General features: G+C 38.2%; 106 protein-coding genes and 1 riboswitch (1 of these 107 cut by a window edge). Of the genes, 29 read left to right on the forward strand and 77 right to left on the reverse strand.

Annotated features, from left to right (window positions below; translation table 11 throughout):
• Together AC0KUU_RS14245 and AC0KUU_RS14250 are read right to left on the reverse strand one after the other, a co-directional pair.
• Positions 1 to 217, reverse strand: the 5' portion of a protein-coding gene (locus AC0KUU_RS14245; RefSeq protein ID WP_322551858.1) for an ABC transporter permease. The gene continues 950 nt to the left of window position 1, outside the view; 217 of the gene's 1,167 nt are visible here — the first part of the coding sequence; the start codon lies at positions 215 to 217; its stop codon lies off the left edge, out of view.
• Between the two features lies 1 nt (position 218).
• Positions 219 to 956, reverse strand: coding sequence for an ABC transporter ATP-binding protein (locus AC0KUU_RS14250; RefSeq protein WP_028407859.1), 738 nt, complete (start codon positions 954 to 956; stop codon positions 219 to 221).
• A gap of 175 nt (positions 957 to 1,131) precedes the next feature.
• Between AC0KUU_RS14250 and AC0KUU_RS14255 the strand changes: the two genes are divergently transcribed.
• The 3 genes from AC0KUU_RS14255 (at position 1,132) to AC0KUU_RS14265 (ending at position 4,319) form a co-directional block, all read left to right on the forward strand.
• Entirely contained in the window at positions 1,132 to 1,830 is a 699-nt protein-coding gene (locus AC0KUU_RS14255; protein WP_016763353.1) for a LytR/AlgR family response regulator transcription factor, read from the forward strand.
• 17 nt (positions 1,831 to 1,847) lie between these two features.
• Entirely contained in the window at positions 1,848 to 2,798 is a 951-nt protein-coding gene (locus tag AC0KUU_RS14260; protein WP_322551857.1) for a sensor histidine kinase, read from the forward strand.
• A gap of 219 nt (positions 2,799 to 3,017) precedes the next feature.
• Entirely contained in the window at positions 3,018 to 4,319 is a 1,302-nt protein-coding gene (locus AC0KUU_RS14265) for an NCS2 family permease (RefSeq protein WP_014461116.1), read from the forward strand.
• A 31-nt stretch (positions 4,320 to 4,350) separates the two neighbouring features.
• Here AC0KUU_RS14265 and AC0KUU_RS14270 read toward each other — a convergent pair whose 3' ends face one another.
• The gene (locus AC0KUU_RS14270; protein WP_013082184.1) at positions 4,351 to 4,545 is read right to left on the reverse strand and encodes a hypothetical protein; all 195 of its coding nucleotides are present in this window, start codon (positions 4,543 to 4,545) and stop codon (positions 4,351 to 4,353) included.
• A 174-nt stretch (positions 4,546 to 4,719) separates the two neighbouring features.
• Here AC0KUU_RS14270 and AC0KUU_RS14275 point away from each other — a divergent pair, with 174 nt between their 5' ends.
• Positions 4,720 to 5,889 carry an MFS transporter gene (locus AC0KUU_RS14275; RefSeq protein WP_322551856.1) on the forward strand — a complete coding sequence of 390 codons (1,170 nt, stop codon included), beginning with the start codon at positions 4,720 to 4,722 and terminating at the stop codon, positions 5,887 to 5,889.
• A gap of 298 nt (positions 5,890 to 6,187) precedes the next feature.
• Here AC0KUU_RS14275 and AC0KUU_RS14280 read toward each other — a convergent pair whose 3' ends face one another.
• Positions 6,188 to 6,634: a GNAT family N-acetyltransferase gene (locus AC0KUU_RS14280; RefSeq protein ID WP_043979725.1), complete on the reverse strand. Its 447-nt coding sequence runs from the start codon at positions 6,632 to 6,634 to the stop codon at positions 6,188 to 6,190.
• 113 nt (positions 6,635 to 6,747) lie between these two features.
• On the opposite strand from AC0KUU_RS14280, the gene AC0KUU_RS14285 reads away from it, so the two are divergent.
• Positions 6,748 to 7,131, forward strand: coding sequence for a CotG/ExsB N-terminal domain-containing protein (locus AC0KUU_RS14285; RefSeq protein WP_322551855.1), 384 nt, complete (start codon positions 6,748 to 6,750; stop codon positions 7,129 to 7,131).
• A gap of 147 nt (positions 7,132 to 7,278) precedes the next feature.
• Positions 7,279 to 8,076 (forward strand): VOC family protein, encoded by a 798-nt coding sequence (locus AC0KUU_RS14290; protein WP_322551854.1) that lies wholly within the window; start codon positions 7,279 to 7,281, stop codon positions 8,074 to 8,076.
• 18 nt (positions 8,077 to 8,094) lie between these two features.
• Here the strand turns inward: AC0KUU_RS14290 and AC0KUU_RS14295 are convergent, their stop codons facing one another.
• From AC0KUU_RS14295 to AC0KUU_RS14315, 5 genes are all read right to left on the reverse strand, one after another.
• The gene (locus tag AC0KUU_RS14295) at positions 8,095 to 9,708 is read right to left on the reverse strand and encodes a M20/M25/M40 family metallo-hydrolase (protein ID WP_322551853.1); all 1,614 of its coding nucleotides are present in this window, start codon (positions 9,706 to 9,708) and stop codon (positions 8,095 to 8,097) included.
• 468 nt (positions 9,709 to 10,176) lie between these two features.
• Positions 10,177 to 10,419, reverse strand: a complete 243-nt coding sequence (locus tag AC0KUU_RS14300; RefSeq protein ID WP_013082177.1) for a hypothetical protein — start codon at positions 10,417 to 10,419, stop codon at positions 10,177 to 10,179.
• A gap of 68 nt (positions 10,420 to 10,487) precedes the next feature.
• Positions 10,488 to 10,589, reverse strand: a riboswitch (SAM riboswitch).
• A 62-nt stretch (positions 10,590 to 10,651) separates the two neighbouring features.
• The gene (locus AC0KUU_RS14305) at positions 10,652 to 11,806 is read right to left on the reverse strand and encodes an amidohydrolase (RefSeq protein ID WP_322551852.1); all 1,155 of its coding nucleotides are present in this window, start codon (positions 11,804 to 11,806) and stop codon (positions 10,652 to 10,654) included.
• A 47-nt stretch (positions 11,807 to 11,853) separates the two neighbouring features.
• Positions 11,854 to 12,360 (reverse strand): GNAT family N-acetyltransferase, encoded by a 507-nt coding sequence (locus tag AC0KUU_RS14310; RefSeq protein ID WP_165575418.1) that lies wholly within the window; start codon positions 12,358 to 12,360, stop codon positions 11,854 to 11,856.
• 528 nt (positions 12,361 to 12,888) lie between these two features.
• Positions 12,889 to 14,133, reverse strand: coding sequence for a methyl-accepting chemotaxis protein (locus AC0KUU_RS14315; RefSeq protein ID WP_322551851.1), 1,245 nt, complete (start codon positions 14,131 to 14,133; stop codon positions 12,889 to 12,891).
• Between the two features lie 261 nt (positions 14,134 to 14,394).
• Between AC0KUU_RS14315 and AC0KUU_RS14320 the strand changes: the two genes are divergently transcribed.
• A complete protein-coding gene (locus AC0KUU_RS14320) occupies positions 14,395 to 15,147 on the forward strand; it encodes a M48 family metallopeptidase (RefSeq protein WP_043979736.1) in 753 nt (250 codons plus the stop codon).
• 212 nt (positions 15,148 to 15,359) lie between these two features.
• Here the strand turns inward: AC0KUU_RS14320 and AC0KUU_RS14325 are convergent, their stop codons facing one another.
• Positions 15,360 to 15,767, reverse strand: coding sequence for a DUF1259 domain-containing protein (locus tag AC0KUU_RS14325; RefSeq protein WP_025749486.1), 408 nt, complete (start codon positions 15,765 to 15,767; stop codon positions 15,360 to 15,362).
• A 253-nt stretch (positions 15,768 to 16,020) separates the two neighbouring features.
• On the opposite strand from AC0KUU_RS14325, the gene AC0KUU_RS14330 reads away from it, so the two are divergent.
• The 3 genes from AC0KUU_RS14330 (at position 16,021) to lepB (ending at position 17,829) form a co-directional block, all read left to right on the forward strand.
• Positions 16,021 to 16,359 carry a YmaF family protein gene (locus AC0KUU_RS14330; protein ID WP_013055902.1) on the forward strand — a complete coding sequence of 113 codons (339 nt, stop codon included), beginning with the start codon at positions 16,021 to 16,023 and terminating at the stop codon, positions 16,357 to 16,359.
• Positions 16,360 to 16,751: 392 nt separating this feature from the next.
• On the forward strand, positions 16,752 to 17,087 hold the full coding sequence (locus tag AC0KUU_RS14335) for a LapA family protein (protein ID WP_014461129.1): 336 nt from the start codon (positions 16,752 to 16,754) through the stop codon (positions 17,085 to 17,087).
• 190 nt (positions 17,088 to 17,277) lie between these two features.
• Positions 17,278 to 17,829 (forward strand): signal peptidase I, encoded by a 552-nt coding sequence (gene lepB, locus AC0KUU_RS14340; RefSeq protein ID WP_043979738.1) that lies wholly within the window; start codon positions 17,278 to 17,280, stop codon positions 17,827 to 17,829.
• A 36-nt stretch (positions 17,830 to 17,865) separates the two neighbouring features.
• Here lepB and AC0KUU_RS14345 read toward each other — a convergent pair whose 3' ends face one another.
• Positions 17,866 to 18,312: a YndM family protein gene (locus AC0KUU_RS14345; RefSeq protein ID WP_016763336.1), complete on the reverse strand. Its 447-nt coding sequence runs from the start codon at positions 18,310 to 18,312 to the stop codon at positions 17,866 to 17,868.
• 141 nt (positions 18,313 to 18,453) lie between these two features.
• On the opposite strand from AC0KUU_RS14345, the gene AC0KUU_RS14350 reads away from it, so the two are divergent.
• A complete protein-coding gene (locus AC0KUU_RS14350) occupies positions 18,454 to 19,329 on the forward strand; it encodes an aldose 1-epimerase family protein (protein WP_340597800.1) in 876 nt (291 codons plus the stop codon).
• 329 nt (positions 19,330 to 19,658) lie between these two features.
• On the opposite strand, the gene AC0KUU_RS14355 is transcribed toward AC0KUU_RS14350, so the two are convergent.
• Positions 19,659 to 20,525 (reverse strand): gamma-glutamylcyclotransferase family protein, encoded by an 867-nt coding sequence (locus AC0KUU_RS14355; RefSeq protein WP_043979742.1) that lies wholly within the window; start codon positions 20,523 to 20,525, stop codon positions 19,659 to 19,661.
• Between the two features lie 5 nt (positions 20,526 to 20,530).
• The gene (gene gloA2 / locus AC0KUU_RS14360) at positions 20,531 to 20,929 is read right to left on the reverse strand and encodes an SMU1112c/YaeR family gloxylase I-like metalloprotein (protein ID WP_340597802.1); all 399 of its coding nucleotides are present in this window, start codon (positions 20,927 to 20,929) and stop codon (positions 20,531 to 20,533) included.
• A 147-nt stretch (positions 20,930 to 21,076) separates the two neighbouring features.
• Between gloA2 and AC0KUU_RS14365 the strand changes: the two genes are divergently transcribed.
• From AC0KUU_RS14365 to AC0KUU_RS14375, 3 genes are all read left to right on the forward strand, one after another.
• The gene (locus tag AC0KUU_RS14365; protein ID WP_013082164.1) at positions 21,077 to 21,277 is read left to right on the forward strand and encodes a hypothetical protein; all 201 of its coding nucleotides are present in this window, start codon (positions 21,077 to 21,079) and stop codon (positions 21,275 to 21,277) included.
• A 227-nt stretch (positions 21,278 to 21,504) separates the two neighbouring features.
• Positions 21,505 to 21,870: a MerR family transcriptional regulator gene (locus AC0KUU_RS14370; RefSeq protein ID WP_013055894.1), complete on the forward strand. Its 366-nt coding sequence runs from the start codon at positions 21,505 to 21,507 to the stop codon at positions 21,868 to 21,870.
• Between the two features lie 59 nt (positions 21,871 to 21,929).
• Positions 21,930 to 23,285: a hemolysin family protein gene (locus AC0KUU_RS14375; protein ID WP_013082163.1), complete on the forward strand. Its 1,356-nt coding sequence runs from the start codon at positions 21,930 to 21,932 to the stop codon at positions 23,283 to 23,285.
• 51 nt (positions 23,286 to 23,336) lie between these two features.
• Here the strand turns inward: AC0KUU_RS14375 and AC0KUU_RS14380 are convergent, their stop codons facing one another.
• The 4 genes from AC0KUU_RS14380 to AC0KUU_RS14395 are packed head-to-tail and all read right to left on the reverse strand — an operon-like array spanning position 23,337 to position 28,115.
• A complete protein-coding gene (locus tag AC0KUU_RS14380) occupies positions 23,337 to 24,047 on the reverse strand; it encodes an ABC transporter ATP-binding protein (RefSeq protein ID WP_013055892.1) in 711 nt (236 codons plus the stop codon).
• The gene (locus AC0KUU_RS14385) at positions 24,044 to 25,186 is read right to left on the reverse strand and encodes an ABC transporter permease (RefSeq protein WP_340597805.1); all 1,143 of its coding nucleotides are present in this window, start codon (positions 25,184 to 25,186) and stop codon (positions 24,044 to 24,046) included. The genes AC0KUU_RS14380 and AC0KUU_RS14385 overlap by 4 nt, the downstream gene beginning before the upstream one ends.
• Positions 25,183 to 26,406: an ABC transporter permease gene (locus tag AC0KUU_RS14390; RefSeq protein WP_340597807.1), complete on the reverse strand. Its 1,224-nt coding sequence runs from the start codon at positions 26,404 to 26,406 to the stop codon at positions 25,183 to 25,185. The genes AC0KUU_RS14385 and AC0KUU_RS14390 overlap by 4 nt, the downstream gene beginning before the upstream one ends.
• A 14-nt stretch (positions 26,407 to 26,420) precedes the next feature.
• On the reverse strand, positions 26,421 to 28,115 hold the full coding sequence (locus AC0KUU_RS14395) for a DUF6583 family protein (RefSeq protein WP_043979754.1): 1,695 nt from the start codon (positions 28,113 to 28,115) through the stop codon (positions 26,421 to 26,423).
• A gap of 513 nt (positions 28,116 to 28,628) precedes the next feature.
• Between AC0KUU_RS14395 and AC0KUU_RS14400 the strand changes: the two genes are divergently transcribed.
• Positions 28,629 to 28,946, forward strand: a complete 318-nt coding sequence (locus AC0KUU_RS14400; protein ID WP_097824061.1) for an iron-sulfur cluster biosynthesis family protein — start codon at positions 28,629 to 28,631, stop codon at positions 28,944 to 28,946.
• A gap of 59 nt (positions 28,947 to 29,005) precedes the next feature.
• Here AC0KUU_RS14400 and AC0KUU_RS14405 read toward each other — a convergent pair whose 3' ends face one another.
• The 4 genes from AC0KUU_RS14405 to nagE form a co-directional block, all read right to left on the reverse strand.
• Positions 29,006 to 29,323, reverse strand: a complete 318-nt coding sequence (locus AC0KUU_RS14405) for a hypothetical protein (RefSeq protein WP_013082157.1) — start codon at positions 29,321 to 29,323, stop codon at positions 29,006 to 29,008.
• A gap of 120 nt (positions 29,324 to 29,443) precedes the next feature.
• Positions 29,444 to 29,776, reverse strand: coding sequence for a VOC family protein (locus tag AC0KUU_RS14410; protein ID WP_340597810.1), 333 nt, complete (start codon positions 29,774 to 29,776; stop codon positions 29,444 to 29,446).
• Positions 29,777 to 29,905: 129 nt separating this feature from the next.
• The gene (locus AC0KUU_RS14415) at positions 29,906 to 30,625 is read right to left on the reverse strand and encodes a DUF554 domain-containing protein (RefSeq protein WP_043980592.1); all 720 of its coding nucleotides are present in this window, start codon (positions 30,623 to 30,625) and stop codon (positions 29,906 to 29,908) included.
• A gap of 189 nt (positions 30,626 to 30,814) precedes the next feature.
• Positions 30,815 to 32,692 (reverse strand): N-acetylglucosamine-specific PTS transporter subunit IIBC, encoded by a 1,878-nt coding sequence (gene nagE / locus AC0KUU_RS14420; RefSeq protein ID WP_162213813.1) that lies wholly within the window; start codon positions 32,690 to 32,692, stop codon positions 30,815 to 30,817.
• A 327-nt stretch (positions 32,693 to 33,019) separates the two neighbouring features.
• On the opposite strand from nagE, the gene nagA reads away from it, so the two are divergent.
• From nagA to AC0KUU_RS14450, 6 genes are all read left to right on the forward strand, one after another.
• Positions 33,020 to 34,204 carry an N-acetylglucosamine-6-phosphate deacetylase gene (gene nagA, locus AC0KUU_RS14425; RefSeq protein ID WP_340597812.1) on the forward strand — a complete coding sequence of 395 codons (1,185 nt, stop codon included), beginning with the start codon at positions 33,020 to 33,022 and terminating at the stop codon, positions 34,202 to 34,204.
• Between the two features lie 2 nt (positions 34,205 to 34,206).
• Positions 34,207 to 34,938 (forward strand): glucosamine-6-phosphate deaminase, encoded by a 732-nt coding sequence (gene nagB, locus AC0KUU_RS14430; protein WP_162213811.1) that lies wholly within the window; start codon positions 34,207 to 34,209, stop codon positions 34,936 to 34,938.
• 144 nt (positions 34,939 to 35,082) lie between these two features.
• Entirely contained in the window at positions 35,083 to 35,808 is a 726-nt protein-coding gene (locus AC0KUU_RS14435; RefSeq protein ID WP_025749507.1) for a GntR family transcriptional regulator, read from the forward strand.
• Between the two features lie 15 nt (positions 35,809 to 35,823).
• Positions 35,824 to 36,549, forward strand: coding sequence for an SIS domain-containing protein (locus AC0KUU_RS14440; RefSeq protein WP_043979773.1), 726 nt, complete (start codon positions 35,824 to 35,826; stop codon positions 36,547 to 36,549).
• 352 nt (positions 36,550 to 36,901) lie between these two features.
• On the forward strand, positions 36,902 to 37,414 hold the full coding sequence (locus AC0KUU_RS14445) for a DUF6241 domain-containing protein (protein ID WP_340597815.1): 513 nt from the start codon (positions 36,902 to 36,904) through the stop codon (positions 37,412 to 37,414).
• A gap of 97 nt (positions 37,415 to 37,511) precedes the next feature.
• Positions 37,512 to 37,691, forward strand: coding sequence for a hypothetical protein (locus AC0KUU_RS14450; protein WP_473452467.1), 180 nt, complete (start codon positions 37,512 to 37,514; stop codon positions 37,689 to 37,691).
• A gap of 76 nt (positions 37,692 to 37,767) precedes the next feature.
• Here AC0KUU_RS14450 and AC0KUU_RS14455 read toward each other — a convergent pair whose 3' ends face one another.
• The 3 genes from AC0KUU_RS14455 to AC0KUU_RS14465 form a co-directional block, all read right to left on the reverse strand.
• Positions 37,768 to 38,226, reverse strand: coding sequence for a GNAT family N-acetyltransferase (locus tag AC0KUU_RS14455; RefSeq protein WP_340597819.1), 459 nt, complete (start codon positions 38,224 to 38,226; stop codon positions 37,768 to 37,770).
• A gap of 1 nt (position 38,227) precedes the next feature.
• The gene (locus tag AC0KUU_RS14460) at positions 38,228 to 38,506 is read right to left on the reverse strand and encodes a YesK family protein (protein ID WP_221782262.1); all 279 of its coding nucleotides are present in this window, start codon (positions 38,504 to 38,506) and stop codon (positions 38,228 to 38,230) included.
• 141 nt (positions 38,507 to 38,647) lie between these two features.
• Positions 38,648 to 39,157, reverse strand: coding sequence for an SUKH-4 family immunity protein (locus AC0KUU_RS14465; RefSeq protein ID WP_237074789.1), 510 nt, complete (start codon positions 39,155 to 39,157; stop codon positions 38,648 to 38,650).
• 454 nt (positions 39,158 to 39,611) lie between these two features.
• Here AC0KUU_RS14465 and AC0KUU_RS14470 point away from each other — a divergent pair, with 454 nt between their 5' ends.
• Positions 39,612 to 42,803 carry a S8 family peptidase gene (locus AC0KUU_RS14470; protein ID WP_340597823.1) on the forward strand — a complete coding sequence of 1,064 codons (3,192 nt, stop codon included), beginning with the start codon at positions 39,612 to 39,614 and terminating at the stop codon, positions 42,801 to 42,803.
• A 39-nt stretch (positions 42,804 to 42,842) separates the two neighbouring features.
• Here the strand turns inward: AC0KUU_RS14470 and corA are convergent, their stop codons facing one another.
• Positions 42,843 to 43,814: a magnesium/cobalt transporter CorA gene (corA, locus tag AC0KUU_RS14475; RefSeq protein WP_013055874.1), complete on the reverse strand. Its 972-nt coding sequence runs from the start codon at positions 43,812 to 43,814 to the stop codon at positions 42,843 to 42,845.
• Between the two features lie 549 nt (positions 43,815 to 44,363).
• Here corA and AC0KUU_RS14480 point away from each other — a divergent pair.
• Positions 44,364 to 44,735 (forward strand): PilZ domain-containing protein, encoded by a 372-nt coding sequence (locus AC0KUU_RS14480; protein ID WP_028407825.1) that lies wholly within the window; start codon positions 44,364 to 44,366, stop codon positions 44,733 to 44,735.
• A gap of 76 nt (positions 44,736 to 44,811) precedes the next feature.
• Positions 44,812 to 45,642 (forward strand): LCP family glycopolymer transferase, encoded by an 831-nt coding sequence (locus AC0KUU_RS14485; protein ID WP_237074645.1) that lies wholly within the window; start codon positions 44,812 to 44,814, stop codon positions 45,640 to 45,642.
• A gap of 49 nt (positions 45,643 to 45,691) precedes the next feature.
• Here AC0KUU_RS14485 and AC0KUU_RS14490 read toward each other — a convergent pair whose 3' ends face one another.
• From AC0KUU_RS14490 to AC0KUU_RS14520, 7 genes are all read right to left on the reverse strand, one after another.
• Positions 45,692 to 46,336, reverse strand: coding sequence for a cupin domain-containing protein (locus tag AC0KUU_RS14490; RefSeq protein WP_162213804.1), 645 nt, complete (start codon positions 46,334 to 46,336; stop codon positions 45,692 to 45,694).
• A gap of 110 nt (positions 46,337 to 46,446) precedes the next feature.
• Complete coding sequence (locus tag AC0KUU_RS14495) at positions 46,447 to 47,769, reverse strand: MATE family efflux transporter (RefSeq protein WP_237074788.1); 1,323 nt, start codon at positions 47,767 to 47,769, stop codon at positions 46,447 to 46,449.
• 62 nt (positions 47,770 to 47,831) lie between these two features.
• A complete protein-coding gene (locus tag AC0KUU_RS14500) occupies positions 47,832 to 48,965 on the reverse strand; it encodes a DUF2087 domain-containing protein (RefSeq protein WP_340597828.1) in 1,134 nt (377 codons plus the stop codon).
• Between the two features lie 48 nt (positions 48,966 to 49,013).
• A complete protein-coding gene (locus tag AC0KUU_RS14505; RefSeq protein ID WP_473452474.1) occupies positions 49,014 to 49,268 on the reverse strand; it encodes a hypothetical protein in 255 nt (84 codons plus the stop codon).
• Positions 49,269 to 49,368: 100 nt separating this feature from the next.
• Positions 49,369 to 49,827 (reverse strand): VOC family protein, encoded by a 459-nt coding sequence (locus AC0KUU_RS14510; protein WP_340597830.1) that lies wholly within the window; start codon positions 49,825 to 49,827, stop codon positions 49,369 to 49,371.
• 263 nt (positions 49,828 to 50,090) lie between these two features.
• A complete protein-coding gene (locus tag AC0KUU_RS14515; protein ID WP_013055866.1) occupies positions 50,091 to 50,954 on the reverse strand; it encodes a GRP family sugar transporter in 864 nt (287 codons plus the stop codon).
• A gap of 455 nt (positions 50,955 to 51,409) precedes the next feature.
• Positions 51,410 to 52,387, reverse strand: a complete 978-nt coding sequence (locus AC0KUU_RS14520; RefSeq protein WP_340597833.1) for a carbohydrate kinase family protein — start codon at positions 52,385 to 52,387, stop codon at positions 51,410 to 51,412.
• Positions 52,388 to 52,841: 454 nt separating this feature from the next.
• Between AC0KUU_RS14520 and AC0KUU_RS14525 the strand changes: the two genes are divergently transcribed.
• Complete coding sequence (locus AC0KUU_RS14525; RefSeq protein ID WP_025749520.1) at positions 52,842 to 53,168, forward strand: cyclic-phosphate processing receiver domain-containing protein; 327 nt, start codon at positions 52,842 to 52,844, stop codon at positions 53,166 to 53,168.
• Positions 53,169 to 53,384: 216 nt separating this feature from the next.
• Here the strand turns inward: AC0KUU_RS14525 and AC0KUU_RS14530 are convergent, their stop codons facing one another.
• From AC0KUU_RS14530 to AC0KUU_RS14550, 5 genes are all read right to left on the reverse strand, one after another.
• Positions 53,385 to 54,221 carry a formate/nitrite transporter family protein gene (locus AC0KUU_RS14530; RefSeq protein ID WP_340597835.1) on the reverse strand — a complete coding sequence of 279 codons (837 nt, stop codon included), beginning with the start codon at positions 54,219 to 54,221 and terminating at the stop codon, positions 53,385 to 53,387.
• Between the two features lie 24 nt (positions 54,222 to 54,245).
• Positions 54,246 to 55,016, reverse strand: coding sequence for a uroporphyrinogen-III C-methyltransferase (cobA, locus tag AC0KUU_RS14535; RefSeq protein ID WP_340597837.1), 771 nt, complete (start codon positions 55,014 to 55,016; stop codon positions 54,246 to 54,248).
• Positions 55,017 to 55,087: 71 nt separating this feature from the next.
• The gene (nirD, locus tag AC0KUU_RS14540; RefSeq protein ID WP_013055862.1) at positions 55,088 to 55,414 is read right to left on the reverse strand and encodes a nitrite reductase small subunit NirD; all 327 of its coding nucleotides are present in this window, start codon (positions 55,412 to 55,414) and stop codon (positions 55,088 to 55,090) included.
• Positions 55,415 to 55,432: 18 nt separating this feature from the next.
• Positions 55,433 to 57,847, reverse strand: coding sequence for a nitrite reductase large subunit NirB (gene nirB / locus AC0KUU_RS14545; protein WP_340597839.1), 2,415 nt, complete (start codon positions 57,845 to 57,847; stop codon positions 55,433 to 55,435).
• A gap of 607 nt (positions 57,848 to 58,454) precedes the next feature.
• A complete protein-coding gene (locus AC0KUU_RS14550) occupies positions 58,455 to 59,201 on the reverse strand; it encodes an SGNH/GDSL hydrolase family protein (protein WP_340597840.1) in 747 nt (248 codons plus the stop codon).
• Positions 59,202 to 59,608: 407 nt separating this feature from the next.
• Here AC0KUU_RS14550 and AC0KUU_RS14555 point away from each other — a divergent pair, with 407 nt between their 5' ends.
• Positions 59,609 to 60,100, forward strand: coding sequence for a sigma-70 family RNA polymerase sigma factor (locus AC0KUU_RS14555; protein ID WP_034271191.1), 492 nt, complete (start codon positions 59,609 to 59,611; stop codon positions 60,098 to 60,100).
• Between the two features lie 101 nt (positions 60,101 to 60,201).
• On the opposite strand, the gene AC0KUU_RS14560 is transcribed toward AC0KUU_RS14555, so the two are convergent.
• From AC0KUU_RS14560 to garR, 4 genes are all read right to left on the reverse strand, one after another.
• Positions 60,202 to 60,681, reverse strand: a complete 480-nt coding sequence (locus AC0KUU_RS14560; RefSeq protein ID WP_340597842.1) for a competence protein ComK — start codon at positions 60,679 to 60,681, stop codon at positions 60,202 to 60,204.
• Between the two features lie 139 nt (positions 60,682 to 60,820).
• A complete protein-coding gene (locus AC0KUU_RS14565; RefSeq protein ID WP_340597844.1) occupies positions 60,821 to 62,179 on the reverse strand; it encodes a GntT/GntP/DsdX family permease in 1,359 nt (452 codons plus the stop codon).
• Between the two features lie 106 nt (positions 62,180 to 62,285).
• Entirely contained in the window at positions 62,286 to 63,725 is a 1,440-nt protein-coding gene (locus AC0KUU_RS14570) for a four-carbon acid sugar kinase family protein (RefSeq protein ID WP_340597846.1), read from the reverse strand.
• Complete coding sequence (gene garR / locus AC0KUU_RS14575; protein WP_340597848.1) at positions 63,722 to 64,624, reverse strand: 2-hydroxy-3-oxopropionate reductase; 903 nt, start codon at positions 64,622 to 64,624, stop codon at positions 63,722 to 63,724. Before garR ends, AC0KUU_RS14570 begins: the two co-directional genes overlap by 4 nt.
• Before the next feature lie 293 nt (positions 64,625 to 64,917).
• On the opposite strand from garR, the gene AC0KUU_RS14580 reads away from it, so the two are divergent.
• Positions 64,918 to 65,544, forward strand: a complete 627-nt coding sequence (locus tag AC0KUU_RS14580; RefSeq protein WP_340597850.1) for a GntR family transcriptional regulator — start codon at positions 64,918 to 64,920, stop codon at positions 65,542 to 65,544.
• Positions 65,545 to 65,568: 24 nt separating this feature from the next.
• On the opposite strand, the gene AC0KUU_RS14585 is transcribed toward AC0KUU_RS14580, so the two are convergent.
• From AC0KUU_RS14585 to AC0KUU_RS14605, 5 genes are all read right to left on the reverse strand, one after another.
• Positions 65,569 to 67,149 (reverse strand): FMN-binding glutamate synthase family protein, encoded by a 1,581-nt coding sequence (locus tag AC0KUU_RS14585; protein WP_340597852.1) that lies wholly within the window; start codon positions 67,147 to 67,149, stop codon positions 65,569 to 65,571.
• A gap of 43 nt (positions 67,150 to 67,192) precedes the next feature.
• Entirely contained in the window at positions 67,193 to 68,914 is a 1,722-nt protein-coding gene (locus AC0KUU_RS14590) for a pyruvate oxidase (RefSeq protein WP_043979824.1), read from the reverse strand.
• 101 nt (positions 68,915 to 69,015) lie between these two features.
• A complete protein-coding gene (locus tag AC0KUU_RS14595; RefSeq protein WP_340597854.1) occupies positions 69,016 to 69,783 on the reverse strand; it encodes a tyrosine-protein phosphatase in 768 nt (255 codons plus the stop codon).
• Positions 69,784 to 70,062: 279 nt separating this feature from the next.
• Positions 70,063 to 70,815, reverse strand: coding sequence for a CpsB/CapC family capsule biosynthesis tyrosine phosphatase (locus AC0KUU_RS14600; RefSeq protein ID WP_176344436.1), 753 nt, complete (start codon positions 70,813 to 70,815; stop codon positions 70,063 to 70,065).
• Between the two features lie 216 nt (positions 70,816 to 71,031).
• A complete protein-coding gene (locus AC0KUU_RS14605) occupies positions 71,032 to 71,820 on the reverse strand; it encodes an SGNH/GDSL hydrolase family protein (RefSeq protein ID WP_340597859.1) in 789 nt (262 codons plus the stop codon).
• 195 nt (positions 71,821 to 72,015) lie between these two features.
• Between AC0KUU_RS14605 and tagU the strand changes: the two genes are divergently transcribed.
• Positions 72,016 to 72,966 (forward strand): polyisoprenyl-teichoic acid--peptidoglycan teichoic acid transferase TagU, encoded by a 951-nt coding sequence (gene tagU / locus AC0KUU_RS14610; RefSeq protein WP_340598415.1) that lies wholly within the window; start codon positions 72,016 to 72,018, stop codon positions 72,964 to 72,966.
• Between the two features lie 37 nt (positions 72,967 to 73,003).
• Here tagU and tagH read toward each other — a convergent pair whose 3' ends face one another.
• From tagH to AC0KUU_RS14755, 29 genes are all read right to left on the reverse strand, one after another.
• Positions 73,004 to 74,716: a teichoic acids export ABC transporter ATP-binding subunit TagH gene (tagH, locus tag AC0KUU_RS14615; protein ID WP_340597861.1), complete on the reverse strand. Its 1,713-nt coding sequence runs from the start codon at positions 74,714 to 74,716 to the stop codon at positions 73,004 to 73,006.
• 16 nt (positions 74,717 to 74,732) lie between these two features.
• The gene (locus AC0KUU_RS14620) at positions 74,733 to 75,539 is read right to left on the reverse strand and encodes an ABC transporter permease (protein WP_340597863.1); all 807 of its coding nucleotides are present in this window, start codon (positions 75,537 to 75,539) and stop codon (positions 74,733 to 74,735) included.
• Positions 75,540 to 75,592: 53 nt separating this feature from the next.
• Entirely contained in the window at positions 75,593 to 77,158 is a 1,566-nt protein-coding gene (locus AC0KUU_RS14625; protein ID WP_340597865.1) for a DUF6270 domain-containing protein, read from the reverse strand.
• Positions 77,159 to 77,278: 120 nt separating this feature from the next.
• Positions 77,279 to 79,441, reverse strand: a complete 2,163-nt coding sequence (locus tag AC0KUU_RS14630; RefSeq protein ID WP_340597866.1) for a CDP-glycerol glycerophosphotransferase family protein — start codon at positions 79,439 to 79,441, stop codon at positions 77,279 to 77,281.
• Positions 79,404 to 80,591, reverse strand: coding sequence for a glycosyltransferase family 2 protein (locus tag AC0KUU_RS14635; protein ID WP_340597868.1), 1,188 nt, complete (start codon positions 80,589 to 80,591; stop codon positions 79,404 to 79,406). Before AC0KUU_RS14635 ends, AC0KUU_RS14630 begins: the two co-directional genes overlap by 38 nt.
• Positions 80,588 to 83,314, reverse strand: coding sequence for a bifunctional glycosyltransferase/CDP-glycerol:glycerophosphate glycerophosphotransferase (locus tag AC0KUU_RS14640; protein WP_340597870.1), 2,727 nt, complete (start codon positions 83,312 to 83,314; stop codon positions 80,588 to 80,590). The genes AC0KUU_RS14635 and AC0KUU_RS14640 overlap by 4 nt, the downstream gene beginning before the upstream one ends.
• Before the next feature lie 76 nt (positions 83,315 to 83,390).
• A complete protein-coding gene (locus AC0KUU_RS14645) occupies positions 83,391 to 84,674 on the reverse strand; it encodes a glycosyltransferase (protein WP_340597873.1) in 1,284 nt (427 codons plus the stop codon).
• A gap of 52 nt (positions 84,675 to 84,726) precedes the next feature.
• Positions 84,727 to 85,980, reverse strand: a complete 1,254-nt coding sequence (locus AC0KUU_RS14650; RefSeq protein ID WP_340597874.1) for a glycosyltransferase family 4 protein — start codon at positions 85,978 to 85,980, stop codon at positions 84,727 to 84,729.
• Positions 85,981 to 86,046: 66 nt separating this feature from the next.
• The gene (galU, locus tag AC0KUU_RS14655) at positions 86,047 to 86,928 is read right to left on the reverse strand and encodes a UTP--glucose-1-phosphate uridylyltransferase GalU (protein ID WP_340597876.1); all 882 of its coding nucleotides are present in this window, start codon (positions 86,926 to 86,928) and stop codon (positions 86,047 to 86,049) included.
• A 668-nt stretch (positions 86,929 to 87,596) separates the two neighbouring features.
• Positions 87,597 to 88,307, reverse strand: coding sequence for a CpsD/CapB family tyrosine-protein kinase (locus tag AC0KUU_RS14660; protein ID WP_340597878.1), 711 nt, complete (start codon positions 88,305 to 88,307; stop codon positions 87,597 to 87,599).
• On the reverse strand, positions 88,297 to 89,049 hold the full coding sequence (locus AC0KUU_RS14665; protein ID WP_340597881.1) for a YveK family protein: 753 nt from the start codon (positions 89,047 to 89,049) through the stop codon (positions 88,297 to 88,299). Before AC0KUU_RS14665 ends, AC0KUU_RS14660 begins: the two co-directional genes overlap by 11 nt.
• 130 nt (positions 89,050 to 89,179) lie before the next feature.
• Positions 89,180 to 90,928: a phospho-sugar mutase gene (locus AC0KUU_RS14670; RefSeq protein ID WP_340597883.1), complete on the reverse strand. Its 1,749-nt coding sequence runs from the start codon at positions 90,926 to 90,928 to the stop codon at positions 89,180 to 89,182.
• A complete protein-coding gene (gene manA / locus AC0KUU_RS14675) occupies positions 90,888 to 91,898 on the reverse strand; it encodes a mannose-6-phosphate isomerase, class I (RefSeq protein ID WP_340597885.1) in 1,011 nt (336 codons plus the stop codon). Before manA ends, AC0KUU_RS14670 begins: the two co-directional genes overlap by 41 nt.
• Before the next feature lie 17 nt (positions 91,899 to 91,915).
• Positions 91,916 to 92,998 (reverse strand): glycosyltransferase family protein, encoded by a 1,083-nt coding sequence (locus AC0KUU_RS14680; protein ID WP_340597887.1) that lies wholly within the window; start codon positions 92,996 to 92,998, stop codon positions 91,916 to 91,918.
• 66 nt (positions 92,999 to 93,064) lie between these two features.
• Complete coding sequence (locus AC0KUU_RS14685) at positions 93,065 to 94,453, reverse strand: sugar phosphate nucleotidyltransferase (RefSeq protein WP_340597889.1); 1,389 nt, start codon at positions 94,451 to 94,453, stop codon at positions 93,065 to 93,067.
• Between the two features lie 88 nt (positions 94,454 to 94,541).
• Positions 94,542 to 95,861, reverse strand: coding sequence for a UDP-glucose dehydrogenase family protein (locus tag AC0KUU_RS14690; RefSeq protein WP_340597892.1), 1,320 nt, complete (start codon positions 95,859 to 95,861; stop codon positions 94,542 to 94,544).
• A 418-nt stretch (positions 95,862 to 96,279) separates the two neighbouring features.
• Positions 96,280 to 97,755 (reverse strand): O-antigen polysaccharide polymerase Wzy, encoded by a 1,476-nt coding sequence (gene wzy / locus AC0KUU_RS14695; protein ID WP_340597894.1) that lies wholly within the window; start codon positions 97,753 to 97,755, stop codon positions 96,280 to 96,282.
• Positions 97,756 to 97,831: 76 nt separating this feature from the next.
• Positions 97,832 to 98,401 carry a serine O-acetyltransferase gene (locus AC0KUU_RS14700; RefSeq protein WP_340597897.1) on the reverse strand — a complete coding sequence of 190 codons (570 nt, stop codon included), beginning with the start codon at positions 98,399 to 98,401 and terminating at the stop codon, positions 97,832 to 97,834.
• A gap of 54 nt (positions 98,402 to 98,455) precedes the next feature.
• The gene (locus AC0KUU_RS14705; RefSeq protein ID WP_340597899.1) at positions 98,456 to 99,583 is read right to left on the reverse strand and encodes a glycosyltransferase; all 1,128 of its coding nucleotides are present in this window, start codon (positions 99,581 to 99,583) and stop codon (positions 98,456 to 98,458) included.
• 67 nt (positions 99,584 to 99,650) lie between these two features.
• Positions 99,651 to 101,078 (reverse strand): lipopolysaccharide biosynthesis protein, encoded by a 1,428-nt coding sequence (locus AC0KUU_RS14710; RefSeq protein ID WP_340597901.1) that lies wholly within the window; start codon positions 101,076 to 101,078, stop codon positions 99,651 to 99,653.
• Between the two features lie 107 nt (positions 101,079 to 101,185).
• Complete coding sequence (locus AC0KUU_RS14715) at positions 101,186 to 102,340, reverse strand: glycosyltransferase family 4 protein (protein WP_340597903.1); 1,155 nt, start codon at positions 102,338 to 102,340, stop codon at positions 101,186 to 101,188.
• A gap of 15 nt (positions 102,341 to 102,355) precedes the next feature.
• Positions 102,356 to 103,264: a glycosyltransferase family 2 protein gene (locus AC0KUU_RS14720; RefSeq protein WP_340597905.1), complete on the reverse strand. Its 909-nt coding sequence runs from the start codon at positions 103,262 to 103,264 to the stop codon at positions 102,356 to 102,358.
• A gap of 57 nt (positions 103,265 to 103,321) precedes the next feature.
• Positions 103,322 to 103,873, reverse strand: a complete 552-nt coding sequence (locus AC0KUU_RS14725; protein WP_340597907.1) for an acyltransferase — start codon at positions 103,871 to 103,873, stop codon at positions 103,322 to 103,324.
• 34 nt (positions 103,874 to 103,907) lie between these two features.
• On the reverse strand, positions 103,908 to 105,173 hold the full coding sequence (locus tag AC0KUU_RS14730) for a glycosyltransferase family 4 protein (RefSeq protein WP_340597909.1): 1,266 nt from the start codon (positions 105,171 to 105,173) through the stop codon (positions 103,908 to 103,910).
• A gap of 249 nt (positions 105,174 to 105,422) precedes the next feature.
• Entirely contained in the window at positions 105,423 to 106,502 is a 1,080-nt protein-coding gene (gmd, locus tag AC0KUU_RS14735; RefSeq protein WP_340597911.1) for a GDP-mannose 4,6-dehydratase, read from the reverse strand.
• 59 nt (positions 106,503 to 106,561) lie between these two features.
• Complete coding sequence (fcl, locus tag AC0KUU_RS14740; protein ID WP_340597913.1) at positions 106,562 to 107,503, reverse strand: GDP-L-fucose synthase; 942 nt, start codon at positions 107,501 to 107,503, stop codon at positions 106,562 to 106,564.
• A gap of 24 nt (positions 107,504 to 107,527) precedes the next feature.
• Positions 107,528 to 108,220 carry a sugar transferase gene (locus AC0KUU_RS14745; protein ID WP_340597915.1) on the reverse strand — a complete coding sequence of 231 codons (693 nt, stop codon included), beginning with the start codon at positions 108,218 to 108,220 and terminating at the stop codon, positions 107,528 to 107,530.
• 13 nt (positions 108,221 to 108,233) lie between these two features.
• On the reverse strand, positions 108,234 to 109,127 hold the full coding sequence (galU, locus tag AC0KUU_RS14750) for a UTP--glucose-1-phosphate uridylyltransferase GalU (protein WP_098278314.1): 894 nt from the start codon (positions 109,125 to 109,127) through the stop codon (positions 108,234 to 108,236).
• 314 nt (positions 109,128 to 109,441) lie between these two features.
• Complete coding sequence (locus AC0KUU_RS14755; protein ID WP_340597917.1) at positions 109,442 to 110,209, reverse strand: tyrosine-protein phosphatase; 768 nt, start codon at positions 110,207 to 110,209, stop codon at positions 109,442 to 109,444.
• 542 nt (positions 110,210 to 110,751) lie between these two features.
• Here AC0KUU_RS14755 and AC0KUU_RS14760 point away from each other — a divergent pair.
• Positions 110,752 to 111,210: a VanZ family protein gene (locus AC0KUU_RS14760; RefSeq protein ID WP_340597919.1), complete on the forward strand. Its 459-nt coding sequence runs from the start codon at positions 110,752 to 110,754 to the stop codon at positions 111,208 to 111,210.
• Positions 111,211 to 111,264: 54 nt separating this feature from the next.
• Here the strand turns inward: AC0KUU_RS14760 and AC0KUU_RS14765 are convergent, their stop codons facing one another.
• Both AC0KUU_RS14765 and AC0KUU_RS14770 read right to left on the reverse strand, forming a co-directional pair.
• A complete protein-coding gene (locus AC0KUU_RS14765) occupies positions 111,265 to 113,304 on the reverse strand; it encodes a SpoIID/LytB domain-containing protein (protein WP_340597921.1) in 2,040 nt (679 codons plus the stop codon).
• A gap of 161 nt (positions 113,305 to 113,465) precedes the next feature.
• Positions 113,466 to 115,184, reverse strand: coding sequence for a phospho-sugar mutase (locus AC0KUU_RS14770; protein ID WP_340597923.1), 1,719 nt, complete (start codon positions 115,182 to 115,184; stop codon positions 113,466 to 113,468).
• Positions 115,185 to 115,343 lie beyond the last annotated feature (159 nt).

The raw sequence follows: 115,343 nt of genomic DNA on the forward strand, positions 1-115,343 counted from the left end.
TAATGTTGTCATCGTTTTTTAACCAATCGATCACACTGGCATCAGAATTCTTTGTAACAGCTACAGACATAGAATCCGTTTGATCACTAGCCATCATTTTGTCGGCAAAAAAGATAATCCCTACATTTAATAAAATAGGAATCAACACACTAAAGATAATCGTCTTTCGATCTCGCAAACAATCAATTAACTCTTTTTTATAAATATGCCAAATCATATTAAGCCCCCCTCACGATACGCGACATAAAGATATAGTTTAAATCTGTGCTTTCTTCTTCTTTATAAAGCTGTTCATTTGTTCCTTGATAAATCATTTTTCCTTTATGAATCATGATGATAGACTGACACAGCATCTCCACTTCTTCCATAATGTGACTGGAAAAAATAATCGTTTTTCCTTCTCTTTGCAGACTTTTAATAAGCTCACGAAACATGTTTGCTGATGTAATGTCTAATCCTGTAGTCGGCTCATCAAATAGGATAACGTCCGGGTTATGAAGAATAGTTCGTGCAATGGCTACTTTTTGACGCATTCCTTTTGAAAAGCCTCCGACGCGGCGATCCAAGTAGTCTTTCATTCCAAAACGTTTGGCCAGTTCCTCAATCCTTATCTTTGTTTCATGTTTGCTCATGCCATAAAACTTAGCAAAATAAGCTAAGTTTTCACGAGCGGTCAAACGGTCGTATAAGCCTGTTTCACCGCCAAAAAGCACGCCAATTCTTTGTTTTATTTTATCCGGCTGTTTATGAATGTTAATTCCGTGAATGAACATATTACCTTCCGATGGTTCAAGTACAGTCGACAGCATACGTAAAAGAGTTGTTTTCCCCGCACCATTTTCACCTAATAGCCCTACAATTTCTCCTTGTGAGATGGTTACATGAATATCTTGAACAGCTGCAATTGTTTGCTTTTTTTCTTTAAAATATTTCGTAACACCTTTGATTTCAATCATATCCGCTCTCCCCTTTTACTGTGATTGACTATATCTTAGCTTATTTTTCATACAGCATCTTCCATCTTGTCATAAAGAGGGTTTTTTATGTCGTGAAACGTCCTTTCCACCTTGTAAATCATGGTAAAATAGTGTGGTAATATCCAATAGAATGAAACAAAGAGGGTTTTTATTTATGAAAGTAGGATTAGTGGACGATCATTCATATGATTTAGAGAAATTGAGGATTTCTTTAGAAAGAGAAGATGATATAGACATCCTTTTTTCGACTAGCAGCGCGGAGGAAGCTTATAACGAAATTAAAAAAAATGAAATTGATTTATTAATTACAGATATTGAAATGCCAAAGCTATCAGGTTATGAGCTTGCAGACTTTATCAATGCTTACGCACTTGATATTCAAGTCATCTTTGTCACTGGGCACAGCGGCTTTGCCGTTCATGCATTTGAACTCAACGTTTTAGACTACATTATGAAGCCTTATTCTAAAGAGCGTCTGTTAAAAGGCATTCAGCGTTTTCATCAAAAAAAACAATCAACTGACACAAGAGATAAGCTTATTTTAAAACAAAAAACCGAAATGCAAGTGCTGAACAAACAAGATATTATATTTGCAGAACGAACAGGTCGCTCTACCACAATCATAACGACAAATGGAGAATTTAGTACCTATCAATCATTAAACGAAATTGAAAAAGAATTAACAGCGAGTCATTTTCTAAGGTCTCATCGAGCTTTTATTATCAACATTTCCTATATTCAAAATTTCTCCCTGTATACTAAGCACTCCTACTCAGTGATGTTTCAAAGCACCGAAAAAACAGCTTTAATCACGAAAACAAATTTAGACATCTTGCAAAAAGAATACTTTTAAAGGAGGGACTATCTAAAATGAAACTATTTTACACACTAGTTTTACTAACTGTTTTCGTGCTCCTCTTTTTTAAAGACCTGCCTGTTAGTTTACATCTCCTACTTAGTTCTTTTATAATTGGTTCATTTTTTATATGGAGAAAGAAATATCAAACGGCTCCTTCACTAACTATAAAAAAAGCAATCGTACTGACGTCTTTTTTCCTGCTTTTATTTAGCCTATCTTCACCTTTTAGCATTGCCCTAACCGTTATCGCAATGATTGGTTACATGACCGACATGTTTTTCTCTTATCAACAATACATATTCGTAGCCAACCGGGAAAGCAGTGCTTCACGTGAAATTCAAAAAAACAATGAGCTTTTTCAAGCGTTAAGGGCTGAAAGACATGATTTTATTAAACATGTCAGTGCCGTATCCTATCTTCTAGAAACAAATCAAAGACAGCAGGCACAAGAGTATATTCAAGATTACGTTGAAGCTTTGAATGATACCCATTCATATATTCAAGGTGAACATTCGCACGTTGCTTCTGTTGTACATCAAAGCAAGAATCAAGCACATACGTGGGGAATACATATGAATGTTCAATTAGATTCACCGTTATCACAGCTGCCTTTAAAGCACCTTGACCAAATGAATCTCATCATGAATTTACTGCATAATGCTTTAGAAGCCGCTCATTCTTCTGAGAAAAAAGAGATAACCGTTTCGAGTATGATCCGAAGCGGCATTTACATTTTAGAAGTCAGCAATTCTACCGCTCCTTTATCACGAGAGCGTCAAGATCACTTGTTTACTTCTTTTCATGTTACAGAAAAGAAAGAACGCCACGAAGGCCTTGGCACGTGGATCATTTCTGAACTTGTTTCCAACTACCACGGACGCTTGGAATATACGTATCACGATTTAACTCTTTCCATTAAAATAAAATTTCCAATAGTCGTTTCCTCAAAACAAGTAACATAGCCGCCGCAGCCCAAGCGGCTTTTTTTCGTATGAGCCTCTTCTATACGCACACACTATAAAAAGCACCGAAAAAAAGAAATATTTCACACTTGTTTTAGCTCTTTTATCGTCACTTTTTTAGTTTTTGATTTTTTATATGCAAATCTATTGCATTTCAAGTAAAAAACGAATATTATATATCATGTTGCTTTTAATGTTCGTTATTTTTGGAGGTTACTTATGTTTAAGTTAAAAGAATATAACACGGATGCTAAAACGGAGATTTTAGCTGGTATTACAACGTTTTTAACCATGATTTATATCGTCATTGTGAACCCAGTTATTTTGTCCAGCGCCGGCGTTCCTTTTGATCAAGTTTTTACAGCTACTATTATTTCAGCGGTCGTAGCTACGCTATGGATGGCTCTTGCAGCTAACTATCCAATCGCTATTGCTCCCGGTATGGGAATGAATGCATACTTTGCTGCTTTAGTTGTTGGTTCAAATGGAAGTATCGACTATGCTACTGCTTTTTCAGCTGTATTCGTAGCGGGTATTATTTTTATCATCCTATCGTTAACATCGTTTCGTGAAAAATTAATTGAAGCTATTCCAAGCAATTTAAAGCACGCGATTAGTGCTGGTATCGGTTTATTTATTGCTTTTATCGGGCTTCGTTCAGCCGGTATTATTGTTGCAAATAAGTCAAATTTAATTGGACTTGGCGATTTGCAGTCTGAAAAAGTAGTTTTAACACTGATTGGACTTGCGATTACAATCATTTTATATACGCTAAATGTAAACGGCGCTTTATTCTTCGGTATGATTATTACGGGGTTAATTGCTTTCTTTAGAGGACAGCTTTCATTTGATAAAGGTTTGTTTGCTTCTCCTCACCTTCCAGACGGCTTAATGATTTCAAACCCTTTTGCTGCTTTTGGAGATGTTATTCATCATGATCTGTACACAGTTGTTTTTTCTTTCTTACTTGTTACAATTTTTGATACAACAGGTACAATGGTAGGAGTAGCTCAACAGGCCGGTCTTATGAAAGGTAATAAGATGCCTCGCGTACGTCAAGCATTGCTTGCTGACTCATTTGGTACAACGATTGGAGCTTTATTTGGTACAAGCCCAACAACGGCTTACGTTGAATCTTCATCTGGTGTAGCAGCAGGCGGACGTACAGGTCTAACAGGTGTGACGGTAGCCATTTTATTTATTGTTGCAGCGTTCTTTAGTCCGGTTGTAAGCTCGGTTTCTGGCGTAGCAGCTATTACTTCACCTGCATTAATTATTGTCGGAAGCTTGATGATGGGTGCTGTAGCTAAAATTAATTGGAATGACTTTGATGAAGCGTTCCCTGCCTTTTTAGTTGTTCTAGCGATGCCTCTTACATCAAGTATTGCAACAGGAATTGCGCTAGGCTTCATTTCTTATCCGTTAATGAAGCTGGTAAAAGGAAAAGGCAAACAAGTCCATCCGCTTGTGTATGTCTTTGCTGTTTTATTTCTCTATCAGCTCATCTTTTTACCGCATTAAAAAGGCTTGGAGATTCGTCTCCAAGCTTTTTTTATTGAAAGTGATTGTTATTTTCTTTTGTTTGATAAAGATAATTTTCCACATAGATTTGTTCTGCATCAGAAGCATTCTTTATTCCTTCTTCTGGATCTAATTCGATACTTCTCTTCTTAGCTATATAATCCACTAGCGCCCCAAACCCTAAAAGACCGCCTATGATCCCAGCAAATACAATCCATATTGGCAATCGCTTCACGTCCCTTTTCTTTTAATTGTATCATCCTCAGCAAAACAGGTAAATATTAACATAGTTATCCATTTGTAAATAAAACGCTTTTTACCAAATATACGTAAAAAACTTCTTTGTATTTGGTATACTAAACTCACGGCATGTTCTACAGAGAAAGGGGCTTAATTGCATATGAACAAACAGCTTGGAACGTTAATGTTTGTTATTTTTATGGTATTTGTCGGCTTTGGAGTGATCATCCCCATCGTACCTGAAGTTATTCGTGCCACGGGTGCAAGCACGGTCAATTTAGGAATACTAATGGCTAGCTATTCGATCGCATCTTTTATTACCGCACCTTTTTGGGGGAAGCTTTCCGATATAAAAGGCCGGCGTCCCATCTTACTTTGGGGCTTACTCGGCTTTAGCGCAAGCTTTTTTCTTTTTTCGGTGGCAGAAAACTCTCTGACTTTAATGTATACGTCGCGCATCATCGGAGGTTTGTTCGCAGGAGCTGTTATTCCTTGTGCTTTTGCATATGCTTCTGATAGTACAGATGAAGAAAACCGAACGAAAGCAATGGGACTGTTAGGAATGTCGATTGGCTTAGGCTTTATTTTTGGACCGGCATTAGGCGGCGTCCTTTCATCTTTCGGCTTGTTTGTTCCCTTCGTTATCTCTGGTATCTTGTCACTGATTATGACAGCGTTCTCATTCTTTACGTTAAAAGAATCTTTACGAAAAGAATCTGTTGATAAAGTACAGACATCGAGATGGCATGACTTCACGTCAGATTTTCAAGGAGCTATGAAGTATTTATATGTTCTTTCATTTTTAGCCACTTTTACGCTCGCTGGTTTAGAAGCTACTTTTCAATTTTTTCAAATAGCGAAAATTAATGCTACTCCTACGACAATCGGATGGATGTTTATGGCGAGCGGTTTAACTCAAGCGCTGATTCAAGGCGGTGTGCTGCAGCGATTTAAAAAAGGAAATGAAAAAAAGCTGATGGCCATTGGCTTATTGGTTTCAGCAATAGGATTTACGTCTATTTTGTTATCTTCTAGTGCCGTTAATGCTACCTTATTTTTGTGCATATTTACAGCAGGAAATGCCCTTATTCGTCCTTGTGTCCTCTCATTAATTACAATGAGAACCAAAGTAGGATATGGCTCTGCTTCGGGGCTAACCGCCTCAATGGATAGCTTAGGGCGTATTTTTGGTCCTCTGCTTGGTGCATTTGCCTTTAAACTCAATATGACGCTGCCCTTTATTATCGGAGCTGTTGTCACTTTAGCTGCTTTACTGCTGATTCAGCGTCATACAGTTCTAGATTATTCTGAGCAAACACTCTCATCGTAGAGGCCGGGACAACATTATTTTAGTCGAAAGAAGATCCGAACGGTGAATCGAGATTCTTGATGGAGAATCCAGCGCGTTCGGATTTTTTTATTGTTATGAGTATTCTAGCTGTGTTGATTGGAGAGCAAGACGGAGACTGCTGAGGAATAGAGGAAGAGATGAGACCCGGCAGGAGCGCAAGCGACGAGAAGGCTCAGCGGCCGCCCGCGGAAAGCGAAGTCTTGCACGGAAATCAACAGTCGATTCCTACTAGCTCATGTAGCTCATTTGTTGGTCTTTAGATTAATTTAGCGATGGATCAATCTCTTTTCATCGTTACTAACACAAGGTTATCAGCAGCTGCAGTGTGTTTTATAATTGAAAACTGATGCGCTTTGTACAGCTTAATCGCAGGTGTATTTTTTTCGGCTGTAGACACCATACATTCACATTCAGAATATCTTTGAAGTACATGTGTTAAAAGACGGCTTCCGATTCCTTTTCGAAAGTAACGAGGACGCACAACGAGGCGGCAAATCGTTAATCGCTCATTTTCTTTTTCAAACGACAGCACTCCTGCTAGCTTACCTTCAATCATTTCTCCGATAAACACTTCCTTGCTTTTCATAATATCTTCTTTGCTTTCTGTAAGCTGAGGAATATCTGAAAAACCAATGAGCCTTGCTTCTTCTTGATAAGCTTCTACTTGCACAGCTACTATTTGAAGAGAAATATCCACTCTTTGATGTTCGAGGATTTGAAGCATGAAAACCACTCCATTTCTTTCACAAATTTAGACAAATTCCATGTTTTCACTATATCCAAACGCCTTCCTTGTACATATTGTATTATGTACCGAATTAGCCAGGAGGTGTTTATATGCATATCACTGCTGAAAGAATTAGAGAAGCAACAGAAGCGATTGCTTCTACTGAGCTTGAAACGTTTATGTACCAAGAGCCAACTGCTCTTCACAGACGCTCTCGTCGTCGTTCTACTCGCCGCACTACTCGTCGCACTACTCGCCGCACTACTCGCCGTTCTACTCGCCGCACTACTCGCCGTTCTACTCGCCGCACTACTCGCCGTTCTACTCGCCGTTCTACTCGCCGCACTACTCGCCGCACTACTCGCCGTTCTACTCGCCGTTCTACTCGTCGTTCTAGCCGTCGCCGCTGTCGCTGCGGTTCACCTTGCTGCTCATACCCATGGTTTAATAAATCATTTGGCTGCTGCTTTAAAGGGCATGGCTGTCGTCGCTAAATAAATCTAAAGCAAGTCGAGTTTAAAACATACGCGGCTTGCTTTTTTTAAGATTTTTATTTTACATAATCATTCGTTTTACTCTTCTTGAAAAGGAAAACAACGTATAATAATGGGAAAGAATCTCTCTTAAAAGGAGGCCTATCCATGCACTTATCTTTTGATCATCTTGTTCATTTTTCACCTGATCCTATTAAAGCTCAGAAAGAACTAAACGAATACGGAATAAATGTCATTAAAGGCGGCATCCATGAAAAATGGGGCACTTTTAACACGTTGGCTTATTTTAACCTCAGCTATATTGAATGGCTTGGGCTTAGAGATATCGCGTTAGCTCAAAACGTTACAGATAATGACCTTATTCAGCAGCTTGTTAACGAACATACACCGCTTGGTCATTTTGGCCGATTTGCACTTCGTACAGATGATATGGATTTGCTGATAAAAGAGCTGGAAAGCAAGAACGTCACTGTAAAAGGTCCTGTAGCGGGTTCTCGCCAAACCAATGATGGAGAAAGACTTCAATGGAAAATGTGTTTTATTGAAGCTGACCACGATTCCCTGCCTCTTCCTTTTTTTATTGAATGGGGTGAACCAGAAGAAAAACGCAAGCCAAAGCTAGCGGATCTTTCTTCCCACCAAGCTGGTCAGCTGCAGCTAAAAAATATTTACTGTGCTGTACATAACCTCGAAGAATCCATCAGCAAGTGGACGAAACTGCTGGACGTTCAGTCTGGCGAAAGCTACAAAGACTCTTTACTTGATGCACGTTGTCAAAAACTATATGTCAATGGAGGAAACCTTATTTTTTGCAGCGGAACACAAGGTGTTGTCCATGATACATTAAAAAAAGTTGGAGAACGTCCATTTTTGGTTGAATTGGATCACGCTCTAACACCGCAACAAATTAACGTACAAGGAGCTTCTTTTAAATTCAACAAATAAACATCAGCGGACGGATGTTTATTTGTGTGCTTCTTTTATAGCTTGATAAATGAAATGAGGCAAAATTTCAAAGGAATACTGAACGTCTAATCTTTCGGTCCATTGATGCGCATCTCTTCCCAGCGGTCCAATGTTCAGCACCGGCATCTTCAGCTCCTCTAGCTCTTCTAGCGGGATATGATACCCTTTATTCCATAGGGGCATATTGGCTACTAACGTGTTAAATGTATGAAGCGGATGCTGCAGGCTGGCATAGCTTAAATCCGAAATTCCGCCAAAATAACTTTGTTCAACTAGCTCCAATTGGAATTGCTCTTTGGCAGTTGCCCGTACGTTTGACAAAATCTCTTGTACAAACGGATCATCATGTGAACAAACGGCCGGATAAAAAGGCGGCGTAAAAAATAAGACCATCATCGGAGCTGCTTCTTTACATAAACCAGCTAAAGAGTTTACTAATTTAATGGTTTTATTTCTGTCATCCTCCTCTTGTGCCAAAAGTGCTGCTTCCATTTCGTGCACATATTTTTCTCCGTGCTGTTTGACTGCATGAGTATAAAGTTCTTCATACGTCCATACGTTCACGTCAAGAGATGAACCCTCCATTCCCTCAGCGTACTGCCTAGCGGCTTTATTATAATGTTTTTTTACATTTAAAGCTGCTTTTTCAGCCGATTTCAACAGCAGATCTGTTACTTCTTTAAGAGAGCGGTTTAACATAAATAAATTAAATAATACAACGGCAGAGTGCGGAACTTGAACTGAATACTCTTCTTTTAAATCTTTTTGTATCAGCACCGTAGGAGGTGGACTCGTTTCATCTCTTACTTTTTCGCAAAAATCAACGTTTAATTCTATTTCTTTTGTTAAATAAGAAGCTAGTAAATTAGCATTTAAACCAGCTAGCGGTTCCCCTACATGAGTTTCTTTTCCATAACACAAAAAGCTTGGCATGATTTTTCCAATCGATCCTGAGTACACATAGTTCGTTTGATCTCCAGGATAGCGGCTGAACACCGGTTCTGCATTTAGCATGAGAGAAAAATCCAGCTGATGTTTGCGGGCAAGTTCCAAAAGAACAGGCACTGCTTTTCTCATCCCAAGCGAATTTACTTCTTCATCCGGTACCGACAGCAGCAGGATGTTTCCGTCAAACTCTCCGTTGCATGCTCGTTCAACCATACTGATATGCAGGGCAATGCCTGCTTTCATGTCCATCGTTCCTCGTCCAAAAAGCCAGTCTCCTTTTATCATATCTTTTTGTACGTGCGCCGGAACTTGTTCCATATGGTTATAAAAAGTACGTGTTAATGTATCAGCGTGAAAAGCATCCTTTTTCCACTGTCCATAATCTTGTACATCCACTACATCGTAATGACTTACTAGTACAACTGTTTTGTTCGTATTTTTCCCTTGAACAAAAGCTGTAACAATCGATCGCCCGTCTCCTGTTGAATGAAGCTCGACTTGCTCATTTTTTTGAAAGTAAGGCAGCTTCAATAAATACGATGCTATCGATTCAGCCATTTCCACTTCTGCCATCGTTCCTGTCACGCTAGGTATAGAAACCAATTCGCTTACAAGTTTTTTTAACTGTTCTTTTGTTTGATACAAAGATGTTTTGTTCGACATACCCTTCATCTCTTTCCTTTTTCTAAATTTTCTATCAAACAAAACCATTCGTCAATCCCTTTGACAGAGACCCTTTCATCCTATCCCTATGTATCATAGTATGGCGCTGTCTTTACGCACATGATAAAAAAAGAGTGCGCGGCTAGGGATAGCACCGCACACTCTTTTTTACTTTTGGTCATCTTCTAAAAAGTCTAGGATACGATCAATAAGCTGTTCGCTTCCTGCATCGTTTCCGTGTTCAAGAGACATTTCCATTTCAATGCTCCTTTCATAAAATATTCTTGTTTTATAACATACCACAATTCATTTCGAATGTAACCTTTAATTTGTGTAAAAATTTCGACAATTTATGATTAATTTTAAAACCTAGCGAGTATTGATTATACCCACCAGATTCTTTGCTTGTCAAAAACCATGCTTTCTATTTAAAAACACTTAAAAAATAGAGGCGCGAGCAGACTTCTTCTATAAAAGACAGCCTACTCGCTCAAGCTTGGAACAGCATGATGAATAAATTTCTAGTTCATTTGCTTTTTGTATATCTTTAATATCTATGCCTACAGCATATGTACGAACATGGTTTTCGACCACAATTTCATAAAATGTTTCTAACTCACGATAAGCTACTTGATAATGCTTTCCTAATAATTTCACTGCTTCCTTTAATGCTTTCTCTCCTGTATGTGCTGCAACTGCTGTATGACTCATAAAACCCTCTCCTTTTAGAAAAATAAAAAAAACTCATTTTGCTTTGATGCAAAATGAGTTTTTCACCCGTTTTATCACCCAAAGCACATGCTTTGCTGGTAGGAGCACCTTACATTCGTAGGTTGCTGTGGAGTCAAAGAGCCAGATCTCTCGTCCACTCGTGATAACTTTTTAATTTAAAATTTATTTTATCAAACAATTCCATCCGCGTAAATAGAAAAATAAAAATATTTTAATTTTTTCGGTAATGGAATGAATTCAAAAAATGAAAGCTTAGATTAGCAAAATAAGAAGCTGCTACAAGTAATGCCTCTTCATTTAATGAAAAAGAAGGATGGTGCCATTCATATTCTCCAGCTGTACCCATCCATACAAAAAATCCTGGTACATGCTGCTGATATACGGCAAAATCTTCTCCTCCAGGCGATTGTTCAGCTTCTACGACTTGATAACTAAGATCCTCTGCCGCTTTAATAGCCAGTTTTTCCAGCTTATCATCATTGTTGACTACAGGAAGATATGGATACCATTTAACGTCTACTGAAGCCCCGAAAGCTGCGCCAATCCCTTCAGCAGTTCGTTTCATAAGAGCCGGTATTTTTTCTCTCGCTTCTTCTTGAAAGGTACGCACCGTTCCTTCAAGCGTTACTTTGTCAGGAATGACGTTCCACGAGCTCCCTCCGTGGATTTGAGTTATGCTGACAACAACATTTTGAAAGGGGCTGAGATTACGGCTGACAATGGTTTGTAAACTAGTAACAATTTGACCAGCAGCAGCAATCGGATCTATTGTTTTTTCAGGAATACCCGCGTGACCTCCTACTCCTTTGACGTCAATTTCAAAACGATCAACGCTTGCCATTAAAGGTCCCGGTTTGATCCCAATGGTTCCTACAGGAAGATCCGGTTTGTTATGCATCCCAAATATCGCTTCCACTCCTTCGAGCACACCTTTTTCAACTAGCATTTTTGCCCCTGAAGCCGTTTCTTCGGCTGGCTGAAAGATAAATCGAATCGTACCGCAAAGCTCCTGCTGACGCTCTTTAAGAAGGATAGCTGCTCCGATTATAGAAGCCGTATGAAAATCATGGCCGCACGCGTGCATAACACCGTTCACTTCAGAAGCAAATGGCAGATTGGTTTTTTCTTCAATTGGCAGCGCATCAATATCAGCTCGAATAGCGATAGTAGGTCCCGGCTTTCCTCCTACAATTTCTGCTACTGTCCCTACGTCTAATTGGAATGCATCCGCTATAGAAATATCATAGTGCCTTAACCACTTTTTAATACGTTTAGTTGTTTCATATTCTTTCATTGAAAGCTCTGGAAACCGGTGCAGCTCACGGCGTATGTCTATTAACTCATTTAGTAGTAATTGATCTGTCATATTTATCACTCTTTCACATTTCTTAATTTGGATCACTTCTCTATCTTTTACGACAAAGAGTGTACCTTATTGAATTTTTTATAAAGAAATACGGTCGTATAACCTTCTGCAAGGCGCTTTTCTTTAGCTTGAACATATCCTTTTCGTTCATACATCTCAACTAACCAAGGATGTTCTTTTGCTGTTCCTAAAGACACACCTGTTGATTTAAACATATTTTTTATTATCTCTTCCTCTACTAGATGCAGCAGCTTAGATCCAACGCCTTTCCTGGCAAACGACGGGTCTACTGCAAACCACCAAAGATGCGGAACAGCAAACGGACCTGGATGTTCTCCCCAAGGCATTCGTATAGACACAGTTGCAGCGATTCTTTTATCTTCTTCATATACATAGCAAAGGTTTTGAGAAATATTTTTCTTAACCAGGGCAAGATCAGCAGTAGCTGCTAAGAAAGGAATGCCTAGCTCTCGAATAGGCTTATATGCTTGTAGAGTTAAGTTCAATAAGTTATCTGCGTCGTCATTTGTTGCCAAACGGAATTCATTTTTCATCTCTTCGTCTCCTTATGCAGTGCTTAAATATTTTATTTAACTTATAAGTTTACTAAGAATTAAAAAAGACAGACTGCCGCCTTGCGTACTCACTATACAACTGCTTTTATAACGTGTCAATTCTATTTATCGTTTTCTATAAAGGGTATAAATAAAACAAAAGAGATTGAGACATAACTAAATCACTCCAAGCTGAAGACGAAGAAATGGGATACATGAGCTGGACTGTTTGTTACACCGCTGTCGATTTTCGTGCAAACCTTCGCTTTCCGCAGGCGGCAGCTAAGCCTCCTCGTCACTTATGCTCCTGGGTGGCTCACCTCTTCCCCTTTTCCCCCAGAAGTCTTCATCTTGCCCTCCAACCAGTAGCTAGAAGCACCTACATACATGAAACCTACGTCCAACATAACCATGAAAAGATCTGAACGAAGTTGGATTCTCTATCAAGAATCTCCATTCATCGTTCGGATCTTCCTGCAACGAAAATACTTTTTTCACAGCCTCATTACGTATATACCAAAATCAACTTCAGGATTCACTTACCGTAGCTTTTAAAGTAGCTGCCAACACCACAAGTTCTTCTATAGATGCTAACTCCTCCTGTGAAGCCGCAGCTACTTCTTCAGCATAAGCAGCTGCTTGTTTAGCAACATCTGAAAGGCCCATGACAGACTCCATTACCTTGAACGAATACCCATCAATCTCTCCTGTTGCCTTTGTCATTTTGTTCATTTGTTCTTGAGCAGCAAAAACATCTTCCATGATTGTGGAAAATTGTTCATTTACATCTTCGACAGTGGCAATACCAAGTGTGACTTCTTCTGTATTGACTTCCATGTTTTGATAAGCCTGCTTTGCCTGCGCTTCAATTTCTTGTAACAGATGACTGATTTGTATAGCGGACGTTTTAGATTCTTCCGCTAGCTTACGTACTTCTCCTGCTACTACAGCAAAGCCTTTTCCATGTTCCCCAGCTCTTGCAGCTTCAATAGCAGCATTAAGTGCAAGAAGATTTGTTTGTTCAGCAATTCTTGTAATCGTGTCAATAATTCGTCCAATCTCTGTAGAACGATCTTCGAGTCCCTTTACTTCACTAGTGGATATCTTAACTGATTCATAGATTTTATTCATTTGGTCCGTCACCTCTTTCACCGAAACATTTCCAGTGGAAGCATGTTCAGAGGCTCTGTTCATTGATTGCTGTACCCTTGAAGAATGATCAGTCATTTTCTGAAGGAGCTTGGCCATATCCACCATAGCTTGCTCGGTTTCAACCACATTTAGCAACTGCTTATCAGAACCCGCAGCAATTTCTTGAATCGACATCGTAACTTCTGTCACAGCTGTTTTTGTTTCCTCCATGCTTGCAAACAGTTGCTCTGAGGAATGACTGACCGTGCTCTTTGTTTTACTTATTTTCTGACGCAGCATTCTCATGTGAATCATCATTTCATTAAATGAAGATATGAGTGTACTAATCTCATTTTTCCCTTTCAAAGGAGCAAGATCTACAGATAAATCACCGTTTGAAATCCCTTTCATTGTTTTTGACAAATTTTCAACCGCAATTATGTAGCGACGTATGATAAAATAGAACACGGTAGTTGTAAAAGAAACAAACAGAAATGTAATCACTAGCGTAATCGAAGCTGCTTGCTCTTGTTTCACAATAAGATAATAATTTGTTACTTCAATTACAGTAGATGTTATGGCCATCATGGCTGCAATCATACATAGCATTTTCATGCGTAAACTTTGAAAAGCTTTTTTCATTTTTTCATCCCCTATACAATCTAAAGACATAGAATGTCTAATCTATATTAGTAGTATCGGCATATTTTTATATTTTTTTGTAAAAACTAAAGAAGAATTGAAACAATTATTATTGGCGCTTTTCCACTAAATATTGGAATACATTTCATTCTGCAAGGCGCTGCAACAGCAGTTGATAACTGTCTGATTATTCTTTCATTTGACCAAACTCTACCTTTGCTTATAAAATGAAGATTTGTAGAAAGGAGTACGAAAAATTTTATGTATACGTATCAAACAGGCAATCAAACAATTGACTACAAAATTGAAGTCGTTCCAAATAGAACCGATATCACGGTGCAAATTTGTGACAAAGAAGGGGTAAAAGTTATTATCCCAAGAGGTCTTAATGAAAACAATGTGCGTTCAATCATCGCACGCAAAGCAACATGGATTTTAAAACAACTAAACGGTTCACAGCCAGCTGAGGAAAAGCCAGCTGCTCCAAAGAAAGAAGCAGTAAAAAAAGAAACAGCTAAAAAAGAGGCTCCTAAAGCAGCAGCTTCTGCAGCTAAAACTGGTTCTTTTGAAGAGGGAGACAAATTCCCTTACCTAGGACGTCAATACCGCTTAAACATCGTTCGTGGAGACGTAGCAAAGGCTGAAATGACATTCCGTGCAAAATTCATTGCTACAGTACCTGAAAGCTGGAACGAGCAGCAAACAAATGAAGGTATTGGACAACTGTTAACAGAATGGTACCAAGGCCGCGCAGGTGAAAAATTCCAAGAAGCTTTGAAATCTGTTAAAAAAACTGCAGACAATGCTCCTGAATCTGTTAAGTGGGACGAGTTAGGTGAAGAATACGCTACGACTCAAGATAATACAATCGTATTAAACTGGCGTTTGCTAACAGCTCCTCTTGCAACAATTGAATATGTCATTGCTTCTCAATTTACAAATGCAGATGAGTTATTCGAAGATGCAGCTGAACGCAAACAGTGGTTAAGCGATAACACCCTAAACGCATTTTAAGTTTATACATAAAAAAAGCACGCGGCGAACGCGTGCTTTTTTTATTTGGATAGAAGTACCCGAATAATCTCACTGCTCAAAAATTAGTTAACCTGATAGGTTCATTCAAGCGCAGTTTATAAACCAATATATAATATACATGTTTAAAGTTTTATTAATCTAATTTTAAAAGCAGTAAGTAAGAATAAACTGATTCTATAAAAAACTGCTTTCTATCCTTTTAATACTTTAAACGCTTCTCTTACTTTTCGTGCAAAATCTAACGGTGGTTCTACGGATTCAAAATGCATATACATTGCTCTCGGCTCTTCAAATAGCCAATGGTTGTGAACGGCCGTAACCTTAATGTCCCTTTTTCTAAGCTCCGTTAATAATGGATTTACCTCTTCTTGCAAAAGCACGGTTTCACCTAGATTTAGCGCTCTTCCCTTGCTATCTAAATCTTCAAAAGTAAAAAATTGAGGAGTAACTAACGGAGAGCGTGTTGGACGCCCTAAAATTTTAAAACGAATTGTCCGAAACTTTTGTACCAAACAAACGCCATTTTCATCTAAACTGCCTTGTCCACCTAGAATTCTCGCAAACTCCTGACATAGACTCTTTTTATTTTCCCAACTCATTATGCTGACTTCCTCTCTTGTAATAACTTGTCCTACCTTAATAAATATATGTGAAAGTTATCAAGTAGAAACGGCAAACACACAGGAAAACTACCCATTTTATAAATCCTGATTATCAAAAGTCATATTTATTTTTCTTTGTTCATATCAATAGCATGTATTTTTGAATTTAACTAAACAGAGAAATTTAGATGTCCATTTAAAAAATTTACTTAAACAGTTTTTTAAAATTGAATTTATAGGGGGAAGTAAAATGAAAAAAATAGGCAAAGATGATTTTATTTCGGGGTTTGTTCCTCATCATAATCATGGCTCAGTGGACTACACTTCTGTTGCGTCAGGACATGTCCATCAGTGCCTCGATGTAACGTCTCCTCCAATTCAAAGCGAGGATGGAAGCCACATTCACTATACAGAAGGCTATGTTGTTTTTGAAGACGGACATACACATCATTACAAAGCCTACTCTGGTCCCGCTATTCCCATTGGCAACGGTATGCATGTTCACTATTATGACTTTTATACCAGCGAAGACAACCAGCATCGGCATCATGTCAAAGGTGTAGACCATCCTGCTCCAGGCGATAGATAATGAAATAGTTTAATGCAATTAAGCCAAAGTCTCAGCTTCTGGACTGATTTTCATCTTGTGTTTATACCCCTTTATTAACAGTGAGACCTTTAATAGATAAAGGTCTCTTTGTGCATATATGAGTTAAATGCCAGTCTCTCCCTCTGCTTAAGCAAAAAAGGATACGCGAGCTCTTTATTCCAAAAGTTCGACATACCAGGTCTTTGGACATGTCAAAGTTTCTACACCAATCGATATATTGTGTTTTAAAAGAAAGATATATATAATCAAGAAAATGTTTGATTTTGTTTAAATGTGGATACGTATACCTATAAGCAAGATAACAAACACTTAAGATGAGTGGTTACGCTATAAAAGTTGTAATGACCATGTAAAGAAAGGAAGTGCAGCTTATGAAAGGACAGAGCTTTTTTATTTTAGGACTTATATTTGCTCTTATCATTGCTGTTTTAGCTGTAATTAACAACGATCCTGTACAATTTAACTATGTATTTGGTTCACAAAAATGGCCTCTTATTTTAATTATCTTAACAACGGCCGTGTTTGGAGGAGTTGTTGCTGCTTCATTGAGCTTTGTAAAAATTGTTCAACTAAGGGGACAAGTGAAACAGAAAAACAAGCGAATTGCTGAGCTGGAAGAAGAAATCAAGCAGCATAAGCCTGTTGAGCCTGTTGTGGAAGAAGAACCAAATCAACCAGCTACTCGAACTGAGCGCGCTCAGTTATAATAAAGAAGAGCCGTTATTCCCTAGAATAACGGCTCTTTTCATTTTTTGCTCCCTCATGCATATTTTTGGCATACACGCATAAACAGATAGATATGGAAAACTTTAGTTCTGAATGGTACAATCAACACTGTTATATCTCTATGAAAAACTTAAATTGACAGTCTTACCGTTAAGAAGGTGTTCATCCATTATGGTCAATAAAAAAATAAAGCGTGAAATTCTTACATACATAAGCGTCATCCTCGGCACCGTTTTGCTTTCTGTTGTCGTTCAGCACTATTGGTTTCAGCCCTACACTGTAAAAGGCGATTCTATGAAGCCTATTTTGCACGAAGGCAATCGAATTATTATTAACAAACACAGCAAGCTGGGGCGCTTTGACATTGTCGTTTTGCAAGCTCCCTATAGCAGTGATTTTCTAGTAAAGCGCATCGTCGGCTTACCAGGAGAAACGGTCGAATACAAAGATGATGTTCTGTATATAAATAACAAAGTCAAAAAAGAACCGCATCTTCATAAATATTTATCCAAAGTGCCCGCTTACGAGCGATTTACTGAAAATTTTTCCACGTACGAACTGTCTCAAGACGGCACGATACCCGATGGATACGTATTAGTGCTAGGTGACAACAGACGCATTAGCCGAGATGGCAGACATTTCGGCCTCACTCCGATTTCTTCGATCATGGGAGAAGTCAATATGAAATACTGGCCTTTAAAGGAAATGACTCTTATGCATTAACACATAAAAAAGAAAGCTCAAAAGTGAGCTTTCTTTTTATTTTGGATTTTCCTTGTTTTCTACATGCTGTTCTTCTGCAAATTCTGTGTCATACGCTAGTTTTCGCTTAAAAGCGGGACGCGTTCTCGCCGTATGTTTCGTTTCAATATGGTTGAATAAGTAGCGGTGAACAAAAACCTCGGCAAATGTAATAATAGCTGCAGAAATAATACTTCCCCAAGCAATTTGAACGTAGCTGTCTAATAACAATGTTCCAAAAATCCATACGCTCATATAGGTTAGAACAAATTCAACAATAATGGCATCACGGTTGCCCACTCGAGGCAGTACAATTCGATCCACTACTAAATATGTCACAACTGTCGTTAGCAAGCTAAAGGAAATAATGTCTCCGATGGTTGCATCAAAAAACAAATCAAGGCCTATACCAAACGCAATAAGTGCCGCTGCAAATTTAATGAGCAATAATGTTGCATGATTCATATTTGAACCCTCCTTTTTCTATATTAATTTGAACAAAAATAGGGAAATTAATACCTTTTTTGCCAAGAAGGGTATAATATAGGCAAAGCCAGTACGCTTGAGGCTGCTCGAGCGTACAAGAATGATTTGGGAGATGTTGTAATGATTGTACTAGAAAATAGCAAAATGAAAGTAAGTATTCAAAAAAAAGGAGCGGAAGTTGTAGAAGTATTTCATAAAGAAAAAGACCTGCAGTTCATGTGGAGCGGAGACCCCGCTTATTGGGGACGAGTATCCCCCGTATTGTTTCCAATCGTAGGCCGATTAAAAAATGATCAGTATACCGTTGATCAGCGCGAATACTCTTTGCCACAGCACGGTTTTTTACGTGATTCTGCTTTCAGCGTGATCGAACAAACAAACGAAACGGCACGGCTGCAATTTGCTACAAACGGCCGCTTTAAAGACGTATATCCGTTTGAATGTTCAGTTGAAATCAGCTACCGTCTGGAAAATAACCGATTAACTTTTCAGTGGAAAGTAGTGAACGAAGATAAAGACGATATGTATTTTTCAATTGGAGCCCACCCTGCTTTTCGTATTCCGTTACGTGAAAACGAGCAGATTTCTGATTACTTTTTAGAAATAGAGCCTTCTGAAACTACGCCGAAGGAATTTATATTAAAAGACGCTCTTATTCATGAAAAAGGAGCTGCAGAAAATTTGCATCAGCTGCCGCTAAGCGCAGATTTATTTGCAAATGATGCGCTAATTTTTAGTCATATTGACGGAATTACGATTAAATCGCCGGTTAATGAAAATCAAATTAACGTTCAGTTTAATGATTTCCCGTATGTCGGTATTTGGTCAAAGTATGATGCAGAAAATCATACAATCGCTCCTTTTCTCTGTATCGAACCTTGGTTTGGAATTGCAGATACGCATGATCACAACGGAAATTTCAAAGAAAAATTAGGCATCAACCGTTTATCAAAAGACGGTGTATTTCAAACAGAATTCTCTGTTTCCTTTAGTTGATGCAACAAACACATAACATAACAAAATCAATCCAATCTTAAGACGAACAAATGGGATACATGAGCTGGACTGCTTGTTACACCGCTGTTGATTTCCGTGCAAGACTTCGCTTTCCGCGGGCGGCTGTTGAGCCTCCTCGTCGCTTACGCTCTGCGGGGTCTCACCTATTCCGCTTTTCCCGCAGGAGTCTTCTCCTTGCCCTCCAATCAACAGCTAGAAGCAGTTAAATAGATTAAGCCTGCGTTCACCATAACAATAAAAAGCTCCGAACGATTACTCGTTCGGAGCTTTCTTCAACTAAACTACTTTTGTTCCTGCTTCTTTTTACATTAGTTATTTACAACATCGCTATTTTTTAGCGCATGGACTTGTTCTATTAGCTTCTGAACATATTCTTCGCTGAGTACACCTGTTGCCCCTCGAATAATTTCAGTCGAATAATGATCCGGAGGTGCGACTTCTTTTTCTTTATTTAACACAAAAAAAGTAAGAACATGATCCACCATCTTACCTTCATGCTCGACAGAAATAATAGCAGGACGATAGCCATTATTATCTACGCCTTCTCTGCCATACAGGTACGTAATTGCTTCAGGCGGCACGCGGTACAGTTTGCCTTCAACGACTCCGCCTTCTTCCACCATATCTGCACGTCCTCCGTCATGAATAACGTGGTTATATCGAAGCGTATAGCCTTTAAAAACAGCTCTGCCGAGACAGTCCTGGAAATGCTGATCCACCCCGTGCTTAATAAAACGATCGTTATCCATACATGAACCGTAAGCAAAATACAGCATACCTTCTAATAAATCTTCTTTCCACACGCGCCAGTTTCCGCTCGGGATAAATTCGTGCAGCAGCGAACGATCGCTTGCCACATACACAACGGCTTCAAATTCACCTTGGTCCGTTTCAACCGTTTGCACAACTTTATCATATTCATTATCTTTATGACCTTCATGAATGTACCCTTCTAATTCATCAAGAGCCTTCCACATAAGCTGATCGGTCACTTCATATACTTCTCCGTATACACTATGTTCACTGTCAATATCAAGCATAGGATAGCCTTGCTTTGTGTCATATAATTTCCCTTTCGTTTTTGCCTGCTTGGCAATAGGGCGCGCATGATGCAGCAATCCGTGATTACCTTCTCCTTCAAGAAGCGTTCCGTATACAAATAAATAATTGCACATACTCCTTATTCCCCCTCTTTCTCTTCATAAAGCTCTAGCGGTAACCCGTCCGGATCAGCAAAAAAAGTGAATTTTTTTCCCGTTAGTTCATCTACCCTAATAGGTTCCACATCAATCCCTTGCTGCTCTAGTTCACGCTTGGAATCCTCTACGCTTTCAACGGCAAAAGCTAAATGGCGTAAGCCGCACGCTTCAGGTCTTGAAGGACGCTGTGGCGGATCTGGAAACGAGAACAACTCAATTTGATAGCCAGGAGCTACTTCTAAATCTAGTTTATATGAATCTCTTTCTTTTCTATATGTTTCTTCTATAATCTTGCATCCTAACACATTTACATAAAAAGCTTTTGAACGTTCATAATTACTTCCTATAATGGCTACGTGGTGCATTCGTTTTAAATTCATTTCATTCTCCCATAAAAACCCTTTTCTAATCATCCTACACAAAATGCCGGCAAACATCAAATAATTACGTTATCACCTTTGACTAGAGTGATAAAAGTCACGGACATAGAGCCTTATAACGAGTAACATAACAACGAGGTGAATAACATGATTTCGTTAACATTTAAAGCAAGAATTGACCGAACTCAAAATTTAGATTCGTTAAAAGAAGAAGCTGCTATTATGCACCGTATTGCTGATCAGCTATCTCCAATGAGCCCTGAGTTCATAGATTATACTGAACGTATTCAATATGTGTATGAACGCATGCACATTATCGTACGTCATCCTACTAAAAAACTCGCTTAATATAAGCGAGTTTTTTTATAAAATCTTTGTCAAACTACCTTATTTTGAGATATACTGAATGCTAATAAAAAAATGAAACTTTTTGATCTTACGCGCGTATACTTAATTACGATAGGATAAAAGATAAATAGTTACGCAGATAAAAACCATCACGTGATGGTTGACATAGTTAAAGGAGGTGGTATTCTGATGGGGTTGCGACATACAAAATTGGCGAACTTGCAGAGATGGCACATGTAACGAAACGCACGGTTGACTATTATACCAACATTGGTTTGTTAAAAGCAGAACGCTCTGCTTCTAACTATCGCTTTTATAACGAAGAAGCGCTGAAACGTCTTTACTTAATTGAAAAATTAAAAAGCGAAGGCCGTTCTCTTGAAGAGATTTCTTCTCTATTTTCTATAGAGCAATCCGAGAATAGCCACTCCAAAGACGAATTAGCATCCAAATTTTACGTACTAAACGACAGTTTAAAAGAAGTTGCACCGCTTATGGAAAAGCTTAATGAAGAAGATCGAAAAGTAATGATGAATCGGCTCTCACCAGAAAGCGTCACTCTTTTGCACTCTTTACTGCTGCTGCTGTCGTAAATTTATTATTTACAGGAGGTGTTTACTTACTTTATAGCATTATAAAGTAAGTATATTCATTGATAACCATTAACTTAATTATTTTTGCGATTTTAATTGTACTCACTGCTTTTTTCGTTGCTTCAGAGTTTGCAATTGTGAAGCTTCGTAGTTCACGGGTAGATCAACTTGTTGCTGAAGGAAAAAAAGGAGCGAATGCGGTTAAAACCGTGACGACACACTTAGATGAGTATTTATCTGCGTGTCAGCTTGGTATTACGATTACTGCTTTAGGACTCGGTTGGTTGGGAGAACCGACTGTTGCGAAGATTGTAGAACCCCTGTTTGAAAAAATGGGTGTTGCTGCATCTTTAACACATATTCTTTCATTCATTATCGCATTTGCGCTTGTAACGTTTGTTCACGTAGTCGTTGGTGAATTAGCGCCAAAAACATTTGCGATTCAAAAAGCTGAAACAGTTACGTTATTGTTTGCTCGTCCGTTAATTTTATTCTATAAAATTATGTTCCCCTTCATTTGGTTACTAAATGGTTCTGCCCGTTTATTAACTGGAATGTTTGGATTAAAGCCAGCTTCAGAGCATGAACTTGCGCACAGTGAAGAAGAGCTGCGCATTATTTTATCAGAAAGTTTTAAAGGCGGGGAAATTAACCAGTCTGAATATAAGTACGTGAACAACATTTTCGAATTCGATAACCGTGTTGCTCGCGAAATCATGGTACCAAGAACAGAAATTTCAGCTGTTTCTGAAGACGACAGCATTGAAGATTTCTTAAAGCTTGCTGTAGAAGATCGCTACACTCGTTACCCTGTTACCGTTGACGGAGACAAAGATAACATTATCGGCTTAGTCAACGTCAAAGAGATTCTAAACGATGTCGTAATTAACGATGCGTTAAAAAAGCAAAGCGTGAAGCTTTATATGAATCCTATTATTCAAGTAATTGAAACCGTAGCGATTCAAGACCTATTGCGCTCGATGCAAAAGAAACGTACGCATATGGCTGTGTTGATTGACGAGTACGGCGGTACGGCTGGTATCGTTACCGTTGAAGATATTTTAGAAGAAATCGTTGGAGAAATTCGAGATGAGTTTGATACAGATGAAAAGCCGCTTGTTCAAAAAATCAGCGATCAGCACTTTGTCTTTAACTCAAAAGTACTGCTTGAAGAAGTTAACGAAGTCCTTCATATCGAAATTGAAAACGACGATATCGATACAATTGGCGGCTGGATGCTAATGCAAAATATCGATATCCAGGAAAGCGAATCGTTCAAACTTTTCGGATACGAGTTTATTGCAAAAGAAATGGACGGTCACCAAATGAAAGAAGTAGAAGTACGTGCCCTTCCTGAAGAAGAACGCGTGCAGCCTGAAAGTCATTCACCAGAACAAGAAGTTACACAAGCATAATAGAAAGAGCCGCTTCTTCATGAAGCGGCTCTTTTTTATCATTACTTTATCTTAATCATGCAGCAGCTTATACACAACGTTCTCTTCTGCCTCTTCCCCAGTCTTTTCCTTCGCTTGGTCCATCGTGCCGACAAATTCCAGCTTTCCTTCCTTTAAGACCGCAAACCGATGACACACGTCTAATATTTCATTCAAATCATGGGTAATATAGATAATCGTCTTTCCTTTTGCCGCCAGCTGTTTAATATAACGAATGATCTCAAGCTTGGACTGCAAATCAATTCCGACTGTCGGCTCGTCCATTAACAAAACGGACGGTTCATGGATAAGTGAAACGGCTATGTTTAACTTTCGCTTCATGCCTCCTGATAAATTTTTCACTTTTTCCTTCCATCTTCCTTCGAGCTGTACAGCTGAGCAAAGAGACTGAAGCTGTTCATTCGACAGAGAGCGTGAAGTCATTTTGCTCCACATTTTCATGTTTTCTTTTACACTAAGCTCTTCCCACAGCGCTATGTCCTGTGGAACGTAGCCAATGACTTCTCGAATTGCTTTTTGATTTTTCTTAAGCGATAAGCCTCCAATCGTGACATTCCCGCTTGAAGGAGCCGTAATGGTAGACAAAATAGACAGAAGCGTCGACTTACCAGCGCCGTTTGGTCCTAAAAGACCGATGACTTCTCCACTTTCTACGGTCAGGGTAACATTTGCTAACGACCGTTTTTTTCCGTATGTTTTGCTAACATTGTTAATTTCAATCATTTGATGCTCCTCACATTCCACACTATTTTAAACGCGCACAAACATATACATGCAATGGAAACAGCTATCTCTTTCCAAATGAACGTAAGCGGCAGTGCATGCTGATACAGAAGCAGATGCTGCGGAAGCCACTGACTTATTCTTTCAATCGTTGCAGAAAGCTCTCCTACAGGGAAAAAGCTCCCCCCTATTATACTGAGTCCTGTGACCATAACAACGCTGATCATATAATAAGATCCAACTCGCTGGCTTTCACTTGCAAGCCACGTGCTAAAAGCAACGCACACAATCACATAGATACACATATACAGCAGCGCACCGTAAGACTCTACTCCATAAAGCCATTTAAATAGAGCAAAGCTTATGAGAGCTTGAAGCACGTATAGCACAGCATAAGCGGCGCTGACGCTTCGAATATAACCGTAAAGTCCTTTTTGCATCGTTTTCATTCGTTTGAAAAGGTGCCTCCGCTCTTTAATCATCCAATCTGATGTGAGGCAGCAAAGTAAAAGCGTAAAGAATCCCCATAGCGGCACGTATCCGGTCACTTGAGCGCTCCCTTGCTTCGTATGCTTCGTTCCTTGCGCCTCGTAATAAATTGTCATCAGCGGCTTTGGCTTCCACTGGTTATCGGTATAACGATACGCTTCTTTCCATAAATCCGGTCCTGCATGAATGTTATAAACTTTATATAAAAAACGCACTTCATTTGCCGCTTTAATATTTGTCGTTAACCTTGTCACTTCACTCGCCACGACTTCTCGAACCGCTTCTGTGGCAACGGAAGAAGGCAGCGTGAGCAAATCAATGACTCCTTGATAATTCCCCGCTTCTACTTCTTGTTGAAATCCGTTAGGAAACATAAAAATGCTGTCAATTTTATTTTTGGCCAGCTGCTTTCTCGCTTGTTCTTCGTTCAGAGAAAGAAACTGAATTTCTGTTGTTTTCTGTAGTCGATTGATCACTTGTTTAGACATTTGGCTGTGATCTTGATCGACAAGAGCAACGGGTATTTTTGAATCACTTTGTACTTTTGCTAAAAACGAGCTGCTAATAATCGTTCCTATTAAAGGTAAAAAGAAAATCATGATAACAAGCATAGGGCGCTTCAGCTGCTGCTTTATTTTTTCACTGATCATTTTCTCCACCGCCTTTGCAGCGTCATCACGTAGAAAACAGCAATAACAAAACTTCCCGCTGCCGTAATGAGAATAGGCTTAAGGTAAAGAAAAGCTTCGTTTGTGTTATATCCATCAAATTCATAAAATAACAGCTCCAAGACTCTGGTGTTGAGTGACCATTTCTGAAAACCACTCGCCCAGTCCGGTAAATAGACGACCGGCACAACATGTCCACTTAAAATCGCACTCAGCAAAATAAACAGCAAACCGGCTATTTGATAAGCTTTTTGTGATAAAAAAAGAACCCGAAGCAGTAAAAACAAACATAAAAAAGCAAACAAGCTTCCGCTTACCCCTAAAAAAAGCTCTCCGTACGTACCGGTTACAGGCAGTTTTAGTCCTTTAATGAGGCTGCCAAACAAAAAGACAGAGACGGGTAGCAAAAGAATATACAGAGCCGTCAGCTGCGCTAAATAAATGTGAACAAATGATACACCTCTTGTTTTCATTCGAGCCAGCACGGGAGAAGTCTGCGTTTCACTAGCAAGCAGCCATCCGCCGTAGCTCCAAATCATAAGCAGCAAAGCAGCAAAAGACAGGACATAATATTGCTTCATATCCTGCTGAAAGAAACTCGTTTCTATTTGTTCATCAAATAAACTTCCTCGATCTAACACGTGAAGCCCAAACGTCACCAAGCTCTTCTTAAACTCTGCGTGTCTATTTTCATCGGAAACATTTTCTTTTTCTAAAAAGGCATCAACCGTATTAATACCGCTTTGAGCAGCTGATGTGTAGTCGGCTGCACTTTCCATCACATAGCGAAACAGCTGTGACTGAAGCGGCTTATTGCTATTCCCAATGACGTGTAAAGGCTGATTTTTCCCATGAGCAATATCGTGACTAAAACCTTTTGGCAGCGTCACAATGGCTGCCACTTTATTTTTCTGCAGCAGCTGTTTAGCTTTCTGTTCATTCGTGTAAAGAGGCTTCATGATCTTGCGAAGCTTACCTTCAGTCAGCTGTTCGATGACGTACTTCGTTTGTGCAGTATCATCTTTATCCACAATTGCCACGGGGAACCGATTTACTCTCTCCTCACCTTGCATGGTCTGACTAATAATGATCCCTGCTCCAAGTAAAAACAGAGCAGGGATCATTATTAGCAGTATGAGAGATTTTATATTTTTCAATAGAGCTTTACATGTAAAAAGAGTCAAAGAGAAATATATCTTCATCTGCTTTGCACCTTTTAGTAACCAGCGGTTCCCATATTCATCATGAGACCTTGAACATTTTTAGCGAAATTTTCTTGAATCGACAGCATATCTTCAGGCGTTACATCTTTTACATTTGTTGCATTAGACGCATCAAGCTCTGGAATAGCTGCTGATTTTTTTAATTGAGAAGCAGAGTCAATTTTTAACGTAACGTTTGCCGGATCTGCTTTTGGTCCTATTTTTGTACGAATATCAAACGAATAATCTGCTTTTCCTTTTGAAGCACTTATTGCTTGATTCTGCTTTACTTCCCCGTTTACTACTAGATCTTCTTGATCACCTAAGTCTAAAGAGAAAGTACGGTCAGCCGTTTGTTTCGCATCAGTTTTACCATTGATTACCGAATCCATTTTAAACGTCATATTCGTGTCTTCATCTTTTGAATCTTTTGTTAACAAATGAATAGACATGTTTTCTTTTCGTTTTTCACTTTCCGTTGTTACGTTATTTTTCATATCAAACGTAAACGCATCATCGGTAGTGCTATCCGCTAAAACTGCTTTAAACTGCTTAGCCGTTTTGTTATCTTCATACGGAATATTTTTAGTTACTACGTTAAGTTTGCCTTTATCGTTAGAAGCATTTTTTACGCCCATGTTCATATCTCGAGCTACCACAACATCATCTTGAACGTACACAGTTGATTTAACACCGCCAGGGTAAGTCGTATCTTTTGCTTCTTTCTGGAAGTCTTGAAGACTTTCTTTTACTGATTTTTTCAATTCTTTTGGATCTGCCATATCTTTTAATTCTGGATTCGTTGCTGCCGAAGATTTAAACAGCTTAGATACGTGATTTGCATAGATGGTATGAAGCTTGTCATCTTTTGCTACCTTCGCAATAAGCTTATCCATAAATTGTTTTGTTTCTTTATCAGACATGTTAAGCGTCACGCTTGTTAACTGAAGCGTTTTGCCATTTGTTTTATAATCCACATTTTTTTCTTTGGTAAAATAATCGCTGTCTAGCTCCTCATAAATGAACGTTCCATACTCTTTTGCAATGTAGGTCTTTTCTTTTTCCGTTAACTTTAAGTCTTCTAAACTCACGTTGCTTGTGTTAATATCAAGCGTTTCAGGACCTGAATAAGAAGGATCGAACTTACGCGCTACCTGTCCATATTCGTCTAAGTTTAAATAGAAATATTCATTTGCTAGAATCGGGGCTTTAAAGCCTATTCTTTCTTTCGTTTGAAACCCTTCTAGGTCAAGCGCTTTTGAACCGCCGATATTAAGAGCCAGTGAACCGTATCCTTCACTTTTTTTCGGATCTTGTTCCGCTTTAATTTTAATTTCAGCTTTACTGATAAGATCTTGAATCATTTTAAAGCTTGGATCATAGGAAAGTGAATCCATGTTAAAACCGCCTTTGATAGTAGCATTTGTAGTAGAAGGCTGCTTCATCGCTTTTTCCTGATAAGCCATCGTTTCACTGTACTTTGTTTCTAATTCATCAGCTGCTTTTTGATACGTATTTACTTCAGAAATTAAGTATAATTGCTTAGGAGATTTTTTAAATACCGTAGCAAATGTAATTGCTCCTCCAATAATCACAATTAAAGCTGCTAAAATGATAATCCATTTAGCCGGTGCTTTTTTGGGAGCGGGCGCTGTTTCTAGCGAAGCCGCTGTTTCGTCTGTTGTTCTGTTTTGATCTTTCTCACTCATCTACACCAGAACCTCCTATGTATTTTGTTAGTCACTTTGTACATGATAAGGAATGGTTTCCATAAATTCTACTACTTCGACAAAATAAGACAATAATTAGTCCGATAAACCGATGTCTTTCGGTGCAATATCGTGTGCAAAGTACTCTACTTAAGTACCCAATATATTGAAAATAAAACCAATTATTCAAAACTATCTCAATAACTACTAAAATGGGCAAATGACTTAACTTCTTATTTTATTACAATATATTCCTATTTTTTAAGCATTTACACCTAAGAATTACGAATCGGCACTTTTCTATAGTCGATCTCTTTTTCCTTTAATCATATACAGGTGATATCTATGTACGCCTTTATGAAAAGATGATAAAAAAGCAGCGTTTTGTTCTGGTTCGAAAGGGAAATAATATAAGAAAGCTTTTTTCTTGCCGGTGATGTAAAAATCGAGTAAAGTATTGCTAAATACATTTTACACAATTTAATTTGAGGATAGAAAAAGGAGGATATCATTATGAATATACGCGTCACTCCTTCTGCAAAAGAAGCGTTGCGGAACGTAGAACAAAATCAAATGATTCAGCTTTCTTTTGATCGAGGAAGCTGCGATATTGTTAATACAATTTATGAAATGAAGATCATCTCAAAGCGCAGCCTTCAACCCTATGAAAAAGTTGTAACGGTTGAAGACTTAGAATTTATTGTTGATGACGACATGGAAGAAGTGTACGACAATGAGCTGGTAATTGATCACGCAGCAGGTGCTTTTATCTTCAAAAATCACAACCAAATTTTTAATAACCGCGTAGGATTGCGCTATATCAATTCATAGAAAAAAAGCAGTGAACTAACTCCCTGCTTTTTTTCTTGCATATGTTAGGAAACTCGCTTTTATCGATTGACCTTTAAGCGCTCTTGGATAAATAACAACACGTTCACAAGGCTGTTTTCTTCATATACATTCACTTGCTGACGCTTAAATTCTCCTTGTTCATGGTAGTAAATAATATCTCCCGTCCCTTTGTCTTCATTCATATGTAAATGAAAACTAAGCGGCGTTGCCAAAATAGATCCGTCTTCATCTCGCTGAAGAATTTGACAAAGCGTTTGATTCCCTTGTTTTTCAGATAAAAAGTCATAGCCAAATTGACGTGCTAACTTTTCCACTTGTGCAGCAATAAGAGCTGTAATCTGTTGATTGTCTTTCATAAGCAGTATTTCTCCTTACTTCATCTCATTAGGGTTTTCTTCTTAGTATACTATACCTTAAACTTCTGGAGCTAACGACTTAACCTGTACAAATCATGACCACATGTCCATCCGGGTCTTTTATGGTAAAAACGAAAAATCTTCAAAAGAAATAATCGGAGAATCAATCGTATAGTGCAGCCCTTTAACAAATTCATACGCTTCTTTAATATCTTCAGTATGAAAATTAAAAATTGGATGGAGACTAACCGCTATTTGTTTTTCTTTTCCTTTGGGACCTGCGTCTAGCGTTAATCCTGTTTCTCCATCAATTTTAAGATTATAAACTGGGTTCTTAACTTCGCTCATCTTGTATTCTTGATTCAATAACTCGCTATACCATTTTACCGAAGTTTTTAAATGAGCTACGTGAATAAATACCGTATTCATTTTATTGAAAACGGGACTCGGCATTTTTAATCCTCCTTTTTGTTTTCGGTTCATTCTATACCATTATCCACGCATCACTTTATACCTGCCATTACCTTAACTTTTGCTCATATATACAAAAAAGCTTGCGAATACTATTCACAAGCTTTTTCTTCATAAAAAATATGTATGCTGTACAACTACAATCACAACCGCAATTAAAATCGAAGGCAGTAAATTCGCAACTTTAATTTTAATAATTTCTAATAAATTAATCCCAATTGCTAAAATTAATACGCCGCCTACTCCCGTGACTTCGGCAATGATACTATTCATTAAATCTTGCGGCACAATCGCATTAATTTGCGTGGCAAATAACGCAATGATGCCTTCGTATAGAAACACGGGCACAGCTGAGAAAATGACGCCTATTCCAAGCGTAGTCGTTAATAATAATGAGATAAACCCATCCATCACCGCTTTTGTAAACAATACGCTGTGATCGCCGCGTATTCCGCTGTCTAATGCCCCGACAATCGCCATCGCTCCAATAACAAAAATTAACGTCCCTGTTACAAAGCCCTGTGAAATACTGAATGTTTGCTTGTCATTTTGCTGTGATTGAAATTTCCGTTCAATTATATTGCCTAAAAGGTTTAGCTTTTCATCTAAATCAATGAACTCACCAATAACCGCTCCAATGGCTAAGCTCAAAATTACAATTAAAAACTGATGACTTTTAAAACCCATTTGCAAACCGAGCGTGATAACGGATAACCCCATCACTTGCATTACCGTCACGCTTACTTTTTCAGGAATGCGGTGAGCAAGCTTGCCCGTTAATGTTCCTACAACAATCGCTAGTCCGTTTACTAATGCTCCTATAATAAACATGCTGTCACCTTTACTTTGAATAATGCCGTTACTGTTTTCATTTGTTCTACTCCCTCTCTGCTCTGCACTAGCTGTATCAAACACACTAAATTTTAACATATTTTTTTTGCAATTATGAAGAAAATAAAAAGATCCGAACGATGAATCATTCGGATCTTTAACTAAAACACGTTTGTTCCAGCCATCTTATTAAAATGTAATAACGTCTTTTGTGCCTTGCTTTTGATAACCTGTTTTTAACAGCTTTACTTCTTTATCCGCTGGCAAGTTGGTAAATACAACTGGTGTCACAATAGACGGTGCATGCTTTTTAACATAGTCTACATTCACTTGTAAAAGCGGCGTCCCTTGTTGAACGCTGTCGCCTTCTTGAACAAGCGCTTCAAATCCTTCGCCTTTTAAATTCACGGTATCTAATCCAACGTGAATGAGGATTTCAATTCCTTCTGCTGTTTTTAAGCCAATCGCATGTTTTGTTGGGAATACGGTCATGACTTCACCGTTAATCGGTGATACGAGCGTTCCTTCAGTCGGTTCAATCGCAAAGCCGTCACCCATCATTTTTTGTGAAAACACTTGATCTTCTACTTCACTAAGCGGCTTTACAACGCCTTCAAACGGTAACACAAACTCTGTGTGTGTGTGTGCTTGAACAGCCTGTTGTTCAACAGGTGCAGCGGTTGACGCTGTGCCGTATTTAACTAATTGATTCATTGCGTCCGCAACAAATTCTACTTCTGTTCCGACAATGACTTGAACATTTGTTTTGCTGAGCTTCATGATTCCTCTCGCTCCGTGACGCTTTAAGGCAGCTTCGTTAATGTTGCCGGCATCAGCTACTTGTAAACGAAGACGAGTCGCACAGTTATCAATTACGGTCAAGTTTTCTTTTCCGCCTAAATCTTCAATAAAATAAGACGCCATATCCACATATTTATCGCCTGTTGCCACAACCGTTTCGTTTGATGTGTCTACTTCTTCATCGTCTTCACGCCCCGGTGTTTTTAAATTTAATGCTTTGATCAGCGTGTAGAAAATGACAAAGTAAATGACTGCATACACAATTCCAATTCCTGCTAACAGCAGCGGTTTTTGTGAAATTCCGTAGTTTAAGAAGAAATCAATGGCCCCTGCTGAAAATCCAAATCCAGCGTGAATACCAAGAGCAACGGCTAAAGCCATCGATATTCCCGTTAAAACGGCATGAATAACATATAATAACGGTGCTACGAACATAAATAGAAATTCAATTGGTTCCGTAATTCCCGTTAAAAAAGAAGTAACAGCAAGTCCAATTAACATACCGCTGACTTGTTTGCGTTTTTCTTTTTTAGCTGCTGCGATCATCGCAAGCGCTGCTGCCGGTAAACCAAACATCATAACCGGGAAGAATCCAGACATAAATGTTCCTGCCGTTGGATCGCCTTTAAAGAAGCGATTCAAATCTCCCGTTACGCCGTGATAATCTCCGAATACAAACCATACTAAGCTGTTTAACACGTGATGCAGCCCAATTGGAATCAATAGACGGTTTAAAAATCCGTATATACCTGCACCAAGCGCCCCTGCTCCTGTAATCCACGTTCCTAAGTTGTTAATTTGATCTTGAATCGGCGGCCAGATAACCCCGAAGATTCCTGCAAGCGCGAGCATAACGACTGAGGTAATAATCGGTACAAACCGCTTTCCTGCAAAGAAGCCGAGCCACTCTGGCAGCTTAATGGCTGAGAAACGATTGTATAGTAAACCAGCCGTTACCCCCGAGACAATCCCGCCGAGTACACCCATGTTAATATCTTTATCAATAGCTACAGTTCCTTTTGTTAACACAAAATAACCGACCACTCCGGCAAGTGCTGCTGCGCCGCTTCCATCTTTTGAAAGCCCTACAGCAATACCGAGTGCAAACAGTAGTGCTAAATTCGCAAAAATTGCATCTCCGGCTTGTGCCATAAATGGAATATCCAATAAGTCCTTTTGACCCAAACGAAGAAGCAATGCCGCAGCAGGTAATACTGCGATTGGCAGCATAAGCGATTTACCAATACGTTGTAAAAAATTCAGCATGTTTCTATCCCCTTTGTATAACGTATTTAACCCGATGTTACGAGCAAGGATTTTCGTAACAATATTTATCGGATGACAAGTTACCGCATTCATCCCAGCCCATGATTACATCATCAGCTGAAATAACGGCGGTTTTACTGCATGGACTCATACTAGCACATAAAATATATAGTTGTCTATACCAATTTTCTTTTTAAAAACCTCTCTATATCAATGTTAAAAGCCCTTACAAAACTTTCTAGTTCCCAAAAAATAATCAACTGGTCTAGACAACTATTCCAAAAAGCGTTACACTTAAATCAATACAACGAGCAAAGGAGTGTATGTATGGATACACATTCATCCATCATTATTTATAATGTAACCGTTTATAGTGAAAATCAGACATTAAAAAACGGGTATATTAAACTAACGAACAAGAAAATTACTGAAATCGGAGAGATACATCAATACGTCCGTCAGCCAAAAGACCATGTAATTGAGCTTTCTCCTTCCTATAAAGTGATTCCTGGTGCCATTGATGTGCATATTCATGGCGTTAACAATGCCGATGCAATGGACGGTACAGCAGAAGCATTAAAAACAATGGCGCGCACGCTCCCAAAAGAAGGTACAACAAGCTTTTTAGCAACCACTATGACGCAGTCGAATGAAGCGGTTGAAAAAGCGCTTCGCAACGCGGGCGCTTATATTGAAGAACAAACAGATGCGGATGCTGAAGTAGTAGGTATTCACTTAGAAGGTCCGTTTATTTCACCAAAACGTGCGGGTGCACAGCCCCCTACTCACATTCAAGATCCGAATGTGGCACTGTTTCAAGAATGGCAAAAAGCAGCCGGAAGACATATTAAACTTGTTACATTAGCTCCGGAGCAGCCAAACGGCTTAGCGCTTACTTCTTATTTAAAAGAAACAAACGTCGTCGCTTCTATTGGCCATTCTGACAGCACATACGATCAAGTTGGTGAAGCCATCGAAGCAGGAGCTTCTCATATTACGCATTTATATAACGGCATGCGCGGTCTTCACCATAGAGAGCCGGGCGTATTAGGCGCCGCGTATTTGAGAGATGAATTATTTGTAGAGCTCATTACAGACGGCATCCACTGCCGACCTGAAATGGTCAAGCTTGCGTACGATCAAATTACAAGTGAACGCATGATTCTTATCACGGATTCTCTTCGTGCCAAATGGCTAAAAAACGGTACGTATGATTTAGGCGGACAGCCTGTTCACGTAAATGACACGACTGCTACCCTTGCAGACGGAACGTTAGCAGGAAGTATCTTAAAGATGAACGATGCGATTAAAAACACGATGAGCTTTACGAACTGCTCATTAGAAGACATCGTAAAAATGACTGCTGAAAACCCAGCAAAACAGCTTAATCTGTTCGATACAAAAGGAAGCCTTAAGGTTGGAAAAGATGCGGATATCGTGGTGTTAAATGAAAATTTAGATGTTGAAATGACATTTTGCCGAGGCACATTGAGCTTTCAAAAGGAGGACTAACAATGAATATCATCCAAGTGAAAAACTACAGTGAAATGAGTGCAAAAGCAGCTGATATGCTGATTAGCAAACTTCATGAAAAGCCAAATATGAATCTGGGACTTGCAACGGGAGGCACGCCGAAAGGATTATATGATCGTTTAATTCAAGATCATAAAGAGCACGGCACGTCTTACAAACACGTTACTTCCTTTAACTTAGATGAATATGTCGGAATGAAGCCGCAAGATCCAAACAGCTATCACTATTATATGGCAGATGCGTTATTTAATCACATTGATATTGACGTAAGCAGCACGCACGTTCCTAACGGCCTAGCTGATAAGCCTCAAGAAGAATGCCGCCGCTACGATGAAATGATTCAAAATCACGGAGGCATTGACCTTCAGATTCTTGGAATCGGCCAAAATGGACATATTGGCTTTAACGAACCTGGTACGTCATTCAACTCTCCTACTCATATTGTGACGTTAGAAGAGTCAACGCGAAAAGCCAATGCGCGCTACTTTAATTCTCTTGACGAAGTGCCTACTCAGGCTATTACAATGGGAATTGAATCGATTATGAAAAGTAAAGAAATTTTACTTCTTATCTCGGGGGAAGCCAAAGCAGAAGCGATGTATCAGCTGCTTAACGGAGAAATCACAGAGAACTTCCCTGCTTCTATTTTAAAGAAGCATCACTGTGTTACAATTATTGCGGACCAAGAAGCTTTAGCTAAAGTGAACCTTTGAAAGAATAGTCAAGCAGCCTGCCCCGGCTATAATCAATCCGTCTTTATGAAAGAAAGGTGTCTCGCTATTAGTTAGAGCATATATAGATAACATACCTCCTCGTCTTTTTTAGATGAGGAGGTTTACATAAAGGAGAGAACTTAAGTGATTGATAAAAGCTCACCTCTTCCGATTTATTATCAAATTGAAGAACAGTTGAAAAAACAAATTGAAAACGGAGAGTTAAAACCAAATGATTCGCTTCCTTCTGAACGAGAGTTTGCAGAACGATTTGAAATCAGCAGAATGACCGTTCGCCAAGCGATTAACAATTTAGTAAACGACGGTTATCTGTATCGTCAAAAAGGCCGCGGCACCTTTGTATCTGAAAAAAAACTGGAGCAGCAGCTCGTTGGATTAACGAGTTTTACAGAAGATATGAAAGCGCGCGGAATGGTGCCAAGCAGTAAGCTGCTGAGCTTTGAAATTATTGCAGCTTCAGAAAAAATTGCCGAGCAGCTGCACATTTCTCTTCATGCACCTGTTTATGAAATCAAGCGTATTCGTTTAGCTGACGACGTGCCAATGGCGCTCGAAAGCGTATATGTATCCGCTAACTTAGTCAAAGGCTTAACAGAATCCATTGTTAATGACTCTCTCTATCGCTATATTGAAGAAGAGCTCGGACTAAAAATTGGCGAAGCCAATCAAACGTTAGAATCCATTTTAGCTTCTGAAACCGAAGTGAAACATCTTGGAATCAGCTCATATTCACCCGTTCTATTAATTCAAAGAAATACGTATTTGCAAGACGGCACGCCGCTTGAAGTGGTAAAGTCTTCGTACCGAGCAGACCGCTATAAGTTTACGATTAACATGACACGATCTTAACTAAGGAGTTTTTTTATGTCTAGTTTATATCTACAGGAACTAACAAAACTGCTTGCTAAAGTAGAGATGCATGAACAGCAGGCAATGGAATCCGCAGCGGAGAAAATCTCACAGCAACTAGCTTCTCATCACCTCATTCATTTATTTGGGTGCGGTCATTCTCATATTTTAACGGAAGAAGTGTTTTACCGTTCCGGAGGGCTTGCGCCGATTCATCCTATTTTTGTAGAAGAACTGATGCTTCATAAAGGAGCTTCGCGCTCTTCACAGCTAGAGCGTAAAAACGACTATGCCTCCACTTTTATGGAAAAAGAAGATATCGTACCAGGCGATATCATGATTGTGATTTCTACGTCGGGCGTAAATCCCGTTCCGATTGATGTGGCCTTAATTGCAAAAGAAAAAGGCGCTTTTGTTATCGGGCTTACCTCTCCTTCTTATGCCACGAGCCGGGCTTCGCGGCATAAAAGCGGAAAATACCTTCATGATGTCGTAGATCTTGTTATGAATAATCACATTCCAAAAGGAGACGTTCTTCTTCATCAGCAAGATATTTCTTTCGCTTCTGGTTCTACTGTAATTGGAGGCGCTATCTTAAATGATGTCCTATCTAAAGCCATCCAAAAACTGCTCAGCCGCGGCATCACGCCTCCTGTCTTTTTAAGCGGAAACATGGAAGGTTCAGATGAACATAACCAGCGGTTGATTGATGCTTACAAAGGAAGAATTACTGCCCTATAACAGCCCCTGCGGCTGTTTTTTTGCACAAAAAAAAGATGCTTGAAAGCATCTCATCAAAGTCGGACTGTACGATTTGGACTAGATCTCCTCTTTATCAGTAGAAGTCTTGTTCACAGCACCATAACCTACTTATCCGACATAATTACTATGTTTAACACAATTATACTCTTTTATACTTTAAGTGTCAAACAATAATTGTCCGTACTGCTACTCCACTTCGTGTCATTCTCACTACCTACTAAAATGGCAATATACTAGTACCTTATATTTACTATACTAGCAAATAAGTTTATACTTATACATAATTAGGTATATATACATATTTTTTTATGAAGTGAGGAGCTAACGTTTTATGAAGAAGATCCTATTTTGGACATTTATAGCAGCCTGCTGTACGGTAATTATTGCATTAGGTGTTGGGTTGATTAGTGCTTTCCATACTAAATCTGCCCTTCCAGCAGCTAAAGAAAGTAAGGGAAAAGACCAACAATTAGAAGAGCAAGTTTCTTACATAGGAGGAACGCCTGAGCCCGAAGTTGAACTGAATCAATCTACAAGTGAAGAAACAGTCATTGAAACGATGCATAAAATGACTCATCAAAAAGTATATTCTCCTGATAAATGGGGCGCAGTTGAAATGACTTCGGCTAATATTCAAAAAGTTAAACATGTATTAGAGATAAATGAATTTGAACATAAAGCTCAGCTTCTTCAAATTTTAAATAGATGGGAGAATAATGATTTTAGTAAGGTAGTAGAAGATCATAATTATTTTTGGACCCTTCAAGGAGGCAACATTGGAGAAGCAACCGGCAGACTCAGCGAATCGGATGAAAAAACATTTATTAAAAACAATTTCCGTTAGTTTCTTGCAGTAAGCTAGATGCAAAAAAACGGCTGAGAAAAAAGTATTTTTGTTGCAGGATGAACGCAAATTTAATCTGTTTAGTTGCTTCTAGCAGTTGATTAGAGAGCAAGACGAAGACTCCTGCGGGAAAAGCGGAACAGGTGAGACCCCGCAGGAGCGTAAGCGACGAGGAGGCTCAGCGGCCGCCCGCGGAAAGCGAAGTCTTGCACGGAAATCAACTGCGGTGTCACAAGCGGTTCAGCTCATGTATCCCATTTGTTCGTCTTTAGATTGATTTAATTTCGTTGTGTCTCAACCTCTTCTCTTTCTATCGTACTCATTATTTTATGTTCATAACCATTAACAGCGAATTACAAATGGAGCTTTAATCCTTCATGAGAAGCTGTGAATCCAAGCTTTTGATAGAAACGCAAAGCCTCCGATCGTTCCTTGTCCGTTGTTAATTGTACTAACTGACAATTACGTTCTTTGGCTCGTTCAATCGCCCATGTAATCAGCTGATAGCCAACCCCTTTTCCGCGCTGTGATGAAGCGGTTCGAACTCCTTCAATCGTGGCTCTCCACCCGCCTTGTCGTGCAATATGAGGTGTAAAGGTTAGTTGTTGAACACCTATTACTTTACTATCTTTACATGCGACAATCAGTTCATTGTTTGGATCCGCATCAATTGCCTGAAATGCTCGGACATAACAGTCTGGAAGCGGTAATTCGTAGCGTTCTCGTTTGCTTCCGAGCATATCATCAGCGAGCATTCCAACAATTTGATCTAAATCTTCCCGCACTGCTTCTCTAAAGGTTATTTCTCCCATTTCACACAGCACCTTTCCCGTGTCTATTTATGATGTTAAAAAGAACACTGACGAACAAGCTCAGAACCGACGCCAAAAACAAAGCAGCCGCTAAAGCACCAAGACTCATTCCTTCAAAGCCACCAACTCCAAATATGCTATATAGAAATAGAAATATACTTATTAGCATGCTGCTAAGTGAAATTCCGTACTGGACGGGCGAGTTCTTTCTATAGAAGAAATACGACGCACCAGCAAGCAGCACAAAGAAAGCACCCATTAATCCAAATAAAGAAATCATTTACACCCTCCTCCCTCTTCAAAAAAAGGAATTTATATCCATTATATACTATCATTTTTATTTATTCTATCTATATTAATAGCCCTGCAGCCACAACTAAATAGACATGACCAAAACGGCCATGTCTATTTTTCTACTATATTAAAAAGAAAGTTCTTTGAACCAAAAAGAATAAGGGGCTAAGCAAGCTTCATCAATTTCATTTATACGTTTTTTGCATCGCTGCAGCACCTCAGCAGGAATGTGTCTCTCTAAGTATGCAGATTCTCCGTTAGCTTGAATCGTTTCTTCTACTAGCTCTTCAAACACATCTAAGCATGCTAAAAACTGCGGAAAAGTTGTATTCACGAAACGCTCGCAGTCATCGTTGGACGTATCGAGCAGCACAACCGAACCGTTTTTTTGATGAAGACAAATTGGATCTCCAGCGCCTGTTGTTCCTAAAAACCAGTAGTGCTGGTAGCGAGATGATAACTCAAATGTTTCGCATAATGTTGTTAGCTTCCCTTTGGATGAAACGAACTCTAGAAATGGTGAAGCTTCTTTGGGCAATCCTTTTTCTGTTAGCAACTTCTTTGTCTCTTTATCAATATCAAGGGGTGCAAGCTGTTCGGCATCAAACTTCATTCGTTTTTCCTGTCGTTGCATCACATTTGACAACTTCTTTCACTCCTTTTCACCATTTGCTCTTTCTTTGCTTTTGTTTATTATAAAAGAAATCCAGCTCGTATTATATGCTACAAATGAACTTAATTAGACTGAAAATTTTTCCAATCTTTATTTATATAGCCCGATTTCCTCTTTATAAACACAGGTAAAAAGAAACCGATCAGATTTTCTCCAGTTAATTCTGCTTCGAAAAATAATTCTCATTCCCTTCTTCCCTTTTCAGCGTACTCTCGCCTCTTATAAACAGGCTCAATCTTTATTATTCCAATTTTTTCTACTTTTTGCAACTAGGACTTATCTCACCATTTCTTATGCGAGATTAATAACTTGACAAAATACTAAAATAAGAAACAGTAATTATTTACAATTTTTTAAACTTTATGGTTTAATAGGTATGTAATTCCTGTTTTTTACTATATTTTTTTGGAGGTTTAACATGAAAAAAGGGTCAATTTATCGTTTTATTGCTTTTGCTTTAATGTTTACCTTGTGTTTTAGCCAATTAGGCTTACTGAAAACACAAGCGGCAGGCAATCCACCTGCTAATGAAAAAACATTAAGCATTGGTAAAGCAGCAAAAGGAACATTTACAGAACCAGAACAAACACATTGGTACAAAATTAATCCTTCTAAGCAAGAGGTAGCAAAATTTTCACACTACCGAATTAAGCTTCAAAGTGATGATGAAGTAAACATCACGGTTTACTCTAGTCTTGAAAATGCCAAAAACAACGTGGCATTTGACCGTTATATGGGATACTCCTACAAAGATGAGCCTGCTCAGCTTGATTTTCCAATCGCTTGGACTGGCCCTTATTATGTGAAAGTTGAGTATTACGGAGATGGAGATCTTATTGTTGAAGATGATACCGAAGAAGGTGGACAAACTCCTTCTGAACCTCAGCCGGAATTAAAAACAGAAGTTCCTTACACAATCAGCTATGAAGGCGCTTCACTTCCTCCTTCTCAAATGATGGAAGAAGAATGCCCGGCTGAATTAAGTACAAGCCAAAAAGAAAACGGAAAAGGTATTTTAAAAGATTTGCGTACGATTCGCGACGCTGTGCTTTCAAAAACAGCAAGCGGAAAAGACCTTTCTTCTCTTTACTACAAAGCCGCTCCGTTTATCAGCTCTAAAATGATTATCGATAAATCGATGCGCGAACAAGTATACAAAGATTTAGTTCAGCTAAAGGGTCTATTTACAGATGTGGCGAAAAACGGCGCATCAAGCACATATATGATTACAAGTGCTGATCAAAAAGCGATCAATGATTTATACAGCATCGCTTATAAATCCGTTCCGGCTGCTTTAAAGAAAGACTTAGAAAAAGTAGCAGCACAGACAAAATTAAAAGACGTAACGGACTTAAACGTATCGTCTGTATTAGTAAGAGCTAAGTTAGTCAGCGCAAACAGCGTTTCAACAAAAGCTGAAACTCGCTATATTGTTAAATTAAAAGATGGTGCAAATGCTAAATCATTCAAAACAAAAGCACAGTCAAAATCAGCAAGCATTGAATCTATTAATCCATTAAAACAATCAGCTGCTTCTTTTGATAATATGTTTGTTATTCAATTAGATGACAGCAATGCAAAAAGTTTCAGCACGTCATCTGCTCAAGGTAAAATGACGGCAAAACAAATTCAGGCACTTCCTGAAACTGAATTTATCGAGCCGGTTCAAGAGTACCACGCTCTTTCAATGGATTCACAATATCCGTATCAATGGTCATTAAACAATACGGGTAAAAATGACGGTACGCAACATGCCGATATTCAATACGAATCGCTTGAAAAATTACTAAACGGTCAAAAATTAAAAGATACGGTTATTGCCGTTGCGGATACGGGCGTCGATTCATCACTAGCTGATTTAAAAGGCGTGGTGGATACAAAAACAGGCTATAACTACGTGGATCGTTCGTCAAATGCAACAGACGACAACGGACACGGAACTCACGTAGCAGGTATTATCGCAGCCTCTGCAAACAATAACTATTCAATGGCCGGCATTAATTCTCATGCAAAAATTTTACCGGTTAAAATTCTAGATGCATCTGGAAGCGGAGATACAGAACAAATTGCGTACGGTATTAAATACGCGGTTGATCACGGTGCAAAAGTCATTAACTTAAGCCTTGGCGGATCTTACAGCCGCGTGCTTGAATATTCGTTAAAATACGCATACGATCATAATGTAACGGTTGTAGCTGCAAGTGGAAACGACGGTATGGAAGAACTCTCTTACCCTGCTTCATCTGCCTATGCGATTTCAGTAGGCGCATCAAACCGTTTAGATATCGTATCTGACTACTCAAACTACGGAAAAGGATTAGATATTACAGCTCCTGGCTCTGATATTCCAAGTCTTGTTCCAGACGGAAACGTCACTTATTTAAGCGGAACATCAATGGCAACACCTCACGTGGCAGCCGTTGCGGGATTATTGCTATCACAAAACCCAGGCTTAAAGCCAAAAGACGTTGAAAAACGTCTAACGGATACAGCTAAAGATATTAAATTTGATGAAAAAGATGCTCCTGTATACGATGATGAAGAAAGTCCAGCAGAACCCCCTGCTCCAGGCTACGATTACGTATCAGGATGGGGACGTTTAAATGCGTACAGCGCAGTAAGTGCACAGCAGCTGCAAGCGCAGGTAAATACATTTGTCAGCACGCAAAAAATTGTTACAGGTAAAGCTCAAAGCGGTTCAACTGTTAAAGTAATGAACGGCTCAAAAACACTTGGCACAGTTAAAGCTGATGCAAAAAATACGTTCTCTGTGAACATTCCAGCTCAAAAAGCTGATACCGTTTTACAAGTAGTTGTCACAAACGGTAAAGCAAGTACAAGCATTCGTGCAGTTGTTCAAAAAGCACCTGCCAAACCAGCGGTAAAAGCGGTAACGAATAAAGATGAGTACGTAACAGGAACGTCTAAAGCGAATTTTACGGTAAATGTTAAAAACAGCGCTAAGAAAGTGATTGCTTCAGCAAAAGCTGATGCAAAAGGCGCGTTCAAAGTAAAAATTCCAAAACAAAAAGAAAACACAGTCTTGTACATCACGGCTACAAACAGCCAAAAACAAGAAAGTGAAGAAGTAAAAGTAACGGTGCGTGACGTTATTGCTCCAAATGCACCTAAAGTGAATCCGGTCAGCGACGCGGATACAGCTATTAAAGGAACCGCTGAAGCAAATGCATCTGTTGTAGCGAAAGTGAACAACAAAGAAATCGGCAAAGCAAAAGCCAATGCAAAAGGCCAGTACAGCATAACGATTAAAAAACAAAAAGCAGGTACAGCAATCAGCGTAACAGCAGCAGACGCAGCCAACAATACAAGTAAAGCTACGACTGTAAAAGTGAGCGATAAAACTCCCCCTGCCGCACCAAGCGTCAATGCTGTCACAACAAAAAGCACGGCTGTAACAGGTAAAGCAGAAGCAAATGCTACCGTAACGGTAACAGTAAACAAAAAAAGCATTGGCTCTGCTGCTGCTAACAGCAAAGGACAATACTCAGTAAAAATTAAAAAGCAAAAAGAAAAAACAGTCTTAAGCGTAACTGCAAAAGACAAAGCGAACAATACGAGTAAAGCAACAACAAAAACGGTGACAAAATAAAGAAAAAAGGCGCTTGGCTTATGGCCAAGTGCCTTTTTGTTATAAAAGCTGTTTGTTTTTAAAGTACTTCCACATTCCCCACGTTAACACAATTAACATAACAATAATAACAGCAGTAGCCCAGTGGGAATTTTGATATGGAATCGGTACGTTCATCCCAAAAAATCCGGTTACGAACGTCAGCGGAAGCATAATCGTTGAAATCAGCGTTAAGACGTTCAGCTTTTCAGATGAAGTTGCATTGGTAATAGAATAGTACGTATCAAGTGCACTGTTTACGAGGTCTCTAAATGTTTCAGCAGAGTCTACAATACGCTCTAAGTGGTCAAGCAAGTCAATGTAGAAAGGAACATTTTCCTCACGTATATCGAATTTCCACTTTCCATTAACCGTTAAGAAAATTCGGCGCTGAGGCAGAATAACGCGACGGATTAAGATAATCGTTCTTTTTAAAGCCAAGAACTCTTCCGTCACTCCGCGGACTTCTTTGTTGTAGATTTCATCTTCTAACTCATCAATACGCATGTCAATTCGGTCTAAAATCGGAAAGTATTCGTCCGTGATGCCATCAATCAAAGCATACAGTAAAAAGTCGGCGCCGCGGTTCATAAACTTTGGATAGCGTGAGCACACAGCATCCATTTTGCGAAGCCAGCCCATTTTATGTTTATGAATCGTCACTACGTAATTGGATCCGACAAAGGCATTTAACTCAAGCGTCGTAATCTCGTCATCACTTTCTTCGTTATAGCGAAGCGCGTGAAAAACGAAAAATTTATAGTCTTCGTAATCATCCATTTTAGCGCGAGGACTGTCGTGTAAGCAGTCTTCAATCGCCAATGGGTGAAAATCGAATAATTTAGCAATTTGAGCAAGCTCTTGTCCGTGGACATCATACAAATCAATCCACAGCAAATTATCAGGATTGCGCAATTTCTCATGCACGTCTCCTAAATCAAGATTCGTTACCATTTCTTTTGTTTCATCATCATATAAGTATGTTTTAATCATTGATTTTTCACCTCACATCATTGAGGCATTAAGGAGTATTTTCCTTCGCTGAAATGAGAGGAACATATACACCTTTGTTGCCCCTATCTTGTTTTGCAGTAACCTTCATCGAAATGGGGTCATCAGTGCCCATTCATCTCACCTCCTAATTAGTTGAAGGAACGCTGACTTGTAATACAGCTACTTCACAAAGTTTAATTTTAACATACAATCCAACTCTAGCGTAGCGCTTTTTTCAAAACCTTTCCCTCACCATTTAAAGTTTCAAACAAAACTTCCGATACTATAAAAGCAGTTATAATCGGCAATCGATAACTAATAAAGCTTGAATTCCTCCCGCAAAGGTTCACCTAATCATAGACGTTCAACCCCTCAAGGGGGATCCCTACGATTAGGTCTAGAATATCTATCACGGCCGGTCTTTGGTCATGGTAGATATTCTACACCGATAAACATTATATGTGTGATGGGAAAAAACGTGTAGGAATTTTTGGACTTTCATCGAATACTTACTTAACAAACTTAGATTACGAAAAGGACTGATAATACATGCATTTTAAACGTGAAGAACCGTTTCGCTTTTTATTTGAGACTCCCATTGTTGGAACGTTTTCCATTGCTAAATACGACAACAAAGAAATCGATTCTAAGCCAGGTCCTTTGTCCGTTATCGACCTTTCACCAAAAGGAATCAAAATAATCACACCGCTTGATTTACCTATTTTCAACCATCAAATTCAGCTAAAAATTAGCTTTTATTTAAATGAAAAACCTATTCATATTACCGGGCTTTGCGTGTGGAAAGAAAAACGGCACACCGAATACCTTTATGGCATTGAAGCGTTTAACGATGTGGAAGAACAAGCAATCTTAATTACAGAGCTCAAAACCTACGCCAAGAAAAAGCAAGATAAGCAATAAAAATAGCGCTCATTTGTTTTACTCCCCTTTTAAGATGGCAATACTACGAACGACTTCGATAGAAAAAGGTGAGACGATGAGCAGCAAAGCAAAAAAAGAGTGGATTGGCGGTCTCGTACTATTTTTACTCGTCAGTTTTGTCAGCATCACATTTGCAGGCTATCATACGGTGAAAGCCGCCGTTGATCACACGTATGTACCGCTTGAGCATGGGAATAAAACACACGTCAATTTAAAAAAAGGGCAACCGTTTTCCCTGCTTTTAATTCAAGAGAACCATCAAAATACGTCATTTGTATATATGACTGTTAATAAACAGCATGAATCAATAAAGATGACCCACTTGCCAGGGTCAACTCAGCTCGGCAATGAAACACTGCGAACCATTTATCATCGAGGAAATATGAATGCTGTCGTAAAGAACGTCGAAACGTATGCAAAGCTTCCTGTTGATTATTATGTCAAAATGGATCAGCAGTCAGTCGTCGATGCTGTAAATAAATTAGGCGGCATTATCGTCACAAACAAACGTGCTTTTGAACAGAGCAACATTGTTTTTCCAAAAGGATCGATTCGCCTTAACGGAGAAGAAGCACTTGTTTTTTTAAAGGAGCGTAATGAGCAAGACATCTTTACTGCGCATGAAAGACAGCTGTCCGTCGCGAAAGCCATTTTCAGCCAAGCAGCTACGATTCCCAATGTTGCAAAGCTGCATTCTCTTGTATTTACGCTCGCTGATCACATTGAAACCAATGCAACCTTTAATGATATCAAAAGGATTCAAAAAACCTACAAACCGGCCGTTTCTCACGTAGACAAGCAGCAGTTTCCGCAAAACGAATGGAATCAAAAACAAGTCACAACGCGGCTGTATAAGCATTTAGAACGTAAGGAGCTGTTTTTATAAAAACGCCTCACGAAAAAACCATTGACCATAGGCTCAATGGTTTTTTAGGCTACTTATCTTCAGCAGGCACTACTTTTTCATTTATTTTAACCACAATTCTTTCATCCCGTTCATCTTTGAGATAGCTCTTTTGATAAAAAGAATGATCATTAGGCGGCCCAATGATAACCGTATCCGTAATCGGAACAACGGCTTCTGCTACTTCGCTTGCGCTTACTCCGTATGCTTTTTGAAACACGATCGGAGGCGTTAAGCGCAGCACGTCGGATCCTTCTGTAGACTCAAATTGATCATTGTTAAAAAAGAGATGAAGATGCGCTTCTTCCGATAAGGGCTCAATCCAATGCCACCAGCCCATCGGTATAAACACAACTTCACCTTCTTTTATTCGGTAATTGTGCATGCTGCTTGTATCAGGGTCTAAAATAGATACCTGCACTTCACCTGAAACGACGATATCTAATTCCCACGCGTTTGGGTGCCAGTGCGGTTCTCTCATATGCCCTTTCGTCATATATAAATCAACAAAAGCACCTCCGAGCATTGCAGGCAGCTGAGTTGAGGTTAGTTGATACGCTATATTTTGATCGTTTCGTTTGAACAGGACATTTTGCTTATAATTCACTGACAGATTAGGCGTTCCTGAGCTTTTTTTGATATTTGAATTATCCGGCACAAATCCAGATTTACTCATAGTGTCATACCCTCTTTTCATCAAAAAGTTATATGCACTATCCTATTAAAACTCTTAGCTAAGGGTGTTTTAATTAGGAAAAATAAAAAACGAGCGTTTCCACTCGTTTTTTATCCGACAAGACGTTCAATTTTCTTTTTCTTCCATACAAATTGATAATAGCTGTACTGCAGGATTAAGCTGACCACAAACGCCGCTGGATATCCAATCCAAATCCCTTTAATCGCAAGAGAGGTAAACTGCGATAACACGTAGGCTACAGGTACTTCTACACACCAAATAGCCATAATGCTAAATACCGTAGGCCAAAGCACCGTACCGCTTGCTCGCATCGTAGCGGTAATAATTTGCGCATGACCGAAAATCAAATAGCTCCAAAGTGTTATTACTAACAGCTCTTCGGCAATATGGAGCGTATGCTGACTTGTTAAAAACAGAGCTAAAATTTGATTGGAAAAGAGATAAATAAGTAAAATCAATACGCTGCCAATAACGTAATTCAGCATAATTCCAGAGCGGATAACTTCTTTTAAACGCTCAAATTTATTGGCGCCAATCGACTGCGCCGCAAAAATAGAAACCGCAATTCCTAAGCTGATTGCCGGCATTTGTACATAGCTTGCCACTTGGTTCACCGCTCCGTACGCTGCTGTAGCGTCTGAGCCAAATCCATTTACAAACGTAATAACCGCAATTTCAGAAAGAGAAACTAAAATCATATTGATACTCGCTGGAATCCCTAAACGCATAAGCAGCTTTAAAAGCGTTCCGTCCATTTTTAATGAAATAGATGAGTCAAACTTTAACGGATGATTTTTCTTGCGTAAATAGATAATCATAATAATGAACGTTAATACAGTTGAAAACACCGTTGCATACGCAGCGCCGTACACTCCAAGCTTTGGCACTCCGATCCATCCAAAAATTAAAATCGGCAGGAAACTGATGTTTAAGACCGTACTCACAACTAAAAAATAAAAAGGCGTTTTAGAGTCTCCGGTTCCGCGCATAAACGTCGTATAAACAAAGTATAAAAACAAAACAGGAATTGCCACAAACAAAATGCGCGCATAGTGAACCGTTACGTCAATAATATTAGCCGGCGTTCCCATAATCCGAAGAATATCCGGAGCAAATATGCTTCCCAAAACGGCAAGCACAATTCCGACTAAAAAGGTAAACGTGAGCGTGGTACCGATAATTTCTTTGACTCGTTTTTCGTTTTGTGCCCCGTACGCTTGCCCGATTAAAATGGAACTTCCTGAACCAATTCCAATCGAAAACGACACGAGCAGAAAAAACAGAGGAAAAAAAGCGGAAATAGCGGCTAACGCATCAACTCCAAGCGCTCTTCCGACAATAATACTTCCCGCCAGCTGCCCAACTGACTGCATGGCGTTACTTAACATGAGCGGAATCAAAAACACAAGCATCAGCTTACTGACGGATTTTTCTGATTCCACTGCTTCACTTTTAACATCTTGATTCTTCACACCTATTTCTCCTTTGTATCAGCTTTCGGCGAATGATAGCCTTTTTCGCCGTAAGGCTGCAGCTTCTCTAACCATTTCGCTTCCAGTTTCAGCAAATCCTTTTTTGAAAGTGCTTTTTCTTCTTCTCTTTTAATCGTTTCCAGCATCTCAATTGAAAAAGCATCCGCTCCGTACGTATTCCACTCGTTTTGAAGCTCTTTATTTTGATGAGTGTTCGTCTTTAACGTGAACTTTACGCCGTTTAACGTTTTGATGTTAGGCGTAGAGCCAATGTAAATCTTATCGTTTTGAAGGTTTTTTATTTGATACACGCCGCCTTCTGTTTTTACTTCTTTCGCTAGCTGCTTCATTTGCTTTTTATAGTCTTTTGAGTCCATATTCATCCCTGTCTCTCCTTTTCTCCAGTAGCTGCTTCCGTCTGCGCTGCGCTCTAAGAAACCGTACTCAATTAAATAGCGACGCAGCACGGCGTAGTCATCATAAAAAGGTGTTAACATATCGTTCACTTCTTTTTCGGTATACGTGCTACCAAAATCAAAATGTCCGCTTAATTCTTCAAGAACAACAAGACGGTGTTTTTCTTGCAAGTGAAAGGTGCGAAGAGGTCCGTTCAAGCCTTGCGGAAAATTCTTCGCTAAAATTTTTTCACGCTCTTCATCACTGACGCTGTAGCGCTGACTTCTTCTAGGCGCCGTATTTGTTACGGGTGCCGTCTTCTCTTCTTGCCCGTCGTTTAACAGTTCCATCAGCGTTAAAAACACTTTTGCCTGACGCTCTTTTTTCTTTAACGTAAAGCGGTGATTTCGAATGGTCGATGAACTGCCAATTCCCATTTCTTTTTGAATATCGCTGTCGCTTTTTCCTTCCTTAAAAAACTTCACTAAATTTTTTTGATGATCAGACAGACCCGTTACCTCTTTATCTAGCCCTATTAAATGATGGAATACAGACCCGTGCTGCTGTTCCACATGAAGCTTCATATAGCGTTTTGCTTCATAAAAAACACCTTCCACCGGATAAATAATGCCTTTTTCAATGCTTTCACCGCACAGTAAGCAGTGGTAGTAATCTCCGCTTTCCCCGTACCCTTTCTTCATATCTTCAAAAGATGATTCCCAAAACAAATCGTTTACCATATAAATAGACACCTTTCTTATTTGTTTATTAATTTATAAACAAATATATTATATGTTTATTATTATGTCAAACTTATGTTTATGATACACAAAAAAAGGTTGAATTATAACGAAATGAACCCAACCTAAATACGAACAAATGGGATACATGAGCTCACACAGATCGCTTGACACCGCAGTTGATTTCCGTGCAAGGCTTCGCTTTCCGCGGGCGGCCGGTGAGCCTCCTCGTCGCTTGCGCTCCTGCGGGGTCTCACCCCTTCCGCTTTTCCCGCAGGAGTCTTCGCCTTGCCCTCCAATCAACTGCTAGAAAGACCTACATACATGAAACCTACGTTAACCATAACAAAAAAAACGAACCACGAATCAAACACGTTGATCAATGGTTCGTTTTTCACTTAGGCTAAAATAATTTCGTTCCGGTCTCTTTATTCCATTCACTTAAATAAGGAAAATCCTTAGATATAACGGGCTTATCATCTAAAAGTGTAATTAACTCCAAACTGTTACCGTCAGGGTCATTAAAATACACGCAGGCCGCTGGCATCCACGTATGAACAATCGGTTCTGTTTGCGGATTCCCAAACGACGTCTCTTCCGGTTCAATACCTTTTGAACGCAGCCACGTTAACGCTTCATGAATATCCGCTGCTTCAATACCAAAAGCAAAATGACTTCTTTTCAACTCTTTTTCATCGGTTTCCCAAAGTCCAAGCATCTGCTTTTGTTCCCCAACAAAGAAAAAAGCACAGCGCCTCTCTTCAATTTTATGAACAAACGTCAGCCCAAGACGTCTATAAAACTCAATCGAATTCTCCAAATTCCGCACCTGCACATGCGTCTCATAAATACTCTTAATCATAGCCTTCCCTCCATCCTTTTCTACTACTATAAGCCATTTCACACCAAACGGCTTCCTAACAAAGAATGAAAAATAACCATACTTAAGACCGAGAATCCCCAACACAAACATGCAGACCTGAAATTCCTAACAGCACTAAGGTTTTGATTTTGACTTTGACTAAGGTTTTGAGGCCACGCCTTGCGGGGTAGCCTCAAAACCTTAGTTCCAGAAAAACCCCCATGGCTGCACTCTAGCCATGGGGGTTTTTCTACATCGATAAATTAAGCGTGTGCTTTTGCGAGGCCGATACAGATACCGCCTGAAATAATCAGTACACTCGCAAGAGATACATAGAATAATTGACGCTTTGTTTTCTTTTCTCCCAAGAAGACAATACCGCCAAAAATTGAAATAACAATACCCATTTGCGATAATGAAAAGCTTGTTGCTACGCCTAGTCTTGATTGAGATAAGAATAAGAACATGTTTCCAGATGCCCAGATTAGACCTGGTAAGATATTACGAATCGTATATTTGTTAAATGGCTTATGTTTGTATGTAATGATTAAACCGCCAATTAACATACCGATTGCTTGTGGGAATAAAGCTGCCCATGCGTCTACGTTGAAGATACGTGCGATAACTACGTAAACTAAGAATCCAAGACTTGAAATGATAAGAGTGATAACTCCTTTTTTCGTTTGTCCCGGAGCCCCTTGTGCCCCTTCTTTTTTACCGTCTAATGAAGAAAGCACAACGCCTGCTAGTATTAAAAGAATCGCAATAGATCCAAGCACAATCGTTTGAAGCGTTGACCATTCTTTAAATACAATAACACCAAAAAGAGCTGTTGATACTAATTGCATACCCGTTGAAATCGGCATTGACTTTGAAACCCCAAGGTATGGAACACTTTTAAACTGATTGCTTTGACCTACTGACCAGAACAAACCTGAAACAATTCCGACAATAACGAGCGTTGGCGTTAAAACCGGCTGCACAATCATAAACTGAACAAATGAAAGAATCAAAGCTCCAATAATTGTTCCCAGCGTTTGACTGTAAGGTCCACCGCCCATCTTCATACTAACTAAAATCATGCTTCCCCACGCAACGGAAGGAAGAACACCTAGCAAAATATCCATCTTTCTCTTAACCTACTTTCCTATTTCTAATCTATGTACATCGTATGTAACGACCTGCTGCTTTTCTTTTATCAAGGGCTACACGCTTGTTCCCCCTTGAATATTCCCCCAAAGGTTCACCTATGCGTCTGCTGCCTACCCCGCAAGGGGGGCAACAGACGCATAGGTCTAGAAAATTTAATAGGATCGCTTTTTGATCCTATTAAATTTTCTACATCGATAAAAATATATAACGTTTTCATAAATGGTGGTAAAACTGCTATTTCTTGCTGCTCGTATTATACTAACACGAACATTTATTATTTAGCTAGAAATTTTTTTGATTATTTTTAAAAAACAGAAAAAAATTTTTTCTTCTTGCTCTGCAGCTCGCTTCTCCCTCTTATGTGATCTGCAATCAGCAGAAACTAGCGCCTCTGCTGATTGAAAATAAGAAGAGATAAAGCCTTTTCATTTTAGTTAGCTACAGGCTTGCAAAATTGCTCTACTACTTCTTTGGCTGGAATTGAGCTGATCGCACCTTTTCCAGTTGTCGTTAAGGCACCGCTTGCATTTGCAAAACGTAAAATAGCATCGTGGTCAGAATCAAGAATAGCCGTTAAGTTTTCTTGTGACACATCGCGGCTTAATAGCTGATAAAGGAATCCGCCAATAAACGCATCTCCTGCACCTGTTGTATCAACAACTGCTACTTTGTAACCGTTTGATTCATAGACAGCTTGTTTTGTATAAAGCGTTGCGCCTTCTGCACCTTTTGTGAACACAACTACTTGAACATCACCTGTAAATAGAGACTGAATCGCTTGCTGTTCATCTTCAATGCCTGTGATAAACGATAGCTCATCGTCTGAAATTTTAACAATGTGCGCTTGTGGAATAAATTCTAAAATCGTTTGACGGCATAGCTCATGATCTTTCCACAGCGGAAGACGTACATTTGGATCAAAGCTGATAACGCCGCCTTTTTCTTTCATGCTTTTAATCGCTTTCATATGAGCGTATTTCATAGGACTTTCAACTAAATCAACCGAACAGAAATGAAGAACATCGTTGCTTGCAAACCAATCAGAGTTAATTTCGTCTTCAGTTAGCAATAAATCTGCTGAAGGATTACGATAGAAGCTGAAATCTCTTTCTCCGTCTTCACGCAGGGAAACGAAAGCTAAAGCTGTGTTTGCTTCTTCTGTACGATAGACCATACCAGTACCTACTCCTACTTCACGAAGCGTATCTACTAGAAAGTCTCCAAACGAATCTTCTCCAACTTTTGTAATAAGCGCTGACTCATTACCGTATGTAGCAACAACTGCTGCAACGTTTGCCGGCGCTCCGCCTGGCACACGCGTAAACGATTCCACTTCTTTCAATTGAAGACCTTTTTGAGCTGGAATCATATCAATTAATACTTCACCGATACTAAATAACTTACCCATTCTATTCACCTTACTTTTCTTTTTGTCATATTGTCATACTATGTTCCAAAAAATCCTTAAATCAAATTATACGTCCCAAACATCTTTTTCGTAAAGAGAAATTTCCAATTTATTTTAAAAAAATCACAAATTATCGTTTTTTTCTCACAATGTTTTATTGGTTAATTCCGTTCCATCCCTTATCAAACCTGAGGTTGAAATGACTTTCTTACACAAAGGTCGCGGAATAAAAAAAGTTAATTTCCAGTTTAAACTGTTTATTTATTCATTTTTCGTTCGACATCTCTTCTCTTATTTCCTGTTTATTCGCCGTGAATATGCAAATAATGATAAAAATTCGCGTTTTTACCCCTATTTAAGAAGGAATGGCTTAAAATGTGTCGAATAGACTTAGGTAGGTATATGACATTATGTATGTTACACTAAATACAAGGCAAGGAAGGGAGAATCAGTCATGAAAATCAATGTTTTTCTAGACGACTATCGCAAATGCCCTGACGGTCATGTTTTAGCCGAAACGATTGATGAATGTATTGATCTGCTAAGATCATTCGATGTTGAACATTTATCACTCGATCACGATTTACTGAGTAAGACACGGAATGGATTAATGCTCGTGCATTTTATGGTAAAGCATCATTTATATGCCGATCGAATTACGATTCACTCCGCTAATCATTCAGGCAGCAAAGCAATGTACAACTGCTTTAAGGACGCTCAAAAAGAGCATAAAATGCCAAACAACATTAAAATTCTAAGATGCCCTCTGCCTCTTCGATGATACCTGCACCCTCACACATTCATTTCAACAGAATCTGTCCGATTCAATTCTCACAGACATCCTGTTTCTATAAAATGAAGAACAATACTGCTTGTTCAATACGTATAGATGTGAATACGCTTTAAGCAGTTTATATTATATAGAAGAAACCGCTCTAAAATACCGTAATGCTAGCTTTAAAAAGCAGACTATATGGTACAAAGAGCGGTTTTTTTGCTATTTAGACAGTTTAGCAGAATTCAAGTCAGCTGAGAGAGCAGCCGGCTGTTTTGCGTTTTCTTTCAGCTGCCTAGCGTTCATGAACCAGTAAATGCTTCCCACAAACAGTCCTCCCCCTACGATGTTTCCGAGTGTAACGGGAATTAAATTATGAAATAGCCCAGCAGCCGAAATCGCATCAGGATGCGGAAGCAATAAAGCTAGACCAAGAAACGTCATATTTGCCACGCTGTGCTCGTATCCTGAAGCAACAAATGCAAACAGCATCCAAAAAATAAGCATGATCTTTGCCGCATCGCTTTTAGTGCGCGCAGCCGTCCAAATTGCCAGACAAACAAGCCAGTTGCAAAGGATGCCGCGAAAAAACAATTCACTGACCGGCAAATTCATTTTTTTAGCTGCCAGCGTCATAAGTAAATGATTCGGTTCAATTCCTTTAAACAAACCGGTTCCGGTAATTAACAAGCAAAGCCCAAACGCACCTATCGCATTTCCGATAAAACACCACGTCCAGTTTTTGAACGTATCTTTCCATGTCGTGACTCCCGATAGCGTACTGACTGTATAAACCATATGATTCCCCGTAAACAATTCAGCTCCTGCAAATACGACAAGCAGGAGAGCAACAGCAAAAGATAACCCCATCACAAGAGAAACGACCGGTAAAGAAGCAGAGGCCAAAGGTGCTCCTACCGATAGAGCTAATATAACGCCAAGTCCTACGTAAGCACCCGCTAGCACAGCTAACAGCAAATAACTCGGCAAATGCTCATTCACAAGCTTCGTTTTTTCGCGTGCTAACTCATTCATTGACTGCAGTGAATTCTTAAACAAAAGTGTTTCCTCCTTTTATTCATCTTAGACGCATACTTTTTCTTCTGTTTTTTCCAAAAACCAAGAAAGAGCAGAAGCTTGCTTCACCACTTCACCAATCACAATCATCGCGGGATTGCTGACTTGCTGTTTAGCAGCCGTGTCTACAATTGTGCCAAGCGTCCCTGTAACCGTGCGCTGATAAATAGACGTACCTTGTTCAATAAGCGCGACGGGCGTATCCGCGCTTTTTCCGGCGTCTAAAAGCTGACGGCAAATATACGGCAAGTTTTTAACGCCCATATAAATCGCAAGCGTATCAACTCCTTTTGCTAAGTGCTCCCAGCGAATACTTTCCGGCTTGCCGCTCAAACAGTGTCCCGTCACAACGGCAAACGAACGGCTCAGCTCACGGTGCGTCACAGGAATTCCAGCATAAGCAGGTGCCGCGATGCCCGCTGTAATACCCGGAACGATTTCAAATGGAATTCTATGCTGAGCGAGCACTTCTGCTTCTTCACCGCCTCTTCCGAAAATAAACGGATCTCCGCCTTTTAACCGCACGACGGTGTTTCCTTTTCTTGCGTAGAATACAAGCAAATCATGAATATCCTCTTGAGAAACGCAGTGATCACCAGGCTTTTTCCCGCAGTAGACGAGTTCCGCTCCTTCTTTTGCATACTGAAGAAGAACAGGGTTCACTAATCGGTCGTATAAAATAACATCTGCTTTTTCTAAACATTTGGCTGCTTTTATGGTTAGTAAATCTGGATCTCCTGGTCCGGCTCCTACAATGTACACTTTTCCTGTTCTCATTTTTGCTTCGCTCCTTTTAATGTGTTCCCTTGAATTTTTGTGGCGCGTTGAAAATCAACGCGCCACGGTACTTATTCTTCAATTAAAAGATACAGCAAATCTCCTTCAACAGACGCTTCGTACGTGTCGACACATCCGCTGTCAGGCTCTTGTACGTTACCGTCATGCAAGCAAATTTTCCAGTCGTGCATCGGACAAAACACCGAGTCGCCGCTCACAATTCCTTCACTTAGCACCCCGCCTTTATGCGGACAGCGATTTTCAATTGCCCGGATTTTTCCGCTTGATAGCTTAAACACCGCAATTTCTTTTCCGTTTACTTTCACTGTTTTACCTAGGCTTACCGGAAAATCATGAATCGACCCTACGCATACTTTTGTAATGTTTTTATTCACCATCTTTATTTCCCCCCAGCTTTATGATGTGACAACTGTTTCGAACAGCTCTTTTTTCGTCTTTTTGCTTTCGACGATTTCTTTCCAAGGATCACGGTACGTAGATAACGCTTCGTCCATACGCATATTCAGCTCTCTTCTCGTCTTAGCGTCATCAAGCACGGACTGAATGTGCGACAGTCCCATGCGTTCAATCCATGCAGACGTACGCTCTAAGTAATTAGCCGTTTCCCGGTAATACTGCAAATAAGCTCCTGTAATGTCCATCAATTCTTCGTCTGTTTTTACTTTATACAATAAATCTCCGCCGCGAAGATGCGTACCTCCATTTCCGCCCACGTAAATTTCCCAGCCGCCGTCGATTCCAATAAAGCCAATATCTTTAATACCTGACTCAGCACAGCTTCTCGGACAAGCAGATACAGCCATTTTCACTTTATGAGGCGTCCATAGTCCTTCAAATTTTTTCTCAAGCGCAATTCCAACGCCCATTGAATCCTGCGTGCCAAAACGGCAAAACTGTTCGCCGACGCATGTTTTCACGGTCCGCAGCGACTTACCGTACGCGTAGCCAGAAGGCATATCTAACTCTTCCCATACGCTAGGCAAATCTTCTTTTTTAACACCAAACAAATCAAGACGCTGACCACCCGTCACTTTTACGAGCGGAATTTCATATTTATCAACAACATCGGCAATTTTTCGCAAATCTTCTGCATTTGTAACGCCTCCGTACATGCGAGGAACAACAGAATACGTGCCGTCTTTTTGAATATTTGCGTGCATGCGTTCATTCACAAATCGTGATTCGCGTTCATCAACGTATCCGGTTGGATTCACCATACCTAAATAATAGTTTAGCGCCGGACGGCATTTCGAACAGCCTTCTTCATTATTCCAGCCAAGTACATTCATCACTTCACGCGTATGCGAAAGGCCTTTTGCTTTGATTTCTTCGACAACTTCATCTCGTGAAAGAGTCGTACAGCCGCAAATCGCTTCTTTTTGAATCGCCGCGTCAAAGTCAGCGCCAAGAGTATGCTGAAGCACTTCCGCTACAAGCGGTTTACATCCTCCGCAGGAGCGAGAGGCACTTGTACAAGCTTTGATTTCATCAACCGATGAGCATCCTTGCTTTTGGATAGCTTCCACAATCGTACCTTTTGTTACGCCGTTACAGCCGCAAATAATATCATCGGCGCTCATGCTTGCTACTAAGCTTTCACCCGCGTTACCTCCAGATGGCTGTAAAATCGACACTTTTGCGACATCGGATACATCTTCTTGCTTTTGAATCATTGAAAACAGTCGATTTCCGTCGCTGCTTTCTCCAAAAAGAACAGCTCCTACAATTTGATTGCCTCGCAAAACAAGCTTTTTATAAATGCCGTCTTGTTCATCAAACACTTTGATCGCTTTTTTCTCTTCATCTTCCATGAAGTCTCCCGCGGAGAACACTTCAACACCTGATACTTTTAGCTGCGTGGATAAAACTGACCCTTCATAAGGAACTTTTTCTGCCCCGCAAATCGCTTTTGCTAATGCTTTTCCTTGTTCATACAGAGGTGCCACCAGCCCGTATACCATTCCTCTATGCTCTGCACATTCTCCAACCGCGTAGATGTTTGGAATATCCGTTTGCATATAGTCATTTACAACAATTCCTCGATTTACGTTAAGTCCCGCTTCTTTTGCAAGCTGAACATTTGGCTTAATTCCAACGGCCATCACGACTAAATCAGCGTCTAAAAACGTCCCATCTTTAAAAGATAATCCTTCAACTCGCTCATCGCCGACGATTTCCGCCGTTTGTTTTTCAAGCAAAAACTTCATGCCTTGTTTTTCTAATTCATTTTGAAGCAATTTGCCGGCTGTTGGATCAAGCTGACGTTCCATTAAATACGGAGCTAAATGAATCACAGATACGTCCATCCCCAAATTTAACAGTCCGCGCGCTGCTTCTAATCCAAGGAGTCCTCCTCCAATAACCGCTGCTTTTTTATACTGCTGAGAAGCCTGCAGCATTTCATCCGTGTCTTTTATATCTCGAAAAGCCGTAACTCCTTTTTTATCAGACCCTGGAATCGGAAGAATAAAAGGAAGAGAGCCCGTTGCTAAAATCAACTCATCATACGATTCTACTCTGCCGCTGTTTGTCGCTACTTCTTTTTTCACTGAATCGATACTAGTAACCGTTTCGCCCGTATATAATGTAATATTGTTTTCTTGATACCAGTTCCAATCGTTTAACGTAATGTCTTCAACATTCGTATCTCCTTGCAGCACTTTTGATAGTAAAATACGATTATAGTTCGGATGCGGCTCGCTTCCGAAAATCGTAATTTCAAACGCTTCGCTTGAAACCTTCAATACTTCTTCAATCGCTCGAACTCCAGCCATTCCATTTCCAATCAATACGAGTTTCTTTTTTTGCATCTTCCATTCCTCCCCTGGCGTCTATACCTGCTTGTTTCAAAGATATATTTTCTATGCATCTTTAAAGATATACTTAAGATATATGAATTTTCTGAATCGTTCAACTTATGTGTTAGATTATCTAACACAGTTACGGTATGTATGCGATTCCATTGCTTTAACGACAAGCAAAAAAAATAAGTGGTCTAATTACGTTTTAATTGAGATCATCCTTTGCATTTTATTTTGTGATTTTTTTCACAACATTAATGTAGCAAGAATAAATAACCGGAGCTATGATAAAAATCACTCCTGAATGCTGATAAGCCAAAAATAAAAACTCTAAAGTTCTTTATAAAGAATTTTTTAAACAAACCGTTCTTTATAGTATTTACTATTACTCTCGTATTCTTTATAATGAATATATAGACCTTTATAAAGAACAGAACGGAGAATTAAAATGCCACTCGTAAACATTAAAAAACTTTGGACTCCTTTAGAAATCTTCGGCTTTAAGCTTTATAAGTGTAGAGATACAAAAAGCTACTACTATAAAACGAGGAAAAGTCATAATCTAATAAAATTATAAAAAACAAGCCCTATTCCTTTTCAAATAGGGCTTGTTTTTTTATTTTCCCGTAAACCAATTCACAACGTACTCTCCCCACACCTCATTTCCTTTTTTCGTTAAATTACCGCTGTCTTTATTTATATACTCTCCTAAATGAAAGGGCCAAATAAGCGAGTGATTCATATAATATACCCAGTTTGCTTCAGAGACTCCCCTGATCGCTTCTACCCCTTCTTCATAGGACTCCGTTTGTGAAATATATGGCTGTGACGGCTGAATCATAAGGGTTTTTTTCAAGTCTTTGAGCTGATGAATCAGCTTGTCTGTATTTTCAAGCGTCTCATCTAGCGTGAGGTGCTGATAGTCATTTTTAAGAGGTGCTTCAAACAAAATAATGTTTGGCTGAAGTTGATCAATTTGATCGGCAATATGTGAGGATAAAAGCTCATCCGTTGTTTGACTGCCGTATGAAAGTATTTTAACCGTAAATACATCACTTCCATATGTAGCTGCTAGCTCTTTTTTTAATTGCTGAGGCCACCCTGTTTCTTCTGCGGATGTGGCAATTACAAGAAACAGAGGCTTTTTATTTGCGATAGATGACTGGATTTGCTTTGTGATAAAGTCTGGAAGATTTTTTGTATAAGCAGATACATCGGAAAACTGTTTTTCTTTATGTACAACAGCAGTTTTTACTTCACTTGCCTGCGCTTCCGTTTGCTCCTGCCAGTGCTGCGTCCCCGCATACATCACCGCCCCGCACAAAACAGCCGCCGCCACATTTACCCCAACCATCGCCTTCATTCAATCTCCCCTTTACAAGTTCTTCTTACAATCTCAGCAAATTGCTTTCATAAAGAAGAACTCAAAATTAGTAGCTCCTGCGAATATCCCCTCAAAGGACTCATCCGGATAGGTCTAGCAACTCTATCATCACCGCTCTTCCGTGATGGTAGAGTTGCTACATCGATATAAAAATAATTATAGATTAGTAGAATTTGGAATGGGGGACCTTTCGTACGTAAAATCTCTACAAATACACGTATACTTCGCATATTTCCTAGCGAAACGTGAAGTTTCCGGGGAAATTACGTCACGTTTCTTAAAAAGAAAACATAATGTACGTTCATTCGCACATGTGATCTTCCCCTTGTACAGTAGAGATACCGGCGGAATACAGCAAAAACGCGTTTTTGAAAAAGGAATGCTGCATGCAAAAAAGCTCGTTTGATCAAATCGCTTCATCTTTTCATCCATTAATTGTGTCGATGATTAAAAAATTTCATATTTACAAAGACTACGACGAATATTATCAAATTGCGTTGATTGGTTTATGGAGAGCGTATCAAAAATTTGATGAAAACAAAGGATCTTTTTCTGCTTATGCCTACACAACCGTGCGGGGTACGATCCTTTCTCATTTAAAAGGCACCATTTTATACGAAGAACGTGAAACACCGGCTGAACAGAACCTGCTTTCACTAAACGAAGATCCCGCTCTTCCCGTTCCGCTAGAAAGTGAAATCATCAAGCAGCATATCGAACACTTAACGGGAAGAGAAAAAATCTATGTAATCGAACATCTGCTAGAAGGCTACTCGTATAAAGATATTGCCTATAAATACGGAGTCTCCACGGGAGCCGTTAAAAACTGGGGGAAAGCAGCTCGCAAAAAGCTAAAGGCCTCACTTCTTAGAGAGTAAGAAAAGGAGGAAGCTTATGATAAGCTTCCTCCTTTAGTACACATGTGTAGTCTAAATGATTGTTCATATGTAGGACAAGTTTGTTCCATAAATCGAACGCATTATGCCAAGACAAGCGGACTTTCTAAACAATAATTGCGAATAACAGCCGCTCTGGCCAGCTTTTTTTCTAAACTATAATAAGAAAGCTTCACTGGAATGAACGTTCCGTCTTTGAAGTAAATCAGCATAGAGGGTGAATGAACTGAAGCAAGCGTATGTGAAGTATGAACATGAGAGGCAAAAATCCAGGCGCAGTTATAGTCATTTGGCGAAGACGTTGGAAACGCAATGATGGCTTGTGAACGATTAATAACAAGCGGCGTAAGCTGTTTGTACGGAAACATTTTTCTAACGGCGGCAATGGACCCCTTAAACGTACTTAATTCTCGAATGCACGCTTCTTCTAATAATTGCTTACACGTCTTGCTTAGCATGTATTCTCCTGCTGCATCCAGCACCTTTGTGCGGTGAATAGGATCATTCACTGGAATTAATGCTTTTGTCGTCAAACCAATTTGATAATTTTCAACATTTGTCATACATCTACCCCCTTTTGCTACTTTATAACTATTCTATACTATCGAAATGAGGAAAATCTAGTATTTTTTCTCATTATTTGAAATATTTTGAATATATTTCATACCCAAAGAAAAAAGCGCTGAAACCAGCGCTTTTCTTTTAAATAAAAATGTCTAAAATAAGAACCATTGCAAACGCCGCAAACGATAGAATCGTTTCCATCACTGTCCACGTTTTTAACGTTTGTGCCACTGACATATTAAAGAATTCTTTGATTAACCAGAAGCCAGAATCATTTACGTGCGATAGCATCACAGAACCTGCGCCCGTTGCTAGTACTAACAGCTCTGGGCTTACGTTTGGCATTGTTGCTGCAATTGGTGCTACAATACCTGCTGCTGTTGTCATTGCTACTGTTGCTGAACCAACTGCTGCACGAATTAACCCGGCAATCACAAATGCAAGTACGATAGGAGAAAGATGTGCATCTTGAGCAAATCCTGCAATCGCGTCACCTACACCGCTTGCTGTTAAAATTTTATTAAACCCGCCGCCTGCACCGATGATTAGAATGATCGAAGCAACAGGTCCAAGACATTCGTTTGTGAATTTCAATAAATCATCTTTGTTGTATCCTCTTGCAAAACCGAACGAATAAAAAGCAAACACTAGCGAAATCAATAGCGCTACGATTGGACTTCCGATAAAGTTTGTTACGTAGCGAATCGTACTTGTTTCTGGATAAACAAACCCGGTGATCGTTGCTAAAAGCATTAATAGTACCGGTAGTAAAATCGTGAATAACGTAATTCCGAAGCTAGGAAGATCTTTATGCTTCGACTCTGTGAACTGCTCCATAATTTCACCCGTTGGCTCTACGTGAACACGGCGTGAAATGAACGATCCGTAAATCGGACCCGCTACGGCTGCAGCTGGAAATGCCACAACTAATGAATACAAAATCGTTTTACCTAAATCTGCTTTAAAGATATCCACCGCTAGCATCGCTGCCGGATGCGGAGGTACCAAACTGTGAACAACGGCTAAACCGGCAATTAATGATAAACCGATTTTAATAAGTGACGTACCCGTATGCTTGGCAATTACAAACACAAGCGGAATTAATAACACAACACCAACTTGGAAAAAGACCGGGATACCGCAAATAACGGCTACAACCATCATTGCCCAGTGTACGTTCTTTTCACCGAATACTTTAATTAACGTGCGGGCAATACGCTCGGCTCCGCCTGACTCTGCCATCATTTTACCTAACATCGTTCCAAGACCAAGAACAATCGCGATAAATCCTAAGACGCTCGCTACTCCTTCTTGAAAAGCCGTTACGATATCAGGCAGCTTCATTCCTGAAATAAGACCCATAAACAAAGCCGCGAGAATTAGCGCTACGAACGGATTTGTTTTAAACTTAGCAATTAAAAAGATAAGTCCAACAATCGATACAATTGCATACAGCAAAAGACTTGCTTCATGACTTAATCCGAATACTGAATTCATATGTTCATCCCCTTAGTGTGACCATTTTTCATGTACGTACATCCAAATAATGTATACGCTTTCAAATATTTTCTAAAGTGAACGCACCTCGTACGTTCACTTCTGCTTATTTACTTAATAACTCAACCGTTTCACGAAGCGTTGTTTTGGCTCCAACGTTTCCAGGGAAAATGATGTACGCAATGCCCGGAAACTTGCTTTCCTCTCCCGTTACCCATACCGGAATGCCGGGTTTGATTTGTCCAGCAACCGTCGCGCGCTTTACGGATAAGCCGTTTACGCCGATATCGCTTGACGTAATGCCGCCTTTTGCGACAATAAAGTTTGGACGAACGTTTAAGCGGCGAACAATGCTTGTAACCGCATCTGAAATTTTTACCGATAATTTAAGCTCTTCTTCTTTTTTGCCTTCGCCAAGATCTAAGCGCTCGCGTCTTGTATACACAGCTACCGTTTGACCTTGTGAAATAAGCTTCTCTGCTTCATTGATAATACGATTCACTTCTTCTTCAAACTTTTCAGGTTCTAAGACAAGATGACAATCAAATTCAATAAATTCAATGAAGCTGCATTTCTTTAATTCTTCTAACTGCTCTGTTGTTTTTTTAACATGCGAACCAACCATAATTAATCCGCCGTTTGATGACTTTTCTTTAATGAGCTCTTCTTTTGTTAAAAGGTCTTTATCGCTCACGCCGCCCATTACTTTTGTTAGAGCCGCAGCGCTTCGATACATAAAATGCTTTCCAAGCTTCATCGCGCGAAGAAGTGCAATCGTCACAACTTTCACGTCTACATAATCCACTGCGTTCACGATCACTTTGTTAAAGTCTTTCACTTCCATTAACTGATTTGTAATCGTCACTAAATCAAGTGCACGAATGTTTTCGAGCGAAATATACGTCGTATGACTTGCTTTGAATTTTCCTTCTGACTTTTCTTCTACCCACTCGCCTAAATGAGACTTGCTGTAGCCAAACGTACGGTCTTTTGCAAACTCCGTTTCTCCCGCCGGTACTAAGTAGTCTTCATCTTGCACGTAGTGAATGTTATCAACTGTGAAGCGTCCGCCTTCTTTAAAGAAAGGAAAGATCACTTCGCCGTGGAGCACTTGGTTGGAGTGCTGTTCAACCGTTTTCTTTAACACTTCTGTTTCTAACGGATAGTGACCGCGAAGAGTCGAATCACCTCTGCTGATAATTAAAAACTCTTTATCTACTTCAGCCGCTACTTCTGTAATAACAGCGGCAATGTCCGCGTGGGCTTTTTCCGTTTCAGAAGCGGTAAATCCGCGAGAATTTGTTAAAATAAAAAACATGGAGTTTTCTTCTAAAAATCCTTGCTTGATGCTGTCTTTGCTCCAGTCTGTGTACACGGAAATGCCGTTAACGGTTTGAACACCCGTTGGATCATCATCTAGCACAATGATTTTTTGATTAAACGTCAGCAGCTCTTCGTCAAGCATTTTTTGTACAAGTGCTTCATCGACCGCTGGAATTTTTTTAAACACGTCGCTTACAAGACGTTTTTCCTGCTGTTTAATCATGCTTCCACCTTCTTTTTCACTTCAACGTTTGCTAACTTTTCATAGTACTGTACAATTCCGCCGTGATCATCGCTTGCTTTTCCGTCTACTTTTAACGCATGGAAAATTTCCACAAGCTGACTTGAAAGCGGAAGCGGTACGCCAATGTCATGAGCCGTTTCCATCACGTTTGTCATATCTTTTAAGTTAATATCAATGCGTCCGCCTGCTACAAAGTTGCGGTCTAAAATAAGCGGTACTTTTGCATCTAATACAGCGCTTCCTGCTAATCCGCCGCGAATCGCCTGATACATTTTTTCAACGTCAATGCCTGCTTTGGCTGCTAGTACAAGTGCTTCAGACATCGCTGCAATGTTTAAGTTTACAATCACTTGGTTTGCAAGCTTAGCTGTTACGCCGCTTCCGTTGTCTCCAACAAGCGTTATTTCTGCTCCCATCGCATGAAGAATAGGTGAAACGCTTTCAAATACGTGTTCATTTCCCCCGACCATAATTGCAAGCGTGCCGTCAATTGCTTTAGGTTCTCCTCCGCTAACCGGAGCGTCTAGCATGTGAATTCCTTTTTGTACAAGTTCAGCTGCAATTTCTTTTGATGCTACCGGTGAAATGGAACTCATATCGATGATAACGCTTCCTTCTTTGGCGCTATGAATCAACCCTTCTTCTCCAAGTACTACGCTTTTTACATGATGTGAAGCCGGAAGCATCGTGATCATCACGTCGCTGTTCACTGCAACTTCAGCAAGGCTTTCTGCTCCAAATCCTCCTGCTGCTTTCACTTCTTCTACTGCTGCTTTATTAATATCGTAAACCGTTACCTCAAAACCTGCTTTTAATAAATTGAGTGTCATCGGTTTTCCCATAATTCCAAGTCCAATAAATCCAACGCGTTTTGTCATTTTCGTTTCCTCCCCTTGTTGTATACGTTTTCAAATACGTTTTAAAAAAGAATGTATACGTTAAAATATTTTTTGTATACATTTCTGATAATTTTGTATACACTCATCATATTCGCATTTTATTTATTTGTCTAGCCTTTTTTTTAATGAAATTTATTTCCAAAACCGAAATTTTCCGTCCCACCTTTTCACAAGTTATAGTATGATTTGGGTATACGCGTACAAAATGATAAAAAATAAAGAGAGAAAGAGACGAGATTTCCTCGTGTCGAATGCTAGAGGTGAAGTAGAGTATGTTAAGAAATCAAGGTTCTCGTTCGTCTCATCACCCTTCTTATGAGATGATTCGAGATAAAATTTTAAACGGTGAGCTTGAAGGCGGTACAAAAATCGTCGAAGAAAAATTAGCGAGCGAGCTTGGATTCAGCCGAACGCCGATTCGTGATTCCATTAGACGCTTAGAATATGAAGGACTGATTGTTCGAAAAAAAGTGGTGTCGCCGACAGAAAAAGATCTACGCAACTTGTTTGAAGTGCGAATGCTGCTAGAAGGATCAGCTTCTAAAGCCGCGGCAACTTTTTTATCTGACAGCGAATTAGAGGAATTAAAGGAATGCGTAGACACCGGAAGAAACGGCTCGTTTGAAGAAATTATGAGTGCAAATGAACGTTTCCACGCCATTATTGTGAACGCAAGCAACAATGACGTCATGATTAATATCATCGACCGCATGCAGTCGATCATTTACTTATTCCGTCATACGGTCGTATTTTACAACCGTCCGTTTTTAATTGACGAACACGAAGACATTTATAACGCTATTAAAGAACGTAATGCTGAAAAAGCGGCAGCGCTAATGCAAGAGCACCTTCAAAAAGACTTAGAGTTTTGCCTGCATTTGCTTCAGCGAAGACAATAAAAAAGCTGCCAATCGGCAGCTTTTTTATACGTACATCTTTTCTTTCACGGAAATATCAGCTAACTGTCCGCTGCTGTTTTTGAACACCACGTGTTTCTTTGAAAACTTCGTTGGCGAATCAATACCGGCAGCTGCGGCTAAATTAAACAATCCTTCACGTAATGACAGCACGTAGTTGCACACGCGGTATGACTTTTCTTCAATAATAAGCGCTTTTTGCAGCTTTGGATCCGTTGTCGCTACTCCTACCGGACAACGGTTATTGTGACAAACCTGCGCTTGAATACAGCCAACGGAAAACATAAAGCCTCTGGCAATATTAACGCAGTCAGCACCTAGCGATAAAGCCGTCGCAATTTTATCTGCCGTTAACAGCTTTCCCGATGCAAAAAGTTTTACTTCATCACGAACGCCATACTTTTTAAGCAGTTCATCCACAAAAGGAAGTCCTGAAAACAAAGGTACGCCCGCTCCGTCGGCTAATTCTTGAAACGATGCGCCTGTTCCGCCTTCTGCTCCGTCGATCGTAATAAAATCAGGACCGCTTCCCGTCTCTTTCATATAAGCCGCCATTTCTTCAAGATCATTTGTGTTTCCGACAACCATTTTAATGCCTACTGGCTTGCCGCCCACATCTCGAAGTTTTTCAATAAACTGGAACATTTCAGGATACGACGCAAACTCTTTAAAGCGGTTTGGGCTGTCTACCGATTCTCCTGGCTTTAAGTTGCGGATTTCAGCGATTTCTTCCGTTACTTTTGAACCGTCTACGTGACCGCCTCGCGTTTTAGCTCCTTGAGCGAGCTTAATTTCAAACGCTTTGATTTGCTTCATTTCACTTTTCTTTTTAAATTCTTCCCATGAAAATTCGCCTTCTTTTGTTCGAACGCCAAAAAGCCCTGGCCCAATTTGAAAAATGATATCGACGTTTCCTTTTAAATGATACGGTGACAGTCCGCCTTCTCCCGTGTTCATCCACGTGCCGCCTGCACGTCCTAATCCTAGTGATAAAGCGGTAATCGCGTGGTCACCAAGCGCTCCAAAGCTCATTCCGGATTGACCGATTAATCCTTTTACAACAAACGGCTTTTTGCATGAAGGACCTATAACAACCGCTTCTTCATCCCGCAAATAAAACGGATCCGCTTCTTTTTCTTCTCGGTGCTCTCTTCGGCTGAATAAGTTATCGGCGTCCATTTTATATACTTTCGTTTTAATTTTTTGCGTATTATCCGCTTTCATTTCGTCGCGCTGCTTTGGAAATACCGCATTACGAATATAGTATCCCGGTTCGCTAAAATCACGCTCTGAACCAAATCCCATCATCCGGTTTAGATATTTACCTGACTTAACGGTTTGTTCATATTGATTTCTAGAAAACGGCTTGCCTTCGTTATTATTTAAAAATAAATACTGACGCAGTTCAGGCCCCATTTTCTCAAAAATATAGCGCATTTTCCCGAGGAGCGGATAGTTTCTCAAAACCGAATGCTCTTCTTGTTTTTCATCTTTCAACCAAAGAATAATAGCGATAATAACCGGCACTACAATCACAAGCATCATGACCGCACCAAAAATAAGTAAAATGATTTCAAACACTCCCATGATATCCCTCCTAAAAAGACTCTCCTATACGGAGAGTCACTGATTAAAGCATTCTGCTTAGTCCTTTACGAAGCGGCGGCATTTCGAGCTCATGTTCTTTGAAGAACTTTTTCATGATGTGCTTCGAATAATTGGCTGCTTGTCCGAATGAAATTTTGCCTGGAAGCGGCGGTTCATCCGCAATAACAACATCAATCACAACAGGAACATTCGCAAGCGCTGCTTTTTCAAACGCTGTTTCGAGCTCCTCGTGTTTTTCAACGCGGTAGCCAATTCCTCCGCATGATTCAGCGAACTTCGCAAAGTTCATCTCACCAAGCTGCGTTTGGTAATCCAAGTGACCTTGAATGGCTTGTTCATATTTAATCATCCCGATTTCACTGTTATTAAGAACGACTACAACAATTGGCAGCTTGTACTTCACAGCCGTCACAAAATCTTGCATGACCATCGTAAAGCCTCCGTCACCGCACACGGCTACCGATTGTTTTTCAGGATGAGCAAGCTTTCCTGCAATCGCAGCCGGAAGTCCGCAGCCCATCGTTGCCAGCCAGCTTGAAATCACAAATTTTTGATTCGTCATGCGGAAATGTCTCGCCATCCATACCGTTACGTTCCCGACATCAACAGATACAATCGCATCATCATCGACGATTTTTTGAAGCTTAGGAATGACTTGCTGCGGCTTGATTGGCGTACTCACTTCGTTTTCTTCTTTTTCTACGTGTTTCCACCAGTTTTCCATATTAACTTGACACTCTTCTAAGAAACGGCGGTTTTCTTGGTAATCTAAATTATGCGTAAGCTGCGACAGCGTCGTTTTCGAGTCTCCGACTAATCCAATCGATACAGGATAGCGTCTGCCGATTTGTGTGGCATCAGAATCCAGCTGTATTGCTTCGACTCCATCTGGTAAAAACTCACGATATGGAAACGAAGTTCCAATCATAATCAGCAAATCGGTTTCTTCCATCGCTTCATACGCCGGCTTTGTACCAATCTGCCCGAGCTGACCTAAGTTGTAAGGATGATGATCAGGCAGTATTCCTTTACCCGGAAGCGTAAAGATAATCGGCGCCGCAATTTTTTCCGCAAACTGCGCTAACTCAAGCTTGGCGTGCTTGGCACCCGTTCCTGCTAAAATAACCGGTTTTTTTGCGTATTTAATCGCTAGAAGCGCTTTAGCTACATCTTCCGGGTCACTGTGAGAAATTGATTTTGACACATTAGCAATTGGCGTTTTTTCATCAATTTTAATCGTTGAAGACGGAATATCATCTGGAATGACTAGAACCGCGACGCCTTTTTTCGCGTAAGCCGTTCGAATCGCTTGCTGCAGCAGATGCGGAAACGATTCAGGCGAATCTACTCGGTGATTAAACACCGACACATCGTCAAAAACACGTTCTAAGTTCACTTCTTGAAACGATTCATTGCCAAGCTTCGCACGTGGAACCTGTCCGGCTAGCACCAGCACCGGTGCACCGTCTGCTTTGGCATCATATAAGCCGTTTAACAAATGAATCGCACCCGGCCCTCCAATCGACAGACACACGCCGATTTTGCCCGTGATTTTAGCGTAAGAAGATGCCGCAAGTGCTCCTACTTCCTCGTGACGGACTTGAATAAACTCTATTTCATCTTTTTCACTGCGCAGATTGTCCATAAAATGATTGATTGAATCTCCCGGCATACCGAAAATGTGATCGATCTTCCATTCTTTTAATACCGACATAGCTGCTTTTCCAGCTGTAGTTTTTATCATATTCAGCCTTCCTTTCTTTTAACGTTGTTTCTATTCCATACCACAATGAAAGAAAGACAAAACAAGGGACTTTCCCATTTTTATGGAAAAGTCCCTTGTTTTCAGCTGAATAATTTAAATAAACTAAATTTTTTCATCGGCTCAGGCTCTAATTGATGCACCGGACGACCGTCGATAATCGCCTCTGCATTTTCAATAAAAAAATAGAGTTCTGAAGCACCGTACATATCGGAAATGTAATCATACGCTTTTGAAAGTGAATAGTCGTGGTAATTGCGAGCATGAACGCCAGAGGCAATCACGTGGGCTAAGCGGTATTTAATAAACGTACAGGCCGCTTTTCTTTCTTTTTTTCCGTTTAAACCGAGAATACTAGCAGCGCTTAGCTGAACAAGTACACCTTTTTTAACAAGCTCATACAAACGCTCAGGGTGATCTCGGAAAATCGGATGACATTCTGGTGAACGTAGAATAGGCACAACGCCTTTTGTGAGAAGATCATACAGCGTTTTTTCAAAATAAGGTGAGATATCATATTCAGGCAGTGAAAGAAACAAATATTTATCGGTGTGATTAAGCGTAAGAAGCTGATTTCGCTCATAGTTTCGCAGAAGTTGAGGCGATAAAGGGACAAGCTGACCTGGTAATACTTGAAGAGGAATACATGAATTCGTGAGCCATTCATTAGCTGCGTTCACATAGAGAAATAAATGGTGTTTCATAAACTCTTGATCGCTATCATAAAGAGGCGTCGCCACAACCGACTGAACACCTTGATCCGCTAAGGAGCGTGCCATCTTCAAAAAGCCGTCTACTTCCTCAGGTCCGCTATCGATATTAGGCAATATGTACGTATGAATATCAATCACTTTATTTCCCTCCCTGCGTTTTGTATAGCTCTATTCTACGACGATTTTAAATGTGAAACTATGTATTCTTCTCGACATTTACCACCACGAACCCCGGAAAACCGCGTACTTTCCTGTCATCTACTTAACTAACAATATTTTACTATCACTCTATGTGAAAACGCAAACATAATTTGTAAAATAACTCCAAATAATGATGATAAAAGAAGGGATTTAAATAGGTCTTTGTATGCAAATACCCTGATTAAACAGAAGTTAATCAGGGTACAAAGGGAAAAGTTAAAAGATTCCTAGAAATTTTGTTTTTTTGATGCGTTCAGGCTCTTGTTTATAAACAGCCTTCCCACTCGCAATAGCCTCAGCATTTTCCATGAAATGATAGAGCTTGCTGTTGCCGTATTTTTTAGAAACGGCTGAATAAGCTTTTTGCAGGCCATACTGCTGATAATTTTCACGATTTACACCTGATGCAATAACGTGTGCTAATCCGTGATCAATGAACTGATAAGCTGCTTTTTTAGCTTTACTGCCGTTGCCCCCCAGCACACTTTGTGCAGACAGCTGAACGACTGCTCCATTTTTTACGAGCTTGTACAAGTGCGGAGGATTCTCCACAAATAATGAATGGCACTCAGGCTCATTTAAAACCGGTACAATACCTTTTAGCTGAAGCTCATAAGCAATATTTTCTAACACTTCAATTTCCACGTCTTGTGGAATGTGTAAAAACATATATTTTTCATTTTCATTTATTGTCATCGTGTAATACTCTTCATTTGATACAATCATATTGGTAGAGGCAATTACTTTTTGACCTGGTAAAACGCTTAACGAAATAGAAGATTTTCTTAACCATTCATTAGCAAGATCCACGCCTTCTTTATAGCTGGAATCTTTTCCGTCATAAAGAGGGGCTGCTACGACTTCTGTTACTCCTTGTTTCACTAATACGTTTGCCATTTCTAAAAACTCTTCTACACTTTTGGGACCACTGTTCACATTTGGCAAGATATTGGTATATATATCTATCATTCTTTTTTTCTCCTCTTTCTATACCTCAGATCATGGATAGTATTCCATAAATTATATTATATCATAGACACCTTACCGACTTTTCTACATAAAGGAAAATTGCTTCTTATGTATAAATTTTATGTCCTACAAGCTCCTATTTTGTCTTGAAATGCATTTTATAAGTATTTTTCTTTTTAAAACAAACAAGCCTAACCGAATGGTTAGGCTTGTTGTTTACTGGCTGGATTTAGAATTTGTAAAATAGTGTTCTAAATACTGTGCCCACAGCTGCTCTCCCTTGTCATTAGGCTGACCAGGCTCTTGTGTTAAATAAGCTGAAATCTTTTCTGAGTGATAGTCCGGCCATGCTTTCCAATGATTGATATATTCATAGTCATTTTCTTTTGCATACTCTTCTAATGCCTTGGCGTCAGATGGGTAATTATTTGCTTTATAAACCGGAGCTGACGGCTGAAGAATCGTAACCATCTGTTCATTCTGACGTTTCAAGTACGTCAAGATAATATCTACATTGTCTAACGTATTCTCAATACCTACTACGCCGTTATCATTTAAAAGAAACGGTTCAAACAGCAAAACATCCGGACTTGCTTTGGCAATTTCTTTATATGTATCGCTTTTGATGAACTGTAAGGTTGTCATATTCTTATATTCACGGACTTCAACCTGGATTAAGGAAGAACCATATGTATCTTCAATTTTTTTCTTCAACAGCTCGACCCACGTAGCTTTTACTTCTTCTTGCGGTGCTGACCCAACAATAACTAGCTTCAACGGCGTTTTGGTTTGCTTAGCTTTTTGAATTTTAGTTTTAAAAGATTCTGGAAGATTTTGAGCATGTTCTTTCCAAGTAGTTTTTGCATTACTTGCATTACTAGAAGCTTCGACTTTTGTTGGTCTGGAAACAGATTGTTCTGACACTTTGTTGTTCCAATACACTTTCCCAACTGAAAGTGCGGCAATAAAAACGATGACTGCTAGAATATTAATCCAAATTTTCATAATTTGTCTCCCCTACTATATCTTTCTTTTTTGCTCTTATTATAATATAATTTGTAAGTAAGTGCATGGAAATGATTAAATTTGTCATTTTTTCAGTAATTTTGATGCATAATTTTTTTCAAGATAAGAATAATGGCTTACATAGGTACTTCATTTATTTTATCAATATATTAAGCAAAGGAAGAGACAATGAATATGGAAGAATCTCAAACTCGCAAGCGTAAAAGGAAAAAGCCGAAGAAAAAAAGAGCATTTAAAATCGTTATGGGTATTATCTTATTATTAATCCTTGGTGTAGGTGCTTACGCCTACAGTGTTTGGCATTCTGTCGAAAAAACGTTCACCCAAACTCATGAGCCTTTAAAACGTGACGTATCGGAGAAAAGATCTGAGAAAGTTTCATTCAGTGACAAAGATCCTATTTCAATATTACTTTTAGGAGTGGACCAGCGTGCAGGAGACCGCGGCCGTTCTGACTCATTAATTCTAATGACAGTGAACCCAAAAGATCAATCGATGAAAATGGTCAGTATTCCTCGTGATACGCGCACAGAGATTGTTGGAAAAGGAACGACTGATAAAATCAATCACGCCTATGCATTCGGCGGTGTCGATATGGCTGTAAATACAGTTGAAAAATTCTTAGATGTACCGGTTGATTATTATGTACAAGTTAATATGGAAAGCTTTAAAGACATTGTTGACGCAGTTGGAGGCGTGACAGTGAACAACGATTTAGACTTTAATTATGATGGATACAGCTTCAAAAAAGGCCAGCTTACGCTAGACGGGAAAGAAGCTCTTGCTTACTCTCGTATGCGTAAAGAAGATCCTCGCGGAGATTTTGGACGTCAACTGCGCCAGCGACAAATTATTGAAGGTGTTATTGAAGAAGGAGCAAGTGTTCAATCACTAGCAAACTACGGCAATATCTTAGACGCCATTGGAACAAATGTTAGAACAAACCTTACATTCGACGATATGAAGCAAATTCAATCAAACTATAAAGATGCTCGTCATAACGTAGAGCAGCTACAAGTAGACGGTCAAGGTGAAAAAATTAACGGCATTTACTACTATGCAGTTTCAGATGCAACGCGTCAAGAATTGTCAACTAAGTTAAAAGATCATTTAAATGTAAAATAAAAATAAAGCCGTCTTTCTTAGGAAAGACGGCTTTATTTTATTTATCTTCTGCATTCTCTCGTGATACAAAAGATATAATCTTAATTTTGTTCGTTTTTAAATTTGTATATACCTTAATGTAATAATTCTTGGATTGATAGAAATACAGACCTTCTTTGTCATTAATAAACAACGGTTTCTTCTTTAGTAATGATAAGATATCTTCTGTATCTTCATCTACATTTCTTAACGATACTTCGGTGATCATATTATTTAGTGCCACATATTGAACAGATCCATAATTTAGTAAAATTCCATCGTTGGATTCATACTGATTTGTTAAAGGCAAAGCATGATTTTCCATTAAGTTCTTCTGAGTTTCACTTAACGGACTTAGCAGCTTACTTATACTGATATTATATTTTGATCGTACAAGCGAGTCCAGCGAATCAATATTTTTATTTGTTAGCGTTGACTGCTGTTCAGTATAAGGTGTTAAAAGAGCTGAACTAACCCAGCCTTCCTTTCCTTGTTCCGCATTCAATTTTACCCATTTTATATCTTCAGCAGGATCTTTTTTCTCTTCAAGAACTTGATATATTTCTCCAAACGACAGAACTGCTTTTTGGTTACTCTCTAAATCCGGCTCCTCTCTGACAAAAGCAGTTTTTGTATTAATGACTACTTTCCCAGCTTGTTGTTTCTTTTGAGCCGTGCCGCTGGCAGAAGACTGTGTTTTACTCTCTGTCTGTTTCGCTGCGTGGCTGGCACTTTGTGCTGCATAAACAGCGTATCCCGCACTTCCTAATAGAATAACGGCTGCTGCTGGCAACAATACTTTTTTAGCAAAGCTTTTTTTGCCAGAGACACTCTTCCGCTTAGTTCCTATTCTTTTTGAACGCGATAGACTAAGTGATTCAGCAGCTTTTTCTTTCGAATGTTCACCTGTGTCTTCTGAAACCGAGGTGCCGTTGTTTAATAATCCGTGTGAAAATTCATTTAGCTGTTTTTCACGGAACTGTTCCCGCTCTTCTTTAGACATCTTATTATATTCTTTTAAAAACTGACCGTATTGATCCGCTACTTCGTTAATGTCCCCATACTCTTTTACATGTCCGTAATGGATCCAAAGAGCCTTTGTACAAAAACTTTTCACCTGAGACAATGAGTGACTGATAAAGAAAATGGTTTTGCCGTTTTCCTTAAATTCATTCATTTTTTCTAAGCATTTATTTGTAAACGTTTGGTCTCCAACAGACAGTGCTTCGTCAATAACAAGGATATCCGGATCAATATTAACCGATATAGCAAAACCTAAGCGGGATTTCATACCGCTTGAATAGGTTTTTACAGGCTGATTAATAAATTTCCCAATATCAGCAAACTCTATAACTTTTGGCGTAATCTCTTGAATTTGCTTTTTGGTTAGCCCCATCATTAATCCTTTAAGTTCAATGTTTTCTAGGCCTGTTAACTTGTTGTTTAACCCTGCGCCGATAGCAATCAGCGATGCGCTTCCTTTAATATCAACCGTTCCTTCATTTGGCATTGTAACGCCTGCAATTAAATTGGATAAGGTACTTTTTCCCGATCCGTTTAATCCTATAACGCCTACGATTTCCCCTTCATCTACGGTAAAGGAGATATTATTTAACGCATAGTGATACTCTCCTTTGCCGCGATTCCAGAACAAATCTTTTACTTTCTCTATTTGCTTATTATACATTTTGTATTTTTTTGTTACTTGCTGAAACTTTACTTTATAACTCATATACCTGATTCACCTTTTATAAATAGTCAACAAACTGCTTTCTGAATTTTACATGAATCGCCGAACCTAATATAAGCAACAAGAGAATGACACTCCAAAATATAATCGTATACGGAGAGTGAATAAAATTCCAGCTGCCTTTTAACAGAGATTCACGATAACCGTCTACAATATAATAAAAAGGGTTCATCGCAAAAATCTCTTTTAGCAACTGCGGCGTGTTGTCACTCGGCAACCATAAAATAGGAGTTACATAAAACAACATACGTGTAGCTGTCTGAATAAGCAAGTGAATATCTCTTACCATTGTAGATAAAGTAGATGTTACGAACGATAAAGAAAGCAAAAAGCAAAATGACGACAGCATAAAATACAATAGACTAATAATATTTATGTGGTGGATACCCTGAGACGTAATCACAATAATCATTAGCATAGCTACAAGTATTAAGTGCGTGTAAAGTTGTGCAACCACTACATATGTAGGTATGACACTCAGAGGAAAATTCATTTTCGAAACTGAATTTAACCTCGCATAGACTGAGTTAGAGCCTTGAAGAATGGCGGCACTAATAAAAAACCAAGGGATTAAGCCACAAATTAACCAAACAAAGAAAGGGATTCCGTCAACATCTTGACCTCCGCGTACTCCTAGACCGAACACAACCCAATAAACCCCAATTTGAAATAAAGGATTCAAAATAATCCAAAGTCCACCCAATAGGTTGTCCGCATACGATTTTTTTAACTCGTAAGCTGATAGTCTACCGATCATGTAGAGATTTTGAATTTGCTCTTGTATTACGATTTTAATTGATTTCATATGATAATTCCTTTTGTACAATTTATTGAGAAATAGAATTTATCTCTCAATGATTAAGCCTGCTCTAATTCTTGATATATTGTTGCAAAGACGTTTTCTGCTTCAAGATAATTCTTTACTACAATACGATGTAATTGCTTTAAAAACTGCTGATAATAGTTCATTTCAAAATGAACGTGGAAGACGCCCCAAGGATGGTCTTCGTAAGAGATATACTTCTCTTTTGTTAAATCGATTGCTTCTACTTGATAGTTTTCTTGAATATAAACATCTAGGAGGTCCCAATATTGATTTAATGCCTGAACATTGACAGAAGAAGCTATGGTTTTGACCTGGCCTTCATTGTCATAATAAGAATCTGTAAAGCGCGCTTTATGAAGAACTACTTTGCAAGTAGGCAATTCTGCTTGAAGAAAAGCAAATAGTTTATTAATCGCTTTTTTCCAAAGCTCCATATATTCGTCCTGGTTGTTTTGCAGGGTAATCGCATCATGATTTTTTAATTCCTTGAAATAACTTGTTTTAGCTAACTTCCAGTAATTATTAGTTAAAAAACTATCCGTCACACGAAGGCATCCAAAGAAGATGTCTCCAAATAAATCAATGATTAAATAATCAGGCTGCTGCTTTTTTAAATCCTCTAAAAACTGCTTCTGAAAATCAGTTTTAACATTCCATGTGTCCCAATCATTTAAGTTATCAATTTTGTCCTTTGGAAACGTTAAAGGAGAAGCCATTAAACTGATAATAGAAGATTGATTTTGTAAAGAAACACACTCGTAACTTTTTTTGTAGTCAGGATTAAATTTGCTGTTAAAATTATCACGTGTAACACATGAACCCAATACTGCTACTTTTACTGTGTCATTCTTTTTTCTTTCAATCCACATGGTTGCATGAGGTTCGCTGCTGTTTAGCTGAATAGTATATAATTCATTATTTAGCTGAGCAGAATTTCCCACATGTAGATGTGCTGACACTACCGTATCGTTCATGATGTACTGCATAGAGACGTCTTCTTTAGATATATTCTTATACAAGTGTACACTATTTTGAAGTGGTATACGAAATACAATTGTATTTAAATTCAGCCTGCTCTCAATGGCATATCTTTTTCCGCTTATAGTCGCATAGCAATCCTGGGGAAGAATCGTTGCATTCATTTCAACAGTAAGAATCAAATCTGATTTTTCTAAAGAGCATTCAATGACTTTTGCCGCAAAGTCTGTTTTAGTGTAAATGGCAACTGTTTTTTTATTTGTGCTATACGGTTTGATCCAATGAGTTCCCCATACTTTTTCATTCATATATTTGATTTTAGTTACATTAAAATCAGCTAGACTCAACTCGTAAACTTGCTCTTCTGCTTTAATAGCAACATCTATAATCTCTTCTACAGATACTGAATTCCCTTTTAAGTGCTTTAAATCATTCAAGTTAATAATGACTGAATCATCCAGCGAAATTTGCTGCGAATAAGTTATGCTTTTATTTCTATGTTTAGTACGTCTTATTAACAATAACTCAGCTGGCTTTAACTTGAGTTCTTTCGGAATGTTCAAGGCTATTTCTATGATAGCATTATCTCTATATTTAATGTTTTCTACTAGTATATTCATGACCCACCTATAATTAAATATGACTTCTCTTTGTGTAAAAAGAGCTTATAATATGAAGAAAATGCAACATAACTATTGCATTTTCTTCATCATGATTAGAACTTTTGCTTTTATAAATCATTAAGATGTTTTTTGCTTAATAACGTTATAAATACGCTGACAATTATTTTGATCTTTGTATTTAAAAATCCGCTGTGAATTTTTAAGATATTGCTTGTTTGCTTTAAAATCGTTGTTTACCACTGATCCAATAGCTGACATTAATTGATTTTCATTTGAAACAATCATTCCCAGATGGTTGTATTGGATTTCTTTTACTTGTGTATGGTGGTTATTGTGCGGATCAAACTGATACATAATAACCGGTTTATCCATATACAAGAAATCGCTTGATACCGAAGAATAATCCGTAATTAACAGCGAACTTTCTTTTAAGAGCTCTGAAACAGTAGCCGTACTTTTTACTAAAAACTCAATGTTCGGATGATCAATGACAAATTGATCCATAAATTTTTGCATTTGACTGTGAATATAAAACTTCACAGGAATGTTATGGCGTTCAATTATTTCTAAAAATTCTTGATTGGTAATGAGGTTTTTGTAAGCTTTATAATAATCCGATTTTAAGAAGCTATTTTTATTAATTTTAAATAAATGTCTTCTCCATGTTGGCATGATTAAAATTTGTTTTTTGACATCCAGTTCGTGAAGATTATCAAAGCGAGCTAAACCTGTTACAGCAACTTCATTCTCGCTGTAGCCGAGCGTGTTTTGAATAATTTTCTTTTCATATTCCGAGCTCGAAATAATAAGGTTTTGATTGTATCGCTCTTTATGTAAATAAGGAGAGATATTATGAATAATAACACCATGCTGTAAGCAGATATTGTATTTTTTGGCCAGCTGCTTTTGAAATAACTTTTTAAATGTTTCTTTTGACCTTGGATATGAACACTCCTCAAACGTCCATGCGCTAATGTAAGTGCTAGCTACCAGCATATATAGCTGATGCTTAAAAGAAGAATGATGAATGACATTTCCATGTTTCTTGACTTTGTCAAGGTGAGGAGAATCCTCGTTAATAATATAATAGACTTTTTGATTCGGGTAATGTTCTCGGCAGTACTTAAAGAAAAAATAACCATTGTCTTCTGCTTGATCTTCACGTTCTCCTACAAGCCATACTTTACGGTTAAATAACGATGCTTTAACAAGACTAGCGGCAGCTAGTAAAAACCCTTTGTATAAAGATTGTTTCAGGCTGCGAAGCATGCTGCTGGCTTTTCTAAAAGGCTTTGTTACTTTCCATGAAAGCGACTCTTCTAAGCTGTACGGGTTCTTTTTAAAATACTGCTTATATTTATTCGTTTGCTCATACCAATGACGCTTACTTCTTAGTAATTTAATATATTCAGTAGCTTCTTCGTCCAAGTTCTTATCGAGCATCTTAAAAATCGGAATATAGCCGTCTATACCGCAGCTTTTGATTTCTTGAGAGCTAAATAAAGCTAACAGACTTCTTAGCTCATTATAAGCAATCGTTTGCTTTTCTTCTGTTAAGTTATTTGTAAACGTATTTTTATCAATCAAGTAAAGCATATGAGTTAAAAGTTGAAATTTAATGGCTTCGTTTAATTCCTTAGGTGCTTGCATTTGCAACGCTCGGTTAACCTTGCCAATTTGTCCAATCGATGAGCTGATATAATCTTCATCAAAAGTAAACCCATTTTTGTATTTTAATTTACCAATGTAGTTAAAAGAAAGCTCTTTTGTATAGACGAGAAAATGAAAAGCTTCAACGGCTGTACTTGTGACAGATTTAGATACTAACTGCGGATGCTGAAGCAACGTATCTTTTTTTATTAATTTTAAAGAAGTTAACGCATTAACTCCTTTTTTTATAACATCAGCTGATGCATCCAAATTTGTTTTCACCGTTGAGTCTGCATTAGCTGATACAAAATCCAGTCCTTTTTTTTCTGCCGTGTTATATAACTCCTTATACAAATGAGGTGAAATACTATAATTAAAATCAAAGAAGCTGATATACTTTCCTTTTAAAGAAGCAAAGTTCACCTCGCTTTCTTTTTGTACATGTATGTTGGCCTCCTGAGATAATTTGGAGAGCTCAATTATTTCCTGAGACGTTTTTTCACCGGCTTGATCAAGAATCATCAATTCAATGTTTTCAAACCCAATCGTTTGCTCTCTTAATCTATTAAGAGTATCAATAAAATTAGTAAGATTACTTTCCTGCAAGAGTGCTACTATGCTGACTTTCATTTATATATCTCCTCTTAATTAGTTGTTTCAATTTAAAGTTACGGCTGCGTAAGATTTTTGTTATTTTCCATGAATAGCTTTTTCTGATTTTGGCATGTTTTTTGTATTCTGCCTGTAGCTCAGTACCTTGCTTGTACCACCAGCGTCTTGAAACAAGCATTTTATTATACTCTAGCGCTTCATCTATATATCCTTTATCAATTAAGCTGATAAAAGGACCTTCAAGCTTTAAATATTTTTCAATTAACTTTTTATCATACCCTTTAATAACGTCTTTAACTAAGTTAATCAAATAAAGTTTTGTATCTATTTGTAGACGGTTAAAGTCTGGGTCACACAGCTTCCACAATAGGGATCTCAGCGCGTTAATCTGAAAATATGTGTATTCTTCACTGCCAAGCATCGGTTTTACGAGCTTTGCTGCTTTCACATCATTTTCAACTGTACTTACGATATCTCGCTGAGTTAATGATAAGTTTTTTGCATCATTTCTTGCTCGGTACATATAAATAACCTTCGGGATATAGCTGAATTTAGCTGCTTTAGTGAAAAGCTGCATATCATAGTATTTGTCTTCGCCGTTTTTCATGCCTTCTACAAATGAAATGTTATGCTTTTTAATAAATGCTGTTTTAACAAGCTTTAAATAAACTGCTGTTTTCACTTGCAGAAAGAAAGGCACGCTTTTTATATCTGCATTCAAGTACTGCTTATGTAACAAATAATTTTTAAATGTAATATGCTCATACTCTCTGCCGTCTTCATCATCAAAGCTCACCATTTTCCCCATTACAAAGTCTGATTTATTTTCATTAGCGACCTTGTAAAGAGCTTCGTACGCATCATATGGAATATAATCATCGGGATCTAAAAAGATTAAGTATTCACCAGTTGCTTTTTCAATACCAATATTTCTTGGCTTCCCAGGAGCGCCCGTATTTTCCTCTAAATGAATCGATTTAAAATGAGGGTATTTCTGAGAATATTGATTCATGATCTCAGCTGTGTTATCCGTAGAACAATCATTAACCATAAGGACTTCCAATTTTTCATGGCCAATTGTTTGATTCAACAAGGAGTTTAAGCACTCTTCGATATAACTTTCTACATTGTAGATAGGTAGAATAACTGTAATTAATGGTTTATTCATTCATAATTCCCTCCACTCAATTGGTTAAATAGTAAATTGCTATGAGAATGTTCTTTTACAACATAATTTTGAATTTTATTAGCTTTATGAATAGAAAAGTGAGGAAATTGCTTTAGTAGCTGAATCACTTCTTTTTCCGTTTCTACTCTCTCTCCAAATAAATCTTTTTTATGGTTAATAGGGCCTTCATTGTAATGCTTTGAATAAAAGTCATCATAATCGAACTGATAGAATAAAACAGGTTTATTCATATAAGCAAAATCGAACGATACAGTCGAATAATCAGTAAGCAGCATACTGTGACTTCTTAATAAATTTTGAACAGTTTCTTCTCCTTGCTTCACGACCGTGATTCTAGGGTGAAAAGCAGGAAACTCTCCAATTAACTTTTGCATTTGATAATGCGGAAAGAACGTAACCGTTAAATCTTTTTGTTCAAGAAAACGGTGAAATTCTTCGTTTTCAAGTAGAGACAAATAGCGTCTCCAATAATCAGATGTAAACAGTTGCTGCTCTGTTTTAATCCAGCTTCTCCATGTTGGCATGATGAGAATTTCTTTGCCTGTACTTGTATCTTCAAGCGCGTCCCAGCGTGCAAGCCCCGTCTCAATTACCTCGTTTTCGCTATAACCAAATTCTTTCATTACGTGTTTTTTTTCGAACGGTGAAGAAACAACAAACTGACTATAATTCATTCTATTTTTATGAAGAACATGATTAACCCGGCTAACACCGATTACACCATGCTGAATAAAAATCTTTTCATTTTGCTGCCACTCTGGATAATACTTCATAATTTTTTTATACGATTCCGTATGCATGTTAGAAGTTTCAACGTAGCTGTTAATGGTTTTATGAGATATGAGTAAATAAAACGTGTGCTTCAGACTATTAAAATGAATAATATTTCCTAAATGCTTGATAAATTGATAATCTGGAGATTTCTTATCAATTACATAATAAATATTAACGTTTGGATGATGCTTGCGAATATATTGATACAAATGATAAGAGTTATCTTGAGCCGTATCTTTTCGCTCACCAATCAGCCAAATTTGTTTTTTCACATAAAATAAACGAAACATTCTATATAATAGAATCGCTAAAAACGTATGATAATCCTTAGCCTTCAAAAAGCTTCCATCATATCGAATATCTCTTTTTACTTGAACAGAAAAAGACTTTAATTTCCCTAACATATTTACTTTTTTTAAGCTAATTTTCATTTGTGAGCGTGTGTTAAATGCTGTTTTGATTTGAATATTGTTCACTACATGGGTTTTCGTACGATTTCGCAGCTGCGCTAGCATCACTTTTATTGGTTCTTCCACTGTTACATCATTTACAGTCAAACGAATATATACCTGCCACTCACCTTGCTCAAGAAAACCCAATACGTTGAGAGAAATCGTTTTAAAGCCAGCGTCTTGGTAATTAATTTGATTATGTGAAAATAAATAACTCACGTCTGTTCGTAAATCCTGCTGCAAAGGAACTGCTTTCTCTTTTTCTCGACGTTTAAACACCAAGTCTTTTTGCATTCCTTTAGCAGACAAGCCTTTAATAAACGCATAGCCCCCAAGCGTAAGCTGCCCATCTTTTAATTCGATAAGCTCAATTCGCTGTTCAACTTCTACGTGCTTCACTTCTAAGTACTGCTTATATCTAGGAAATGTTTTGGCCAAAGAGCTGTAAAACAGACCTTCTTCCAAAAAAATCTCGTTTATAAATTCATCTTTACAAAAAGAAAACATTAAGTTCATAAACTCTTCATAATCTCTCTGTACAATCATTTGTGTAAACAACTGACTTTTGCTGTCTAAGCTGGACGTTACTTCACGATGAACAAGCGTATCTAAAAAGCTGCTGCTTATATCTAACAGCTCATTCAAATGATCATTCGGCAGCTTAGGACCCTTTGTAAAAAGAGAGTTAAAGAAAAATTCTGCCTGTCTCTTTTCGATTTCGTGAAGCAGAGACCGTTCATTGAGAGTACCGTATAAACTCTTTAATTTTTGCTGTACCATTACTAGCTGTTTGAAAAATGAAAGAGTACTATTTTTTGATAGTGTCATTTCATTGTCATTAACTCGGTAATACAAAACGTCACTATTTTCTACTACCGTTTTACGCGAGCAGTAGAGACTTTTTTGAGTGAATAACAGATCTTCACCAACATGTAAATCTTCATCAAAAGAAATGCTATGCTGAATAAGAAGATCTTTTTTAAATAATTTATTGCTTGCTGAAGGCGTGAGATGCAGTTCTTTGTGGGTAGAAATATGCCGTACGGCAGGAAGGCCTTTTGCAAAGACTTTCTTCATATAAGCCAAATGCCAAGTGCGATACTCGTTAAAACATTCAAAGTTTCCTACAGCGGTATCTGCATCTGATTGCACTGCGGCTTTATACAGCCTTTCATAGGCATCAGCCGATACATAATCATCTGCATCTAAAAAGGCAACATACTCGCCTTGTGCGTAAGATAAGCCTTTGTTTCTGGCCGAGCTTACTCCATTATTTTCTTGAGTGAGATAACGAACATGAGGATGTGCTGCAGCATATCGGCTCGAAATGATGCCGCTGTTATCTGTTGACCCATCGTCTACAATGATGATTTCAATTGGCTGCAGAGACTGATTGATAACAGACTCAATACATTGAGAAATATAGGGTTCTTTATTATAGTTTACAATTACGGCGGTGACTTTATATTTACTCAAGTTGCTCATTCCTATTCTTGTAAAAATTAGTGATAATGCTGCACACATTTAGAAGGTTAAAATTCTAGCTGACATACTATGCCAGCTTTTTGTAGATATCAATAAAAATTTCTTTTTCATTATTCCAGTTGTACTTTTCGCGAGCTTGATAGCAATTAAGGCTCATTCGTTCACGTTCTTCAGGATGATCAAGCAAGTAGTTAACGCCATTGGCAATCGACTCTGGATCATGCGAGTCAACGCATACCCCTACTTCCTCTGTTTCTACTACTTTTTGAATTTCAGGGAAGCTGCAGGCGATAACGGGAACCGCACTCATCATATACTCAAATAATTTGTTTGAAGACGCAGAATAATGGTTAAAACAAATGTTATTTAATACTTGGAAACCAAGATACGCATTTTTCGTATAATGCATAAGATCTTCCACCGGTACTTTTGCTAGGAACTTAACGCGATCTTCAAGTCCTTGCTCTTTCACCATTTTTTGAAGCTGAGGTTTAATACGACCGTCACCGATGAAGACAAGCACGCCTCGTTTGAACAGCGGTGCTGCTTCTACTAGCTTATCAAGTCCTCTTCCAACTTGAACACCGCCTTGATATAAAAGAATTGGCTCATGGGAAGGAATATTTAGCTGCTGATGAAGATCAACAGATTGACTCAACTCTGGCTTCACAACAAACGGATAATTATGAACAACCTGCGGATACAGCTTGTACAAGTCTTCTGTATATTTAGCACGCGTATGATTTTCTGCAATCATCACATCCGTAAACTTAATATAAAGTTTTTCCATTATTCCGTAAATAGGACTGTTGTACCCAGTGCGGCTTGTTTGCACTTCGTGAGAATCATATACTAGCTTTTTCCGGCGCAAAATTTTTGCACATGTAATGCCTTGGGGAAGCGTGTTTAAATCATTCGAATGATAAATATCATATTTCTTTTTTAACCCATACTTCACCATTTGACTTGCAATATAGCCTCTAACCATAAACGTTCGAGCTTTTGGCGTCACAAACAGTCCAAGGAGAACAGCTACTAGTAACGTGATAACTGTCAGCTTCCATAATCCTAAGCCAAGTATAACTAAAGCAAGCAGTTGCAAAGGAATGCTTTTTTTCAAACGTCGAGCAGCTCCAAGAAGCATTTGTAATAGCGGAAACTGGTTATTTACACGAATAACGGTAAACCCTTCCTTGCGCTCTTCTTTCTTTTTAAGCTGTGGATTTTTCCGGTCGTGAATCGCAATAAGATCCACATTATAGCCGGCTTCTACCAATGAAGAACATTCTCTTAAGACACGGGCATCATTGGTAAAATGATTCCACACAAACATACATACGTTCTTAGACATCTTTATCCTCCGTCGTTACTTTTAAGATATTCATAGTGAAGATTCTATGTAATTATAAAACTTCGGCTTTTTCTCTCGTTTCTACAGGAGCCATCTCTTCATATGTAGATACTCTGTTTTCAATTAAGTTGATTAACACATTGATATTTCGTTCCCACAGAAAATGTTGCTGAACATACTTTCGGCTGTTTACCGCCATTTCACTTCGAAGAGAAGGACGCTGATACAGATATAAAATGTGTGTTAACATTTCTTCTGCATCATGAGAGTTGGCTACAATTCCAGCTTCTGTTGTTTCAATGATCGTTTTAGCATAACCTGATACGGCTCCAACAATAGGAAGACTGCACGTCATATAGTCGATAATTTTCCCAGGCAATACCGTTTCAAATACTTCCTTGCCGTTAAGAGTAACAATTCCAATATGATGAGTTGAAATCGTCTTTAAACATTCTTTACGCGTAGAAGGCTTCATAAAATTCACGTTAGAAAGATTATGTTCTTTCGCAAACTTAACGAACTCCCGCTTTTTAAATCCGTAACCCATCACCGTGAGCTGAATATCATACTCATTTAGTTCTTTCGCTAATTCCATTAAGATGGTGACATCTTGAGCCAAGCCGATGTTTCCTGCATACATGACTTTGAACGGCCCGTCACCTGATTCAATCGGAGAGATTTCTTCTTGTCGAGCGGCATTTGGCATAAAAGAGATTTTCTTTAGAGGAATATGATAATTACCGATGATAAAATCTTTAAAGCGCTGACTATTTACGATAATTTTATCGGCTTTTATATACAGAAGCTTTTCTAACCTGCTGAAAATATAAATAATAAACCGATAATTAAAAACCCCGACTCCCTTTAGTGATTCCGGCCACAAATCTCTTATATCGAGAATCATTTTTGTTCGGTACCGATACTTCGCTACTAACCCGACAACCGCAATAAAAATAGGCGGCGACGTCACAAAAATAACATCGTATTTTTTACGATCAAATAAAATAAATAAAATCATTCGAAACGCAATTTCTAAGTAGTACCATAAGCGGTTAATAATGCTTCTAGAGTATTTGCGATTGGCTACTTTTACTCGTGTAACATCATTTTCTTCGTCTAATGAATCATCGTCCCAAAACTGTTCATCGCTATAGATTTTCTTATTTGGATACGTTGGTTCAGTTGTCAAAACATTTACATCATAATCATTTTCTTTTAAGAGCTTATATACGTTTTTCATCCGGTTTCCGGCGCTTCCGATTTCCGGATAAAAATGTTGAGAAATCACAAGTACTTTTTTTGTCATTAAGCTTCACCCCAATACTACTTAACCGGCAACCTACTCAAATAAGCTACCGGCAGGTTTCTCTGTTTAAGCTTTGATTTGCTGCTCTTTTAACAGCTGCTCCATAAATACAAGAAGATTTTTACGCAAATCTTCGTGCTGAAGAGCAAACTCGAGCGATGTTTGGATAAAGCCTAATTTTTCTCCTACGTCATAACGTTTGCCCTCAAAATCATACGCAAACACGCGCTGAATTTCATTTAGCTTTTGAATCGCATCGGTTAATTGAATTTCCCCGCCCGCTCCAATTTCTTGCTCTTCTAAAAATTTAAAAATCTCAGGAGTGAATACGTAACGGCCCATAATCGCTAAGTTTGAAGGTGCTGTACCTGCTGCTGGCTTTTCAACAAATGACTCTACTTGGTAGCGGCGGCCTTTGTTTGAAGAAGGATCTACGATACCATAGCGATGCGTTTCATTTTCAGGAACAGTCTGAACACCGATCACCGAAGATAACGTTTGCTCATACTCATTCATTAATTGGCGCAGACAAGGTGTTTCTGCCTGTACAATATCGTCTCCTAAAAGAACAGCGAACGGCTCGTTGCCAATAAAGTTACGTGCACACCACACCGCATGCCCTAATCCTTTTGGTTCTTTTTGGCGAATATAGTGAATTTCAACATTTGAAGACTGGCGAACTTTCTCTAATAGCTCAAATTTTCCTTTTTCAGCTAAGTTTTGCTCTAGCTCAGGCGCGTTATCAAAGTGGTCTTCAATCGCACGCTTGCCTTTGCCCGTTACGATAATAATATCTTCAATGCCTGACTCAATTGCTTCTTCAATAATATATTGAATAGTAGGCTTGTCTACAATCGGAAGCATTTCCTTTGGCATTGCCTTTGTAGCAGGTAAAAAACGTGTTCCTAATCCTGCTGCTGGAATAATCGCTTTTCTTACTTTTTGCATGTTATGTTCTCCTTTATTATGTAGTTGTGTCTGTACGAGCTTTTCCGCTAAAAACCGCGTCCACTACCCGTGTTTTGACTTCATTAGATAAATTTTGCACTAAAAGAAAAAAAGAAGGATGGGCTGGTTTGCACTTATAATTCTGTCCAAACTAGCTATCTTTTCTTTTACAAAACGTTCTTTTTTTCTACACATATAGTAATATATCTTTTTCCTCAGTACGCCATTACGTATATTAAAACGCAAAATAACACGTTTCACTATGTCAGACCTTCTGACATGGCTGTTTTAAGCATAATTTCATCCATCTTATCAAGTAATAAGTCTGGATGCATATAGGAAAAAGGTGTCAAATTAAAATAGCAATGAAATTTTCATCTTTATTTCGTATGCCTTAAGACCTAACAAAAGCAATATTCATATTAGCACATTACAGTAAGTATTTCTATGTCTTTTTTTGTCGAAATTTCTACCTCAGTAAATGTAACACTTTCTTTCCTTATATAATTCGCTAAGGGAAAACTAGGAACAGAACACCTCTCAAGCCGAAAAAGAAGCTTTTCAGAACTTAAAAGGAGCCTAAAAAACAGCAAACAAAAATAAGGCGCCAAAACCGCTTTGGTTTCGACGCCTTATGAAAAAGCCTGCCTGTTATTTAAGAAAATAGGTTAATTACTTCCATAATAGTAGTAATAATTTCCTTCTTCCATTTTACGATTATTAAGAACCGCTCCAAGCAATTTTGACTTTGCGTGCGTTAGCAACTCTTTTGCTTTTAACGCTGCATCTTTTTCCGTTTTCGAACTGCTTACAATTAAAAGAGAAGCGTCTACTTGATTAGCTAAAATTTGAGCATCCGCTACTGCTAAAATAGGGGGTGTATCAAAAATAACCATATCAAACCGCTCCTTCATCTCACCAAGCACCTCTCCCATTTGCTTAGAAGCAAGAAGTTCAGAGGGGTTAGGAGGAATTGGACCGCTCGTTAACACATAAAGATTTGGAACTTCTGTAGATTGAACAGCTTGTCCCAAAGACGATTGGCGGGTTAACACGTTCGTAAGACCCGTATGATTTTCAAGACGGAACGTATAATGTGCAGTCGGCTTTCGTAAATCTCCGTCAATAAGCAGCACGTTCAAGCCTTGCTGTGCATAAACAGCAGCTAAATTAGCAGCTGTTGTAGACTTTCCTTCAGAAGGTCCGCTCGAAGTCAGTAAAAGAGATTTAATCTCTTCGTCCGTTCCTGAAAACTGAATGTTCGTACGAATCGTGCGGTACTGCTCAGCAACCGGATCTTTCGGACTGTTATGAGCGAGCAGACGTCTCTTTAACGTCAGCATTTTATCATTTTTTTGTTCTTTCTTTTTACGAGCCAAACGTCTCACCTCTTTGCGGTACGCGAGCAGTTAGATCCGGACGCTGTACGTTAGTTGCTTTTGGTACATCTTTAATCGTTGTCACAACTCCCATAACGGGCAGTTCTAAAAGATTTTCAATATCTTGCTCTGTTTTTAACGTATTATCTAAGTATTCTAGTAAGAAAGATAGACCCACACCTGCTATTAGTCCAATTACAACACCAATTGCAATGTTCATTAATGGCTGAGGCTTAACAGGGCTGGCGTTTTCACCAAGCGTGGCTTTTGACAACACTTTTACATTGTCCACGTTCATAAGTTTGGGCACTTCTTTTTGGAAAACAGAAGCTGTTGTATTCGCAATCTCAGTCGCACGCTTCGCACTTGTATCTTGTACGACAATCTGTGCTACTTGAGAGTCTTGGGCACTCGTTACTTGAATTTGACCGCTTAAGCTTGCAGCAGATCCATCAAGCTTAAGTTCTTTAACCACTTTGTCCAAAATAGCTGGACTTGTGATAATGTCATTGTACGTGTTAATAAGCTGCACGTTCGTTTGAACGACTTGCGTATTATATAACTGTTGATCATTTTTTGCTTGATTAACTAAAATCTGCGCTTTTGATTGATACACAGGCGTTAGAACAAAAAAGCTAATTACGGCACTTACAGTTGCTGCGATAATGGTAATGAGTACAATAAGCCAAAGACGCTTACGAAGCACTGCAAACAACTCTCGCAAACTAATAGTCTCTTCCATAGTTGACCTCCGAACTTAGTAACTTCTAAAAAATTCAATCTACTTCATTATAATTGACAAAAGCTTGATTTACTATATTCTTTTGTCAATTAAATGAAAGCTTTACATTTCTTACTTTTACTTTCAGCCTTTATATCGACACCAAAATCGATTTGTTTACTCTTTCCATGACTAATTGTTCAATTTCTCTTAAATGCTTTTCACTTTGACTCAATGATTCTTTATTCACGCCAAAATAAAACTTTGCTTTTGGTTCTGTTCCAGACGGACGAATCGTAAACCACGTGCCATCTTCAAAATGATACTTTAGTACATTGGAGACAGGAAAAAGCATAGACTCAGTCTTACCTTCTTTTACATGCACGCGCTCACCTGATTGATAGTTTTCGATACATGTAACGGCTATCTCTCCCAGTTCGCTAACTGGATTCACTCGAAACGTATCAACAAGTTTTTGAATTTGCTCCGCTCCGTCTTTTCCTTTTAGCGTAATAGAACGCAGTGATTCTTTGTAATACCCGTACTTGCTGAAAATATCAAGCAAGCCGTCATAAAGAGACTTTCCTTGCGCTTTGTAATAAGCCGCGACTTCGGCTGCAAACACAGCGGATTGAACCGCGTCTTTATCACGTACAAAATCTCCGATTAAATAGCCGTAGCTTTCTTCATAGCCAAACTGAAATTGATAGTCGCCGCTTCTTTCAAACTCATTAATTTTCTCTCCAATAAATTTGAAGCCTGTTAACGTATCAAATGTTTTCAAACCAAAGCTGGAAGCAATGGCACGGCCAATTTCTGAGGTTACAATTGTTTTAACAACCGCTCCGTTTTCAGGCAGCAGACCTTGTTCTTTCTTTTGAAATAACAAGTAATGAAGCATCAGCGCCCCCAGCTGATTGCCCGTTAAGACAACATACTCCCCGCTGCTGTCTTTTACAGCCACACCAAGACGGTCCGCATCGGGATCAGTTGCCATTAAAAGATCGGCATCTATTTCTTTTCCATATCCGATCGCCAGTTCAAAAGCCGCATGTTCTTCCGGATTCGGAGACTGTACAGTCGAAAAATCAGGATCTGGATGCTCTTGCTCTTTTACCACCTTGACGTTAGTAAATCCAAATGCCTTTAATCCTTCACGAATCGGCTTGTTTCCTGAACCATGCAAAGGAGTAAAAACAATTTTCAATTCCTTTCCTGATTCTTCAACAAGCTTACGATTTAATTGAATCGTTTTTAAAGCCTCTGTATAAGCAGCGTCCACTTCCGCTCCTATATACGTTAATAAGCCTTCTGCTAAAAGCTCTTGCTCTTCTTTTACAGAAATAGATAACTCATTTTCAACACGATTCATATGCGAAATAATATTATCTGCAGCTGCTGGCGGAAGCTGACCGCCATCTTCGCCGTACACTTTATAGCCGTTGTACTCAGGAGGGTTATGACTCGCGGTAATAACAATTCCCGCAAATGCATTTAAATAACGCACCGCATAAGAAAGCTCAGGCGTTGGACGAAGCTCATCGAATACGTACGTTTTGATGCCATGATGCCCAAGCACTTTTGCGACTTCTAAAGCAAATTCAGGCGACTTATGACGAGAATCATAGGCAACAACTACGCCTTTTCTCTTTGCTTCTTCTCCACTTGCTTCTATATAATATGCAAGGCCTTCCGTTGCTTTTCTTACCATGTATATATTCAAACGGTTGGTTCCAGGACCAAGCTCACCGCGCATTCCGCCCGTGCCAAATTCCAGATTTTTATAAAATGCGTCTTCTGCTAGTTTTTCATTTTCTTCCATTATAAGAAGCTCTTCTTTTAACTCCGCATCAAGCGCATCAAATATTAGCCATTTGTCTAGCTGTGTTTTCCAATTCACGATGTTGACCTCCTTTATGGTTCGGATGAGATGCAATAAGTTGAAGCGTGCCTTTTATGGTGAAGGAGTCCACATGATTCGGCAGGATAAAGTGATCACCTTTTTGCAGAGCGCATTCTCCGTCTTCCGTACAAAGCGTTCCTTCTCCTTCAATGACGCTAACCAACAGAAAATGTGCATCTTGCATCAGTTCCATTTCTGTCTGCACATCCCATTTATAGACCGTAAAATAATCTTCTTCTACAAACGTAATGATGGATCCACCGCTCATTTTTATAAACGCAGGCTCCACTTTTGATGTGATGTGAGGAACGGTCGTGACTTCAATTGCTTTTTCCAAGTGCAGCTCACGCAGGTTTCCGTTATGATCACGACGATCGTAATCATAAACGCGATAAGTTGTGTCTGAACTTTGCTGGGTTTCAAGTACAAGCGTCCCTTTACACAGCGCGTGAAGAGTACCGCTTGGCACATAGAAAAAGTCACCGGGCTTGATTTTTACACGCTGTAATAAATCATTCCAGTGACCTTGATCGACCATATTCATAAATTCTTCTTTACTTTGTGCACGATGACCAAAAATCATTGTCGCTTCTTCAGCACAGTCTAAAATATACCAGCACTCCGTCTTTCCAAATTCACCGTTTTCACACTCATTTGCATATTCATCATTCGGATGCACTTGAATCGATAAATCTTCGTTTGCATCTAAAATTTTAGTTAATAGCGGGAACTTCCCACTATCAAAATGCCCAAATATCTCTGGATGCTCATCCCAAAGCTCACCTAGCGTTTTACCGATATAATCCCCTTCTCGCACAACACTTGGACCGTTTGGATGAGCTGAAATTGCCCAGCACTCGCCCGTTTGAGCAGAAGGTATATTATATCCGTACTGCTTTTTTAATTCGCTGCCGCCCCAAATTCGCTCTTGAAAAAGAGGTGCTAAAAAAATAGGTGCTTTTTTCATCGTTTTGAATGAACCCCTTACTTACTTTTTATTTTTTTATTTATTTCTTTAGCGATATGTATCGCCTCATTGTTATAACGATTAATGTTCTGCTGTCTGCATGACTCAATGAGCGAAGGAGTCACTACTAAACTTTCTAACTCCTTCCACTCTATTATGTCGCACAGCTGATGACGAACTAAATAATCAATTGTGTGACGGTCTTCTTTCATGCTGCTGCGATTTGTAATTAACAGCGGCACGCCCGCACAAACCGCTTCACTAACCGTTCCCCAGCCTGCTTTTGTCAAAACAAGATCAGCTGCTGCTACATAGTACTGTGTTTCCACTGCATTCGTTGGAATATGATAAACATTAGGATAATTAACATTAACATTCGATGAAACGATAAACTTGCAGTTTGGACTTCGCCAAATCGCAAGTTCTGACAGCGTTCCAATATTGACTTTCATACCCAAACCAAAATAGATAATGTGACTTTCACCTGCAGGGTCAATTTCTTTACGGATGCGCTGCACTTCGTGATTATCTATATATCTCGAATAAAAACCAAAACTTTGATTTTCTTCGATACCCCAGTGAGGCTCATTACTGCATGCAAGAGAAAAATAATACGTCATTTGCTTGTACTGCTTATGTAGAAATGACAGCAACTGTTCTTCAATCAGCCCTTGGTACGCCGTATACCACGTGAAGTTCGATAGGCCGAGAGAAGGGATATTCAAAGCAGCAGCACTTGAAATTCCTAGTGGAGAAATATCAGAAATTACAAAAGAAATGTTCTTTTCTTTCATAAATTGTATTTCTTGATCCAGCTTCGTAGAGAATTCAGAGGCATAAGAAGAAACATTGTTACTTAATAGTTTTGCATCTGGCTCTAATGAATTTTCTTGTAAAACATAACCCACGTCTGTTACCACTTTTCGAAACGCAATACGAGGTTCATGTTTAAAAGATTGCTGTAAAAAACTAAGCGCAAACGAATGGCAAATAATAATCTTCACGTTTTCATTTCGCTTTAATAATTCACGAATAATGGCCGTGCTTCTAGTTGCGTGACCATATCCGTAGTCTGAAATATAATAGGCGATTGTTTTCAACCAGAAGCACCTCCTTACTATAATCATAAAAAATAGAAGTTTAGACAAAGTCAAAGCTTCTATCTCTTATAAAATCACCTGCGGCCTTGACGATTGAAATTGTTTAATTACATCGTTCCAATCATACACAAGACGAATAGTATCTTCATTTGAAATCACTTTTCCCGTTTGGACTTCAATAAATTCAAGATCAGTTAACGCATGAATCCCATGCTTTTTACCAGCCGGCAAGTGAACAATGTCCCCTGCTTTTACGCGGCGAATGTAATCATCGAGCGCCAGCTCCCCTTCTCCACGTACAATCGTCCATACTTCATCACGTAAATTGTGATAGTGATACGTCGAGTTCTTACCTTTAGAAATGTGAATACGTTTTGTAACCATTTCAGTTTCTTCATCATACTTCGCATAATCTAATACGCGTGACCAGCCCCAAAGGCGTTCTTCATACATAGGAGGATAGTTCCAGTCACCAATAATTTCTTTAATCTTAGGGCTTGATGCCTTATCCGCCACTAAAATCCCGTCTGGACTAGCTGCAACAACGACATCTTTTACGCCTAAGACCGTGACTGGAATATCTAATTCATTCACTAAATGCGTGTTATCTGAGTCATTCGTTAATACACCTTTTCCAATTTGAGATGTTGCCATTTCTTCCGTTAGTGTATTCCAAGTACCAAGATCTTTCCAGTAGCCGCTATACGGAAGTGCCACAATGTGATTGGCCTTTTCCACAACTTCATAATCAAAACTAATCTTTGGCAGCTCAGCATATTCACTGTGCAGTTTTTCAAAGGAAAGAGGTAGATTTTTTTCTTGTAAAATTTGAAGCAAATAGCCTAAACGAAATGCAAAAACGCCGCAGTTCCATAGCGCACGCTGATTAATTAAACCAACCGCTGCTTCTTCACTCGGCTTTTCGGTAAAACGATCTACTGTAAAATAATTATTCTCTTCTACGCTTCCTTCCGGCACGATGTATCCGTATTTAGATGAAGGATACGTAGGTGTCACACCCATTAAAGCTAAATCAGCTTTTGAATTACGAAGCACACTTTCTAAATCTTTAACCCGCTCAAAAAATCCGTCTTCAACGTACGGATCAACCGGTAGCACCACAACAGTTTCATCTTCAGATGCTTGCTCTTCACAATGAAGATAAGAAGCAGCTAAAGCAATCGCCGGGAACGTATCGCGGCGTTCAGGTTCGATAATTAACGGAATATCCGTTCCAACCTGGCTTCTGATCATGTCACGCTGAAGCTTAGAAGTAGCGATAACCGTGGACTCATTTAACCCAACCGCTTCAATTTGATGCCAAACGCGTTGAACCATTGACTCTTTCTGTCCTTCTCGTCCTTCTAATACTTTTAAAAATTGCTTCGAACGCGTATCGTTCGATAACGGCCATAGACGCTTACCTGATCCACCTGATAACAATACGAGTTTCATTCATTTTCCCCCAATAAAAAAAGACCTGCTTCTTTGCAGCTCTGGCTTGTAGTTTATTTTAAATTAAATTCATTTCAGACTTACATCATTAAATTACTGAAACTTCTAGATTATGAATCGTCTCTCTTCCAATAGAATCATATACCATGTTCGCCTTTTTTACGCTTTCCATGTCGTAGCAGTTTCTACCATCAATGACAATTGGATTTTTCATTAATTTGCTGTAATTTGCTAAATCAAAGTGCTTTACTTGATCCCACTCTGTAAAGATAAAGCAAACATCTGCATCTTTCAACGTTTCTTCAATCGAATAACAGTATGTCATATCTTCCGGATGTACTTTCTTAAAATTATCAATACCAATCGGATCCCAAGCCTTAACATTCGCTCCATCTTCTAACATAAGCGGAATATTTACAAGCGTAGGCGCTTCTCGTAAATCATCCGTTCCGGGTTTGAAAGTTAAACCAAGCACAGCTACATTTAATCCTTTTAAACTATCAAAATACTTGCGAGATTTTTTGATGAGCTTAAGCTTTTGATTTTCATTTACATCAATCGCAGCTTTTACCGTTTTTAACTCGTAATCATGGAAGTTCGCCAGCCAGTGTAATGCTTTGGTGTCTTTTGGAAAACAAGATCCACCATAACCAATTCCTGCATTTAAAAATTTGTTTCCAATACGACTGTCATATCCCATACCACGCGCCACATCTTCAATGTCTGCTCCAATAATCTCGCAAAGATTTGCAATCTCATTAATAAATGAGATCTTTAATGCTAAAAAATCATTTGATGCATACTTAATCATCTCAGCACTTTTTCTATTGGTTACTAAAATTGGAGCATTAAAATTTCTGTATACCTCTTTTAATCTTTCACCAGCAACCTCTTCTTCTACTCCAATTACAATTCGAGAAGTATGCAACGTATCTTTTACAGCCGTTCCCTGAGATAAAAACTCTGGATTCGAAGCAATATATACATTCACGTCATGTTTTAACTGAGATTTAATTAAACTTTCAATTTTATCATTCGTACCAATTGGTACAGTTGATTTAACTACTACTACACAGTCTTTTTCAATGCTAGCAGCAATTTGCTCCGCTACACCATACACGTAATTCAAATTTGCTGAGCCATCAGACTTTTCTGGAGTTCCAACACCTATAAAAATAACGTCTGCATCTTTATAACCTAACTGATAATCTGTTGTAAAATGCAAACGTTCCATATTATTATTCATTAGTTCCTCAAGACCCGGTTCATAAATAGGAGAAACTCCGGCTTTCATTAACGCTACCTTTTTATCATCTATGTCTATACAAGTAACAGTATGTCCATATTCTGCAAGGCATACTCCAGTTACTAAGCCAACGTACCCTGTTCCTGCTACTGTAATCTTCATTCCCTCTCCACCTTTACTAAAAATTAGCAAATCCATTTTCTAAATAATTAATGCGTACCAGATGCTAAAGGGGTAACTTTTCCATTTTTATTATTTACAAATAGATGTTATTTGGCTATTTACAATAATTATAAGCTATAAACGAAGATATGTTATATGAGTTATACTTCAAGTTAATCATTTGTAAATTTAATTTCTCTTGTGCAACACTTTTTACTATTGTTTATTCTTTAATAAAGAAATACTAAGATTTAGTTGAATTTTCAGAGCAATAATCTGTGCTCTGAAAATAACGAGAAAAGTAAATACTGGTAGCTGAAGATAACTTCTCTTCTATTAATAAATAGATATTAAAATTTCTATCTACTGTATAGCAATTTAAAAGAAATAATATTTATAAACTTATTTAATCAATATATTAAGAGTAATTATTTGCCTTAAGCTTTATATCTACAGATTTAGTGTTTGTCTTAATAAAAACTTTATATATTATCCAAACGAATACAATTATATAAATGGGTTGCCATATAATTTCATTAAAATATCCTCTTGTATATCTCATTAAATAGTAAAGAAACGAAGTTGCAACGGCAAATCCTACTGGTCTATTGTATAAAGATAATAAATAGCTTTCGAACTTTACAATACAGAAAGAAAATAATAAAACTAATGGAATCCCATACCAACCGAAATTCCAATACCATTCTGCAACTGCAGACCCTCCCATAGCATATACAGTAGAGTTTATATATTGCCCTCGCTCAGGCTGCTCCAAAAAGACGTTAAACAACGCATATTTTTCTAAACTATCCACAGGTAGCTTCAGACCACTTAAAATCGAGTATACAAATGAAGCAATATAAGTTCGCCCATATTGAAAATTTCCCGTTGCGGGTATAGCCATGAGGGCTTGGATAATTGCTTTGACCGTTCCACCCATCTCTAGACATAAACCTTTAATTGGTTCTGACTCACTAATAATTTCTTTTAATTTTTCAAAAAAGGAACCATCTATTGTCATCTTCCGAATGTTTGTAACTACAGTCACAAAGAACGCTCCAAAATATGCTAGTATAACATAACTAATCCTAAGCTTTGTCTTAAAAAAGATACAATATAAAAACACTAAAGGCACGATCGTTTGAATAGTATTACCTTTTCTCCCTGTTAAAAACATAAATATTAAAAAATAAAATATTGTTATTAAGAAAATAATTGTAAACTTTTTTTTATCGTTTCTATAGCTACTTAAAATTAATAATATGGAAGGTAAGAATAATTTTGTAAACCATCCCAACGGTATACCATAAAACGTAATGTCTACTTCAAACATTCCTTCATAACCAACTTTATTTTTAACGAATATTTGAGTAATATCATGATATAGCTGTGGAAATACAGCTATGAAAAACATAAACAAACCTATTCTTCTACAAACTCTAAGAGTTTGATCCGTACATGCTGCCGTAACTCCAGATATAGAATTTCGATTTTCGACATTAGAAAAGCAAACTATGCCTATAACATATACAAATACAAATAATAATGCATATATAGTACCCCAGAAACCCCAATAATTTCCATAACGATATAACATTTCATTTGTGGTATATTTAATTCCATAAAATCTCCAATCATAACCAATTACTATGACCGAAGAAATATGAAACATTATTAGGCTAAATAACACAAAAAATTTAGGAGACATCCAACGAAAATTCATCGTTCTCCATATATAAATATAATATGCTATATTAATTGTAGCTACTAGAGCGCATCGCCACTCCCATCCTTCTGAGATTCCAGATAAATCATTAAATACTATAGCATAACTAAATAACAGTACAGCAATACCCCATAATAGAATATTCAGCTTTTTAACTGATATATTCATTTGCCTGCTCCTTTCAACTTCCTTTTTTAATATAAGGGTTTTTCATTTTAAGTAGATCTATCCTTTACACTTACCTCTATCCTATGGGGTTATTTACATATAATCCGGCACCTTTATATGAAACGACATTACCTGGAATTCCAACTACTACGGCATTATTTCCAACTGACTTATTTAATACACTATTTGTACCAACAGCAACATTGTTTCCTATAGTTATACCGCCTATTACTTTCGAGCCAGGTGCAAGATAGACATTATCACCAATTACTGGATATTCTTTTTTCCCATTTTTAATGGTCATACCAACCGTAGTACATTGAGACAGAGTTACATTCTTGCCTGCCACTTTAGGACTGAAAACAATTCCATTTATATGAAACAATAACAAACCAGGGCCTATTTCTACTGCGTAAGGAACATCGTATCCAAATTTATATTTATAATGTCTATACATTAAAACGGCAAAAGGGAATAACGTATACTTTGTAATCCTTCTTTTTCTAAGAAAGTAACAAATTCTTAACCATATAGAAAATCTAAACCCCTCACTTATATAATAATGCTTAAAGAATTTTTTCAGAGAAATTTCTCCTGCATATCGATATAAATCTGCCTTTATGTAATAAAGTATATTATTTATCAAATCATCACCCCAAAAAAATTAAACAATTAGCTGTATTGCTAATGAATAGAAAAACTATCGATTGCTCAAAATGATCTTTTCATACCGATCACCTAATCGGTTTAATGTAAATCCATTCTTCTCTAAGCTTTTTATTCTTTCTTCATTACTAGGTATAACGACGCACTTATAATTTAGTATACAATCTACCCATTTCTCTACGTTATCTTGAATAGGGAGATAATTGACTAACCCCATTTCCATATCTACTTCAGGTGTTATAGTGTCTGCTAACAATGTAGGGATGCCAGTTGCCTGGGACTCTATAGCAACCGTAGGTAATCCCTCAAATAAAGATGGTAAGACAAATACATCGAAAATATGAAATAAATTACTTACGTCTTCTCTTCTTCCTAAAAAGCGCACGTATTCTTCTAAATTTAGATTCTTAACTTTATTTTTTATTTCTTTCTCTAAGGCTCCTTCACCTATAAAAATCCACGTGAAATTAATCTTTCTTTTTTTTAACTCTTTAATTATTTCAAGCATGAAATTATGATTTTTTTGTAAATTAAATCTACCTACGTTTCCAATTTTTAATGTATTACTGTCAATATTTAATTCCTCTAAATATTTCACCTTAATGGTCTGAGGTAAATCTTTTACAAATTTATGCACATCTATACTGTTAGGCATTTTCATAACTTGATCAGAATTACCTATATTTTTTCCAAAGATAAATTCAGCTGCCATATGACTACAAGTAAAATAGTTGGTAGCTAGACAAGTGGTCATGAGTTGGGAAAGTTTAACTTGTAAACGGTAAAAGCGTTTCTTTCTTTCATCACTAGTTCTATGTGCGTGAACAAAAATTCTAGGTATACGGTAAGCTTTTGCCAGTGTCATGAAGAACAGCCCTTTGTATCCTGATATATGACAGTGAACTGCATCGTACTGGTTTTCTCTCAGTATTATTTTGTATGCTTTAAACATTCGAAAAAAGCCAGAATGAATACTAGGGATAGTAAAGGTGCTTCCCCCACTTAAGCTTACTATCTCTTTGAAACTTTGATCATAATCTGAAAATGCTAGGACATCCATTTGAATATCTTTTCCAGAAATTCCACTAATTAAATTCTTAACATATGATGATATACCTCCACCATATCCTGGTATTATGTGTAATATTTTTGTATTTCTCATAACATCATATCCTTAATATTTACGATTTTCTCAAAAAAATAGGTTCTTTTTAAGTCTTATCTCGAACTTAGCGTTTATCATTCCTAAATTTTAACATTACTTTTACCCTATATATCATTTGCCTTACAAACTTTTTGTTTAGAATCAAATAAAGAAAATATGAAATAATTAATATACAAATTGTTAATATACCTTCAAACAACCAAATAGATGTAATAAATACTATTAAAATAATAAATTCTAATATTAATTGCCTAGTAATATTAACTTTCATTAGGTAAGCAAGATATATTTCTGAAAAAATGCTTCTCAATGCGATAGATAAGACCATAAATATAATAATTGCATTTATATTTTCTAAAAGATATGCTCCTATAGCACAGAGCAAAATACTAACTAGAGCAGTTACAATGTTAATGAATAATAATAAATTTTCTTTTCTTAAAACTTTAAAATAGGTATTACATACCATCTGCATTTTTCCATCTAATACGCATATTGGTAAGAGAATAGCCATATATTCTAAACTTACTTTATATTCGGGAAGCCATATTTCTAGAATTGTCTTTATAGGAATGTATAAAACAAATATAACTGGGAGAAAAATGCTTAATCCACTTCTTATATTAATATACAAGTCCCTTAACTGTGCTCTCTCAGTTTGACGCAATGCTGGAAATAATACCATGCTTACTTGGCTAATGAATTGAAGAAAAAAAACAGTTAAAGACAATGCAAACGAGAGCTTTCCAAATGCTTTAATGCCCCAGACATCATCTATAAATATTCTTCCTATTCCTAATATCAAAGAGCTTGCAATGTTAGCTATTAACAACTTAGATCCTATAGAAATGCTATTAAGCATATCTTTTAATATATATTTATTGATTTTTTTCTTTGCTAATATTATATCTTTTCCACAATACATACAATAGAACAAAGCAATAGCCTTACTGACAATATAAAAGTTAACAAAAAAATAGAAATCTGAGTGTTGTTTAAATAAAGCAGTAAAAACGATTAAAATAAAAAATAGCCTATCAATCATAACTGATATGGAATATTTACTGGTTTGGTTAACGGCTTGAAAGATATAGCCTAAGAATGCACTCGCATTATATATAACCATATATACTAACGTAGCATATACAACGTATAACCTTTGAAATTCAAGTCCATACTCTCTGGCTGCGATCACAACCCCTACTCCAATAGACAACTGAAGTATTAGAGTAAGAATGAACTGTGATCCAATTAGGGAAAAATCTAAGGTATCATATCTCTTCCCCCCATACTTGAGATAAATTCCATCAACTAATCCAAAATGTAAAAAACCCGAATATCCACAATAAAATATAAATAACTGCCAGAAACTGAAATCTTCTATTCCTAAAAGTTTAGGTACTACTAACGACATTAAGGCACTTAGTACCATAGATATAAGTTGGGCGCCAAACGCATAAAATAAATTCCGAATAAAATTAGATGATTTCATTAATAATTCGGTCTCCTATAAAATTCAATAACTAATACTAAAATAGATTTTAGTACTAGTTTTAGCAACATCCTAACAAGAATTCACACAATATCTTTTGCCCTTTACTAATTTTTTAAATTATTTAAGCGGGAGGCGTATGCTTGACACTCCTTATTAGAGTTTATCTTTCTTTGTACGTAGTTTTCATTTTTTCTTACTAGATCTTCAAATTCAATATTATCAATCTCTATAAGTTTCTGTATCACTTTGATAAATGCATCTTTATCAGACAAACTTTCTACAAATCCTCCATTTCCTTCATAATCATCCCATGGTGTTACATTCTTACTAAGAATACACAAGCAGTTGTTCATCATGGATTCTACGATAACATGACCATAGTTCTCACCCAGAGTAGGAAAGAAAAAAGCATGATATTGTTCAAACACACGATTAATTTCTGAATGCAATACTTCTCCCTTATATGTAACTGTGATATTACTAGGCATTTCGTTGATTACTGTTTTACATTCATCCCAATATGTTTTATCTTCCATTGGTCCATAAATATCAAAAATAACCTTACCTGTGTTTATTTGTTTCAATATTTCTAAAGCATATTTTAAATTTTTCTTAGGAAAGATTCTAGACACAAAGACTATACGAAGTTCTCCAGGTTTTTTATTTAAAGAATCTCGCCTTGGTATATACTTTGCAGGTAAATTAGGAATAACAAAGGTATTTGCATTTTTGAATTTTAATTTAATATCCTTTTCTTCTAATTCACTTGTAGCGTGCCATATTAATCGGGTATACAGACCAATTAATTTACATAAAAGAATATATGTATATTTTTTTATCTTTTTGTTTTCTAAACCACCAGTAAAGTCTCCTCGTGGTGTGATAATAACTTGATTTTCTTTTACCTTTAATCCACCCAGTTTCCTTAAAAGCAAAGGCTTAATTGTAAAAATCGGAGAAAAAAATCCGTTAAGATATAAAATATCAAATTCAGTTTCATTCAAAATTTTCTTAAAACCTCTGAGCGTTTGCGTATCAGGACTCATATAAAAAACTTTTGCTGACCCTACTTCATTCCATTTATTAATATTTATATCTTTATATGGGTGGTCTGCTTTGAAGTCCCGGTCAGCAGTTAATACATAAAAGTCGAATTCATTAGCTAGATTTTCAACCATATTTGCACATGATTGAATAGGGCCTCCACCTTTATATCCAGGAAGATATTGCCCATTCAATATCAATATCTTTTTTTTCATTACTAGTCTCCCTTTTTACGCTTTCAAATCATCTTGCTTATTCATTTTTTTATTAAATTTCTCGCATTCATACATCTTTGCATCAACTAAAAATCGATACCAGTAAGCTTGAAGGAAATGAAATATTTTACCTTCTGGTCCATCAAGAAAACCTAACTTAATATAATACCGGTAAATAAAATAAATATGTGCTCTAAAGAATTTCGGAAACCTATAATAACCTATATTTTTAACCAAACGCTTTCTCTTTGCTTGTTTAACGGACTCACCTTTTTCCGTTTTTTTCAATTTTTGTGAATTAGACTGAACTGTCATTTGATAATCAAGAACTTCAAGGTTACTGTACCAGTTATGCTTATTGGTCCACCACTCTAAATGTTTTGTATTTTTATCCATAAAATCATAATTAAATTCTGTAATATTCCCTTCTAATAATATTAAATGTTCATCCATAATTTTTTGTTCGCATAATGCTTTTCCCGTTCGAAAAATACGCAGCAATTTTTCTGGGTACCTACCACCGTGCTTGATCCAACGTCCCATAAAATAAACACGTCTACGAAGAACCACTCCGTTAATATCAGATTTTAGCGTTGGTAATTTACTAGCAATTTCATCAACTAATTCTTCTGTCAGTTCTTCATCTGCGTCCATTCTCATAGACCACTCAGTATTAATATCAGTGTTCTCTATTCCCCAATTAAATTGTCCGGCGTGATTACTCCATTCGTTTTGATAGAAATCCAACTTCCCCCCACTTTGTTGAAGCTCCTTATCTAATTCAATACAAAGTTTTTCAGTATTATCTGTACTAAAACTATCAACAACGACAAAACGTTTGGCAATCCCCTGAAAAGATTCTATACACTTTCTTAAATTCTGTTCTTCATTTTTTGTCAAAATTACTACTGTAAGGTCTACCATAAAGTTTCCTTTCTAAACATGTATTTACAATTATATCTCTAGCTTAGTAAGTTTCCACTATAATTTTTTAATAACTTTAGCGGGGTTACCTGCAATTACACTATTATCTTCGAACTTTCCGCTAACAACTGCTCCGGCTCCTACAACGCAACCATCTCCAAGTACGGTACCTTTTAGAATCAAAGCATTACAACCGATGAAGCAGTTCTTACCTATTACAATTGGTTTTGTACCAATCTTTTCTTTTATATCAGCATTTCTGGCTTCAATTTCAATTGGATGAAAATCGTTATCTAAAATCTTAGAATTACCACCAATATTGGTATTTTCACCTATAATAATCGATTTTCTTGCATAAATTGTAGCGCCTGATATGCCGACATTATCACCAATATGAATTTCTGCATCTGGCGTTCTAGTGACAATAATAGTGCGTTGGTATAGCCCTACTAAATTTGAAAGAACTGAAGATTTAATAGTAACATTCTCTCCAATAGTTAACTTTGCCTGTGATTGATTGAAAATCACAGGCATACCTTTTAATAACAAACCTTTACCATATTTAATTTTCATTAATTTCAGTAATAACTTAAACCAATTACTATTCATCCTTCTAGGTTCCCTTTCTAACTGTTCAAATCTATTAGCAAGACTTAATTTCTTTAGCATACTTATTTATAGAGACATTTTTAGTTAAATTCTTACTCAAATAAGCCCTTCCGCTTTGACTCATATCACTTATAATATCAGTTTCTTTACTATCAAGATATTTGTGAATTAATGTCTCAATCATTTTATAATTGCCAGGTTCAGTCACATATCCACAGTGCGTTTCTTCAATAATTAATCTTGCCTCTGACCCTTCTTCTAACGCACCTAGTATTGGTTTTCCAGCAGCAATAATCCCATATAGCTTACTGGGTACAGATACACCCTTAATTCCCTTAGCATTTAAGCACCAATGCACATCGCCAGCATTTAAGCTATAAATTAAATCTGCTTTATCTTGATAGGGAATAAATCGGACATTTTGAAGATTATGTTTCTCTTTATATTGAACTAAGATCTCGCGAATAGTCCCTTCTCCTACAAAGGCAAAAACTACATCTTCTCTAGCCTTAAATTTTTCTATAACATTCATCAAGTTTTCAAGATCATAATAAAGTCCTAAGTTACCTGAATACATAATAATAAACTTATCTTGTAAGCCATACTTCTTTTTAAAGGCTACTACTTTTTCATGATTTGCTGGTAAAGGATAAATTTCTTTCTCATCAATCCAATTGTTGATAAACGTATGGTTAGGTACTTTTCTCCCTTTAAATCTACCTTTTAATGTTTCAATCATATCGCGCCCAACAACAATTACCTTATCAGCTTGTCTACAACTGAATTTATCAAAGTACATCATAGCTTTTAAAATCAGCTTGTTTTTACTATATCCAACAGCCATTGTCTGTTCTGGGTTAAAGTCTTGAATATTATAAATATATCTAGCTCGCTTCATCCATTTACCCCAAACACCAAGTAACCCCCCAAGAATAGGTGGTTGAGAAATAGAGTATACATAGTCCATTTTTCCAACTTTAAAAGTAGCAATCATAGCTCCAATAAAATATGAGAGAATATTTTTAATTCTGCTTATTTTATTGCTCTTAGAAAATTCCGGTACACGAATACGAATAACCTTTACACCGTTAATTTCCTCTTTGTAAAACATTTTCTTTTTATATTCGTCAGCAACTTTTCCTGTATAAGATGGAACTACACAGACTATCGTTATATCAAATTCATCAATCATTCCTTCTGCTAACTCTCTTAGGATTTGACCAGTCGAAGCTACATCTGGAATATAATAATGCGCGTATATTAATAGTCTTTTCTTATTGGTTTTCACCTTTTCAATCATAGAATATCTCTTTCCTATCTGCCTGAGGCTACACTTACTTGCCTTAACAAAGAACCCACTTTACTAGCCTCTATATATTATTTATAAACTATCTTCAATTTCTCTAGCTTTTTATCACGATATTCCAAAATGTCAAAAAGAGCGCTTCTCTCCTATTTTTATATAATGAGTACATTAAAATAGAAAGAAGCTAGCTCCTTTTAACAGCCATATATTAAATTTAATTAATTATTAATTCCAACTAAAAAATCAATCAAACATTACCTTAATCTTCTCTTCACTTTCAACCTTCTTCATATCCGCTTCAACCATAATACGAACCAGCTCTTCAAACGAAGTCTTCGTTGGATTCCAGTTTAATAGCGTTTTTGCTTTAGTCGGATCACCTAACAATTGATCAACTTCTGCAGGACGGAAGAACTTAGGATCGATTTCTACAATCACTTCACCCGTTGCTTTATTTGTTCCTTTTTCTTCTAAGCCTTCACCGCTCCACTCAATTTCAATACCCGTGTGTTTGAATGCAAGCTGTACAAATTCCCGTACTGAATGCATTTCACCTGTTGCAATAACGAAATCTTCAGGCTTGTCATGCTGAAGAATTAGCCACATGCATTCTACATAGTCTTTTGCGTAACCCCAGTCACGTAAGGAATCTAAGTTTCCTAGCGTTAATTTTTGTTGTTTACCTTGTGCGATACGTGAAGCAGCAAGCGTAATTTTACGCGTTACAAACGTTTCACCGCGGCGCTCTGATTCATGGTTAAATAAAATCCCGTTTACTGCAAACATGTTATAAGATTCACGGTAGTTCTTTGTAATCCAAAAGCCGTAAATTTTCGCTACGCCGTATGGAGAACGTGGATAGAAAGGCGTTGTTTCTTTTTGCGGCACTTCTTGCACTTTACCGTACAGCTCAGATGTAGAAGCTTGATACACGCGCGTTTTATCCGTTAATCCTAAAATACGTACAGCTTCAAGAATATTTAACGTACCTTTTGCGTCAACATCTAATGTATATCCAGGCATATCAAAAGACACGCGTACATGCGACTGTGCAGCTAGGTTGTAAATTTCATCTGGATCAATGTCACCGATAATACGAGTAACGTTTAGTGCATCCGTTACGTCACCGTAGTGAAGGTGGAAGTTTGAATTATTTAATAATGCGCTCGCTGCTTCTTCTGTTAAAAGATCTTCTAGACGCTCTTGATTATAAGAAGAGCTGCGGCGGATTAGTCCGTGCACTTCGTAACCTTTTTCTAGTAAGAATTCTGCTAAATATGATCCGTCTTGTCCTGTTACACCTGTAATTAATGCTGTTTTCATCGTATCCTCCATATATATCAACTGTTATTTTATTATTTAGTTTAATGCAAAGTTTCTACTTATTTTGCTGCAGCTAGTTCGTTATCTAAAAACCATTGATACGCTTTTTGAAGACCGTCCTCTAAAGCTGTTTCTGCTTTCCAGCCAAGACCGTTCAGCTTCGTTACGTCTACTAATTTACGAGGCGTTCCATCTGGTTTTGACGTATCAAATTGAATGTCTCCTTCATAACCGACAACTGCTTTTACTTTTTCGCCAAGCTCTTTAATCGTAATATCTTCCCCTACACCGATATTGACGATTTCATTGCCTTCGTATGTATTTATTAAGAACACGCACGCATCTGCTAAATCATCTGAATAAAGGAATTCACGTTTCGGTGTGCCTGTTCCCCACATTTCAACAAACGGCGCATTGCTTTCTTTCGCTTCATGGAACTTACGAAGCAGCGCAGGAAGAACATGTGATGTATGAAGGTCAAAGTTATCGTTTGGCCCGTAAAGGTTAGTAGGCATTGCTGAAATGTATTTTGTTCCGTACTGGCGGTTATACGATTCACACATTTTAATACCAGCAATTTTAGCAATCGCATAAGGTTCATTTGTTGGTTCAAGCGCCCCTGTTAGTAAGTATTCTTCTTTTAATGGCTGAGGCGCCAATTTTGGGTAGATACATGTACTTCCTAGGAATAATAGTTTCTCTACACCATTGCGGTATGCTGCATCAATAATATTTGATTGAATCAATAAGTTATCGTGAATAAACTCTGCTGGATATTCATTGTTTGCCACAATACCGCCTACTTTAGCTGCTGCTAGGAAAACAAATTCTGGCTTTTCTTCAGCAAAAAATGCATCTACTTGCGCCTTATCTCTTAGATCTAACTCAGCGCTCTTGCGATATACTAGATTGCTATAGCCTTTTTCTTGTAGTTTTCGTACGATAGCTGAACCGACAAGTCCTCTGTGGCCAGCTACATAAATTTTCGAATTTTTGTTCATTTTAAGACACCAGCTTTCCTTTGGTTAATAAGCATTTTTTGAACCAAACAGTAAAAGAACCGTTCGACAAATAATAGTTATATCAGTCATCAAAGACCGTGTTGTCATATACGTTAAATCTAATTCAACCATTTCTTCAAAACCAACGTTGCTTCTTCCGCTTACTTGCCATAATCCTGTACAGCCGGGCGTCACAAGCAGCCGCTGTTTTTGATATTCGGTATATTCATTCACTTCTCTTACAAGCGGTGGCCGTGGCCCCACTAGACTCATATCACCTTTTAACACGTTTAATAACTGAGGAAGTTCATCAATACTTGTTTTACGAATAAAACGTCCAATTTTCGTCACGCGCGGGTCGTTTTTCATTTTAAACATGGCGCCCGTTGCTTCATTTTGTTGAAGCAGTTCTGCTAGCTTGGCTTCTGCATCTGATACCATGGAACGAAACTTGTACATGTTAAATTCTTTGCCATTTTTACCTACACGCTTTTGTGAAAAGAAAATCGAACCTTTTGGATCTTCTATTTTAATTAATAGACCAATCACAATAAAAATAATTAATAGTACAAGCAGTCCTGCCAATGCTCCGATTATATCGATACATCTTTTCGAAAAAAGGTATCCTTTTTTATTGTTAGGATTTACTTTTTTCTCTGCTGGGGGTGCTTGGACAGCAGCTTCTGTTTTTGGTTCAGCAATCACTGGCAACTTCATTCACCCCTTCTAATCACTCAACAGTTACTTTATTATCCGCTTCTTTTTTTACTAGATTATCCATAATCTCTAGTAAACTTTCTTTTAACTCTGGGTGCTGCAGTGCAAATTCAATTGTCGTTTCAATAAACCCTAGCTTTTCTCCAACATCGTAACGCTTGCCTTCAAAATCATAAGCAAATACACGCTGGATTTCGTTCAACTTTTGAATGGCATCGGTTAATTGAATTTCACCGCCGGCTCCTACTTCTTGCTCTTCTAAAAACTTAAAGATTTCAGGTGTAAATACGTAACGTCCCATGATTGCTAGATTTGAAGGAGCCGTACCCGCTGCAGGTTTTTCGACAAACGTATTCACTTGATGACGGCGGCCGTCGTTTGAAACTGGATCAATAATACCATAGCGATGCGTTTGGTTATCAGGTACTGTTTGCACTCCAATTACTGAAGATAACGTTTGTTCATATTCATTCATCAACTGACGAAGACATGGTGTTTCGGCTTGTACAATGTCATCACCAAGTAAGACAGCAAAAGGTTCGTCTCCAATAAACTTACGTGCACACCATACCGCATGCCCTAACCCTTTTGGTTCTTTTTGACGAATGTAATGAATTTCTACGTTCGATGATTGCTGTACTTTTTCTAAAATATCGAACTTTTCTTTCGAAACTAGATTATTTTCCAGCTCAGGTGCGAAGTCGAAATGATCTTCAATTGCTCGTTTGCCTTTACCTGTTACGATAATAATATCTTCAATTCCTGAAGCAATCGCTTCTTCAACTATATATTGAATCGTTGGCTTATCAACAATCGGAAGCATTTCTTTTGGCATTGCTTTTGTAGCTGGCAGGAAGCGTGTTCCAAGTCCTGCTGCTGGAATAATTGCTTTTTTTACTTTTTTCATCAATTCATCATCCCTCATTCTCTCTTTTTATTTACTGATTTAGGTATGTACGAGATGTAAATACTTATGGAAACGCTGTACATATACAGCTCTTTCATAAGTATTTACACAATTAAATGTTGGGCATCTAACCCGTCCTCACACCATACTCTTGACAACAGTCGTGTCTAAGGTGTTTGAGCACCCACAGTACAGCCGAGTATCTCCTTTGATAGTGGTTAGGAGATATCACCATTTTTTAATATTTGTGACTTTTATTGAATATTAATCCATACTTACTAAAAAAAGAAGAAAGTTGTCAGGAATTCTGTCTTTTAAAAAATCCCTAAAAACTTTTTCTTCTTCACTTGCTGGGGCGTATCTTGAAAACAAACGTAGCCTTTTATAACAGCTTCTGCATTTTCATGAAACATATATAACGTGTCAATTCCGTATTCAGATGAAATCAATTCGCTTGCTTCTTGCATGTAGAAGTTTCTTCCTGACAGATTGTGTGCATCAGAAGCAATCATATGAGTTAAGTTTGCTTGGATTAAATCCATAGAAAATTTCTTAATTTTTTTGCCGAATCTTCCTGTTAAGCTGGATGCTGTAACTTGAGTGAGAACTCCTTTGTTCACCAGGCTGTACAAAATATCTGGATTTTCTATAAGCCGGCTGTTTCGCTCAGGATGAACAATAATAGGCGTTAACCCTTCCGATTGGATATCGTAAACTAATTTTTCTGTGAATTTCGGCACTTGGCCGGATGGCAGTTCTATAAACAGATATTTTCCTGTTTGATTTAAAGTGAGTATTTTACCGTTTTGATAGTCTTTGATAATTTCTCCATATATACGAGACTCTTGGCCTGGTAATATCGTAAGAGGGATATTTTCTTGATGCAGATGAATGTTCAATCGTTCCACTCGCTGTATAATTTCATTTTTTTCATTTATGTATTGGCCATTTTGGTGGTGAGGAGTTGCAACGATTGTATGAATCCCTTCACTTACTGCTTGCTTTGCCAGTTGTAAGCTGTCTTCTATGGTTTTAGCACCGTCGTCAATACCGTGCAAAATATGACAGTGAAGATCAATCATTTTTTATTTCCTCCTTCTCCTCCAAATAAGCTATATGAACTAGTTTGTACTTATGAAATACTACCATAGGCATATTAACCCTTCAATGTCTTATTTTGTCGAAAATTATCAAATGACTAAATTTCTTCTTATTATGACGTTTTTTGTATCTGAAATAGTCTTTTCTTATCGTGATAAACGTTATAATTATATACTAATTTTTTATAATAATTAGATCTATTTTCATTTAAAAGAATTTTATTCCAATTGATTCCACACAACCTATTCTATCAGCGAAACCCTTGTATTTATTGAGCCTAGAGAATTATTTATTTTTAAATTTCTGATAAAAATATGATTTTTTGTTCGTTATATTGAAAACGCAACCATTGCCTTCATTGTTGCTTTTTTGTCGGAAATAAACTCAATAAACAGTCATTTTAACCTAATTAATTTGTAGTTAATAAGACTCAATAAAGTCATGTACTCTAACTAATTCCTTGCATTTTTCACCATCTTTTTTTATCATTAAGTGAAAATTTTGTAGAGAAAAGAGTTTTTTTATGATTTTAAAACGTGTGTTATTAGTTCTTTTGCTATTATCTATTTCAAAGTTCTCCCACACTCCGCATTTAGAGGTAATGGATCCTTCTAGCTGGACGAATCCATCCGTTTGGGATCACAGCGCTACGCTTTGGTCTGTACTGCACCCTGGCAGTGAATTTTTCACAGCCTACAGCTACGGCTTTAACGTTGAGTTCATTGTGCGAAAAATTGCCCACCTTTCTTTTTTCGGCATGCTAGGCCTACTTTTTTACTGGAATTTAAAAAAGCAGAGCTATCGTTACATAAAAGCATGGCTGTGTGTAGCTGCGTTTGCATTTATAGATGAAGTGCATCAGGCGTTTATTATCGGCCGAGATGGTCGGATTATAGATGTAGCTGTTGATTCACTAGGTGCAGCCATTGCTTTATATTTGTTATATCGGGCGAGAAGAACGAATGTAAGAGTATCAAAGTAAAAAAAAGCATGCCTCTGGCATGCTTTTTTCTTATGCTGAAAATATCATATCCTTTTATTTTACCGTCACTTTCGTATACGTGCTGTAGCCGCCTTGGGCTTTCACTAACACATGCAGAAGTGTCCCGGCTTTTTGCTTTGGCACCGTGATAGAAAAATTTCCTCCGTTATCTGTTTTTCCCGTCGCAATGATATCCGGCCACACTTTTACATAAATTGTTGAGTTTGGCTCCGCACTTCCTGTAAGTTTGGTATCCTGGCTTGAAACAGCATTAACTTTTGCTGCTTCAGGAGCCTGATCCGTTTGCACAAATAGTTTTGTATAAGTACTATAGCCGCCTTGGCCTTTTACTAATACGTGAAGCTGTTTGCCCGCCGGCTGCTTTGGAATTGTAATCGAAAAGTTTCCTGCATTATCCGTTTTTCCCGTCGCAATCGTATCCGGCCATACTTTTACGTAAATAGTCGAATTTGGCTCCGCTGTTCCCGTTAGGTTTGTATCGCCTTCATTTAACTCATTTACTTTTGCTGCTTCAGGGGATGAATCAGACTGTACATAAATTTTTGTATACGTACTGTAACCGCCTTGACCTCTGACTAGTACGTGAAGCATCGTTCCTGCTTGTTGTTTTGGCACGTCAAACGAAAAGTTTCCTGCAGCATCTGTTTTTCCTGTCGCAATCGTATCCGGCCATACTTTTACGTAAATGATCGAGTTCGGCTCCGCTGTTCCTGATAGTTTGCTGTCACCAGCCTTGATTGGATTCACTTGAGCTGGCTCTGGAACCGTGATTCGAGGGTATTTATCCGTGTAGTGAGAGACTAAGCTTACTCCCGGATAGTAAAAGCTCAGTATATCCGTATATGATTTTCCTTGAGCAGCCATCGCATTCGCTCCGAATTGGCTCAAGCCGACTCCATGTCCATTTCCTTTTCCTTCAATAGTAATGGTTTGAGTATCTGCCTTTTGATTAGTAACTATCAGGCTTTTAAAGCGGATGCCGTCAAGCATAAATCGAATGTTATCTGCCTTGTCCCCGACTCGGCTCCACGTTTTAACCGCAAGCTTGTTGTCTTGGTCTACTTCACCTTTCATCACGTAGGTTACGCTGATATCTCCTTTGCTCATACGTTGACCTGATGTTGGTTGATAAAGGTTAACTTTAGAAATGCCCACAATCTTAATGTCTTTTCCTTTAAATTGAGTCTCCGTCTGCATTTGCGCTTTAATTTTGCCTGCAATTTTTTCATCTGCTTCTTTTGTTTGACTCCACCAAGCATCTGGGTTTTTCAAGTCTTTTGTAGATAGGTTAATTTGCTGTTTTTGAATTGTTACTGACCACTTTGTTTGAGGATCGTACGGATCAGTTTTTACTTGAAAGTAAGGATGAGAAGCTTTTCCCCACGCATTGTAGTCGGATTCAATAATTCCGCCGTTACTTGAAGAAAACACAGCGTTAATTAACGCACCGTTGTACTTTAATACTTTTCCGAACGTTTCATCAACTGCGCTGTTGGTGCTGTTATACCATTCATATCCTCCGTATACTTGATACTTCGTTGTATCATCAATTGTGTTACTGGCATAGCTTAATGCATATGTTCTTGCGGCAACAGCCTGAGATTTTAATGCGTCACTATGCCAAGACGTATACACTTCTTTTGGAACAACGCCTTTTAAATAGTCTTCCATAGGGAGGGTATTAATGGGTCTGACATATTTGCTGCTTTCGTTTGTAAACTGCACGTTTCCTAGATAGTTTCGGTTATTAATAGAAAGGAAGGCTTCGTATGTAGAAGGTTTAGCAGTAAAGCTGTCAAATTCACCAAGCACTTCTTGGTTATGCAGTAAGTTGACTTTGCTCCCCGCTACTTTTACTTCATACTCTGTATTAGCTTGAAGCGTTACTTTGCTGTCTGCAATCGTATAGGACTGCGATGGTTTAATTTTAATACTGGATTGATTGCCTAAATAATTTTTTAATTTCACCGATACCGTTGGCTCTGTTTCGGCTGCCTGTACAGGCACTACTGCAGCACTATATAACACGATCAGTAAACTTAGCATCAGTAAAACAGGTAAAATCTTTTTCATTCTGTCTACTTGTCTCCTTGTCTAATTTTCTGTTTTCCTTCGTTATATCGGCAGACTTTCGACAATTTCCAATCTTTTTAGCAAATTTCATTTAAAATATTTCTTTGAGCAGGACTAAATGAAAAAAGCATTGATATGTATCAATGCTTTTTTGTATTAAGCTATATCTCTTTCACTGTATTCATAACACTTGTTTTCACTTCTTTCAACCGCTCTTCGCTCTCCGGATACGTTCCTTTCTTCACCCCAAAATAAAACTTCACTTTTGGCTCTGTGCCCGACGGACGAATGGCAAACCAAGAGCCGTCTTGCAGCCAAAATTTCAGTACGTTGGATGAAGGCAAGTTCATCCTTTCTTGCTGAGCGGTAAGCAAGTTAGTTCTTTTTCTGCTTTGATAGTCTTCTATTTTCTCGACTGCCGCACCTGCTATTTCTGTCAGAGGGTGCCCACGGAACCTGTTCACGATACGGCTGATTTGTTCTGCTCCGTCCTTTCCTTTTAAAGTGAAAGAAGTAAGAGACTCTTTGTAATAGCCGTATGTTTCATAAAGTTGAGTTAGTCCATCATAAAGCGTCATTCCTTGCTGCTTATAATAAGCCGCAGCTTCAGCAATCATCACCGCTGCCTGCACGGCATCTTTATCCCGAACAAAGTCACCGATTAAATAGCCATAGCTTTCTTCGTAGCCGAATTGAAACGTTTTCGTTCCTTCTCTTTTATATTCTTCTATTTTTTCTGCAATGTATTTAAAGCCAGTTAGCGTATCGACTGTTTGTACACCGCAATCTTCTTCGATTGCACGTCCTAATTCTGATGTGACAATTGTTTTAAGGATTACGCTGTTATCTGGAAGTACTCCCTTTTCTTGTTTCTGTGACAGCATATAATACAGCAATAAAGCGCCCATTTGATTTCCTGTTAATAGAACGTATTCACCGCTGTTATTTTTCACTGCCACTCCTAACCGGTCAGCATCTGGATCTATAGCAAGCAATAAATCCGCAGCTTTTTCTTTTCCATACTGAATTGCTAGCTGAAAAGCCTGTGCTTCTTCTGGATTAGGAGATGAAAGAGTTAAAAAGTTAGAATCGGGATTTTTTTGCTCGTTCACAATTGTGATGTACTGAAACCCGGCGTTTTGAAGTGCTTGCGGCACAAGTGTTTGTCCCGTACCGTGAAGCGGCGTATAAACAATATGCAGGTTTATTTTTACCCCATCGTTGTTTAGCTGAAGGCCTTTTACGTAATCAAGATACACTTGATCCAGGTTTTCTCCCATATAGCTTACTAGATTTAGGCTCAGAAGTTCACGTTCATCTTTTACTTTCAGCAGCAGTTCATTTTCGATTTTATTCATATGCATGACGATAATATCCGCCCCTCTAGGAGGAAGCTGTGCTCCGTCTTCTCCATATACTTTATAGCCATTGTATTCTGCGGGGTTGTGACTCGCTGTAATCATAATGCCAGCCCAAGCACGAAGATAACGGACGGCAAATGATAGTTCTGGTGTTGGACGCATCTCTTGAAATACATAGCTTTTAATTCCGTAAGCTCCTAGTGTTTTAGCTGCTTCTAAAGCAAATTTTGCTGAACCCTGACGGGAATCATACGCAATCACGACTCCTCGTTTTTTAGCTTCTGTTCCGTTTTCTTCGATGTATTTAGCAAGTCCAGCCGTGACTTTTCGAATGGTATAGATATTCATACGATTCGGCCCCGCACCAAGCTCGCCTCTCATTCCTCCTGTGCCAAATTCAAGCTGTTTGTAAAAGGCATCTTCTCGTTCACTTTTGGTCATTTCACTCATTTGTTTTTTCAATTGACTTGGCAGCTCGCTGTGCGTAATCCACTTTGTCCATTCGTTTTTCCAAGTCATGTTTATCTCTCCTGTTCAATGTTTTCTGTTTTTATTGTGCACCGGTTATATGAACTGGGCGTAAATTGGTTAATATGTCTCATAATAAAAAGCGTTAAATGATTCTTTATAAAGAACATTTTTGATAAAAAAACGGTCACAAACCGTTTTTATACGTTA

The sequence above is a fragment of the Priestia sp. ST2 genome, from assembly GCF_055810735.1.

Bases quoted from the DNA above. Each gene is read 5' to 3' on its own strand.
- AC0KUU_RS14250 (WP_028407859.1), bottom strand. From the start codon at position 956: ATGATTGAAATCAAAGGTGTTACGAAATATTTTAAAGAAAAAAAGCAA.
- AC0KUU_RS14255 (WP_016763353.1), top strand. From the start codon at position 1,132: ATGAAAGTAGGATTAGTGGACGATCATTCATATGATTTAGAGAAATTG.
- AC0KUU_RS14260 (WP_322551857.1), top strand. From the start codon at position 1,848: ATGAAACTATTTTACACACTAGTTTTACTAACTGTTTTCGTGCTCCTC.
- AC0KUU_RS14265 (WP_014461116.1), top strand. From the start codon at position 3,018: ATGTTTAAGTTAAAAGAATATAACACGGATGCTAAAACGGAGATTTTA.
- AC0KUU_RS14275 (WP_322551856.1), top strand. From the start codon at position 4,720: ATGAACAAACAGCTTGGAACGTTAATGTTTGTTATTTTTATGGTATTT.
- AC0KUU_RS14280 (WP_043979725.1), bottom strand. From the start codon at position 6,634: ATGCTTCAAATCCTCGAACATCAAAGAGTGGATATTTCTCTTCAAATA.
- AC0KUU_RS14285 (WP_322551855.1), top strand. From the start codon at position 6,748: ATGCATATCACTGCTGAAAGAATTAGAGAAGCAACAGAAGCGATTGCT.
- AC0KUU_RS14290 (WP_322551854.1), top strand. From the start codon at position 7,279: ATGCACTTATCTTTTGATCATCTTGTTCATTTTTCACCTGATCCTATT.
- AC0KUU_RS14295 (WP_322551853.1), bottom strand. From the start codon at position 9,708: ATGTCGAACAAAACATCTTTGTATCAAACAAAAGAACAGTTAAAAAAA.
- AC0KUU_RS14300 (WP_013082177.1), bottom strand. From the start codon at position 10,419: ATGAGTCATACAGCAGTTGCAGCACATACAGGAGAGAAAGCATTAAAG.
- AC0KUU_RS14305 (WP_322551852.1), bottom strand. From the start codon at position 11,806: ATGACAGATCAATTACTACTAAATGAGTTAATAGACATACGCCGTGAG.
- AC0KUU_RS14310 (WP_165575418.1), bottom strand. From the start codon at position 12,360: ATGAAAAATGAATTCCGTTTGGCAACAAATGACGACGCAGATAACTTA.
- AC0KUU_RS14315 (WP_322551851.1), bottom strand. From the start codon at position 14,133: ATGAAAAAAGCTTTTCAAAGTTTACGCATGAAAATGCTATGTATGATT.
- AC0KUU_RS14320 (WP_043979736.1), top strand. From the start codon at position 14,395: ATGTATACGTATCAAACAGGCAATCAAACAATTGACTACAAAATTGAA.
- AC0KUU_RS14325 (WP_025749486.1), bottom strand. From the start codon at position 15,767: ATGAGTTGGGAAAATAAAAAGAGTCTATGTCAGGAGTTTGCGAGAATT.
- AC0KUU_RS14330 (WP_013055902.1), top strand. From the start codon at position 16,021: ATGAAAAAAATAGGCAAAGATGATTTTATTTCGGGGTTTGTTCCTCAT.
- AC0KUU_RS14335 (WP_014461129.1), top strand. From the start codon at position 16,752: ATGAAAGGACAGAGCTTTTTTATTTTAGGACTTATATTTGCTCTTATC.
- lepB (WP_043979738.1), top strand. From the start codon at position 17,278: ATGGTCAATAAAAAAATAAAGCGTGAAATTCTTACATACATAAGCGTC.
- AC0KUU_RS14345 (WP_016763336.1), bottom strand. From the start codon at position 18,312: ATGAATCATGCAACATTATTGCTCATTAAATTTGCAGCGGCACTTATT.
- AC0KUU_RS14350 (WP_340597800.1), top strand. From the start codon at position 18,454: ATGATTGTACTAGAAAATAGCAAAATGAAAGTAAGTATTCAAAAAAAA.
- AC0KUU_RS14355 (WP_043979742.1), bottom strand. From the start codon at position 20,525: ATGTGCAATTATTTATTTGTATACGGAACGCTTCTTGAAGGAGAAGGT.
- gloA2 (WP_340597802.1), bottom strand. From the start codon at position 20,929: ATGAATTTAAAACGAATGCACCACGTAGCCATTATAGGAAGTAATTAT.
- AC0KUU_RS14365 (WP_013082164.1), top strand. From the start codon at position 21,077: ATGATTTCGTTAACATTTAAAGCAAGAATTGACCGAACTCAAAATTTA.
- AC0KUU_RS14370 (WP_013055894.1), top strand. From the start codon at position 21,505: ATGGCACATGTAACGAAACGCACGGTTGACTATTATACCAACATTGGT.
- AC0KUU_RS14380 (WP_013055892.1), bottom strand. From the start codon at position 24,047: ATGATTGAAATTAACAATGTTAGCAAAACATACGGAAAAAAACGGTCG.
- AC0KUU_RS14385 (WP_340597805.1), bottom strand. From the start codon at position 25,186: ATGATCAGTGAAAAAATAAAGCAGCAGCTGAAGCGCCCTATGCTTGTT.
- AC0KUU_RS14390 (WP_340597807.1), bottom strand. From the start codon at position 26,406: ATGAAGATATATTTCTCTTTGACTCTTTTTACATGTAAAGCTCTATTG.
- AC0KUU_RS14395 (WP_043979754.1), bottom strand. From the start codon at position 28,115: ATGAGTGAGAAAGATCAAAACAGAACAACAGACGAAACAGCGGCTTCG.
- AC0KUU_RS14400 (WP_097824061.1), top strand. From the start codon at position 28,629: ATGAATATACGCGTCACTCCTTCTGCAAAAGAAGCGTTGCGGAACGTA.
- AC0KUU_RS14405 (WP_013082157.1), bottom strand. From the start codon at position 29,323: ATGAAAGACAATCAACAGATTACAGCTCTTATTGCTGCACAAGTGGAA.
- AC0KUU_RS14410 (WP_340597810.1), bottom strand. From the start codon at position 29,776: ATGCCGAGTCCCGTTTTCAATAAAATGAATACGGTATTTATTCACGTA.
- AC0KUU_RS14415 (WP_043980592.1), bottom strand. From the start codon at position 30,625: ATGTTTATTATAGGAGCATTAGTAAACGGACTAGCGATTGTTGTAGGA.
- nagE (WP_162213813.1), bottom strand. From the start codon at position 32,692: ATGCTGAATTTTTTACAACGTATTGGTAAATCGCTTATGCTGCCAATC.
- nagA (WP_340597812.1), top strand. From the start codon at position 33,020: ATGGATACACATTCATCCATCATTATTTATAATGTAACCGTTTATAGT.
- nagB (WP_162213811.1), top strand. From the start codon at position 34,207: ATGAATATCATCCAAGTGAAAAACTACAGTGAAATGAGTGCAAAAGCA.
- AC0KUU_RS14440 (WP_043979773.1), top strand. From the start codon at position 35,824: ATGTCTAGTTTATATCTACAGGAACTAACAAAACTGCTTGCTAAAGTA.
- AC0KUU_RS14445 (WP_340597815.1), top strand. From the start codon at position 36,902: ATGAAGAAGATCCTATTTTGGACATTTATAGCAGCCTGCTGTACGGTA.
- AC0KUU_RS14455 (WP_340597819.1), bottom strand. From the start codon at position 38,226: ATGGGAGAAATAACCTTTAGAGAAGCAGTGCGGGAAGATTTAGATCAA.
- AC0KUU_RS14460 (WP_221782262.1), bottom strand. From the start codon at position 38,506: ATGATTTCTTTATTTGGATTAATGGGTGCTTTCTTTGTGCTGCTTGCT.
- AC0KUU_RS14470 (WP_340597823.1), top strand. From the start codon at position 39,612: ATGAAAAAAGGGTCAATTTATCGTTTTATTGCTTTTGCTTTAATGTTT.
- corA (WP_013055874.1), bottom strand. From the start codon at position 43,814: ATGATTAAAACATACTTATATGATGATGAAACAAAAGAAATGGTAACG.
- AC0KUU_RS14480 (WP_028407825.1), top strand. From the start codon at position 44,364: ATGCATTTTAAACGTGAAGAACCGTTTCGCTTTTTATTTGAGACTCCC.
- AC0KUU_RS14485 (WP_237074645.1), top strand. From the start codon at position 44,812: ATGAGCAGCAAAGCAAAAAAAGAGTGGATTGGCGGTCTCGTACTATTT.
- AC0KUU_RS14490 (WP_162213804.1), bottom strand. From the start codon at position 46,336: ATGAGTAAATCTGGATTTGTGCCGGATAATTCAAATATCAAAAAAAGC.
- AC0KUU_RS14495 (WP_237074788.1), bottom strand. From the start codon at position 47,769: ATGCTTGTGTTTTTGATTCCGCTCATGTTAAGTAACGCCATGCAGTCA.
- AC0KUU_RS14500 (WP_340597828.1), bottom strand. From the start codon at position 48,965: ATGGTAAACGATTTGTTTTGGGAATCATCTTTTGAAGATATGAAGAAA.
- AC0KUU_RS14510 (WP_340597830.1), bottom strand. From the start codon at position 49,827: ATGATTAAGAGTATTTATGAGACGCATGTGCAGGTGCGGAATTTGGAG.
- AC0KUU_RS14515 (WP_013055866.1), bottom strand. From the start codon at position 50,954: ATGGATATTTTGCTAGGTGTTCTTCCTTCCGTTGCGTGGGGAAGCATG.
- AC0KUU_RS14520 (WP_340597833.1), bottom strand. From the start codon at position 52,387: ATGGGTAAGTTATTTAGTATCGGTGAAGTATTAATTGATATGATTCCA.
- AC0KUU_RS14525 (WP_025749520.1), top strand. From the start codon at position 52,842: ATGAAAATCAATGTTTTTCTAGACGACTATCGCAAATGCCCTGACGGT.
- cobA (WP_340597837.1), bottom strand. From the start codon at position 55,016: ATGAGAACAGGAAAAGTGTACATTGTAGGAGCCGGACCAGGAGATCCA.
- nirD (WP_013055862.1), bottom strand. From the start codon at position 55,414: ATGGTGAATAAAAACATTACAAAAGTATGCGTAGGGTCGATTCATGAT.
- nirB (WP_340597839.1), bottom strand. From the start codon at position 57,847: ATGCAAAAAAAGAAACTCGTATTGATTGGAAATGGAATGGCTGGAGTT.
- AC0KUU_RS14550 (WP_340597840.1), bottom strand. From the start codon at position 59,201: ATGAAGGCGATGGTTGGGGTAAATGTGGCGGCGGCTGTTTTGTGCGGG.
- AC0KUU_RS14555 (WP_034271191.1), top strand. From the start codon at position 59,609: ATGCAAAAAAGCTCGTTTGATCAAATCGCTTCATCTTTTCATCCATTA.
- AC0KUU_RS14560 (WP_340597842.1), bottom strand. From the start codon at position 60,681: ATGACAAATGTTGAAAATTATCAAATTGGTTTGACGACAAAAGCATTA.
- AC0KUU_RS14565 (WP_340597844.1), bottom strand. From the start codon at position 62,179: ATGAATTCAGTATTCGGATTAAGTCATGAAGCAAGTCTTTTGCTGTAT.
- AC0KUU_RS14570 (WP_340597846.1), bottom strand. From the start codon at position 63,725: ATGATTAAACAGCAGGAAAAACGTCTTGTAAGCGACGTGTTTAAAAAA.
- garR (WP_340597848.1), bottom strand. From the start codon at position 64,624: ATGACAAAACGCGTTGGATTTATTGGACTTGGAATTATGGGAAAACCG.
- AC0KUU_RS14580 (WP_340597850.1), top strand. From the start codon at position 64,918: ATGTTAAGAAATCAAGGTTCTCGTTCGTCTCATCACCCTTCTTATGAG.
- AC0KUU_RS14585 (WP_340597852.1), bottom strand. From the start codon at position 67,149: ATGGGAGTGTTTGAAATCATTTTACTTATTTTTGGTGCGGTCATGATG.
- AC0KUU_RS14590 (WP_043979824.1), bottom strand. From the start codon at position 68,914: ATGATAAAAACTACAGCTGGAAAAGCAGCTATGTCGGTATTAAAAGAA.
- AC0KUU_RS14600 (WP_176344436.1), bottom strand. From the start codon at position 70,815: ATGATAGATATATATACCAATATCTTGCCAAATGTGAACAGTGGTCCC.
- AC0KUU_RS14605 (WP_340597859.1), bottom strand. From the start codon at position 71,820: ATGAAAATTTGGATTAATATTCTAGCAGTCATCGTTTTTATTGCCGCA.
- tagU (WP_340598415.1), top strand. From the start codon at position 72,016: ATGGAAGAATCTCAAACTCGCAAGCGTAAAAGGAAAAAGCCGAAGAAA.
- tagH (WP_340597861.1), bottom strand. From the start codon at position 74,716: ATGAGTTATAAAGTAAAGTTTCAGCAAGTAACAAAAAAATACAAAATG.
- AC0KUU_RS14620 (WP_340597863.1), bottom strand. From the start codon at position 75,539: ATGAAATCAATTAAAATCGTAATACAAGAGCAAATTCAAAATCTCTAC.
- AC0KUU_RS14625 (WP_340597865.1), bottom strand. From the start codon at position 77,158: ATGAATATACTAGTAGAAAACATTAAATATAGAGATAATGCTATCATA.
- AC0KUU_RS14630 (WP_340597866.1), bottom strand. From the start codon at position 79,441: ATGAAAGTCAGCATAGTAGCACTCTTGCAGGAAAGTAATCTTACTAAT.
- AC0KUU_RS14635 (WP_340597868.1), bottom strand. From the start codon at position 80,591: ATGAATAAACCATTAATTACAGTTATTCTACCTATCTACAATGTAGAA.
- AC0KUU_RS14645 (WP_340597873.1), bottom strand. From the start codon at position 84,674: ATGTCTAAGAACGTATGTATGTTTGTGTGGAATCATTTTACCAATGAT.
- AC0KUU_RS14650 (WP_340597874.1), bottom strand. From the start codon at position 85,980: ATGACAAAAAAAGTACTTGTGATTTCTCAACATTTTTATCCGGAAATC.
- galU (WP_340597876.1), bottom strand. From the start codon at position 86,928: ATGCAAAAAGTAAGAAAAGCGATTATTCCAGCAGCAGGATTAGGAACA.
- AC0KUU_RS14665 (WP_340597881.1), bottom strand. From the start codon at position 89,049: ATGGAAGAGACTATTAGTTTGCGAGAGTTGTTTGCAGTGCTTCGTAAG.
- manA (WP_340597885.1), bottom strand. From the start codon at position 91,898: ATGAAAAAAGCACCTATTTTTTTAGCACCTCTTTTTCAAGAGCGAATT.
- AC0KUU_RS14685 (WP_340597889.1), bottom strand. From the start codon at position 94,453: ATGAAACTCGTATTGTTATCAGGTGGATCAGGTAAGCGTCTATGGCCG.
- AC0KUU_RS14690 (WP_340597892.1), bottom strand. From the start codon at position 95,861: ATGAAGATTACAGTAGCAGGAACAGGGTACGTTGGCTTAGTAACTGGA.
- wzy (WP_340597894.1), bottom strand. From the start codon at position 97,755: ATGAATATATCAGTTAAAAAGCTGAATATTCTATTATGGGGTATTGCT.
- AC0KUU_RS14705 (WP_340597899.1), bottom strand. From the start codon at position 99,583: ATGAGAAATACAAAAATATTACACATAATACCAGGATATGGTGGAGGT.
- AC0KUU_RS14710 (WP_340597901.1), bottom strand. From the start codon at position 101,078: ATGAAATCATCTAATTTTATTCGGAATTTATTTTATGCGTTTGGCGCC.
- AC0KUU_RS14715 (WP_340597903.1), bottom strand. From the start codon at position 102,340: ATGAAAAAAAAGATATTGATATTGAATGGGCAATATCTTCCTGGATAT.
- AC0KUU_RS14720 (WP_340597905.1), bottom strand. From the start codon at position 103,264: ATGGTAGACCTTACAGTAGTAATTTTGACAAAAAATGAAGAACAGAAT.
- AC0KUU_RS14725 (WP_340597907.1), bottom strand. From the start codon at position 103,873: ATGAATAGTAATTGGTTTAAGTTATTACTGAAATTAATGAAAATTAAA.
- AC0KUU_RS14730 (WP_340597909.1), bottom strand. From the start codon at position 105,173: ATGATTGAAAAGGTGAAAACCAATAAGAAAAGACTATTAATATACGCG.
- gmd (WP_340597911.1), bottom strand. From the start codon at position 106,502: ATGAAAACAGCATTAATTACAGGTGTAACAGGACAAGACGGATCATAT.
- fcl (WP_340597913.1), bottom strand. From the start codon at position 107,503: ATGAACAAAAATTCGAAAATTTATGTAGCTGGCCACAGAGGACTTGTC.
- AC0KUU_RS14745 (WP_340597915.1), bottom strand. From the start codon at position 108,220: ATGAAGTTGCCAGTGATTGCTGAACCAAAAACAGAAGCTGCTGTCCAA.
- galU (WP_098278314.1), bottom strand. From the start codon at position 109,127: ATGAAAAAAGTAAAAAAAGCAATTATTCCAGCAGCAGGACTTGGAACA.
- AC0KUU_RS14755 (WP_340597917.1), bottom strand. From the start codon at position 110,209: ATGATTGATCTTCACTGTCATATTTTGCACGGTATTGACGACGGTGCT.
- AC0KUU_RS14760 (WP_340597919.1), top strand. From the start codon at position 110,752: ATGATTTTAAAACGTGTGTTATTAGTTCTTTTGCTATTATCTATTTCA.
- AC0KUU_RS14765 (WP_340597921.1), bottom strand. From the start codon at position 113,304: ATGAAAAAGATTTTACCTGTTTTACTGATGCTAAGTTTACTGATCGTG.
- AC0KUU_RS14770 (WP_340597923.1), bottom strand. From the start codon at position 115,184: ATGACTTGGAAAAACGAATGGACAAAGTGGATTACGCACAGCGAGCTG.